Here is a 115,343-nt window from a genome sequence, read left to right as displayed (position 1 = left end):
CTTCTGATAAATCAGAAAGCTTTAATTTTGCTATTTCTAGCTTCCTCACCTTTGGATCAAGGCTCGGGACAAAAAGGTTTAGAAAACCTTTTTATTTTGCGATTGGGTAAACAGAAACTTGTTTTTTATCGCGACCTTTACGTTCGAAGCGTACTACGCCTTCAACTTTTGCGAACAAAGTATCGTCTCCACCACGTCCAACGTTCACACCTGGGTAGATGTGTGTACCGCGTTGACGGTAAAGGATAGATCCACCTGTTACAGTTTGTCCATCAGCTGCTTTAGCTCCAAGACGTTTTGCTTGTGAATCACGTCCGTTTGATGTAGAACCTCCACCTTTTTTGTGGGCGAAAAGTTGCAAGTTAGCAAGATTCAATTTCAACATAATTGTTTTCCTCCATGTTAGTTTTCTGTGATAACTCTTGTTTGGACGAACTCTGATGAGTTCTCAGATAAGTTTGCCATCCCTAAGAAAAATGATTCAAAGAATAGTTGGGTCATTTCTCTTTGATGTGGTGGAATATCCGTCGGGATCGTCACCCGCAGGAAGCCACCTTCTTCTTCGTTTAATTCTAGATCCGGTTCGTAGCCTGCAAATTTCTCAACAGAGTTGACAAAGTTAATGGCTAGAGTCGAAACCGATGCACACACGACATCAAAGCCGTATTCACCGCTTCCAGCGTGCCCAGTGATTTCTGCACTCCTCAGCTCGCCATCTTCGGCTCGTTCAAAGACTGCTTGTATCATGTGTTCTCCTAAAATTAAGCGTTGATAGCGTTGATGACAACTTTGGTGTAAGGTTGACGGTGACCTTGTTTACGGTGGCTACCTTTTTTAGGTTTGTACTTGTAAGTAACAACTTTCTTTTGTTTTCCTTGTTTTTCAACAGTTCCAACAACAGTAGCTCCTGAAACAAGTGGAGTTCCGACAACAGTGTTTTCACCACCAACAAGAACAACTTCGTTAAATGTAACTTCTTGACCAGCTTCAACGTTCAATTTTTCAACGTAGACTGCTTGACCAACTTCAACTTTAACTTGTTTTCCGCCAGTTTTAATGATTGCGTATGTGCTCATTATGCACCTCCTATGTATTTTTGGGTTTCCCCGTATTTTTGTGAAGACTCGCCTAGCATCGTGGGACGAACCACTTACTCTCATGAAAATGAGCGACGATGTTCGAGCGGTTGCACAGGCATGTGCATAGTCAACTCTCTTAGTATATCACTTCTATCAGACAATGACAAGTATTTTTGCGCTTTGAAAACGAATTTCTTTTATAAAATGGATGATTTTATATCTTTTATTTTAAGATTGCTTGTAAGACCGACTTCTTCTTCTACTTATCTTTAAATTTAAAGTCATTGAAGCTCATTTTTGCTTTTGAAGAATCGTTCATGCTCTTCATTTTTTCTTCTTGTTCCTTGGTGATTTTGATAGGAATGGCTGCAGCCGTATTGGGTTTCAATACACCAGATTCGCTCACTTCATAGTCAACTGTGACATCTTTGAATAGTGGCTCCCCATCATATTCTAAATTCAGAACAAAGGATCCATCACGATCGATGGTTGTGGTGGTACGATTCACGATAAAGAACAAGGCGAAGCGATTTTCCTCATTTCCAAAGGTATAGCCTGGGAAAAAGACAAATAATTTTCCAGGTTCTCCAAGCGTTGGATGTTCCTTGATAAATTTCTCAGATGCTTCCAAGACTTCGTTGTCTTGGTCTTTATACTGGTCGGCTCTGACAAATGTGAGGGGTTCTTTTTTACTGCTGGTTGACTGGCTGGTCTTTTCTTCTTTTTTCGGGCCAGTAAATGATACTTTGACACAGCCTGTCAACAGAAGCAAACTTGTCATTAAAACGATAATTTTTTTCATCTTGTCTCCTTTAAGTTGGTTAGAAAAAGAGGCTGGATACTCCCAGTCTCTCCTATAGCAAATCCTCGATCAGGTCATCGACCTCATCTTTTTCTGCTTTTGGTGTGATCTCTGTTACGATGATACCTGCTACCGCACGCTCAACCAAAGCTTCCACATCCATACGTTGCTCATACTGCTCTGCATTTTTGAGTTTCGGATTGGTCTTTGGACGATCTGGTGCAAAGATGGTACAACAATCTTCGAATGGCTGGATAGAAATTTCAAAGGTATCAATGGCTTGAGCAATATCGATGATTTCCAATTTGTCCATGGTCACCACCGGACGGATAACCGGCGTATTGGTCACTGCATTGATGGCATGCATACTCTCTAAGGTTTGGCTAGCCACTTGTCCCAAGCTTTCACCATTGATAATCACCAAACCACCGCGAACCTCGCGAATACGGTCTGTAATGCGCATCATAAAGCGACGGGTCAAAGTCATGAGGTAAGCTTCTGGTGCTTTTGCCTTGATTTCCTCTTGGATCTCTGTGAAGGGCACCTCGATAAATTGGATATTGCCCCCAAACTTAGTCAACTTCCGTGTTAAGTCATGGGCTTTTTTCAAGGCACCTGGGCTGGTATAAGGCGGGCTTGCAAAGTGGACTGCCTCGATATCCACTCCACGCTTCAAGGCTAGGTAACCAGCTACTGGAGAGTCAATTCCACCAGAAAGCATGAGCATGCCCTTGCCAGACGTACCAACAGGAAGGCCACCTGCTCCCTTAATGGTTTCATAAGAAATATAGGCTGCTTCTTCTCGAATTTCAACTTGCAAGTTGATATCTGGTTTTTTCATCTGAGCTTGGATGGTTGGAATGGCTTCAAAGACAGCACCTCCCAAGGTTTGGTTGAGCTCGCGACTATCGAGTTCAAAGGTATGGTCACTGCGCTTACTTGAGATTTTAAAGGTCAAGCCATCCTTGTAAATATCCTTCATGATCTCTTGCACTGCCGATTTTAAGGCCGGAACAGATTTTTCAATCTTGTAAACAGGTGAAAAATTTTGGATTCCAAAAACCTGCTTAAGGGATTCTGCTACTGGCTCATAATCCGTCCCATGCAGATAAGCATGCGCCCGATCGCGGTCGGCTGTCACTTTGACAGCTGGATAGATAGATAAAACATCTTGGATATTATTGCGAAGTTTATTGATAAAACGCATACGGTTCTTTCCTTTAGTAGAAAGCTCTCCATAGCGAATCATAATTTCTGAATAGGTTAAGGTCATGTTGATTTCCTTCTAAAATTAACGTACTTTTCGTGTTTGCTCGTAAATCAGTTTGAACTTGGTCAAGAATTGCTCGACTTGGCTCATGTCATTTTCAAGGTCTAGACTCAAGCGAACAGCTGTCTGGGCAATACTCTTGTCCACTCCCATAGCAATCAAGGTACCAGCTGGTTTTCCAGCCTTGGACGAGCAGGCACTAGTGGTCGAGATGTAAATATCAAACTCTTCAAAGGCATGGACCACTACTTCACCACGAACTCCCTTGATCCCGAAAGTCAAGATGTGAGGGGCAAAGTGATCCTCACCAGAAAAGATAGTGACATCTGGATAGTTGGCCAATTCTTTGCGGATCACTTCTTTCATCTGCTGGGTCTTACTAGCAAAAGCTTCTTGGTTTTCCATAGCTAAGCGTAGGGCTTTTGCGGTTGCTGCGATACCTGCCACGTTCTCAGTTGTCGAGCGCATTTCTTTTTCTTGACCTCCACCCGTTAAGAGGGGTGTGATCTTTTTGCCTTCTTTGATGTAGACAAAGCCAACTCCACGAAGACCATGGAATTTGTGACTAGAGAAGGTCGCAAAGTCCACGCGCTCTGGTAGATAAACTTCTGTTGCTACCTTGGCTAAAGCTTGAACCGCATCGACATGGAAACTAATCGTTGGGCGATCCTCAAGGAGAGCCGCGATTTCATGGATGGGCTGGATGGAGCCAATCTCATTGTTGACGGCCATGATAGAGACCAAGGTCGTATCTGGACGGAGAAGACTAGCCAAGGCATCCACTTTAACAAAGCCACGCGCATCCACTGGAGCATAATCCACTTCGAATCCCTGCGTCTTTAACCAAGCAGCGGACTCCTTGATAGCGGGATGCTCGATGTCAGAGACAATGATATGCTTGCCATAAGGAGCTTTCTCAAAAGCGACACCCTTGAGGATCCAGTTGTCCCCTTCGGTCCCACCAGACGTGAAGTAAATTTCCTCAGCTTTCTTGCCAATTAGCTCCGCAATCTGTTTTCTAGAAGCTTCTAAAATACGAGTCGCTTGACTACCTAGATTGTGCAAACTAGAAGGGTTGCCCCAGATCCGTGTCACTACTTCTGTATAGGTCGCAAGGGCCTCTGGATAAGGTTTGGTCGTTGCTGAATTGTCAAAATAAATCATGTCCTACGCATCCATCACTTTCTTTTTACGTAACTTCTATTTTATCATTTCTAACCGCTTGGGACAAGGATTTGATAAAGAGAGATGAGGTAAAATCACTTCATAAAATTCAGTTCTTTTTAGACATTTTTCAGAAAATGACTTATAATAGGAAAGTGTTAAAAAACAATTTTTGATAGAAAGAGAATGAACATGTCACAATATTCAAGAAGCAACAAAAACCAAAAACCAGAGGAAAAGGCAGATACAAGACCCTCACGTGGTGAAAAAGTCAAACAAGGCCTGTCACTATTTCAAACAGTTGTCGCCACGATTGCCAGTCTTTTAGGGATTATCGTCACTTCTTTTACGATTATAAGCCTGCTTAATAAAGACAATCAAAAAACAGAAGATAAGCCATCTAGTAGCACCAGCGTCGTCGTGGTTCACGATAAAAGTTCTGACTCCACCGCGACAGATACCAACACAAATACCAACACGCAAACCGATTCAAGCAATACAGAGACAAGTTCTCAGAAAGAAACCAATAACTCATCTGCTACAGAAACTAGTTCATCTGCAGCGCAAGATCAAGGTTCCACCGCAACAGACAGTGGCGCAGATACAGCATCATCTGGATCCAACTAAAAAATCAGTAAGGACAACCTTACTGATTTTTTTTGGCTTTTGATTCCATTTTTTTCTGATGTTTATAGAAAGCATCGATCTCGTTGTCATACTCCCATTTGAGCTTTGAGCGCTCTTCCTGGATTTGATCCAATTGTTCATATGGAAACTTGTTGGAGTCTATCTCTATATGTTGATTCAGCTTCTGAACCATCTAGATTATCAAAACTGCTCAAATTCCAATTACTCAAATAATCTACCCCCTACTCTAATGTCGGATCCTATATACATCTCATCTATATTTAATGTATTGTCCTCATTAATTGGGATATCTACTCCCCAACCCGATTCTTCAATATTATTTATACGTCCATAAACATTCATATAATATTCGGGAGTTGTAAGCCCACCATCACTCCATTGTGTCTGATCCCAATCAATTTGAACGGATTCAACTTTTGAATTTTGTGCTTTGACTAAATCAATAACCTTCTGTTCGTGTTCTTTTAGGTAGTCCAGTTGTTTTTTCTTTATAGTTTCTTCATCTTCCTTTAGGTCTTTTGTAGATGAAGAAACATTCGTTTTTTCTTGCTTCGTATCTTCTTTCTGTTTCACAGTACATCCACCTACAATAAGTAGTGCTGCAATTGAAGCAATTGTTAGCATGATTTTTCGACTTTTCATGAGCCCTCCTATCATTCTGTACAGATTATTCTCTAAAATTGGAAACTGGATAAATGTTATTCCGATTATGATAGCATTTATAGTTTGAAAAACAAGCTATCACACTACATAGAGCTTTTTAAAACATGAGTATATGAATTCTTTACTTTTGATGATCAAAGTTTTAAATTAAAGAGTTATGACGTTGGTTACGATCTAGACTATTGGTCTATTACTTACACATAGCACGTTTTTTTCCTATCATTTTAAGTTCCAATTACTCAAGTAATCTTCCCCCTATATCAACGTCGGATCCTATATACATCTCATCTAAATTTAATGTATTGTCCTCATTAATTGGGATATCTACTCCCCAACCTGATTCTTCAATATGATTTATACGTCCATAAACACTCATATAATATTCAGGAGTTGTCAGTCCACCATCACTCCATTGTGTATGATCCCAATCAATCTGAACGGATTCGACTTTTGAATTTTGTGCTTTGACTAAATCAATAACCTTTTGTTCGTGTTCTTTTAGGTAGTCCAGTTGCTTTTTCTTTATAGTTTCTTCATCTTCCTTTAGTGCTTTCGTAGATGAAGAAACATTCGTTTTATCTTGCTTGGTATCTTCTTTCTGTTTCATGGTACATCCACCTACAATAAGCAGTGCTGCAATTGAAGCAATTGTTAGCATGACTTTTCGACTTTTCATAAGTCCTCCTATCATTCTGTACAGATTATTCTCTATAATTGGAAACTGGATAAATGTTATTCCGATATTCTAGCATTTATAGTTTGAAATCCAAACTATCACACTAGATCGAGCTTTTTAAAACATGAGTTAATGATTTCTTTACCTTTAATCATCAAAATTTTAAATTAAAGAGCTATGAGGTAAGTGACAATTTGCACTATTGCTCTATTACTCACACATAGCACGTTTTTTATTCCTCTCATTCAACATTGCAATTACTCAAATAATCTACCCCCTACTCTAATGTCGGATCCTATATACATCTCATATAGATTCAATGTATTGTCCTCATTAATTGGGATATCTACTCCCCAACCCGATTCTTCAATATTATTTATACGTCCATAAACACTCATATAATATTCAGGAGTTGTTAGTCCACCATCACCCCACTGCGTCTGATCCCAATCAATCTGAACGGATTCAACTTTTGAATTTTGTGCTTTGACTAAATCAATAACCTTCTGTTCGTGTTCTTTTAGGTAGTCCAGTTGTTCTTTTTTTATGTCTCCTTCTGGTTTTTGTACGACTTTCTTTGAAGATGAGGCCGTTATCTTCTGTTCGGGTCTTTTGGTCAGGGTCATGATTTTTCCTCCAAGAAAAACCAGTCCTAGGATCGGTAACAAAATAATCAAAAATAGTTCCATTTGTCTCTTCATTCAATTCTCTCCAATCTACACACTTTTAATTGATCTATCAACTTATTTATTCGAAAATTCTTCCACCTATCATTTCTGGATCTATTATGGACTCATAGCTCAAATATTTTTTGAATCCTTTCCTCTTAATAGGTAGAATGATCTGTTGATTTAATTAAGGAAAATTCGAACCAGAAATTGAATCAATTGAACTTGGATTCTCAACATTTGGTTTTGGGACAATAAAAAATGAATAGCCATTTAGTTCCTTATCATTTTCTCCATAGACCTTTAAACGGATGTCAAACCCAGATTCCGTAAAAGCACCACTATCTCCTACTTTCACACTATCCCAGTCATACTTGACTTGAACAACTTCTGGATCATTTGACTTTATGTAATCCGTAATTTCTGACTCATGTTTCTTTAAAAAGTTTACTTGCCTTTGAGTAACAGTTGCGGTATCTTCTTTGATGGAGGAAGAGGTGACAGTTTGCGCTTGTTTCGTATGAGCTTTTTGCTTTACACTACAACCTCCAATGCTTGTAAAAATAAGCATTAAAGCTATTAACTTAAGTGTACATTTCATTTTACTTTTCATGTTTCCTCCTAACACTATTACTTCTATTTACTTAGGAAAAATTTTCCAGCCACCATTTTCCTCGATATAAATATCATTTAGCATCCCCATTTTTTTGATAGTTGGTATGCTATTTTGATCTTCTAGGTAAAAATCAACGGAGAATTTTGTTTTTTTTAATTGATTAATTTGACCAGAAATAGATAAATTGTATCCACCACCCTGAGGCGTTCCGTTTCCAGACTCTTCAATTTGCATACTGTTCCAATCAATCTGAACGAATTCAACTTTTGAATTTTGTGCTTTCACAAAATCGACGATCTCTTGCTCGTGTTCTTTTAGATAGGCGAGCTGTTTTTGTTTAATGGTTTCTTTGTCCTCTTTTGTAGTTGAAGAGGTGACAGTTTGCGCTTGTCTGCTTTTTTCACGTTCTTGCTTCACACATCCTACTAGACATCCAATTGTTAAAATGAAAGCAAGTGCGATCATCAGATTGTTTATTTGTTTTCTCATAATTTTATTTCGTTTAAAAGTGATTCCTCTATTGCATCTCTCATTGTCTAACGGACGGATCATTTCTTTTCTACCCGATACAAACTATCAGAACCAATTGAATCTATCTTAGGAATCTTATTTTTATCTAATGTAAAATTCAATCTAAAATTTGTTAGTTTACTTTCATTGGCATAACCATAAACTAATAGTATTTCGTCACCTCCCTGAGGTGTTCCATTACCTCCTACAACTGTTTTAATACTGTCCCAGTCATAAGACACCTGCGTAATGTTAGCATTATGTTCTGTCACATAGGTCGTCATTTCTTGCTCGTGTTCTTTCAAATAAGCGAGCTGTTTTTGTTTAATGACTTCTTTGTCTTCTTTGGTTGATGAAGAGGTGACAGTTTGCACTTGTTTCGTTTGCTCTTTTGATTTTATGGTACATCCTCCTATACATGCAAGGAGAGCTAAGGTAGTGATTAATTTAAACACCGTTTGTTTTATCATGTGCTATCTTTCTCTAAAACAGTTCTTTTTCAAAATGCATTGTACTTACCTAGGAAATAGGCTTTCCGCCAATCGTAGGTTCATGAAGCATAAACATTTCTCGCAGGTTAATTGACTGATCATCATTAATTGGAAAATCTACTCCCCATCCTGAGTTCTCAATATGATTAATGCGACCAAAAATATTCATATAATATTCGGGAGTTGTAAGCCCACCATCACTCATCTGAGTTTCATCCCAATCAATCTGAACTGACTCAATTTTAGGATTTTGAGACTTCACAAAATCGACGATTTCCTGCTCATGCTCTTTGAGATAAGCGATTTGTTTTTGTTTTATGGCTTCTTTGTCTTCTTTGGTTGATGAAGAAACGACAGTTTGCGCTTGTTTCGTTTGCTCTTTTGGTTTTACGCAACCACCCATACTTACAAAAACAGCTATCGTAGTGATTAATTTAAATATCGTTCGTTTTTCCATGTGGTAACTTTCTCTAAAACCGTTCATTTTCAATACGCTTTATATTTCCATTAGTCAATAGGCTCACCATCAATACTGATGTAATCACCCATTGTCATATTTTTAAGATTTACAGTCCCATCTTCATTCATGGGAATATCCACTCCCCATCCTGAGTTCTCAATATGATTAATACGTCCAAAAACATTCATATAATATTCAGGAGTTGTAAGTCCACCATCACTCCATTGTGTCTGATCCCAATCAATCTGAACGGATTCTACTTTTGAATTTTGTGCTTTGACTAAATCAATGACCTTCTGTTCGTGTTCTTTTAGATAGTCCAGTTGCTCTTTTTTTATTTCTTCTTTTGATTTTTGTGCAACTTTTTCTGAAGAAGTGGTCGTTATCTTCTGCTCTGGCCTTTTTGTCAGATTCATGATTTTTCCTCCAAGAAAAACAACTCCTAGGATTGGAAACACTATTAGAAAAATGAGTTCCACACGTCTCTTCATTCAATTCTCTCCAATCTACACACTTCGAATCAATCTATCAACTTATTCACTCGAAAATTTCTTGACCTAAGCTTAAGTTTTGCCCCAGTGACATCGTCTTTAAATTAATCTTTCCATCTTCCACAACCAAATCAACTCGCCAACCAGATTCAGGATTTTGATTAAACCCACCAAAAATGAGAATCATCTCGTCACCACCTTGTGGCGTCCCATTTCCGGCTACTCCCCACTGAGTTTGATCCCAATCAATCTGAACGGATTCGACTTTCGGATTTTGGGCTTTCACAAAATCGACGATTTCTTGCTCATGCTCTTTGAGATAAGCGATTTGCTCTTTTTTTATCTCTTCTTCTGATTTTTGTACGACTTTCTTTGAAGATGAGGCCGTTATCTTCTGTTCGGGTCTTTTGGTCAGGGTCATGATTTTTCCTCCTAGAAAAACAATTCCTAGGATCGGTAACAGAATAATCAAAAATAGTTCCAGTCGTCTCTTCATCTCTTCTTCTCCAATCCTTCCTTTCATGACTGAATGGGCCAGTCACTTTCCTTACTATTATAGCATCTTTCATTTGAATCTCAATCTAACTCACTAGTTAGAGACTTTATGCAGCAATCATAAAAGAACCTGCGGTGTTCTGCTAGAATATAGATAATCCTTTTTTACAAATAACACCTAAGTGATGCTAAAAATTCAAATGTTGCATTTTTGTAGAGCATCTAAATATATAATGAAACTTTCCGCTGTGAGAAAAGTGCTAGAAACACCATTGTTTCTAGCACTCGGGAGTTTTGGAACCTTAGATCCAAAACTAAGTCATGGAACTTCTTCGAAGTTCGCTGACGTCCGTACTCACTTAAGGAAAGTTTCTAAGAGGAGTTTATCTGCAATCAAAAAGGAACCTGGAGGTTCCTTTTTGTTATTTTCGATACATCTTGACCTGAAGGTAAAGATCGTTATAGACTCCAAGCAACTTCTTGCCTAATTGTTGATAGACTTCCAAATGGTCCAGTGTTTCATCGCTTGGATAGAAGGATTGGTCATCTTGGATTTCTTTTGGCAACATGGCTTTGGCTTTTTTATTTGGCGTAGAGTAGCCGACATAAAGAGCATTTTTCAAAGCATTTTTAGGACGAAGCATGAAGTTAATAAAGGCATATGCTGCTTCTTTATTTTTCACTGTTTTTGGAATGACAATGTTATCAAACCAAAGGTTGCTGGCTTCAGTTGGGACGACATAGCGAAGATCCTTATTGGCTTCGAGCATTTGGCTAGCCTCTCCTGAGAAAGTAACCCCAATAGCCGCATTGTTTTGGATCATATAGCCTTTCATCTCATCGGCCACCAAAGCTTTGATGTTTGGTGTCAAGGTGTAGAGTTTATCCACGGCCTCTTGCAATTTCTTTGGATCCTTTTCATTGAGGCTATAGCCCAAGGTATTGAGACCAATTCCCATGACCTCACGCGCACCATCGTACATCATGATGTCATTTCTGTATTCTTCACGCCAGAGATCTGACCAATGTTCCGGAGCATTTTTGACCATCTTGGTATTGTAGACGATCCCCAAGGTCCCCCAGAAATAAGGGACTGAATATTGGTTGCCCGGATCAAACGATTGGTTCAAGAGTTTTGGATCGATATTTTCCATCCCTTTGATCTTGGATTGGTCCAACTTTTCAACCAGATGTTCATCCATCATCTTGGCAATCATGTATTCACTAGGAATCGCAATATCGTAGGTGGTTCCCCCTTGCTTGATCTTGGTGTACATGGCTTCGTTGGAATCAAAGGTATCATATTGCACCTGAATCCCTGTCTCTTTTGTGAATTCCGTTAGCAATTCTGGATCGATATAATCTCCCCAGTTGTAGATGACCAGCTTGTCACTATTCTTGGTATTCATGCTCGCTTCGATCTGGTGGCTAATTCCCCAGAGGATCAGAATGACAAGGACAATCCCAGTTAGGAATGAATAAAGTTTTTTCATGCTGCTTCCTCCTTTTCACGGGTAATAAAGTAATAACCGATGACCAAGAGCACACTAAAGAGAAAGACAAGGGCGGACAAGGCATTGATACTGAGGGAAATTCCTTGACGCGCACGTGAGTAGATCTCTACAGACAAGGTTGTAAAGCCATTTCCGGTTACAAAGAAGGTCACGGCAAAGTCGTCAAGCGAATAGGTAAAGGCCATAAAGTAGCCGGCAATAATGGCTGGTGTCAGATACGGCAACATGATCTCTTTGAGCATTTGCACTTGGGTAGCTCCCAAGTCATAGGCCGCATTGACCATATCCCGGTTCATTTCCTTGAGTCGTGGCAAGACCATCAAGACCACAATGGGAATCGAGAAGGCCACGTGACTAGCCAGAACAGATAGGAAACCTAGCTGGTACTTCACCGTCGTAAAGAGAATCAAGAAGCTGGCCCCGATCATAACGTCTGGTGCTACCATGAGAATGTTGTTGATGGAGAGCAATGGTCCTTCTAACTTTTTCTTGGATTGGTAAATATAAATGGCTCCAAAGGTTCCAATCACTGTCGCAATCAAGGCTGACAAGAAGGCCAAGAGGAAGGTCTCTGATAAGATCAGCATCAGGCGACTATCTGCGAACAATTCATTGAAATGCTCAAGCGTGAAGCCCGTGAAGGCATTCATATCTCCCCCTTTATTGAAGGCATAAAAGATCAAATAGAAGATGGGAAGATAGAGGATCAGAAAGACGAAGCCTAGATAGAAATGGGATACTTTTTTCATCGTTCTCTCCTTTCTCTTGTTGCCCACATGGTAAGGAGCATAGCAAGGATCAGAACAACTCCGATGGTGGAACCCATTCCCCAGTTTTGTGTAGTCAGGAAGTGCTGTTCAATCGCAGTCCCCAAAGTAATGACCCGGTTTCCACCGATCATCCGTGTCAACATGAAGAGGCTCAGACTAGGAATAAAGACAGACTGCACACCTGAGCGGACTCCATTCATGGACAAGGGGAAGACCACATGACGGAAGGTATCCCAACGATTGGCTCCCAAATCATAGCTGGCATTGATCAAGTTTGGATCTAAGTCATCTAAGACATTAAAGATCGGCAAAATCATAAAAGGCAACTCGATGTAGCTGGCTACAAAGATAAAGGAGAAATCGGTAAAGAGGATCTGCTGGGGAGCGACTCCGAGAAAGCTTAAAAAGCTATTAATGGAGCCGTTTTGCCCAAAGATTCCGATAAAGGCATAGGCCTTGAGCAAGAGATTGACCCAGGTTGGCAAGACGATCAACATCAACCACAACTGCCGGTGTTTAAGCAGCGTCAAAAAGTAAGCAGTCGGGTAGGAGATCAAGAGCGTCACCAGGGTGACGATTCCGGCATAAAGGACCGAATTAAAGCTCATCTTTAAATAGGTCAAATTTTGCGAAGTGAAGAACTCTTTGTAGTTTTCAAGTGAAAACTGCCCTTCAACGTTAAAAAACGATTGAAAGATGATCATGACTACAGGTGCCAAGACAAAGAGAAAAATCCACAAGAAATAGGGGAGGATAAATAGATTAGAGGTTGTTTTCTTCATCTCTTTCCTCCTCAATGGCATTAATCAAACCAGCTTCTTGCTCTTCCACTTCAACGTACTCTTCGATCCGCGCATCGAATTCTTCTTCGGTTTCATTGAGACGCATAACGTGGATATCTTCTGGTTCAAAGTCTAGCCCGATGACTTCTCCTACGATGGCCTTACGAGTGGAATGGATCATCCACTCATTTCCCAAATCATCATAGGCGATGATCTCATAATGCACACCACGGAAGAGCTGGGTGTCCACCTTCACTTGGAGCTTGCCTTCTTCAGGAAGGGTGATTTGCAAGTCTTCAGGACGAATGACGACTTCAACTGGTTCGTTTGGACGCATTCCCCCATCGACGGCTTCAAAGCGTTTGCCATTGAACTCAACCAAGTAGTCCTCGATCATGCGACCATCTAGAATGTTAGATTCACCAATAAAAGTCGCTACAAAGTGGTTGATCGGTTCATCATAGATATCCACGGGAGTACCAGATTGGACGATTTCTCCTTCATTCATGACAAAGATCCAGTCACTCATGGCGAGGGCTTCTTCTTGGTCGTGGGTAACAAAGACAAAGGTAATCCCCAAGCGTTGTTGCAATTCCCGCAACTCATACTGCATGTCTGTCCGCAGCTTCAAGTCAAGTGCAGACAAGGGCTCATCTAAAAGGACCACTCGTGGTTCATTGATAATAGCCCGGGCAATAGCTACCCGCTGGCGTTGACCACCGGATAATTTTTGGATCGAACGTTTTTCAAATCCAGCTAACTGGACCATTTTCAAGACTTCTGAAACCCGACGTTCGATCTCAGCCTTGTCCACCTTTTTCAAACGAAGGGGAAAAGCCACATTTTCAAAGACCGTCATATGTGGAAACAGGGCATAGGACTGAAAGACGGTGTGGACATCCCGTTTGTTAGTAGGGACATCATTGATCCGTTCTCCATCAAGATAGACATCTCCAGTTGTCGCATCCAAAAGACCGGCAATGATATTCAGGATGGTCGATTTTCCTGATCCAGATGCACCGAGCAGGGTATAGAACTTCCCTTCTTCCAATTCAAAATTGATATCCTTTAGGACAACGGTTCCGCTATCTTCAAAGACCTTTGAAACGTTTTTAAACTCAATAATTGGTTTTTTCAATTCACATAAATTCCTTCTTTACTGCGATTACCAAACTGCTTTTCATACGAAAATGCAGCGGCTGACAGGAAGACCTGTCAGACCACCAATACCTCTCGGGGACTTACTAGACTGCCCCACCTATTTACGGTATCGATAGGCACTCACCCCCTCTCCGACTGATGCTATCGATGGTTCACTATCAATTGTTCTTCAATACTTAAGCTCTTAGGCTTGGCCGATAATACGAACTTCTGGTTCTAAACGGACGCCTGAATGAGCTTCTACTGCCTCAATGACATGGGCGATCAAATCTTCGTAGTCCTTAGCTGTTCCATTATCGACATTGACCATAAAGCTGGCATGCTTTTCAGAAACTTCCACACCACCGATTCGATAGCCTTTTAGACCTGCTTCGCTGATCAATTGACCTGCAAAATGGCCAACAGGACGCTTAAAGACAGATCCACAAGAAGGGTATTCAAGGGGTTGTTTCAACTGACGAAGATGGGTCAACCGATCCATCTCCTGCTTGATCGCTTCGTGATTGCCTGGTGACAAAGCAAATTTGGCAGAGATGACAACAGCGCCTGTCTCTTGAATCTTAGAATGACGGTAGCCAAAAGCTAGTTCACTCGCTGACAGAGTTTCGATCTCTCCGTCTTTGGTCAAGACCTTACAGGATACAAGGACATGCGCGATCTCTCCCCCATAGGCTCCCGCATTCATAAAGACAGCACCACCGACACTGCCTGGAATGCCACTAGCAAACTCGAAGCCTTTCAAACTATGGTGCAAGGCCACATGAGTGGTGTCGATGAGTCTAGCACCTGCCTCTGCTTCGATCACATAACCGTCCACACTGATGTCACGCAAGCGATCAAACATAATGACAAATCCTGGAATGCCCCCATCGCGGACAATGATATTGGACGCATTGCCCAGGACCATCCATGGGATTTGTTCTTGGTTGGCAAATTGAACGATGCGTTTTAATTCGTATTGGTTGCGAGGAAAGGCTAAAAATTCAGCATTCCCACCTACCTTTGTGAAGGTATAATGTTTTAAAGGTTCTTGAAAACGGATATCAATCCCTTCAAGAATTTGATTCATTTTTTCATTCATCTTTCTGTCTGTTCTCTCTCTATAAAAATACAAACTATTATACCAAATTTTTGACTATTTTTCGACCCTAAAAAACAAAAGAAGACCTATAATATTCAGGCCTTCCTTTTATCATTCATTATGCAATTTTACGAGCAATGGCACGATTCTTTTGTCCATCTAGAGCTGATTTGACCGAAATCCAAGCACCACCAAGAGTAAAGACAGCTAGCAAGCCTAGATTCAAGTAAAATTTATCTGGGACGTCCCCTGAAAATGTCGCTTCATTGAGAAGCGTCCAGGACATATCAAATGGCAAATCCAGTTCACTCATAAGCGCCAAAGTATAATCTAATTGGTTGACCAAAAAGACGGTCAAGACCATCAAAATAGCTGAAACTACCACACCTTTTTTAGTCAATTTCTTACCAAGAATCTCATAACCTTTGATAGTACAATAACCGAGGGCAGCCCCTGCTAAAACAGATACATAGCCAAGACGCGCTACCAAGAGGGCAACTGCTCCACCGATGATTACACCGATCACAGCCCCTACAATCCCTAAAAGGAAGTTTTCTTCCCGCGCTTCATAAGCCTCAACTGTATCTTGCACTTCGGCTTGGTAGGCTCTAAAGGTTTCATCGTCGATTAAAAAGATCGCATCTCCAATTTGATACAGACCGATTGGCCCTTCCTCACCCGTTTGCGCATTCACTTGCACAAATTGGTGGTTGAGCAAGAAATCAACAATATCTTGGATGGCTGTCCATAAGGTTTCGACAGCCTTGCCTTTGGTCATTCCGCCTTTGACAACGATCGAGGTCAAGTAACCATCAAAAGAGATAGCATTAATGGCTTTTGATTGTTCTTTTAATTCATTCCAAAGAATTTCACTATCTTCGATCAAGTCTCCTTCGGAACCTTGTTTCACACTGAGTGAAATGGTAAATACATTCTTGGTTTGAGCGCCTTCAATGACTAACAAGAAGCCTTCACGCTCCCCGTACATCACACGAGCTTCGCCATCAAATTGCAGACCAAGATCGGTAGCAATACTATATAAATATTCTGGTTTCATGTTTCCCCCTAGATTTTCAGGAAAGCTTGAGCTTTTCCCCATACTGTTCCCATTCTACCATAGGAGAAGCAAAAAGGACATATACATTCGTATACATCCTTCTTTCATTTGTGTTACATTCGGGTTTAATTCTCAACACGAACGCCAAATGTGTCAATTTTAAGTTGGAAAATCTGACCATCTAGCCCGAGTTTTTCGAGAGCTGCGACAAAGGCTGCTGTATGCTCTGGCGCTAAGAGGTTCATGATCGTTGGGCCTGCTCCCGACAGATAGGTGGCGTAAGCCCCATGCGCATGGGCGACTTCTTTGACCTGAGGAAACTCTTTGACAAGAGATTGACGGTAGCGTTCGTGGAAATGATCAGACTCGATGGAGCGACCAGCCGTCAGCAAATCTCCCTTGAGGAGAGCTGCGATGGCCACATTGGCTACACTACTAGCTGCAACAGCTTCCTTATAAGACCATTCTTTCGGTAGGACATTGCGGCTATCGCTGGTCTTCAATTGGTAGCTCGGTACAAAGGCCACAAGGTCACAGCTTGGGAAGTCAGCCGTGACATATTGGACATCTTCACCGATGTAGCTCGCAATGACCATATTCCCAAAGATAGCTGGAGCTACATTATCCGGATGACCTTCGATCTCGGTCGCGATGCGCAATTTCTCAGCATCTGATAGCTGGAGGTTGGCTAATTGGTTAGCCAATTCAATCCCTGCGACAATGACCGAGCTAGAAGAACCCAGACCACGCGCCAAAGGCACTTCACTAGTCATCTTGATCCGATGGGGTTGCATATCAGTTGAGATAGAAAGAGCTGTTGAGAGCAAAAGGTTTTTCTCATCTGTCGGAATCCCTGCTCCAAGATCATGCTCAATAAACCAAGCATCAGCTGGTTCAAGGACTTCAATAGTCAAATAGCGAGTCACGGCAATCCCAACAGAATCAAAACCTGGCCCTACATTGGCACTGGTTGCTGGAACAATAATTTTCATGCTTATTCTCCCAAGACTTTAAAGGTATTCAAGAGTTCGAAATTCGCCTCTGAATCCAATTTTTCAACCAAGTTCTTGAATTGTGTTTGGTTGACTTGGTGGGTAATGATGACGACACTTGCAAATTGACCATCTGAGTCTTCTTGGAGGATTTGCTTGAAGGAAGCTCCTTCTGCATTAAAGATCTCCGCAAGACGCAAGATTTGACCAGTCGCATCTGGTGCCTTGATTGAGAAGTAATAATTGTTCTTCACGTCTTCTGGTTTAGCCAATTGAAGAGGGCGGCTGTATTCATTGAAGGCTTTACCGATTGTTCCTTCTTTTAGTCGACGGACAATGCGAACGATGTCGGCTACGACACTGGTCGCAGTTGGTTTTTGACCAGCACCTGGTCCGTAGTACATAGACTCCCCAATACCGATGGATTCCACATAGACCGCATTCATAACGTCGTTCACTCCTGCGAGTGGATGTTGTTTTGGAAGGAAGGTTGGTGTCACTTCTGCTGCGATCCCTGACTCTGTTTCAACGATAGAGCCGACAAGCTTGATCACATAGCCAAGGCTTTGAGCAACTGAGACATCTTGAGGAGTGATTTGGCTGATTCCTTTGTGACCTACTTGGTCAAATTGGATATTCATTCCAAAAGCGAACTGGCTCAAGATCACCATCTTGTAAGCAGCATCAATTCCTTCAACGTCGTTGGTTGGATCACTTTCAGCGTAACCAAGACGTTGCGCTTCTGCTAAAGCATCCTCATAAGTCCAGCCTTCTTCGACCATTTTGGTCATCATGAAGTTAGAGGTTCCATTGACCACACCGAGCACTTTGGTCACCTTGTCTGAGGCCAAAGAATTCACCAAGGTCCGAAGGATTGGGATCCCACCAGCTACGGCAGCTTCATAATAAAGGGCCACTTTGTGTTTTTGAGCAATCTCTAGCAACTCGCTTCCATGAACGGCAAGAAGGTCTTTGTTAGCAGAAACTACGTGCTTGCCTGCTTCCAGCGCACGGGTGATAAAGGTTTTCGCTGGCTCGATACGACCCATCAATTCGACCACGATGGCAATGTCCTTGTCTTCAATGATCTCATCAACATTGGTCACAAAGTTGTAGTCATGACCAGCAGCTTGCAATTTTTCCTTTTCCGCATCATCTCGAACCAAGACCTTGGCGATCTCGATTTCATCTTGAGCTGCCTGGGTGATTTTTTCATGGTTTTCTTTTAATAAAAATGGTACGCCACTAGCAACAGTACCAAATCCTAATAAGGCAATCTTAACAGACATCCTATGGGTCTCCTTGAATTTTCTATAGTAGCTCCATTATAACAAAAACTTGGGCTTTTGACAGCCAATTGCCTTAAAAATTCTGAATTTTCATGACAGGATCAGCCTGTAGCAAGTTCTGGAAAAAAACATAGAATTTGTGGTACAATAAAGAAAATGATGAAAACGGTGACACTATGAGTAAACGAAGAGTACCTAAAAAAATCAAAGTCCTACTTGGAATCAATGCACTCCTCTTGGTCTGTATCTTTATTTGTAGCTTTCTTCTGATCAAAAGGATCACTCAGCTGAGTGACGGAAATACCAGTGGTACTGCCGTGACGCGCTCGCTAGATGAACACAGTTCCTCTATCGAGTGGGCCCGAGTGAAAAAGCCGGTCAAACTGCCCATCCTCATGTACCACTCAGTGCACAATATGGCCGAGTCAGAAGCTGCCAATGCCAATCTGATTGTCGATCCAGAGACCTTTGAAAGCCAACTAAAGGCCCTGAAAAAAGCCGGTTATTACACACTGACACCTGAGGAAGCCTATCGCATCCTCGCTAAAAATGAAGTCCCCAAAGGAAAGAAATATGTCTGGCTGACCTTTGATGATGGTGTCGAGGATTTCTATACCATCGTCTATCCGCTTCTTAAGAAATACAAGATGACCGCCACTAACAATATCATCACGGACTTTACCCAAAAGGAAAAAGAAAATGTCCTGACCTTTGACCAAATCAAAGAGATGAAAAAAGCTGGCTTGACCTTTGAAAGCCATACGGTCAATCATCCAGACCTAGCCAATTCCAGTCTTGAGACCCAAAAGAATGATCTGGTCGCTTCTAAACGCCTGCTGGATAAGGTGCTGGATCAAAATACTAGCGTTATCGTCTACCCATCTGGTCGCTACAGCCAGGTCACGATCGATCAAGCCAAGAAAGCCGACTACAAACTAGGCCTCACCACTAAAAATGGACTCGCCAGCTCCGCTGATGGCCTCTATGCCCTCAAACGAGTTCGGATCCTTCCAACCACTACAGGAGAGGATCTCCTAGCCATGATCCAAGAATAAAGAAAGAGAGTGGGGCAGAAATCGGTAATTCGTTAGAATTCGATTTCGTCGTCCCACCTCCGCACAGTTGAGTAGGGCTGTAAAAGCTGATGAAATCAGCGTAGTAGAGCCCACTCAACCACTGCGTCTTGCTCGACAAGCCAAAAATAATTGAGAGGCTAGGACTTTTGTCCCAGCCTCTTTTGTTAGAGTTCCTTATAAAAAATTTTTTATCGTTGATTCATAAACTGTAATAGGATTCAAAAATTTTTAAAAGAGCTTCAACATTGATTTGCTATAGTCTTTGACTTTCTTTTATAAATGCTCAAAACAATTGCAAATGACAACAACTGCCAAAGAATAATTCTTACTATCTGCAAGCTATCTGATTCAGAATTTGAGACAACATGGACCAGATTTGAAGCAAGATTGTTGAAAAGATGATCTCCTAGTCCTAGCCACAAGGAACCTGTCATTTTGTAAAGTAAGGACCATTTGATGCTCATCATTCCCGCTAGGATAACATAGCCAATCCCCATGGTAATAAGATTTAAGAGTGACGATTCTCCTTGAAGATAATCTCTGAACGGCATTGCCAAGTGCCATATTCCAAATAGGAAGGCTATAAAGAATAGACTCTTACGGTAAGAAATCCCTTCAAGAATTTTGGTGAAAAGGCCACGAAAAACTCCTTCTTCCATCCACACGTTTATCAGGTTAAATAAGATACTTAACATGATAAACAAGATACCTGCTTGTGATCCTTTTTCGTTTGTTAAGGAAAAACCACTGGCATAAAACGATAAGTGAACATTGCCATGAAGAAACAAGAGAACAATACACTCAACTGTATATGCAAAGATGGAGCACACTAAACCAAAGAGCAGGCCATTTCCTATACCTCTTATAATTCCATTAGGTGTAAAACCAATATCTATCCATCTTAATTTGCTAATTGAAAGAATTCCCCACAATAAAAGTATTCCAAAAAGTTTGTGTAGAAAATTCTCCGATAAAAAAGTATCATCTGTCCTCATATACAAGTATTCGAATAGCCTTGCTACTGAGCAGATAACAAATATAATTGAACAACTTAAAATAGGTTTCTTTATTAGTTGATTTAGCATATCTTTCTTTCAAATAAGTCTTTTATAAAAGTTAATTTCAATATTTCACTCAGTCCAATTCCTTCTCTAGTTCTTTTAGAAAGGTGATTAAAAATTGATGGCGACTTTCTGCCATTTGTTTGGCAGTCTCCGTGTTCATTTCATCTTTTAAGAGGAGCAACTTGTCGTGGAAATGTTGGACGGTATCAGTAAGGGGTCTCCCTTTGTGGCCACCATAGGAAAAAGTTCGCGCAATTCCTACAGCTCCTATCGCATCGAGCCGGTCTGCATCCTGGACAATCTTGCCTTCTAAGGTTTCTGGATGCTTACCGCGATTTTTGCTGAAAGAAACAGCATTGATTACCCGACAAATCTGCTCGATTTGGTTTTTAGGAGTACCGATCTCTTCTAGAAACTTACGAGCATTCGCATGATTCTCTGTTTGAAACAATTTATCATCATCAGCATCGTGAAGAAGAGCTGACAAGCCCACTATCTCCAGATCACATGGACCTTCTGCTTGTGCGATTCTCATAGCATTGGTATAGACGCGGAGGGTATGCTCTACATCATGGCCATCCGCTCGATCAGCAAATAAGGTTTTAACATACTGCTTAGCAACTTGGATTCGTTCTTCGATCATCGTTCTTGTCCTTTGTTTAATCTCTGCTCAGTTTTATCTATTCATTTGAACTAGTTATGGAGATGTGCAGTTTACTTTAAAACCACCTCTCGGTGGTGTTTACTTTTTCTTTTGTGGAAAGAGGGGCAGGCCTAGGGTCGCAATTTTCTCAGCGGGGATCTTCATGCCATCCTTGATCCATTTGGAGATGACAGAGACAATGGCTGAGCTCCAGAAGGAATTGAGGTAGCTGCCAGCGCCATTCGAGGAGCTACCATTTCGTTTTTCTAAAAAATCATAGACTGCCTTGGTCAAGAGCCGCTCGAAATTATAATCAATGGCTAGGCTAATGATCTTGGCTTCTTTCTTAACTTCCTTAAAGAGGTAGACCCAGACTTGATAGAGATCTGTCTTGAGGTTGTAACCATCTAAAGACTTGGTAATCTTTGCGATACTAGATTGAAAGATGGACTCTAGAATCTCTTCTTTGGAGTCATAATTACGGTAAAAGGCTGCGCGAGAGACACCCGCACGCTGTACCAGCTCAGAGATAGTGATCTTTTTCAGATCTTTTTTCTCCAACAATTGCAGGAGAGAGATTTCAATGGATTCTCGTGTAATCGCATTGTTTTCTCGGTTAAATCGTTTGAGATTTTCCAAGGATTTCTCGGATATTTTTCTTTCTGCCATAACATTTACTTTCTATCTGTCTCACCTGATGATATCTGCTTGGATAGCACTGTACTTCATGATATAATTGTAAAAGAAGACATACTACTTGTCAATGTACATTTTTATACAATTATGAGGTATGAACTGATGAAATGGAAAATTATTGCGGATTCAGGCTGTGACTACCGCTCTTTGGACAATCTGGCACCGGATACGGAGTTTGTCAGTGTCCCATTGACCATCCAAGTGGGTGATACCATCTATACAGATGATGCCCAGCTCAATATCGATCAGATGATGGAGGAGATGTATGCGACCACGACTGCTTCTAAGTCTGCCTGTCCGAGTCCTGATGACTACATGAAGTCCTTTGAAGGGGCTGAAAATATTGTCGTTGTGACCATCACTGGAACCCTTTCAGGTAGCTACAATAGTGCCGAGGTAGCCAAGAAGATTTATCTAGAAGAGCATCCAAATGCCAATATCCACGTCATTAACAGCTTATCAGCTGGGGGTGAGGTGGACCTAATCGTTCGCAAGCTCAATCAGTTGGTCGCTGAAGGCCTTGATTTTGATCAAGTTGTCGATGTGATCACCACCTATCAGTCTAAGACGAAGTTGCTCTTTGTTTTGGCCAAGGTTGATAATCTGGTCAAAAATGGGCGTCTCAGCAAATTGATCGGGACTGTTGTCGGGCTCCTCAATATCCGTATGGTCGGAGAAGCTAGTAAGACCGGTACTCTTGAGTTGCTCCAGAAAGCTCGTGGCCAAAAGAAAGCGATCAAGGCTGCTTTTGATGAATTGATCAAGGCGGGGTATACTGGCGGTCATATCACCATCGCTCACCGCAACAATGAAAAATTTATCGAGCAATTCTCTGCATTGGTTCGTGAAAAATTTGCCCATGCAATGATCGAAGTCCTTCCTACTTCTGGACTTTGTAGTTTCTACGCCGAAGAAGGCGGCCTCCTCATGGGCTATGAAATTTAATCACCACTAAAAAGAGGCTGGGACAAAAGTCCTAGCCTCTCAAGTATTTTTGGATTGTCGAGCAAGACGCAGTGGTTGAGTGGGCTCTACTACACTGATTTCATCAGCTTTTACAGCCCTACTCAACTGTGCGGAGGTGGGACGACGAAATTGAATTCTAACGAATGACCGATTTCTGTCCCACTCTCTTTTTTTATTCTCCGATCTCTTGGTAGAGGGTACGGATTTTTTTGCGGTAAATGGTATAGCTGATCCCAGCTCCGATTAGCAGGATGACACTATAAAGGATCACAGCCAGCAGGGTGCTGACGGAATGATAGGTCCAAATGAAGCTGACAATGATCAGGAGAAACATCACAAAGAGAAAGACAATCAAGAGGATAGACTGAAGAACTGCATTCCCACGATGACGGGTCATCAACTCTGTGATATTGGTCCAATTGGTGCTAAAGTTCTGAAAATCTTTGACATAGTCTCGGATGCAGATCGGAATGGTCGTTACAACCCAGATCAGTAACATGGCAAGGATAGCCAAGGGATGGACGCCAAAATAGAGACAAACGCCAACTAGAAGAATGACAGGAAGGATGGATTGCACCAGATAGAGCAACCAAAACTTCATAAAGAGATAGCGTTTGAAATCAACAGGGAGGGATCTCAAGTATTCAAAGTTTTCGCGCTCTAGCGAAATACCGATACTGGTCAAGCCTCCAAAACTATTGAAAACACCGATCAAGATGGCAACAAGGGTCAGTGGTACCAGATACTGGGGTGTCAAGTAAGGACTGAGGCCTCCTATATTTTTTGATGCTCCTGCTGCTCCACTGAGGAGGAAAATATATGGCAGAATACTCATCATCAATAGGACTTGCACCATAAGGGTTCCATCGCTCAAGAGTCTGCGATGATACTGAATGACAAACTGTCTAAAGGAGTCTTTCTGGCCCACATGGATGGCTTTCACGCGCTCTTTGACGGTTTGGTTGGTCGCAACCGCAAGGGCTGCATCATAGAATTGTGGGATCACGATTTTGCGAACCAGGCCGATCAAGACCAAAAGCACCGCTATCCAGCCCAGAAGGCCAAGGATCGCTCCACCATCAAAAGGATGGAGGATAAACTGATGAAAGGCTGTAAAAGGTGGAAATAGAATGGGAATACCCGCTCCACCCGACACCTCTACCCGATGGGTTTGGACTAGATTCAGATAGAGATAAGCTCCTAGGCTCAGAAGAGAACCAATTCCGACCATGATGTTGGAGACCAGGGTCGTGTGTTTTTTGAAAAAAAGGGTCTTAGTGATCAAATGAGCTAGTAAAATCGTCGCTAAAAAGAGAACGCCTAAGAGAATCACGGCACAAAAGAGGCCTAGCAGGATCCCTAACGGATTGAAGCCGCCTGCTTGGACAGGCAGGATCAAAAAATAGCTGATCAATGGAAGGATAGCCATGAGAAGGGTCAGGATGACCGAGATACTTTTTCCAGCAATGACTTCCGCATCTGAGAAAGCATAGGGCCGGTAAAACTGGAGGTCCTTGCTTTCATAAAAGACATTGTAAAAACTCATAAAGCCTTGGGAAATGGTCATCAAGGAAAAGAGGGCCACCATATTGACAAAGAAGGCTGGCTGATGGACAAAATCATAGATACTAAAGAGCAAGCCAAATATGAGGAAATAGACCAATCCTAAAAAGAGGTAGTTGAGCACCGATCTGCGGGCAACATTGAGTTTGACGTCCGGTTTTTTAGCCTGTTTGGCGCGTAATTTTGCGATCTGGGCCGGCTGACTAGCATAGATGATATTGACATTGACCAGCTGTTGGATGATCTTAAGACGCATGATCGCCACCTTCTTCCTTCCGCCCCGCTAGGCTGAGATAGATACTTTCCAGACTTTGTTCGGGATGTTGGCCCTTCAATTCCTCGATCGTCCCATAGAAGATGAGATTACCTTTTTTGAGAATGGCGATCTTATCACAGAGTTGTTCGGCCACTTCTAATACGTGGGTAGAGAAAATAACCGTCTTGCCGCGATCCGCATGTTGGCGCATCATTTGTTTTAAATCGTAAGAAGCCTGTGGATCCAAACCGGTCATGGGTTCGTCCAAGACCCAGATATCTGGATCCGACAAGAGGGCTGCAATGACAAAGACCTTCTGGCGCATCCCATGTGAAAAGGATTCAATCACTTCATAGCGGTGGCTCTGAAAATCAAAGATCGTAAGAAGCTCTTCCAAGCGTTGATCACAGTCTTTCTGACTCATATCATAAGAGGTCGCAACCAACTCCCAGAATTCATTGGCTGTGAGGCGCAAGAAAAGATCTGGTGAATCCGCTACATAACCGATCTTCTTTTTGATCGCCAGCCGATGGCTATAGAGGTCCTGACCATCCACTTCAATTGATCCAGTAGTTGGGGTGATGACACTGACCAGGCTCTTAATCGTCGTTGACTTTCCAGCTCCGTTGTGGCCAATCAAGCCGACAATTTGTCCGTCTTCGATGGTCAGATCCAAGTGGTTGAGGGCAATATGCCCATCGTAATCTTTGGTAACTCCGTGAAATGTAATCATGTTAACTCCCTAATTGATCCTCATTGGGACCGTTTTTTCTTATTCTGTTGATAAGCGATCATCGAAATGGTAGAGCAATTCTAGTAAATAGTTTGGAATGGTCTCCAAAAAGTCTTCTTTGTAGACCCGCTCTCCTCGCTTATGCAATTCTTTGCCCCAAGGGCCTAGATTGACCGCTGGAACCTGAATTTGAGCAATTTTTTCCAGATCCAGATCATAGACCTGGGCTGGTGTGGCTAGGCTATCTAGGACGACTTGATAAGAAGCCACATCCTTTTCCAAGGCACAATAGCTGGTGTCGTTAATCCCCATAAAGTATTCTTCGACTTTTAAGCTATAGCCTCTTTGGTCCAGATACTGGCGGTAATCCTCGATCAAGGACTCGATTTTGAGTTCTGTATTGTCCAAAAAGCGACAATTCATAGAAGGATAATAGGGGGGCGCAAAACCAATGACCACCATGGGATCCTTATCTCCGAGAAACTCTAGGAGTCGCTGGATTTGCAGGATTGCAAGGCTCTGGTAGCTGGTCCCATTACGAAAATCGTGTTCCGCTTTTTGGTTAGAAGCTTCCCTAAAGGCTTGGTAACCTTCTATGGCTTGGCAACGTTCCTCTAGCTCTTGGTAGGTGATGACTCTTGGCCTTGCAATAATATGGTCTTGGCCAGCCTGATCCTGCAAGTGTTCATACTTCTTGTAAAAGGCATCCAAGGCCTCCTGACTAAGCTCATAAATCCGCTGTAGGAGCTCTTGGGGTGTTTTCTTCAAATGCAGCACACTGAAATAACCAGCCGCATAGAGCACGGTCGATACATCGTACTGCTCCTTCAAATCTCTGAGATAGGACCAAGAAGGAAGGGGAGACGTTTCTCCCAACGCCTGATCTGCCAGATCGGGATGAAGATCTAGCTGGCTTGCGATGGCTACTAAGAGGGACAAGGCATTGATCCCTTTAAGAGGCTCCTTCATATGGGATAAGACGCCTTGCGCCATAACGACTGGCATGAGTTTACCCACTGTGCCAATGTGAAGGACTTTTTCTTTTTCTAGATCCGATTCAAAGGGCTCCGAATCTACTGCTAATACATAATTCAGATCAAATTTTTCCTGCAAATCTGTCAGGAGCCCCAAAGCCCCCCGCATCCCACGTGAATAGGATTCCTCGTCTCCAACAGAGAGATAGAGCAGATTGACCTGACCTTCTGTAGGATCTGCTGCATAGGCTTCCAGAACCCCCAATTGAAGGGCTAGGGCTGCTTTCATATCGCAAGACCCTCTTCCATATTTCCACTCCCCAGAAGCTAAATCTTCCTGCATATCGGGTCGCCTATCCAATGTTTTCAAAGCTTCTGCTACTTGATCAGAATCGAGTGCGATCTCTGACAAATTTCCATAGTCTTCTAGATCGACTGTATCATGGTGGTGGAAAAGGATAACTGTTTTCTTCTTGCCCTTATCGACCAAGGCCCAATTGACCGACCGATGCAAGTGATCCTGTGGCACCTGATAGCGCCCAAAATGGTCCGGATGTTCCTTGAAATAGGGGATTTGTCCAATCCGTTGATCCAGGTAGGTTTCGATTCCTTGTTCGGTCTCAGTATTGGTGAAGCTTGGAATCGCCAAGGCTTCGGTAAAAATTGTTTCGATGCTCTCTCTATTGGTGGTTTTCACTTTCAAACCAATCCTCCTTTGATATGATCAAACTATAAAATGAATAGAAATATATGTATCAGACTGATATTTCTACGTAAATAAAATACTACTTTTTATATTCTCACTTCATTTCTTTCATGTATGCGGTTTCTTTTCTAGAAAGGGCTTGCTTCCAGCGCAATCGTTTGTCGCATCCAACTATTTTTGGTAAAATAGGGACATTCACATGAAAGAAGAAATAAAAATGGAAAATCAAACCTTAATGCAATATTTTGAGTGGTATTTGCCCGCTGATGGGAACCACTGGACGCGTCTTGCTGAAGAGGCGCAACACTTAGCAGACTTGGGTATTCGTAAAGTCTGGATGCCGCCTGCTTTTAAAGCTACTTCTAACAATGACGTTGGGTACGGAGTCTATGACCTCTTTGATTTGGGCGAGTTTGACCAAAAAGGAACGGTTCGCACCAAATATGGCTTCAAAGATGATTATCTTCAAGCCATTCAAGCCCTCAAAGATGCAGGGATTCAACCAATGGCCGATGTCGTTCTCAACCATAAAGCTGCTGCCGATGGCTTAGAGGAATTCGAGGTTGTTGAGGTCGATCCCATGGATCGAAACAAGGTTCTCACTGAGCCCTTCACCATTCAAGGATGGACCAAATTCACCTTTGATGGCCGAAATGGCGCCTATAATGACTTCCACTGGCATTGGTACCATTTCACCGGTACGGACTACGATGCTTCTCGTAATAAGAATGGAATCTACCAAATCCAAGGGGACAACAAAGGTTGGGCTCATGGAGATCTGGTAGACAAAGAAAACGGAAACTACGATTACCTCATGTACGCCGATATCGATTTCAAACATCCCGAGGTTGTAGAAAATCTCGATCAATGGGCTGAATGGTTTATCGAAACGACAGGGGTTGAGGGCTTCCGTCTGGATGCAGTCAAACACATTGACTCCTTCTTTATGAAGAATTTCATCCACAATATTACCAAAAAATATGGTGAAGATTTCTACGTCTTTGGTGAATTTTGGAATGGGGACACAGAAACCAACGATGAGTACTTGGAAAGCATTGATTACCTGTATGACCTGGTCGACGTAGCCCTCCACCAAAATCTCTTCAGAGCTAGTCAAGAAGGTGAAAATTTCGACCTGCGAACTATTTTTGACGGAACACTAGCGCTCAATCATCCTGAAGAAGCCGTAACCTTTGTGGACAACCATGATACCCAACGAGGACAAGCCTTGGAATCTACCATTGAAGAATGGTTTAAGCCTGCAGCCTATGCCTTGATCTTACTTCGTGAAGCTGGTTTGCCTTGTGTCTTCTATGGAGACTACTACGGTATCGAGGGCAAGTTTGCGCAAGAAAGTTTCCAAGAGGTCCTCGATCGCCTCTTACGGGTTCGTAAAGATCTGGCCTACGGGGAACAAACAGACTACTTCGATGATCCTAATTGCATCGGTTGGACACGTTTAGGTACAGAAGAATCAGCACCAATCGCCTGCTTGGTTTCGAATAACCAAGCTACTACAAAAGTCATGGAGATCGGCTCATCCTACGCAGGCCTCACCTACTATGATGTCCTTGAAAATTGTAGCGAAACTGTCCAAATTCAAGAAGACGGTACTGCTGAATTCCCAGTGGCAGAACGCTCCGTCAGCGTCTGGGTAGCCCAAGATACAGAGGGCCAATAACCTTTATATGTAATTTTCTCCTAGGATCGACATCTTCCTAGGAGAATTTTTTTCCTGTAAAAATTTTATAGGAAATACAGCTTCATTTTAGCACTATAAGAAAGCGCTGTCAATGGGTGTCGCGTCTATTTAAAAGAAATAAAGAGCATCAAAAAAAGCTGGAAAAAATTATCCAGCCTTCGATGTTTGATAGAAATAACTGTATGACGCAGTGGTTGATTGGTATCTTCGTTCGCTTATTAAGCTCCGAAGATAACCTAATGAGGGAAACAAAGTTTCCTTTATCCACAACCTTCAACAGTCTCCCAGACTGTTGAAGCTATACGGGGGTGGGAAAATTGAAAAGGTTTGGGGAACCTTTTCAACTTTTTTTATTTTACGGAGTTCTTTCCCACTCCCTTCTTTTTAGCTCAATTCTGCAATGATTTCTTTCAATTGGGCTTTCGTATGAACTCCAGCCACTTGTTTGACAACTTGTCCATCCTTTTTAAAGAGAAGAGTTGGGATCGACATGATACCGAATTGACGTGCTGTATTTGGATTTTCATCGACATCCATCTTACAGATTTTCAAATCATCTTCATGTACTTCTTCTGCCAACTGATCCAAGATTGGAGCTTGCATGCGGCATGGACCACACCAAGTTGCCCAAAAGTCAATCAAGACAAGGCCTTGGCTGGTTTCTTGTTCAAAAGTTGCATCTGTGATTACGTGTGCCATATTTCCTCCTTTTTCAGTAGGCATCTACTGATTCTGCATTTCTACTTTTATTTTACACTAAATGATGCCATTTTAGAAATATTTGCTACGGGGACTCCTTAGACATCTTCTTTCTTCTTGCGCCAAAAGACGAGGCTAGAAGCTGTCAGGGTAAACAGACCTAAGAGACCTAGAGCATGATCTTTGCTCCCTGTTTGAGGAAGCATACGGTCTGCTTGCTCTCCTCCTACTGCAGGAGTCACTTCTTGAGGATACTCTGCCAATCCTGGTGAAACAAATTGAGGTCCATAAGATACAGCTAGTGTATGATGAGGGTGCTCTTGTCTTGCTGATTCTGTTTGCATCTGATCTTCTTTTTCAGGAAGAGTTTGGCTTGGTTGGACAAAGTATTCTGGAGTTGGAAGCGTATACTCTTCCTTGTAGTGCACTTCTGGAGCAACTAGAGCAGCACCTTCAACTTCTGGTAAATTCGCATAGTCAGTATCTGTTGCACTTGGTACATAGGCTGCCTTTTGGGCGCGGGTCTTTTCGACAATTGGAATCGCTGCCTGGATAGAATCTGTCTTAAAGGTTACTTCATAGGGATGCTCCACCGTTAAATCAGACGGGTCATAGGTGTTAAAGACTAGGGCTAACTTGTGACCTTTCTTAACCGTATAGAGATTTGGTTGGAGATAAACCGTGTAATCGTGGTATTCTCCCACCTTTGGCTCAATGCTAGCGCGTGAGCTTGCTGAATCGTAGCCAGACTTAGGATTCGCAAGGTTGATCCAGCCTTTTGCGATCACCTTGTACTTGGTCTTGATGGTTTCGTATTCGGCAACAGATAGGTTGCTTAAATTGCTTCCCATCCAGAAAGCGTCTGCTGTTTTATCTTGCTTGACGCTACCATTTCCCACCACGTCAAAGTCCTCATCTGCCACATCTACCAAAAGGGCGTTGATTTGGAAATTCTTTCCTTGACCTTTGGCAAGAGCTGCCTTGAAATGAACGGGGATGTGGCCCTTGATCGTAGTGTCCTCAGTAACATCAGAAACGAAGGTCAGATTGGCCTTAGAGGAGGCTTTGCTGACTGTTTCATTACGGTTAGCGATCTCAACACCTGCAGCCGCATAGTCACTAGAAATGGTTTCTTCTAGACGTTTCGAGCTTGCATTCAAGAAGAGACGTTGACTGCTCTTCCAGTTATCATAGCTGGTCCACTTGCTTGGATCATAGTTGTTTTGAGCTAGAACCGCTGGCAAGCTTTCGACGTGATTGTCCACTCCATAGAGGTAATGGGTCAGCCAGGTATTGAGCAGGTCATAAAAGTCCTGACCATTGGCGGTGATGCCGTATCCACGGGACATAGCAGCTGGATAGACGTGGTCTCCTTGGTGGAGATAGAGCTTGACATCTTGGCCCGCTTTCTTGAGCGCATCGTACATGAGTTCAAAATGTTTGGTCTTGACATTGTCATCGTTCAAGCCATGGACAATCAGGGCGCTGGTCTTGAGATTTTCTGGATGAAGGGTATAATCCCGCTCCTTCCAGACATCACTGTAGTTGCGATCATGAGCGTACTGGTCCTTGTTCAATTGGTTGATGTAGTTGGAATAGTTTTGCCAAATCCCTGCCCAGTCTTCTTGATCCAGCATCCGCGTGCTAACGTAGAGGGAGAGCCATGAAAGGTCACTATAAGGTGAATTGCCAAATTGGGTCCCTTGGCTATTGAAATAATCATACCAAGAAGCAATCCCTGCTGCTGGAACGATGGTCTTTAGGCCTTCTACGCCAGTCGCTGCCACACCAAAGGTTGTGGTGCCAGCCCAGGAGAGACCGGTCATTGCGACATTGCCACTTGCCCAGTCTGCCTTGATTTCGATATTGCTAGTCTTATCGGTGTAGGCTTTGCGTTTGCCATTGACCCATTCGATGATATTCTTGAAGGCATTGATTTCGAGGTCAGATCCGGTTGTATTGAAGCCTTCTGATCCCTTGGTCCCAAGTCCAGCACTCGAGATAAAGGCATAGCCTCTGACCAAGAAATAGTCGTACCAGTTGAGATCTTCGTAGTCATAGATATACTCGTAGGGACTGTAGTAGTACCAATCCGATGCTTTGGCTTTTTTCGCTGCTTCTACTGTCGTCTCACTGCCAACTGGCTGTCTCTTTGCAGGTTGGCTGTGCAGTTTCTTCATGTCGTAGCTGCCATCTGTCGGAAGCCCCAGACTTTCAAGGGTCACGTAGTTTTCATCGAGTGTTCCTGCTACGTAAGGACGCGCTTCGAGAATAGTTGCTGCCTTAAAATCTCCTTGCGCGACTGCTTTTGGCAATTGAACAATGGCTTTGACCAAGTCTGGCTTGCCATCTGCATCGGTGTCGTAGTCCGTTTCGACATAGACTGGGAAGCGCACAATTTGGCTGTCCTCATATTTGTAGTCTTCGTCTGCTTTTTCTCCCGTCGTATAAGGGAAAATAGGCTGGGCACGACCATTTAAAAAGAGAGGGCTTTTCTTTTCAGCCCGGTAGGCATCATAGAGTTTCTTAGCTGTTTCGTACATCTTGGCCAATTCTGGCTGACTGACCTTACGAGTCAGATCTTCTGATGTTTCAATCAAACCTAAACTCTTGGCAAAGCGTTCCCGATCTGCTTGGCTTTGGCCTAATTGGCTTGGATCCGTTGCTGCCCATTGAAGCAAGCCATTAACAGCATCTTGCACTGTCAACTCTTTAGTAGCCTGATCACTTGCAAGGGTCGAACCTGTGACTTTTGCCAAATCCTGACTTGTTGCCAGTGCTTCTGAAGTAGGAGTGGATTGAGGTGCAGCTTCCCTGTTTGTTACTACTGGAGTTGCTACTGGAACAGTTGGATCACTTGAGACTGTGTGGGCTTCTCTTGTAGGAGCTACTTGATTGGCACCTGTCGCCCGATCCAGCGATGCCTCATTCGAGCTTGCAGCTTCTTCACTAGTGACAGTACTTGCGTCACTTGTTGTCGGTCTTGCTTCAGTAGATGGAGCATGGACCACTTCTGTCGATGGAGCTAGCTCTTCTGTCTGCTCATCTGCTGCTGCTACTTGATGCAAGACCATCGGCGCGATCAATAAACTTGATGCGAGAATGGAAACCATTGTTTTCTTTTTCATGTCAATCTCCTCACTTTTTGTAAACAACACTCCTATTATACTATGTAAGCGTTTTTATATCAAGTTGATATTCAAATGATCCCACAAAAAACCGAGGCATCAGCCTCGGTTATCGATTCTTATTTGACGTGTTTCTTAAGATCTTCTTGTGCTTTTTTGTTTGACTCTGCTTGTTCTTTTTGCCATTTTTCAAGGGCTTTGTTGTAGTCAGCAGTTGTCACAGCTTTATCTTGGAGTTTCATTCCTTTGTAGATCACGTGGTCTTTTCCTTTACCACCAGTCCATGCAAATGGAGCTGAGAATGGTTCGATACGTGTCAAGAATGGACGTCCTGTTGATGAAGAAGTTGGCATCACAAGGGCACTATCAGTCAACCAAGCTTGTGCAGCCGCATATTTTTCATAGCGTTTGTTGACGTCTTGTGTTTCTGCACCAGCATCTTTGATCATCTTTTCAAAGTCGTACAAACCAACTTTTTTAGCTGCTTCATTGTTTTCGCTTGGGTCAAATCCAAGGAAAGTCTTAGTATTTTCACCAGATGAAGCTTTCAAGATATCCATGTAAGTTGATGGGTCTTGGTAGTCAGGGCTCCATCCAACATTATCAGAGAGATCCCAATCTTCGCCAGCCGCATTTGGTGCAAAGAGGGTCACATTTTGAAGGTCTTCCTTCGAAAGCATTTGGATATCGATGACGATATTTTCTTTACCAAGTGCTTCTTCAACTGATTGTTTGAAGGATTGTACCCGTTGAACTCTTGATGGTGTGGTTTGGTCTACAGGCATATCGATGTGAATTGGGAATTTCACACCTTCTGCTTCCAAGGCAGTCTTCGCTTTTGCAAACTCTTCCTTCGCTTTCTTAGCATCGAAGAGACCATTTTGACCATCGTCTAGTTTAGTAGACTTCCACTCATCTCCGTAGGTATCCAATTGAGTTTTCACCATTTCACCAAAGGTCTTGCCATTAGCTTGGACAAATGTTGGTGGAATGTAGAGGTTACGGATGATCTTGCTTGCTCCGTCTTTTCCGTTCAATTGAGCAGCATACGCTTCACGGTTGAAGGCAAAGCTGATCGCTTGACGGAAGTCCTTGTTCAAGAGAGCTTTCTTAGTAGATTGTTTTTCTTCATCGGTCTTCTTAGCTGTGTGTTTGTAAGATTGACGGTCGATGTTGGTACCAATAACATAAGAAGCAGCATCTTGAGGAGTGTAGGTGATTTCGTCTTTGAATTCTTTGGCTTGCTCTGAGTAACCAGATCCAGTTGGGAAGAGTTTGGCCAAGCTAAGAGCATTTTCACCGAATGATTTAGCCAATTTACTTTGGTCTTGTCCATCGTAGAATTCCAATTTCACATCTGAGATGTAGACCTTGTCTTTATCCCAGTAGTTTTCATTCTTGGTCATTTCGATAGAAGATTTTGAAGTAAAGCTCTTCAAGATGTAAGGACCATTGTAAAGAAGGGAGCTAGTATCACTTGCTTGAGCGAATTTATCCCCTTTTGATTTCACGAATTTTTCGTTGACAGGGAAAGTGATCCCAAGAGTCAATTTAGAGTTCCAGTAAGATTCTGGTTGGTTCAAAGTGATTTGAAGGGTATGATCATCAACTGCTTTTACTCCTACAGCTGAGAAATCTTTATTTTTACCACTGACGTAGTCATTCAAGCCTTTGATAGAATCTTGGATGATGTAGAGCATTTCTGATTTGTTATCAGCCGCATATTTAATCCCTGTGACGAAATCTTTAGCTGTTACATCCGCATACTCTTCGCCTTCTGAATCATACCATTTAGCATCGTCACGAAGTTTATAAGTATAAGTCAAGCCATCTTGCGAAACTGTCCAATCTTTTGCAAGAGATGGAATCAAGTTCCCGTATTTATCATTTTCAAACAAACCATCAATCAAGTTTCCAGTGATATCGTGGGTTGCTGCTTTACCAGATGTGATATAGTTTAGGTTTTCTGGCTCAGTCTCATAAACATATGAGAATTTTTGACCGTTGCTTGAGCTAGATGATTTAGAACCACCCGAACAAGCTGCTAGGATACCTGCTGAAAGGAGGGCAACTCCCGCAAGTGCAATAACATTTCTTTTTTTCATGTAAAACTCCTTAAGAAATTTTAAGTTTATTTTAAGATTATACCACAAAGATTTTCAGAAGAAAAGGAATTTTCAGAAAATTTTAGTTTATAAAAAACTACTCCGGAGAGTAGTTCCAATTTTTAATCTACTAAGTCGCTCTTGAGGTAGGCATCGACCATGCGCTCTGTTGCGACTACAGAATCCAAGTGGGTCCGCTCATATGAGTGGCTAGATTCGATTCCTGCCCCGAGAAGAGCGTGTTTGACTTCTGCTCCTGCGCTCATAGCTGCAGAGGCATCTGATCCATAGAAAGGATAGATATCCAACTTACAAGGGATTTCTTGGGCTTTTGCCAAGGCTACCAAATGCTGACGGAATTCGTAGTGATACGGTCCAGAAGCGTCTTTGACACAGATGGATACCGTGTATTCATCCGTCGCTTGGTCATCTCCCATAGCTCCCATGTCCACTGCCAAGTATTCGACTACTTCAGCTGGAATACTAGAATTAGCCCCATGCCCCACTTCTTCAAAGACTGAAAAGGCAAAGGTGGTCGTTACTGGCAATTGGATCTGCTCTTCCTTGTACACGCGCAGAAGATTCAAGAGAATCGCCGCACTCACCTTGTCATCTAAGTGACGAGATTTAATAAAGCCAGTATCTGTCACAATAGTCCGGGGGTCAAAGCTGACAAAGTCCCCCACTTCAATACCAAGGGCACGGGTTTCTTTCTCATTGGTCACTTTTTCATCCAAACGGACTTCCATATTGTCCTGGGTCCGCTCGACAGTTCCCGCATCCTTGTAGACATGGCAAGAAGTCTGGTGGACCAAAATTGTCCCCGAATGGGTCTTTCCTGTATTGGCTACATGGACTGTACAATTTTCCCCTTCAATCATATTCCAAGGGAAACCACCGATACGGTCCAACTTGAGGCGGCCATCTGCTTTCACAGCGCGGACAATAGCTCCCAAGGTATCCACATGGGCTGTGACATAGCGTTGCTTGTCTGTGATCACACCAGGAACGGTCACATTCACGCCACCCTTAGCAGTTCGAGTTACTTCGTACCCAAAGTCTTCAATGGTTTTGACCAAATAGTCTGCGATCTCACGTGTAAAACCGGTCGGTGAAGGAATGGCTGTCAATTCCTGCAAATAAGTCACTGTCTGATTCATAATACCTCCAAATGTGTTTTTCTTTATTCTAGCATGAAATAGGTGGAATAGCTAGAGGATAGGTTACAGGGTGGACTATTCAACATTAATCCTCTATGGTCACTGGAAAAATATCTTCCCCCCTGTACATTTTATCTTCCATTTCTTTCCACTCAATCACTAATTTATATAGCTCATCAGTTGAAATAAAATATGGTTCACCTAATATTTCTTCCTCAAATTGAAAGTAAACTTCTGTTATTTCTTTTCCAATTTCGATCCCCAACAAATTACCATCAAAATAAGACGCTTCTTTTTGCCCAGTAACAACTGCCTCTAATTCTTTATAAATATGAGGATAAAAATTATGAACCTCAGAATTTAAAAAGTTTGACAGAGATTGACAACTAGAGCTATCGAATTCTACTAGCAAAAATTTCTGACTATTGTTATTTACTTTTACAATATAGTTTCGTTTCATTTATAAGCACCTTTATCTAAATTAGTAATCGTTAGCTATAGATTCAAATTTTTACTTTTCAAAACTCCCCATTACTCATTTCCTTCAACAATCTTATTTATTGTTTATTACGTAGATATTTGGAAATAAATTCGCATTCGTACTATTTGACTAAAATTCCTTTTTAATTATCAAGAATTGAAAAATTATATTTATTTTTATAACGCTGATTGAAACGAATAACTACATTCATAGGTTCTTTTTTTGTTAATCCATTATCAAAAGTAATTTTTTCCGTTAACTCTTCCCGAAATTTTTGTATTCCAGATGCTATTTCAGCTACTAATTTTGAAGTATCAATTTTAAAGGTAGCAATACTTTTATCTTCCATAAATAGTATTGAGTCGAAAAATAATATTGAAATGTACAAATCTGTAGCAGAACTCTTTGTCAATTTAATTAAAGCATTCTCTAATGATGATCGGATATTTTTAATATCACTTTGTTTATATAAATATTCAAACAGTACCTGATTAATATCTGTAGGGAAAACATCTGGAACAAAAGTTGGAGGTTCAATTCGATACTTTTGCTTTCCACGTAAAATATCTTCAACTTCCCCCACTTTAATAGCTTCTAAAATTTTTGTTCTAAAATTCATTATTTGTTTCAACTCCAACATAGATATAAAGAGTTATTTTAATCTTTGCTCGCTAGAATTTCAGCCCCTTCGGGTAATATTTCTTCCAGTTCAGACTTTGTGAATAAGCCTTGTGCTTTAGGATTTCCTCTTAAAGCTTCTGGAAATTGCCTAAAGAAATTTTTATTAGCTTCTTCTTGTGTCACGTTCGGTGGCCAACAGTCTTTTTTTAGCTTGAAATGAATTTCTTTAAGTGTTTTTTCCCCAGACTTTAATAATTGAAATAGTTCTAATGGGAATTGCTTCTGGCATATTTCCTGGGAAGGTCTGTCCTCCTGGTTTCCAAAAACCATCAAAAGCAGAATCTTCATTTCCGCTTGGAATTCTTGTATGAGATTGATGAAATGCTTCTAATTTTAAAATTTGATGCATTTACTATGATTCCAAGTTTTCTATTTGATTTAAAAGCTCCCATAATCTATTATTGTAGGCTTCAATTTCTTCATTAATTTTTAGTCGTTCCAAATAATCATTCTTCCAAACAGAAAAGTCTGATAGACCTCCTCTTGGAGGATAAAGGATATCTTTAATTTCTCTTATTGTAGGGAGTGAGTCACCATTTTCCAATGCACATTCTAATCCTTGTAAAAATGAAATTTGTACATGAATTGTCCCATCATTGTATTGATTTAATAGTGGTAATATTAATTTGATATTATCTAATAATTCTTTTCGTTTCATTTCTTTCCTCACTAATTTAATGGTTTTGAGCTAATAACCTCTACACCTTCTATTTTCCACGGAGTTTCAATAAAAATTTGTTCATATTCCAAACCACCTTGATAGATGCCTCCTTGACTCGCAACAGGTCCTCTGTATATTGTTGTGCCAGCTGGTATTTTTATTTCGTAAACTGTATTTAAAGGAGAGCTACCAGTGTAGTTTCCTGAACGATCTGTCCAAATTGGTTTTACTGCCGTATTTATTCTAACTTCTATCTCAGAATGTGGGGCTGATTCTGTAAACCATTGCCCTAGCGGATTGCTTTGGTCGCCAGCTCGATATAATATTTTAGGAGACTTCAAAACTTCAACATCATACCGTCCCCCATAAAAATTAACATTAGGCTGACCTCTTAAATCATTTAGTGGACCAGGATTTGTATATGAATTATATTCATAAGTTTGCAAATCGGGATATTTAGATTGAATATTATTTACTACTGGTCCCTCAACATCTAAATTCTTAGGTGCAGGCTGAGGCTTGGCTACCGGCTGAAGCCTCGTGGTTGAAAAGTCTTTAAACCCTGAACTCTCCCTCGCAAGCCTGCTTTCTTCTATATTTCGTAAAATATGTTCGCGATCATAAGGTTTTGTGGTTTCTGTTATAGTTTTACCATTGATATCTACCTTAAGGTTCACCTCAGGAATTACTGGTTTCCTATTGAAGACAGGAATTTTCCCTTTTACCTTACTATATACATCCAAGAACGTTGTATAGGGTTTATTGTAGTACTGATTATATCCAACATAAGTGGTTACCTTAAGGTAGCTCCTTAAAACTTTGTCCTATTTTTAATTTTCTACTATGTAAACTTGAAAACTCTTGACCTTACTGCCAACAACATGCTTTTCAACATCGCATTCCCACCAAGGAAGAATATCTTCTTCCAAAATTTCTAAAAATAAGTCTTTAGATGATAAGTCATCTTTTAAGAAGCTATCATAATTTTCAAGAATAAAGTTGTATTCTTCAGCTTTTATCCATGATAAGTCTGTCAGCCAATCTGTAATAGATGACCAATTATTGGCATCAGGAAGTCCGACATTTTTTTCAAGAAAACGAAATAGTTCTTCTTTGTTTTGGATCTGCTTCCCATCAAAATTTGCTACAAAGCCACTGAAAGGCAATCGATCTTGCATTTCAAGTTTCGTAATGTAATGAATTCTATTTTTCAGGATTTCAAACCTCTATTCTATTTTTTTAAAATGTTTTATAATGGTCTTCTGTTTTGAGTAAAATCTATTTTTGAATATCGATTTGAAAAAATAGGTTGATTCAAACTAAACTTGCTGGTTGCTGAGGAGGCCACATAACCTCCTACGATGTTCCCGATAAAGTTTGCAGTTTGAGCATCTTCTTCACTTCCACCTAGGAGTTTGGTCCCATGATAGACAACCTGACCACTTGTATAGAGATTTATTTCTCTCAGAATACAATATAATTATACAAAGTCTAATTGAATAGTTTGATTGCTCTCCATTTTTTTAGCTGTATTAATAATATTTTCTATTTCTCTTTGAGTTATCGGAAGATTCTCATGAGGAGGCTCCCATTGTGTCATACTATCTTTATAAACAACAAATTTTTTATTGATCAGCAATTCTCCTTGTGCTTTTATGAGGAAACCATTCTCTAAATCAAAAGTAATTGTTGATCTTGTTCCTGTAATTTTCATTTCTACCTCTCGAATATAATTTTTTCTACCCCTGTTTTAGGATCTATTGTTGTAACCTTAGTAACATTTGGATTGGCCTTCAATTTTGGTAGTTCGATGTTTTCCCAAATATTTCCTGGTCGTAGTTCGCTACCAACTACAGCTCTTATTTCACCAGATACTTGCTCTGCGTAAACATTCGAAGCTTCCTCCCAAGCTGTTACACTTGAAGGAGTATTAAAATCCCATTCAGGCATTACAATGTTCGTATCATCAATCGTAGATTCTAATGTAACTCCTCCTTTATTTTTTGCTATTTTTTTCGCAACATCCATTCCTCCAATGCCATCTGTTCGTCCTGACCAGAAAAAAGCCGTATCTGGATCAGTTTCCAATCTACCTCGTATTAACTCAACATCAAAGTCAGTTTGAGTAAAATCTATTTTTGAATATCGATTTGAAAAAACAGGAATTACTGGTTTCCTATTAAAGACAGGAATCTTCCCTTTTACCTTACTATATACATCCGAGAAAGTTGTATAGGGTTTATTGTAGTACTGATTATATCCAACATAAGCGGTATATAAGGTACTTGCTAGTTGGAGGGTATCAGTAAAACCTCTCACCTTCTTAATATTTTTTGCACGATTGATTTCTTCCTGTGTAGCTGGTTTGCCTGTAAAAGGATTAATTCCTTCTTCAATTATATAATAATCATATTTAGTTTGAAAGGTGGGATCTCGCCAACTAAGCATTTTTTGACTATCTAAAAGGAAATAGCGATCTAGTAGGTAATCATAATTAGCGCGTTCTGTTTCAGATTTAAATAGTTGTGCATAGGGATTCACATGAGCCATGGAGATCAATGTTTTAAGTTCTGGGTAGGCCTCTTCTAACGCTTCTTGATCCATTGCATCGATACGTTTCTTAAATTTCGGGTCCACCTTGGCTAATTCTGAAGGTAATAATCCTAAGTGATCATCCTTCACTTCATTATACCGTTTCCATAACAATTTGAGATCGTTCATATCCCATTTGGCAAGGATCGCATCACCTTGCCCCATATTCGTAAATCTTATATAGGCTTGAATCACATCTCCATACTCTTCCTCCAGTTCTGCACGTGACATTTTTGAAAGTTTGTCTTCCAATGTTTCAACCTTAGGATTCTTCACTTTGTTTAGGATTGCTTGACGTTTTTTCCACCCTAAAGAGACTGTTTGCTTCCACGATAGATCCACTCCACTACTTGGAGGTAAGTAGGTTCCACTAGCAGCATCCCATGATTGTGCAGCTTGGGCAAAACCATTTTGAACGGCCAATAAATACCGCTCTGAATTTAAAAAGATAGTTGGAGATACTGCATTAAAAGTAAGCAGGCTAATTAATATTTTCTGTAATTTTTGTTTTGCTCCTTCTAATACGGCTATGGATACCGAAAGATTTAGAAAAGCTGAAATCTTATTATCCGATTTTGTTTCCATTAACTGTCGTAGACTGGAAATCTTTTGATCTGCTTCTCTAATTTTTTCTTCTAGATCCACTTGACGCCAACTTTTACTATCTACGTCAGAGGTATACTGACTGACAAATTTTTGACACTCCTCCGCCAGAGATTCTTGGTATAAGACGATTCCTTGAATTAAAGGAATAACAATACTTGTAATATGCGCCTTTGCTGAGTCGTAAGCATGCCCTTTTAACTTTTCTTCAGCGACAAAATTTTCAAGAACTTTAATCAATTCCATATTCTGTTGCACGCACTGGGTGGATATACTAGATAAACTAGTTGCCTGACTTCTGGCGGATTCTAGATACATATCTATACTCATGTGATTTCCTCCGTCACTAATCGTCTTTTTTCTTGGTGAATTGAATCTAACTTCATTTCAATAGATTTATGTTCTTTCCGAAGTTTTTCTAATTCTTCATCCAGGCTGTATTCCATTATTCTCACTTGATGCTGGAATTCTAACTGGTCATCCATCATTTGACTTTGATATCTGCTACCTTCGAAAAGAAAATCTAGATCATTTAACCAATGAGAATCATTCAACAGCTGATCCATTACTTCCATTTTTTTCGAATCTAATTTTTCTATCCGCTGATATAGGTCCCACTCCTTATCTGAAAGTTGTCGTTCTTTCTCATGGAGTTTATTCCATGTCTCTTCTGCACTCATATCTAATCTTCTAACACATCTAAGTATTTTGATTTCGCCTCATTTGAGAATGATGGCTTAGACTGAATGGTATTCAAAATATTTAAATTTTGACGAATCATGGCATCCTTATCTTCAAATTGGTCGGCTAAGCTATGGATATTTTGAATCATATTCACAATATGATTCGATAGTTGAGTCTGAAGATTCTCAAATTGACTAATACCATTTTTGGCACTATTATTACCAGCAACTGTCGTTTGTTCATCTCTTTGAACTGTAATAGCTGAATGATTATTGGCAGATCCTATTGCAGTAGCATGCTTAGCAGCCACCGAAAGATTACTTTTTACGGTGTATTTATCTCCCATTCATTTCTCCTTTAAATTTTTTCATATTATAAAATCTTTCACAGCTATAAAAAAGCCTAGTTAGTGGTATTCCCCACACATTCGCCCACACAAAAAAACTCAAGCCAACTGACTTGAGTTCCTTATTCTCTATCATTGTAACCATCTGGATAACATTCATACCAAACTTAGGGTGTTAAATGGAATGGCTTGAGGAGGGGTTATAGGGTGAGGGTTTTCAACATTAATCCTCTAAAGTCACTGGAAAAATTTCTTCCCCTCTTTTCATTCTTTCTTCCATTTCTTTCCACTCAATAACTAATTTATATAGTTCATCAGTTGAGATAAAGCAAGGTTCTCCAAGACTTTCATCATCCATTTGATAGTATACTTCGGTTTCTTCTTTACCTATATCAATATTGAGCATATTACCGCCAAAGTCTGAAACTTCTTTTTGACCTGTAACAACTGCCTCTAATTCTTTATAAATGTGAGGGTAAAAAGTATGAACCTCAATGATAAAAAAATCACCTAAAGGATCGTTCAGTTAGGGATTTATGGAAATCAAGTTTAACTGACAACCTTTAAGCGGTCAAAAGAAAAAAAGACCATGCAAGAGTAGAAATGCTCCTGTGTGGTCGTTTTCTTTTTGCTTTGTTACCTCAAGTACCGAATCGGTATGCAAGATTATCAGCAATGTATCGTTCTATAATTATCAATGAGCGAATTCAAATCTTCAATACATCTTTTTATATCATTCGATGTAGTTGATTTATCAATTAATCCTGCTGATGAATGAGACATTGGATTTGCGTTTCTTAACTCATGCGCACGCTTGATTATTTCTTCGGCACCAACAATCTCTTTATAAAAAGTCTTAAATGTCTGCTCTTTGTAAAAACCTTTATAGTTTGGTTTCTTACAAGTAGATTCATAATTATAGTAGAATGCTAAATCAGCTGTAAAACGGTCAAAGTAGTTTTTATAAAATGCATACTCCGCCAGTGTATTATGTCTTTTTTTCTCCACCCAATACATGAAATATAGGAAGTATGCTTTCCAGTCCTTATCAATAATGTGTAGATAATCATTAATCCTCTTATTACGAAGTGTGGATAAAAAGCTATTTTTACAACAGTAATAGTAATAATTCTTAAGATTTGTGCTATTCTCATTTAGAGCATCGAGCAAATCAATATGTCGGAATTCACTTTGAATTAAATATGATATAGCAATTGTAGTGTCATATGAATTCCAGAGTCCTTTTCGATTACGTTGGAACAACTGATTAAGCAATGCTTTTATAGCAGACGAATTTTGAGTCTTCATTATCATTATAGATAAACGTTTTGGATCTATACTAATGAAAGAAACATCTGTGTTAATTAATTTACATATTGTGGATATTACTTTGCTGTCTTGAATTACTTCCTCGCATTCGTAAATATAATGGTTATAAACTTCTGTTGGTGTAAATTCAATATCATCACTGCTAAAGTACTGTTCAATCATCAAATTGTAGCGTTCAACATCAATGTAATCAGTTTTAAGTGCTAATAAAAGAGAATCTAGGAACTCTTGGAACTTACCCTCAAACAACTCCTCAATATCATGCTGGATACCATTGAAATATTCATCATATAATGATTTTTTAAGTTCATCATTGATTTCTATTGCAGCTTTCAGACAACACTTCTTTGCGTTAAGAGACAATCCGTACTCTTTTAAAATTGAAGAATACTCGTTTCTAATCTGATTGTATGCATCATATAACATAACAATATCATGGGAAGAACTTACCAAAATATACATATCATCAACATATCGAATGATTTTGAAATCACTGATACAATCTATTTTCTCTTTAATAAACTGGTATATTCGATTATCTATTTCGTCCATATACACAATTGTTGCTAAATATGAAGACGCAGTGCTGTTTTCTATTGTTGGGAATTTCCCATCTCCGCAACATAACAACAATTCTTTTATCATTTTCAATTGAGTAGGAGTGAAGCAAACATCTGCTAAATTACTTCTTTTGTCAATTTGATCAATAAGAATATCGAGGTTTATATTCGGGAAGAAGTTAGTAATATCAGTTTTAATAAAATACTGGCAGTCTGAAATGTGGGCATTTATCAGCTTGTAAAACTCGTCATAATCCTGCTTATACTTCGCACGCATATAGTCATAGTTTCCTGCATAAAAAGTATCAATATTCATATTTCTTACAGTCTGATAATGATTAGATATTTCTTTGCCTATAGCTTGTAATACTAAATACAAAACTGGAGATAAGAGACTTGAATCTCTAGAGCTCCCATCTCCCTTTTGAAGAAAGTTTTCGGATTGATGCATTGCTTCCGGAAACAATACAAATGCAGCTTTTCTTATGTATTTTTCAAAGAACTCTTCACTAGCAATATATTCTTCCTCATCTGCAGTGATTTTCGAAAAAGGAAACCACTGCAAATAGGACTTTTTACTACCTTCACTTAACTTAAAATACATTTGGCATGTCTGCTTCCACGTATCATATGTAATTCCAAACATACCTTGTATCTCTCCTTTATCCCGTAATTACATCTTCGATAATTTGCTTGACTTTCTTATTGCTTAACTGTGTATGGAATGAAACAGTATATCCATCAATAGTGAGCTGTTTAAAGAAAGCCTCAGCACATTTTATTTTAGCATCTTCAATTCCACGAAGTGTGGATTTGTTTTCTACCAGTTTCGTTTCTACTACAATATTTAATTCCTTAGTTCCGTCTTTATGCTTTACAACATACATAAAGTCTGGGCTATAGTTTTCGCCAACTATTGTAGGAATTGCAACACTTGATTTTGGTATTTTTCCGTAAACCACAACCTCATCAATGTCTGTCATTATATTTGCCTTCTCAAGAGGTGAATCAAATACAATTTTATCATAAAGATATTTGTCAGAAGGTGTGCCTTCAGCAAATTTCGTACCCACATTTCCTTGTTTAATAACATCTCTAGGTGTTCCGTCTTTGTAGGTCAATGCTGTTTCAGTAACAGGCTGGGCAGAACGTTTATACTTAAAACGAGTTTGCATTTTCTCAATACGCCAATCTGTAAAAGCAGATACAATATTTGCTACAGAATACTCGTTTATGTATTCTTCAGGAATGTACTTCTCCTTAGAAAGTTCACACATAGCTTTGTGAATTTCAGTAATAGGAATGCTAGTCTGTTGGCTGATTCTTTTCAAAAACTCATTATAAGGAATAGGGCGTTTTATCAAATACGATACACCTGTATCCTCCCTAACAACCATCGCATTTCCTTCTGTAGCCACTTGATCCCTATGGCTATACAATGTTACGTTCCCGAAGGTACCAACTTTTCTTAAAATGTCATGTAATGCCTGTGGAATTTCATCTGTTAAATCTACATCATAGAATAAATAGTATTTCTGGTTAATGCGTTCCCATAACTCTTTTAATTCAGAGTATACAGCTTTTCTTACATGAATTAGTTCTTTCTTATTCTTGTTGACATCAGTAACCTTGTTGCTACCTACACCCATAGCGAATTCTGGATAATCAGCATAAAAAGCATCTCTGTTTTCGATACGAATCTCATAGTTACGATTAATGTATTTTTTACTCATCAATTCTATGAACAAATCATCTGGGTCAACGTCACGTTCTTTAGCAACCTTATCCAATGCATCTTGAGATAGAGTAAGCGTTTCTGGTAATTCACCATTAATTTCATCAACAAGTCTTTCAGCAAAATCAGCTTCAGTAAAGTCAACAATATAATTAAGCTTAAACTCCTCGTTAGAGATACGGTTACCATTTTCATCGACAGGAAGACGAAGTCCACGACCGACTTCTTGCAGTTTGCTATTATCACTTCCGCTAGAACGTAATTTTGCAATTGTGAATACATTAGGATTGTCCCATCCTTCTTTCAAAGTCCATTTAGAGAACAGGAATCTTCTTGTGTTGAATGAGCCATCTTCTTTACGGAGAGAAATAAGACCTTTCTTATTATGAAGGATATCAGCAACTTCATTTGCAATAGCTTCATCTGAGTCACTATTATCCTGTGCAAAATACCCAGCATGACAAGCAGAAATATCGACTTTGCTTGCTTTAAGGTATTGTTTGTATTCCCGTTCGCTATCTGGAAGTGTTTGTAACAATTCTTCAATTTTCTCAAGCAATAATCTTTCAAACATCACTTTCAAATAAGCTTCTTTGCCGTCTTCTGAATCACGGTAAGAAGTTATATCATCAATGAAGAACAAAGCAAGAGTTTTAATTTTGAACTTTCTACCGGAGAAATTCTGACGCTCTGTTTCAAAATGTCTCTGAATTGCCAACTTCAGCATTTGCTCTTGGTAAGATGAAGAATAAATGTCAGTGTTGAATTCTTCACCCTGGTATTTCACTTGTCCGTTTACCAATTCAATAAAGTTTTTTCCAATAGCACTGATCGTAAGTCCCTCGAAAGATGAATCTATTACAGAAAGCGAATCTCCCGGTGTCAGTGTATAAGTCTTTGTTTCCTCTCCACGTTTTTTAAATTGGAACGTAGCAGAAGTTTTTGATTCTACGGACAACAATTTAACCTTTTCTTCCTTTTTTGATAAGGGTTCAAAATGTTCCTTCGCAATGCCTTTAATCAAATTTAGATTGAAGGAATCACAAGCATTAAGTTCATATACAAGGTTATTAAAGTCCTTAAAAGTTACCTTATTTCTTCCTTTGCCAACAGTTGTATCCGGGAAGGTTGCTCCATAACGAATAATAATCTGTGGACATAATTCTTCAACAATTGCTTTATATGCTTTCTGGTCACGAGAAAATCTATGTGGTTCATCAATAATTACAACAGGCTTTGTTGCTTTCAATGCATCAAAAGGTCTATAAAATCCCTCAACTAAATAATCGTAGTCTGATCGAGTAAGCATGTTACCATTTGTCAGCAACTGCATATTAACAAGTAATACATATATCTTGTTTGAGTTCTGGCATGAGCCTGTTACAAAATCACGTACAGCAGGAGGCATAGCTAAAAAGCCTTTTTTCTTTTTCTTTGGACTTTCCAATACGCTTAATTCGATGTCACAGTTATAGCCACACGCATCAGAAAAGTGATGTTTTACATAGGTATCATCAATAAACTGCGATGTACCTGCCTTAATTGGAAGAGAAGGTACGGCAATAATAAACTTATTAAAACCAAACTTTTTATGCATCTCATAAATTGTTTGTGTATATACATAGGTTTTTCCTGTACCTGTTTCCATCTTAATATCAAGGTTCAGGTAATCTCCATCATCTTTGCATCCTCGATAGTCAGCACGAATATTTTTTTGAACTTCCATCAAATTGTGAACCAGACGAAGTTCTTTTCTATCAAATGTTGGGTTTTCGTAGGCAAGGTGCGGTTTTATCATTGTGATTCCATCAAGGGCAGAAATTATGGCATCAACAGCTTTTTGCTGATGGTCTAATTCTCTTTCTAGTATTAGTTCCAAAAATCTGCACCTCCTTAATATCTGATATCCAGGTTGATTTTCAAATTCTTTTCAGAATCACGGAGAATCTTTACATTTGTCTTTAAGTTTTCCATTTCAACATAGTTGAAGCTGTAACCGAAGAGAACTATATTTTGAGGGTTAAATGCTCCTTCTGTATTGTACTTCTCTACAAGGGCTTTTATTGCTTCTTCCGTTAGTCCCGGATTGATAAGGTATAAGTGGTTCTCGCACCAATATGCTGTGTATCCTGCAAGGTCAACCATCTCACACTTATTTACAAATCCATAATTATCATGCACTAACCAAGTTGTAAGCACAGTTGCAGTGCCGAACTCATCATATACAGTTGTATCAGTGATAAATCCGCTGTTATCGAATTTTTCGATTTTATCTAATGTTGTTTGGCTTACTTCATGTAAGGTATAATGCTTAAACCCAAGGTCAGCGGTAGTATCAGGGCATTCTTCACGCATCTTATTTGCTGCTCGTATGATTCGTTCTAAACCAAGATAGTCAATAGTATGAGTTCTGTGGGCAGAATCTAAAAAAGCAGTATTTTTTTTTATATTTCTCAATGTTTCTCCAGAAGCAGTCTTCAATTTATCATCAAGATTTTCTGGTAATTGTATCAAAATGCAAGAAATATTACTGTTCCTGTCTTGGTTCAATTCATAAACAGCTTGCATTGTTGTAGCCGAACCACTGAAAAAATCACACACAATTCCTGTCGTTTGTCCAGAAATACCCATGTGCAATACTCTTTTTATAAGTTCTACCGATTTAGGATAATCAAATTCAACATCTGGTAAAATTGCTTTTAGAGTTCTTCTTGCTACATCTGTTGATAATTCGCCACCCTGCCAAAATGACTTGGCTTTTGAAGTTCTTTCTTCACCTTCATCAAATTCATCAAATTCATCATCAAGTACAACAGGGTTTAATGCCGGATTCAAATACACTCTGTGCTTTATTCCCCATCTTCCTTTATTGTTTTTATCTGGATGCAGAATATTAAGCGAATTAGCAACATGGTCTTTTCCCCATCTCCAACGTCCATCGCTACCGTCTCCGCGTAACGGAATAATTTTTTCATAACCATTTAAGGCATTCATAGATATATCCCCAGTTTCCGGATTGAAATATATAGGGAAGTACATATTAGGTCTGTCTTCACGTCTATCAGGACGTCCACGCTTGCGTAAATCTCTCAATGCATACAAATTACCATTTTCATCAGTATATTTGTATTGTTTTTTTTGTTCATCTGTTAACGGCAAACCACCAGACACAAAATTTTCACTAACATACATCAATAAATATTCGTGTGTAGTTGCAATATTTGCTCTATCATTGCGTCCTTTTAAATTGTTGACAACGGCAATTTGCCCTGCAAAGTTCTGTTCGCCAAATATATCATCACAAACCAGTTTTAAATTACCTTGTTCATTATCATCTATTGATATGAAAATAACACCATCTTTTGATAATAGTCCTTTTGCCAACTGCAAACGAGGATACATAAACATCAACCACGCTGAATGTGACGCACTGCCCCTGTTTGTCAAATCGAGAATACGCTGTGCTTGTTCTTCGTCAATACTAAGTTTTTCAATTAAATCTTCAGCAGTAAAGTTGAACTTGTCGTTGTATACAAATCCATCGGAACCCGTGTTATAAGGCGGGTCGATATAAATGCACTTTACTTGTCCAGCATATGATTTAAGTAGATGTTTTAGTCCATCAAGGTTATCACCACTGATATATACATTTTCACTGTTGATATTTTCAGGAAGACTGTTGTGAGCCTCATCTGGAACAATTACAGTTTCTGTATCAAGCGATGCCAGCATTTTTGCATAGTTCTTACCGAGGAATTTAAGCTCATATCCCTCGTGAGAAATGTCAATTTTATCTTTCAAAAATTCTGAAAATCTTGTTATATCAAATGAGCCATCTGCACGAAAGCAAGCTGGGAAATTCTCACGCAACACGCTCATTTCTTTGCCATTAAGGGTAACCCTCTCATTAGCACTAATAATGTCTTTTATCATTTTGATTTACTCCTTACTTCAAAATCAAGCCATGCCTCTTCTACATCTGAATAATCAACATCATGTTCTAGGCAGAACTCTTTTATATTTTTCATAGCATTAAGGTTAGGCTTTGCTTTGCCACCTTCCCATCTATTCACAGTAGAAAATGCCACTTTAATTTCTTTAGCAAAGTCTTGCTGTGTCATAAAGCATCGTTGTCTAATTCTTTTAATTTCATCTGGAAATCTCATTATGCATCTCCTTGCGTAAATATTTCAACAATATAGCGTTATTATAACATATAATCATAGTTTTTACTATCTCCTAAGGCCACCTCATGTAGTTTTGGGAGATTTTTATATGTTTAGGGGTTCGATTATACTCATTTCTTCGCTTATGGATGGAAGGAAAAATATTTTTTCTAAAATTGTCAGATTTGTCCATCTCCCAAGGCTACATAGCAGAAGGACAAATTCTACAAAAGTTTTTAGGGAAATTTCAAAAGAAACCGGAAAAACAACTTCCAACCTCCCTTAGAGAGAGGGGCCCAGCAACCGAAGGGCGCTAGCCTTCAAATTTTCCTCCCAAAATGTGTCCAAGATATTGACAGAATTCCAGTTGTATAGGGTTTATTGTAGTACTGATTATATCCAAAATAAGAGGTTACCTTAAGGTAACTCCTTAAAACTTTGTCCTATTTTTAATTTTCTACTATGTAAACTTGAAAACTCTTGACCTTACCGCCAACAGCATGCTTTTCAACATCACTTTCCCACCAAGGAAGAATATCTTCTTCCAAAATTTCTAAAAATAAGTCTTTAGAAGATAAGTCATCTTTTAAGAAACTATCATAATTTTCAAGAATAAAGTTGTATTCTTCAGCTTTTATCCATGATAAGTCTGTCAGCCAATCTGTAATAGACGACCAATTATTCACATCGGGAAGGCCGACAATTTTTTCAAGAAAATGAAATAGCTCTTCTTTGTTTTGGATCTGCTTCCCATCAAAAATTGCTACAAAGCCACTGAAAGGCAATCGATCTTTCAATTCAAGTTTTGTAATGTAATGAATTCTATTTTTCACGATTTCATACCTCTCACTATCTCTTTCTCGGAATGGTAGTTTTTTATTGACATCGAATTCTTTGATAATTACCAGAAAACTATCTGTCCCACTACTTTCTCTACTCAATCGCTAATTTATACAGTTCTTCAGTTGAAATAAAACAAGAGTTTTCTATTACTTTTCTATCAAATTGGAAGTAAACTGCATTCTCTTATTCCGTTACATGACATAGAAAAAAGTAACTATCACAATCAATAATATATAGAGAGTACCAAAAATAATGATATGTAATCGTAAGATTCTGTCATGACCTGAATACCTTTCAACGAAGCCTTGTTTAGGTTTTTGGGGATTGCACCATACCGTCATTTTAGAACCAATTGGAAAAATATTTTTTAAATCTAATACATGATAGGGACTTCTGATAAATTTTGTATCAAATACGTCAGCTTTCGCTTTTTTCGAAGTTGTTGTTTCAAAAGTTGAATAAGAGAAACGTTTTTGATATATTTTTCCTTCTACCACATATTCAACAACTGGTAAGGCAGCTAAATCCGAACCATTTAAATAACTATGTTTAACCACTTCTCCAATAACTTGCATAGTTGAATATTTCTGGATATTCTTCTCCCTTTTATAGAATAAAAAATATATTAAAAGGAGGAAGCCAAAAAAAGCTGTGAAGGTGAATATTATTTGAATATATAGCGCTTTAGTCATTTACAACCACCTTACTATTTAAAATAAATGATTAGAAAGTAGTTTAAAGATTTTCTTCATACAATTGCTAATCATTCTTTAATCTTACTTTTCCTTAATTTCTATTCTACCAAAATATGGCCATAAATTCTTACTAAAAAAAAGAGAGCAGCAAACTGAGCTGCTCTCCATTTTGTTTATTTTTCTACCATTCCGCCCTTGATAAGACTGTCTTTCGTTACTGAATAACTAACTGTTTTGTCATCTAGGGGATTAAAGCCTGGGACGATTTCTTTTAATTTATTAAAATCGATTTTTGTGTAATCAATAGTATTGCGAATATAAAAGATTCCGTCTTTGTATTCTGATGTCAGTTCAAATCCATGGCCCATCAGATCTTTGAATTTTTCTTGGCTCTTAGCAACGGCTTCTTTCATGGTTTCAAGAGGGTTCTCACCAGGTACTTTTGAGACATCGTAATCATCAACTTTTTCTTGTACTAACAAGGTATCTCCCTTGTAATACAAGGTTACAGTGGTCTTACCTGCTTCATCACTCGTTTCAAGAACGGTTTTTTGTGCACCTGCTAGAGCATCTTCTTTTTTGCTTTCATCAGTTGATGACTCTTTTTTCTTTTCTTTAGCAGATGATTTGCTTGTTGCTTTACTGGTCGCTTTAGTGGACGATGGACTAGTAGATTTCGTACTCTCTTTTTGTCCGCAACCAGCTAAAAGAAGACCCGCTGTCAAGAAGACGGCTAACAATTTTGTGGTTTTATTCATTTTGAATCCCTCACTATTTTATGATGGTTAAGGAAATGACTGATTTCTGAAATGAGTCATTTAGCAAGATCAACTGTCGTTTTAGATGTTATTAGAAAAGCCTCAAAAATGATGTTCGCAGTCCCTCCTTATCGATCATTGTAGCCATCTGGGTGGCTGGAATGCCAAGCCCAGGCTGTTTGGATGATGGTTTCGATATTGTCAAATTTTGGTTGCCAGCCGAGAATTGCACGCGCCTTCTCAGAGGATGCGATCAGGGTATCTGGATCTCCTGGTCTGCGATCGGCCAGCTCAAGTGGGATCGGATGTCCTGTCACCTTGCGAGCTGCTTCAACAATCTGAAGATTGGAGAATCCGGTCGATGAGCCCAGATTAAAGGCAGTCGATGGGTTGCCATTTCGGAGGTACTCCACGGCTAAAAGATGGGCATCTGCCAAGTCAAATGGATGGACATAGTCCCGAACATTGGTGCCATCTGGTGTATTGTAGTCATCTCCAAAAATTGCGATCTTCTCGCGTTTGCCTTGGGCTACTTGCAAGACGATTGGCAAGAGATGGGTCTCTGGTCCGTGGTCTTCGCCAATCGAGCCGTCAGGTTTAGCACCCGCTACATTAAAGTAACGAAGGGGCACATACTTGATGCCGTATGCTTGATCGGCCCAGCGCATAATGGTTTCCATCATGAGCTTGCTTTCCCCATAGGGATTAATCGGTTTTTGTGGAGTGGTTTCAAGTATTGGAATTTCTTCTGGAATCCCGTAAGTGGCAGCAGTTGAAGAAAAGACGATGTAGTGCACCCCACATTCATGCATGACTTCCAAGAGTTTGACCATGCCAGCTGTATTGTTGTCAAAGTATTTCAATGGATCTGCCATGGACTCAGCGACCAGTGAGTAGGCCGCAAAGTGGATGACCGCATCGATATCTGCATGTTCCTTAAAAACAGTGCGCATAAAGTCTTGATCCGCCAGGTCTCCTTGGTAAAAGACGGCATCTGGATGCACCGCTGCACGGTGGCCTGTGACCAGACTATCGACCACGACGACTTTTTCCTGTCCTTCATTGACCAAACGGTCCACCATGTGGGAACCGATGTAACCAGCTCCTCCGAGTACGAGTATTGCCATTTGTTTTCCTTTCGCTTCTTGTCTTCTCTCTTATTGTACCAAATTTCTGCCACTTCTCCACACTTAAAGCGTCGCAACAAAGCGTCTAAAGGCAGCTTGTCCTTCTGCTGTTCTCTTGTAGACACCAGCATCTTCGAGCACACGCGCAAAGATCTGGCCAACTGATTCACGGACAAGGGCTTCTGCCTCTGCTTCGTCTGTGATGGCTGGGTGAGTGGCTTTCAAATCATCTGCCCAAGGCTGGTGGTAGGTCGCCACAGTATTCTCACGTCCAATCAAATAGTCTTGAACCTGCTTGAGCTCTTCCTTGAGGCGAGGTGGCAAAATGGCCAAGCCCATGACTTCGATCAGGCCGATATTTTCTTTTTTGATGTGTTGCACATCCGCATGTGGGTGATAAATGCCATCTGGATGCTCTGGTGAGGTTTGGTTGTCACGGAGCACCAAGTCCAATTCATAATGCCCATCACGAATCCGTGCAATGGGGGTAATGGTATGGTGGGGCTGACCGTCGGATGCTGCTAAGACTTGAACGGCTGGATCCGAGTAGCCTCGCCAGGCTGTGAGGATATGGTCTGCCAGGTCAATCAATTGCGCCTTGTTGTCCGATTGCAAGCGGAGAACCGACATGGGCCAATTGACAATTCCTACCGATACAGCCTCAAATCCCTCAACGCTAAAGCTTTCCTCAACAGGAGCTAGCTCCATAGGGAAGGTATGGCGTCCGCCTTGGTAATGGTCATGAGTCAGGATGGATCCCCCTACAATGGGCAGGTCTGCATTGGACCCTGCAAAATAGCCTGGGAAAGTCTCGACAATGGTCAAGAGTCGCTCAAAGGTCTTGCGGCTAATGGCCATAGGAACATGCTGGCTATCGAGGAAAATGCAGTGTTCATTGAAGTAGGCATAAGGGGAATACTGAAAGCCCCAGTCATGACCGTCCATGTCAAAACGGATAATCCGATGATTGGCCCGGGCTGGATGGTCTAGGCGACCTTGATAGCCTTCATTTTCAAAGCACAATTGGCAGGCTGGATAATGACTGGCTTTGGCAAGCTTGGTCGCTGCAATGTCTTTAGGATCTTTTTCAGGTTTTGACAGATTGATGGTGATTTCAAGAGAACCGTAGGGAGTTTGTGTCTCAAAGGCAATATTTTGCGCAATGGCTTTGACCTTGATGTAATCATTGCGCTTAGAGAGGGCATAGAAATTCGCAATCGCGTCTTCCTTGGACTGACGGTAGGTCTCCCAAAAGTGATGGTTGACTTGACTAGGACTAGGGGTGATCCAATCCATCAACTCCGCACCCAAACTGTCTTTTGCGGCCATACTATCCTGGATCTTGCTATTTGCAACAGCGATCTCTACCAGCTGATCTTTGAGTGCGATCAACTCTTCTTTTTGAGCTGGGGCGTCTAGCCCTTCTTCTCCAACGCGACTCATGATGCGATTTTTTAGATAAATCCGATCCATCTCTTCGTAGTCACTCGCCGCAATGACGGCTGTGACAAATGCATCTAATACCAGTTCTGTCATCCTATCTCCTTTTTAATCAAGTACCCGTGTCCCCGCCGCAACCTCTGCAATGTAGAAGCTTGGCGCATAGCCAACGACTTCCTCATAGCGTTTGCCGACAACTTCTTTAAATGCTTCAACCTTATCTTTGTTGACAAGGGCGATGGCGCAACCACCAAAGCCTGCTCCCGTCATACGAGCACCAAGCACTCCTTCTTGTTCCCAGGCTGTATGCACCAAGGTGTCCAATTCTAGACCTGTCACTTCGTAGTCATGTTCCAAGGATACGTGGGAAGCATTCATGAGACGGCCAAAGCCTTCCAAATCCCCTGCTTCAAGGGCCTTACGAGCTTGGAGGGTCCGTTGGTTTTCAAGTACAGCATGACGAGCCCGTTTGATGCGATTTTCATCCTTGATCAAGTAGCTGTAGGCATCAAAAGACCAGAGATCCAATTCTCCTAAGGTTTGGATATCCAATTTTTCTTGGAGTTCAGAAACGGCGGTTTCGCATTCTGAACGACGTTCATTGTATTTTGAATCCGCTAATTCCCGGCGTTTGTTGGTATTCATGATGACTACGACATTGTCTTTGAGGTCCAGCGGTACCAAATCATACTCTAGGGTGTTGGTATCGAGATAAATAGCTCGTTGGTCAGCTCCCATACCGATGGCAAATTGGTCCATGATCCCAGAGTTGACTCCGATGAAGTGATTTTCAGTTTGTTTCCCGATCTTGACCAGATCTAGACGATCTAAGTGAAGATCATATAGTTTCTCAGCGATGACGCCAATTAAGAGCTCAAGCGATGCTGAAGAAGAAAGACCGGATCCATTTGGAATATTGCCGTAGACATAGACATCCATACCGCTATCAATGACATGACCAGCTTCTTGCAAGAAGTGGAGCACGCCTTTTGGATAGTTGGTCCAGTTGTGCTCTTTTTCAAAGTGGAGATTTTCAAGCGGAACTTCAATGATCCCCTTGTCTTCAAAGTTTCCTGAGAAGAAACGCAAGACCTTATCCTCACGCTTTCTTGCAGCCCCGTAGGTACCAAGTGTAATGGCTGCTGGGAAGACATGCCCACCATTATAGTCCGTGTGTTCACCGATCAGATTAATCCGTCCTGGTGAAAAGAAAGTGTGGTCAGCCTTTCCCCCAAAGACAGCCTGGAATTTTGCTTGTAAATCTTGAGATGTGATTGTTGTCGTCATGAGAAACTCCTTTAGTTTTGTAAACGTTTTTATACTTGTATTATATCTGATCGCAAGTAAAACTTCAAGTGTTTTTAGTAAAATTTTATTAATTTTTTATTTTATGCCCAGAAAGGCGATAACAAAGGGTTTTCCTCCGATTACAACTTCTATTCCATCATTGCCATCTCGAGTTAATTTTAGTAAACTTTTACCAAAAAATCTCAATTGGGAAATCACCCAATTGAGATTCTGAATCCTTTAGTGTTTCTTTCTTGGATAGACAAAAGATCCAAGGAAGGTTAAGAGGCTGACACCCATGAGGGCTAGGAGGTTTTCTGTTTGACCAGTCTTTGGCAATACCGATGAGGCAGGACTGGCTGACTCGCTGACAGGAGCCTGATCAGTGTCATGTGACACAGAGATCAGACGAACTTGTGGACGATCAAGAGGACGAACTGTTTCTTGAGTGCTAACAAGGACCTGAGTTCCTGTGTTACCAACCTCTACTGGTTGTGTCTGATGGGTTGGTTCTTGGACTGGTGAAGTTGGATCTTGGCCTGGTGAAGTTGGATCTTGGACTTCTGGTGTTGGCAATGGAGCAGGTGCTGGATAGAAAAGACCATGACCAATGCGGTAGGCATACTCTGTTTCCGACATTTTTCCGTCTACAATTTTTGGAATATCAACCGGTAAGGTACCTAGATGTTCCTTGCCATTGAAGATGACTTCCACTCCTGCAGGAATATTAGGACCAAATGCATTGTCTGGTTTGAGGGATTCCGTTGGATCCATTCCCTTATTTCCATAGACTGCTAAAATGGCTTTGGCTGCGGGATAGTTGGCTACATCATAAGGTTTAGAGATAGAAAGGACAGCTGCCTTCTTATGGTTGGTATTGGCATAATTGACGATTTCTGTTGGAATCTTGGTCCGCCAGAAATCTTTATCCAGTTGCCCTTCATAACCGATCTCTGAAATCACTACGATATGGGTGGCTTTTTCAAGGTCTTCTTTTAGACTATCAAGGGTGGATTCCTTAGTGAAGTTCTTGGCCACAAAGGAGGTATCTTTTGGAAGCACTCCATCCGCGATTAAGCGACGCATGCCCAAATTTAGTCCTGGGACTTCATTTTCAAAAGCTCCGAGTAGTAAGACATGGTCTCCTGTTTGCACCTTAAATGGCAAGGTATTGTCTTCATTTTTTACAACCGTCACCGCTGCTGCTGCAATCTTGCGTTCCAAGTCACGGTTGAGGCTAGATCCGACTGCTTCCTCTGCTTTTTCAGCTGTCCGAGCACTTGGATCAAAATTCAGGACCCCACGTTTTTCTTTGAGGGTCAGGATCCGACGAACCGACTCATTTAAGCGTTCTTCTGAGATGTCACCGGTTTGGACCGCATCTACCACTGCATTGACGATGGTATCAATCTTGGTCAAATCGGCTTTGCTGCGAAGGGTCGTTGGCATCAAAACCAGGTCAACTCCGGCTTTGATAGCCATCTTCACGGCTTCCACCTCACCGAAGTTCTTAGCGATAGCATCCATTCCCATGGCATCAGAGACAATCACGCCCTTATAGCCGTATTTCTTCCGTACCAAGCCCGTTAAAATATCATCAGAGAGAGTCGCTGGAACATAGATTTTCTCACCCGTTTCTTTTGACACGACCTGATCTTTTTCAATCTGCGGGTACTGGATATGAGCTGTCATCAAGAGGTCGACCCCTTCATCCATAGCTTTTTTGAATGGAAGGAGTTCTAATTTTTCAAGCTCAGCAAGAGATTTATCCACCAATGGGAGACCCGTATGGGAATCGACCGCTGTATCTCCGTGACCTGGGAAATGCTTGGCTGCTACAGCCACATTGTAGTCTTGAATCCCTTTCATCATCGGAATACCCAAGTAGGCAACCCGGTTTGGGTCAGATGAGAAGGAACGAAGCCCAATTACAGGGTTTTGAGGATTATTATTGGTATCTAGAACCGGAGCAAAGTCCACATTCAGGCCTAGTGCAGAAAGTTCACGTCCTATGATTTGACCGGCTTCTTTCGCTAGTTTGGGATCATTGGTAGCCCCAATGGCCATATTCCCAGGAAGGGCTGTACCCGTACCCAAGCGGTAGACGATCCCCCCTTCTTGGTCGATGGCTAACAATAGCGGAATTTTCCCGTTATTGGCCTTGTTTTCAATCGCTGCCTTTTGCATATCTTGCGTCAGAGCCAGGGTTTGCTTGGTCTCTTTGACGTTTTCAGCAAAAAGAATGACGCCTCCAAAATCATATTTATCAATCGCATCTGCTACTTCAGCATTGACCTTGGTGAGATCCTGTGGCGACTCCTGATTAGCCTCCTGCCACTTACGGAAGTCCGGCATGATCATTTGAGTCACCTTTTGTTTGAGTGGCATGTTTTCAATCAGTTTTTCCACTTCAGGAGATGCTGTCTCTGTCGATGTTACCGTTGGAGAGGCAGCAGGGACAGCTGCACGGTCTGTTGTCGTCGGCGTTTCGGCCACTTCTCCCTGATTTTCTGTGGCGGTTTCTGGAGTTGGAGAAGCCACCACCTCTTCTACTGTTGCTGCCGGTTCATTGGCTTGATCCGGTGCTTGAGCTGTGTCTGCTTTTGCTGTTTGAACGGATAATAGAGCAAAAGCCGTTAATAGGGCCGCAGATGGATAAATGATTTTTTTCATAAAGCGACCTCCTTTCTTTCAATAGATATTGTACCATTGTTTTATAGCTTTGTAAACGGTTGCAATGTATAAAACAGAAAAAGGATAAGCATTTTTTACTTATCCTTTAGTTCGTTCATATTTTTTTAAAACACAATGTCTTGACCGTTTTCTGTCACTTGGTAAGTCCCATCAGCAAGATTGATTCGGGCTACTGCTGTGGCGGTCTGGTCTTTGTTTTGGCGCGTGATGACAATGGTATGTTCATCTGGTGTTTCCACCTCAATGCTTCCTTCTAGGTCAAAAGCTTGCGAGTTGTTCCGGAAACTAAAGAGCTTGAGAAGGGATTGTACGACTGGACGCCCTACTTCTTGAGCAATTTCCTCATTGCTGTAGTAATGACGGTTGATATTGCGGCCTTCCTTGGTGTTTTCTAAGAGTTCCAAATCATTCTTCCCAGCTAGGAATCCAACATAATAAACTTGTGGAATGCCTGGCGCAAAGGCTTGAATCAAGCGGGCTAAGAAATACTTGCCATCGTCATCTCCAAGCGCTGAATAGTAGGTCGAATTGATTTGGTAGATGTCCAAGTTGTTGTATTCTGCTGTGGAATATTTGCGTTTCACATTCGCTCCTACCTTATAGAGCTCATTTGATGCATAGTCAATTTCTTCATCTGTCAAGATATCCTTGACATCGACTACCCCAATCCCATCATGGGTGTCGAGTGTCGTGAACTGCTTCATAGGACTCATCTTCAACCACTTGGCAAGGCGCTCCACTTTTGAACTATAGAGGCTATAGAGGGTTACCATGGGTAGCGCGAAATCATAGACATAATAGTCGTGATCGGCAATCTTAAATTGGATGGAATAGTGTTCATGAATCTCTGGCAAGAGCTCAGCACCATAGCTGGCCGCCATATCGCGCACCTTATCCAACAAATCCCAAATATCTGGCTCCACGAAGAAATCATTAGTATCCAATTTCTTGACTGCATAGGCAAAGGCGTCCAAACGAATGAGGTCACAGCCATTGCTCGCCAGGTGTTCGATGGTCTTGCGAATAAAGTCCATGGTCACGTCCTTGGTCACGTCTAGGTCAATCTGCTCTTCCCCGAAAGTATTCCAGAGATGCTCAGTTGTTCCATCCGCAAAGGTAATTTCTTGCTTGGGAGCTCGATCTTTGCGCTTATAAATCAAGTCCACATCCGCTTGAGTTGGACGATTCTCCGGCCAGAACTTGTCCCAGTTTAGGAAAAGATCCTTGTAAGCACTTTGGTCATGCTTCTCTTGATAGTCTTTGTAGTATTTAGACTGACGAGAAATGTGATTGATCATAAAGTCAAACATAAGATAGTACTTGTCGCCCAAGCGTTTGACATCTTCCCAATCTCCAAAAGCTGGATCCACTTGGTCATAGTCGACAGGCGCAAAGCCACGGTCACCAGTTGATGGGAAAAATGGCAAGAGGTGAACCCCACCTACTGCATCTCCAAAGTGCTTCTCCAGATTTTCATAGAGATCCTTCAGGTTATTTCCTAAGCTATCTGAGTAAGTAATTAACATGGTTTTGTTTTGAATTGGCATAATGGTTCCCTTTCTTTTTTGAAAGCCAAGTCTTTGAGGACCTGGCTTTCATAAGTTTTTCTATTTTAGAATTACTTCCTAGGATACGATTGAAATCAGCAAGCTGAATCGTCCCTTTGTATCTTGTTATTTCACTGCGCCGTTGCTCATTCCTGCTATGATATGGCGTTGGAAGAAGAGATAGACAATGGTGATACTGATAATGCCGACCACGTAAGAGGCAAAGCTTGGTCCGTAGTCATTGAAATATTGGCCTGCGTAGTTGTATTGGAACAAAGGCAGGGTCCACATTTTAGAATCTCGGTTCAAGACAAGGAGTGGCAACATGAAGTCATTCCAGAACCAAAGGGCATTGATGATCATGGTTGTCGCATGCATCGGTTTCATCATTGGGAAGATGATGCGGAAATAGGTTGTAAATTTACCAGCACCATCGATTTCTGCTGCTTCATCCAAACTTTCTGGAATAGAGATTTTGATATACCCTACATAGAGAAAGAGGGTCTGTGGAATCGCATAGGTCAAGTAGAGCAAGATCAAACCAAAGGTGTTAGCTAAACCGAGTTTACTCATCATAACCGTAATCGGAATCATGATGACTTGGAAAGGTACGAAAATCCCAAGAATCAAGAGGGTGTACATGATGGTAAAGGCTTTTCTCTTACTCATATTACGTGCGATGGAGTAGGCTGCCATGGGGATAAAGATCATTACTGCAAGTAAAGACAAGACAGTGATGACGACAGAGTTCCAATAATAGCCTCCGATCCCATCAGCCAAGAGACGGCTGAAGTTGTCCCATGTGAAGTTGGTTGGAAATCCAAAGAAATTGTCTACGATATCCTTGGTTGGTTTGAAGGAACTAAAGAGGGTGGCAAGGAGTGGCACTAAAATCAGAACCGATCCTAGAATCAATAGAATGTATTTGCCAATCAAGGCTTTTCTTTCATCTTGTTTCATCGTGCTTCTCCTCTTAAATTTCAAATTTCTTAGATACTCTCAATTGGATGATCGAAATCACTACAATCAAGAAGAACAAGATTACGGCAATGGCATTGGCATAACCGAATTGGTTATTTTTAAAGGCATAGTTATAAACCAAGAGTCCAAGTGAGGTTGTGGCATTGTTTGGACCCCCACCAGTCATGGCAAAGACTTGGTCAAAGGCGGTAAGCCCACCTTTTAGGGCTAGGATAAAGACCATAGAGACACTTGGTAGTAAGTAAGGCAATTCAACATTCCAGAAGACTTGCTTGCTCGTCGCACCATCGATTCTTGCTGCTTCTGTAATTTCAGATGGGATAGATTGCAGACCAGCTAGGAAGATAATGATGGGCATAGCTACTCCTTGCCAAAGAAGGACAAAGACAGCCGCGAAGATCGCTCCCCACTTAGTCCCTAAAAGACTGGTTTGAAGAAACTCGATATGAAGGGCATTCCCAATTGCTGGAAGACCGTAGTTGAAGACTTGTTTGAAAATCAGAGCCACTGTCAAACCAGACAAAACTGCTGGGAAGAAGAACCAAGCACGAAAGAAGGTTTGGCCTTTGATCTTAGAGTTCAAGACACGCGCAATGAAGATCCCAAGGGCAATCTCACCAACTACCATAGCAATCGTGATGATTGCAGTAAAGCCAATAGCATTCATGAATTTTGGATCCATAAAGAGGAGCTTAAAGTTGTTCAAGCCGACAAACTTGTAGTTATAGGTCAAACCTGTCCAGTTGGTAAAACTGTAAAAGGCTCCTTGGAACATTGGCACATAGAAGAAAATTGCTTGTAATAAGAGGGGAATGACCACAAAAGCCCATGCCCAATATTTTTGTAATACTTTTTTCATTGTCTCTCTACTCCTAATCCACATCCGCTTTCATCGGGTTAAAGAAGGCATTCAAATCATTGACCATTCCTTGTTTATCACCTGTCAAGACATAGTTCATCGTCAAGGTATGGAAGTCTGCTTCACTGGTCCAGTATTGTTGCAACCACACCAAGTGACGATCCGTAAAGGCATATTTGGTCATCCCAGCAAGCGGTGAATCCTCTCCTGCTTGTTTGACCCCTTCGATCGCTGTTGGAGATCCGTCCACATCATAGTACTTTTGCATGACTTCTGGACGGGTCATGTATTCCACAAAGGCATTGGCTTCTTTTGGATGTTTGGTAGTAGCAGAGATAGACCATGCTAAGTCTCCCGCACCAACGGTTAAGCTTTGTCCTTTTTCTTTCCCTGGAATCATGAAGGTCCCAATCTTAAAATTCGGTTTTTGTTCATTGATCGCGGTGATAGCCCAAGATCCATTTGGTGTCATGAGGACATCCCCACGCGCGAAGGCTCCGATAACGTCTGTATAACCTGCACCTTCCCAGTTCTTTTGCTTCGAACCTTTAATGCGAAGGATATCCATGACCTTGATGTCATCTTTCATAATCGGATCAGACAATTTAATGGAATTTGGCTTAGAATAACGAAGGTATTGGTTGGCTTCTTTTCCTCCACCTGCTGCTGTCGCAAAGGCCAATTGATTGTAACCATTGAGGGTCCAAGCTTCTGCTCCTGCAATCCCAAATGGGGTTTGTCCTTTGGCAACGATGTCTTTTACCAACTGTTCAAATTCGTCCCAAGTTTCAGGAACCTTCAAGCCCAATTCTTCGAATTTATCTTTGTTGTAGTAGATTCCGTAAGCATTGGCTGTAAAAGGAACGTTGTAGACTTTTCCGTTCACGGCATATTTTTCAGGGTAGCCATTTTTTACGCGTTTGAGATAATCTTTATTGCTCAAATCTTCGAAGACACCCGCTTTCGCCCATTCTTGCAGTTCAATGGACTGTGGGTAAATATTGACCACATCTGGCACATCTCCTGCGAGGACACGTGTTTTCAATACTTCACCACCATTTGGTACATTGACAACTTTGACCTTGACCTTTGGATTTTCCTTTTCAAAATCACGCGCGATTTCTTCCAAGGTTTTGGTCATTTCTTTTTTCTGGTTGAAATACTCGATGGTCACTGTGCCATCCGCAGATTTTCCATCGTTGGAGCAAGCACCGAGCCCAAACAAGGCTAGGCCTGTAGTCGCAAGAAGTCCGATTTTTTTATACCATTTCATTTGGCTGTCTCCTTTTATTTTTTGACAAAAACATATTGTTTAGTGAGGAAATCTCCCTGAGGAAGAACGACGGTTAAGCCGGCGTACATGAGCTCAGCTCCTGAATAGACTTGGTCCGTCCCTTTTAAGCTATAGAGCGCATCTTCTTCCAATCCTTTGAGTTTCAGGGTCGGCTCGATCTCCTCAACCGTTGATAAGACCCGTACATAAGTTACAACCGTGCGATCTTGATAAGTGAACTGGACGGCTGCTTGATTGCTACCTTGGCTTGGATTAATCAAGCGGTAGTGTTTTCCGAACTGAACAAGTGGTCGAATCGTTTTGTAATGAGCGACTTGAGCTGCGATCCGATCCAACTCTTCTTGCAGAAGACTGGTTAGATCCAATTCATAGCCCAGATTTCCCATCATGGCTACATGACCACGCGTTTCAAGTGGTGTCATCCGTCCCATCTGGTGATTTGGCACCGCTGATACGTGAGCCCCCATAGAAATGGTAGGATAGAGGTAGCTAGAACCGTACTGGATTGGAAGTCTGGCAATGGCATCCGTATTGTCGCTTGCCCATACCTGAGGGAAGTAACGCATCATACCGAGGTCATTGCGGCCACCACCACCAGAGCAAGATTCAAAGAGGATGTTCTCGTACTTCTCTGTTAAGTAAGAAACCACTTCATAGAGACCCAAGATATACGCATGGGATTGCATCTTGGTTTCAAGGTAGGTTTTCCCATTTCCAAGTTTGGTGATATTGCGGTTCATATCCCATTTGATATAGTCGATCTCATGGTTTCCAAGTAAGTCATCCAAGACCTGCTTGATATAAGCCACTACTTCTTTATTAGCGAAATCGAGCACCAGTTGATTCCGTGAATAGGTGTGTTCATAGCCTGGGACTTGAATAGCCCAGTCCGGATGAGCCCGATAGAGGTCGCTATCAACAGAAATCATTTCTGGCTCCACCCAAAGGCCAAATTGAAGTCCTTTGCCGTGGATGCCCTGGATCAGTTCTGCAAGGCTTCCTCCTAATTTTTCTTCATTGACAGTCCAGTCACCGAGGGCCCGATTATCATCATAGCGATTGCCAAACCAGCCATCATCAAGAACAAAGAGCTCGATTCCCACTTTTTGAGCCTCATCTGCCAGCTCCAATAATTTTTCTTTCTTGAAATCAAAGTAGGTCGCTTCCCAGTTGTTGATAAGAATTGGACGTTCTTTATGGGCAAAGGGGCTAGGAATGATATGGTCTTGGACAAATGCTTGACTCTCTTGACTGATACCGGTCAATCCCTCATGTGAGTAGCTGATCATTGCTACCGGCGTATCAAAGCTCTGATTCGGTGCCAACTCCCAGGAGAAGTTTTCTGGATTGATTCCCAATCCAACCCGAATTTCATTGATTTGATTCTTTTGAACAAATCCTTCAAAATTTCCACTGTAGAGCAGTTGGAAGGCAAGGGCAGAACCGGCATCTTCTGTCACTTCATGATCGGCAAGGATGAGGGCCGGGGTCTGGGCGTGTCCTGAAGCACCACGATTGGAGCTGATGGAGAAGATTCCTTGCTCCACTTGCTGACGGCGAACTGTTTTTTCTCTCGCATAGGCTCCTTGCAGAGTGATGATATCGTAATCACTGGCTGGCAGATCGGCCAACACACTAAGAGCCTTGTGGATCACGACGGTTTCATCACTACAGTTTTCAATTTTTGAAAAGCTGGTGATGGTTGCCCGATCCTCGTAGGCTGTGTAATAGAGGGTCAAACGCAGGGCCGCTTGATCATCTTCAAAGACCAAGGCCAAGGTTTCAGTACTATCTACTGTATGTGGATTGGGAAGACCAGTTGCCTCGACACTGCCAGAGTAGATATTGGCTCCGACATAGAGGAAATCCGTCACCTCTGTGGCGCCGTGCTGGATTTGAATAGACGGCTTTCGGAAATCTCCAAGCCCGTGCTGTCCTAGGATCTGACGCTGGGTATCCAAGCTGAAGGTTCGATTGTCAGGTGTTGGATTTCCAGAGAAAGCATGATCCTTCTCATGCACCGTATTGAAAAAATGATAAGACGGGATCGGACGTCCCAGATGCTTAAGCATCAGGTAGCCATCTCGATTTTCAAGGATCAGGCTCAGTCCCTTACTTTCTACATAGAACAAATTCTGTTCAATACGAATTGCCATATCTTCCTCCATTGGACCCGAAAAATATCACTATGTATTTTTAAATTCAGTTCCAATAACTTTCTTTTTTAACATGTCTTTATTTTACATAATGTAAACGTTTACTAAAATAGAATTTTGTTGGACATATATGGTAAAATGTTAGGTAGGAGGTTTACCTATGTTAGTCTTTTCTGAATACCAAACTGATACCATTGACCTAGCCCTTGATTTTTATGGCTACGAAGATTGCCCGAAGAACTATGAATTTGGCCCCAGCGTTCGGGACAATTTTGTTCTGCATTATATCACCAAGGGAAAAGGTGTCTTCCGCTTCAATAATAAAGAAATCAACCTAGAAGCCGGGGATCTCTTCCTTCTCCCCAAAAATAAAGTGACCTACTACAAGGCAGATGAAGAAGAACCTTGGTCCTACTACTGGATTGGCATCAGTGGCACCAAGGTGAGTGATTTCATGCGTTTTTCAACCCTGCATGCAAAAGGTTTTCTAAAGAAAACAGAGGTGGAAACAGAAAAGATCGGCCAGTTTATGGAGCGACTCGTCCACAAGGCAGAGGCTTCGAAAATGACTTCTCACTACCAACTCCACCTACTCTCGCAGATTTATGAACTGCTCTTTCTCATCAGTGAAGTGGCTCCCGATATCCATCGGAGCCATCCATCTCCAACCTATCAACTCTATCTGACCTGTAAGCATGTGATTGAGACGCATTACGCTAAAGAGCATCTCAGTATTCAAGAGATCGCTGATGACCTCAATGTCCATCGCTCCTACCTAACAACTGTTTTTAAGGAGTTTCACCAGATCTCTCCCAAAGAATTCCTGCACTCGGTCCGCATGCAACGTGCCCAGCAGTTACTGACCAATACAGACGAAAGCATCAAGATCGTGGCTTACTCGGTTGGCTTTTCAGATCCCCTTTATTTTTCAAAGGCCTTTAAGGCCTATAGCCACCTGACTCCTAGCCAATATCGCAGCAAACATAAAATTTAGTAAAAATTTATTTCTTTTTACTAGCATTTAGAGTATACTGGAACTAGTAAGCAATAAAGGATGAACTATGGCAACGATTAAAGAAATTGCGGAAAAAGCAGGCGTTTCACAAGCAACGGTCTCTCGCGTCCTCAACCAGGATGCGACCTTATCGGTCGGAGAAGACACGCGCAGTCGGATTCTTCGCATCGCTGAGGACCTGCATTACCAAAAGAAAAGCCGCAAAACAGCGCCTCAACCAGTTGAAGATTTTCATAAAATCGTCATCTTTGAATGGTACACACGCGAAGAAGAATTAGATGACCTCTACTACTATGCCATTCGGATGGGGTTAGAAAAACAAGCCCAGGAATTAGGCTATGAGATCTTTCGTATCTTCAATAATGACGATTGGTCCTTGATTCAAGAGGCAGACGGCATCATCGCTCTTGGAAAATTCAGTCCCAAGACCATTCGAGATCTAGAAAGCTACGGCAAACCCCTTATTTTTGTCGATAGCAACACCCTCTATCTAGGGCATTCCTGTGTGACGACCGATCTAGAAGATTCTGTCATCACGGCTCTCGAATATTTCCTTGATCATGGCCACAAGGAGATCGGGCTCTTGGTCGGGCAGGAAGAGACGGCAGATGCGACACCGCTACAGATGGATCCCCGTCAACGGACCTTTCAACAGTTTCTCACGGAAAAAGGACTTTATGAGGAGCGCTTTGTCTCTGTTGGTCAATTCTCAACTGAGTCAGGTTATCAGATGATGGAGCAGCTGATTCAAGACTTGGGCGACGTCTTGCCAACTGCCTTTTTCATGGCTAGTGATGCCTTAGCTGTTGGAGCCCTGCGGTCTCTTCAGGAGCACCAAATCGCAGTTCCTGATCGCGTCAGTCTCATTTCCTTCAATGATACATCGATTGCTAAGTATGTTTTTCCCGCTCTCTCTACAGTAACCGTCTACACAGAAGAAATGGGCAAGCAAGCTATTCAGATGTTGCGGCAGACCTTTCAAGGGGCTCAACCAAGTGTTCCCTATATGGTCAAATTAGCCACCAAACTCACGATTCGAGACAGCAGTCGTTAGGAGGTCTTATGAAAACACACGAAATCCTCTTTCAGACCCTTTCTCAGGCAGATGATTATGTCAACGGGGAGCAGCTGGCGCAAGAACTAGGTGTTTCCCGCACCTCTATCTGGAAGGCCATCCAACGGCTAGAAAAAGATGGGGTCGTCATCGAATCCCTCAAAAAGAAGGGCTACAAATTGGTCTCAGGCGATATTCTGCTTCCTGAAGTGATCGCAAAAAATACCCAATTGACTGTTTCCTTAAACGAACAATGTAGCTCCACCCAATTGGACGCCAAATTAGGCATAGAAGCCCATCAAGAAGGCAAGGCGCTCTACCTAGCTAATTCGCAGGCTGCAGGAAAAGGCCGCTTTGGTCGTGACTACTACTGCCCTGATCAAGGGGGCATCTACATGTCCCTTCATCTCAAGCCTCAACTGCCCCCTGCGGAGCTCCCCCCTTATACCCTCATGGTCGCTGGAGCCATCTTCAAGGCTATTAAAAACCTGACCCTGATCGATATCGATATCAAGTGGGTCAACGATATTTACTACCGCCATAAAAAAATTGGGGGAATCCTCACCGAAGCTATCACGTCCATCGAGACTGGTCTCGTCACGGATGTCATTATCGGAGTCGGTCTCAATTTAGCCATTCCTACTTTCCCAGAAGAGCTAGAAAGTAAGGCAGGTTCCTTATTTGAAGGGCCTTGTCCCATCACCCGCAATGACCTCATCAGTGAGATCTGGAAGGAATTCTTCCAAACAGATGTCGATGAACTGGTCTACCTCTACAAAGAGCGCTCCCTGGTCCTAGGACGAACTGTCACTTTTGAGCAGAACCAACAGACCTATCAAGGCCTCGCCAAAGACATCTCTGATACCGGCCAACTCTTGGTCCAATTAGACAATCAAGAAGAAATCTGGCTCAATAGCGGAGAAATCTCCCTTAAGCAGTGGAATCTATAAAACAGAGATCACAACTCACAAAAGAGTCTGGGACAAAACGCTGTCTCAGACTCTTTTGTATGAAGAAATATCAAAAATTTTTAAACCAATTCTTGATAAATTCTAAGCATATATCTAGTAGGAATTTGATAAATAATAATACAATTCCAATCTTCACAAACATGTAATATTTAAATGTGGTGTCATCAAATTCACTCACAAAAATCGGAAAGGTGAGAATATTAGACGGATTGATAAGAAAATAAAGTGAGATACAAATAGATAAAACCAACGCCACTATAAAAAATTTTTTATGTATTTGCATTTTTTACCCTACCCTTTCTTGTTTTACAACATTAAATACCAATCACCAATTTTATATAGCCTGATTCATTCTTTTCCTCCTCTTTCTAACAGGCTATTTTCTAGTCCTTACACCTTCATCATATACAAATTTCAAAATAATACAAGTCTGTTTTTCTAATTATTTTTATGGTATAATAATAAAGTTGGAGTGATAAATAAAAGCTCAGCAACTATCTTAGTAAACTCTATAAAATTAACTTTTTAGATAACAGCGTGATATATTTAAGCTACTAAACAGTTCAATTCAGTATGTTTTTGCCTTACTTTTAAATCATGATATTGAAAATACCAAAAGCGCCTTCCGAAATTCAATTAAATTTCAACATTTTTAATTACTCTCAATATGAAAGTCCTTTCCAAATCCATGCAGGGGGCATCTAAATCAACAGGAAAAGCCTTGAAATCAAGGCTTTTTTTTCTTGTCTATAGCAGATTTATTTTTGTATTCATTAACAATTAATAATTGAGAATCAAATTGAACACAGTAAACAAATCCGATTCTTTCATACTCTACCAAACACCATCCCCCTATTATCCCCCCACTTGTGGTATGATGGTAGAGTATGTTTAGGTGCTAGCAACACTGCTCGAGCACCTCCGTGCTATAAGGAGAACGAATATGAAAATCGCATGGAATGAAATTAAATACCAGCCCAAGAAGTTTATCCTGATTGAACTCCTCATTACCATCCTCATGTTTATGGTGGTGTTCTTGTCCGGTCTGACAAATGGACTGGGCCGGTCGGTATCGGCCCAAATCGATAACTATGGGGCCCTGCACTACATCCTTTCGACGGATTCAGAAGGGATTATCCCCTTTTCAACCATTACGGCGAAAGATGTAGATGAGGTCCAAAAGATAGAGGGGATGGACTATTCTGGCTTGTCCATCCAGCGGGCAACCGTCTCAAAATCAGAGGATTCCAACACTCTGGACATCACCTACTTCGCGACCGATCACAATGAAAAAGAGATCCTCAATCCAATCATGGAGGATACAGACATCAAGATCTCCGACTTAAAGAAAAACGAGGTCATTCTGGACCATTCTTTCAAAGAGGATGAGGGAATCCAAGTCGGCGATCACGTGATCGATAAAACTTCTAATCAAAAACTCAAGGTCGTGGCCTTTGCGACAAATGCTAAATACGGCTATAGTGAGATTGGCTTTATCAGCTCGGAGACCTACACAGGCATGCGGCAAAAAACAGATCCAAGCTATCAATGGCAAGCCCAAACCCTTGTGACCAAGAAGAGCATCACTTCTAGTGATCTATCCAGTAACTTAATGGTGGCAGATAAGAAGCAAGTGATCGATAAAATCCCTGGCTACAAGGCTCAAAACCTGACGCTACGGATGATCACGTGGGTGCTGCTACTTGCTTCCTCTGCTATCCTTGGAGTCTTCTTCTATATCCTCACCCTGCAGAAGTTGAAACAGTTCGGTGTCTTGAAGGCCATTGGCATGTCCATGAGCCAGATTACCTATGTCCAATTATCCCAGTTCACCATCATCTCCCTCATCGGAGTACTGCTGGGTCTTGGCTTGGCAACCATGATGGCGCCATTTTTACCCAATAGCGTCCCTTCCTTTATGACCCTGAAAGACAACCTCACCATCTCGGTTAGCTTTATCTTGACCTCTATTTTGTGTGGTGCCTTGTCCCTTGTTAAAATCAAAAAAGTAGATCCAATCGAAGTCATTGGTGGAAATGGAGAATAAGATGGCCATTATTGCATTAGAAAATATCAGAAAATCCTACGCCGATGGCAACCAGATGCACCATGTCCTCAACCAGCTGAATTTAAGCGTCGAACCCAACGAATTTGTCGCCATCTTGGGCCCATCAGGATCTGGTAAATCCACTCTCTTAGCTATCGCTGGTTTACTCTTATCAGCGGACGAGGGGCGGATTTCTATCGCTGGCCAAGACTTGACTGGCCTCAACCAAGGCCAGTGGACGCAAAAACGGCTGGAATTACTCGGCTTTATCTTTCAAGATCACCAGCTCCTCTCCTATATGAAAATCGGTGACCAGTTAGAACTAGTGGCCAAATTGAAGGGAGAAAAGGACAAGAAAAAACGCCAAGAGGAAGTCAAAGCCTTGTTGGCAGATCTTGGTATTGAAGCTTGTTACCACCAATACCCGAATCAGATGTCTGGTGGGCAAAAACAACGGGCAGCCATCGCTCGGGCCTTTATCGGAAATCCACAGGTCATCTTAGCTGATGAGCCAACCGCTAGCCTAGACCCAGATCGAGGGCAAGAAATCGCCCAATTGATCCGAAAAGAAGTCAAATCCAAAAACAAGAGCGCCATCATGGTGACCCATGACCGCTCCATCCTGACCTATGTAGATACCATTTATGAATTAAAACATGGTCAATTGCTAAAGGTCGAAAAAGTTGATTAAATGCAAATTAGCGAACAAGAGTCTCTCTTGTTCGCTAGTTTTTTATTCTTACGGATCTTTAGGCAGTTCCATACGGAAGCGTAAGCCCATAGCCGTTTTATCAAATTGATAGGCCAGTTCTTCATGGTCCAGCAAGTGTTGGACCACAAAGAGCCCCAAGCCACCTTCCTTCTTCTGGCGGCTAGCAGTCATTGGCATCTCAGCGGTCTCTACCATTTCTTGACTGGTATTTTCAACAGCCAAGTGCGTCCCTTCTTCTTCGAGACGGAGCTGGATCTTTCCACCGGCATCCGAATGCTTAACGGCATTACTGATGACATTTGAGAGGACCAATTTCAGAATGGCTGGGTCCATATAAACTGCTTTGTCAGGGATTTGATTGTCAATCGTGAGCGCGCGGGATTGAGCCAAGACCTTGTACTGGTCGAGGATCTGCTCTAAGACCTGATCCAGCTGGATCCACTCCTTGTCTCCGGCCAATTCTTGGACAGAAGACAGGGAAAGGATTTCCAGGACGATCTGGTTCATCTCATCGACGATATCGAGGGAGACCGCCAGGTAGCGGTCCCGGTCCTTGTAGCGGCCGATCTTATCCCGCATATTTTCTAGGATAATCTTCAAGCTGGCCAGAGGCGTCTTGAGCTCATGCGAAGCCCCACGTAGGAATTCCACCTTCATCTGCTCCAACTTCAGATTTTCCTGTTTCTGCTGCTCTAGATTGTCGATCACCTCTAAAAGATGGTGATAGAGGTCGTTGATCTGTTGCTTGAGAACGCCGATCTCATCCTGCGAATGGATGGGGAGACTGGCTGTCCGATCCAGCCGTTTCATCCGCTTGGTCATCTGCTTGATTTCAAGGATCGGAGCAGAAATCATGCGTGCATAGAGATAGGAGGCAATCAGTGACAGAACAAAGGAAGCCAGGAGACTATAGGGAAGAAAGCCCAGACTGATGTCCCGCGCTTCCTTTTGCGAATCGACGGTCGCTAAGAATTGCAGGGTTAAGTCCTTCCCTTCCTTGGTCTGAATAATTCGCTCTTCAATGACCAGCGAATTATTCTGGCTATCAGGGTTCAGGAGCAAGTCATCCTTAACCTCTAGGGCATTTTGTTTTTCCTTGCCCTTAATCGAGACCTTGATATCATTGGTCTTGGAATAAAGGTCGATGACCGACTCAATGGTCCCTTCTTCCTGACCCTGGAAACTTTTAGCCAGGGCTTGCGATTTCTTCAAAATTGTCTGGCGCTGGGACTCGATATAGGTCGATGGAAAAATAAAGTAAACCGAAGCATGGAGAAGGATGACTAAGCTACTAAAAAGGGCAAAGGTGATCAGAAAGATTTTTGCAAAGATACTCCGTTTGGTCATGGTCTCTCCAATTTATAGCCGACATTGCGTACCGTAACGATACAGTCCAGCTCTAGTTTTTTTCGTAGTTCCTTGATATAGACATCGATCACCCGGTCAAAAGGAATCTCCTCCGTCTCCTTCCAGACGGCATCGAGGATCTGAGAGCGGGTCCGGGCCTTACCCTCATGCTGGAGCAAGTATTCCAATATTTCCAACTCCTTGGCATTCATGGAAATGGCTTGGCCTGCTAGGCTGGCTGTGTAGCTCTCAAAATCCACCCGTGCCTCTCCATAGGTGAAGACCCGGGAAGGTTGAAGTTTTTTAAAAATAGCTTCGATACGGACCTTCAAGAGGGACAAGGAGAAGGGTTTTTCCAGATAGCCATCTGCCAACTCTCCAAAGGCCGTCAACTTATAGTCCTCATCATGGAAGGCCGTTAGCATCAGGACAGGGACTGAGCTGGTCTTCCGGATCGTCTTGAGCACTTCCAAGCCATTGAGGATGGGAAGCTGGATATCCAGCAAGACTATATCCGGCGCTTCTCTGTGAAAGAGGTCCAGGGCCTCCTGCCCATCGCCTGCTTCAAAGACTTCATAGCCACATTCCATGAGATAGTCGCTCATCCCTTCGCGAATCAGGACTTCATCTTCTACGATTAGTATCTTCATACACTTTCCTTTTTATCTAAGAAACTTCTACCTCCTATTATACCCTATTTCTATTTTAGGAAACAATCTCTTATTCGACATCCACCAAAAGTTCCTTTGGTTTCTTATGCAAGAGCCATTGTGAAGAAAGGATGGATACGAGAATCAAGAGAAGGCCACCGACCAAAACAATCACCAGCAATTGGCTCGGTTGGATGTCCATATGGATATCTGTCAGGGTCTTACTGAAGCTTTCTGCTTCAGCTCCTCCACCAAGGTTAGCGGCAGAGGATTCTTGAGCCATTTGTTTGGCAATGCCACTGGTTACGTTTTTGAGCACTGTATCTCCTACTGCTTTGGCAAGAAGACCTGCTACTCCATAGGAGAGGAGGAAGGCTGGAATGGAAATCATGACCAATTCTGCCACAAATTGCCCTGCAATCTGTACCTTAGAAAGCCCTAGAGCCAGTAAGATACCCACTTCTCTGCGACGGGCATTGAGCCACAAGACGAGGAGAAGGGTGAGAAGCAAGCTAGCAAAGATGAGGCTACCGATAAACAAGTAGTCCGCCACTTGGAACATGCTGCTGATGGATTTTTGCAAGGCTGGGTAGTTGGAAGAGCTCTTAACCAGGTCATAGAGGTTCCAGTCAATATCGAGTGCTTTGATTTTTTCGATCAAGGCATCCAGGTCCTGATCCCCTTTGGCAAAGAAGGTTGCATCCTCATAGGTAGCTGTTTGGACGGTATTGCCATAGAGTTTAGCAGCTGTATCCAGGTCAGAAATGAGGGTATCTTCATACAATTCTTGTGCGTAAGTTAGAGGAGCTTGGTTCTTCCCTGAGAACAAGCCCTTGATGGTCACTTCGACAGTTTCATTGGCCCCTTTTTCATTGTCAGCATCGTAGAGATTGGACTTGAGACGCACCTTATCGCCCACCTTAAGCCCATTCTTTTTCGCCAAATCTTCGTGCATGAGGATTTGGTTTTTGTCCTTATCCGTCAGATGCTCCCCTTGGACCAGTTTGTAAGCCCCAGAGACAAATTTATCTTCTTTTGAAGAGTCATTGACCCCCGTCACCATCAGGGTGTTTTTAAAGTATTTGGCCCGCTCTGGAGATTGATTTTGCAGGGTTTCTTCAGTCTCAATGATCTCGTGGTCTAGGATATCCGCGATGGCATTGATCCGCTTGATGGAGGAGGTGATTCCCTCTACCTGGCTGATTTTTTCGATATCTTCTCCTCTGAGATTCCCAGCTCCCCGAGGGGTTCCTGGATTGGTCCTGCGGTTGATCTGCATGGAGAAGCTATTGGTAATGGATCCCAGGCTTTCCGATGAAGCTTTTTGGGTCGCTCCCTTCATGGAGAGTCCGATCAAGCTCAAGGTCCCCATGAGGAGAATAATGGCAAAGAGCAAGAGAGACTTGGGCCATTTACGTGTGATATAAGCAAAAGCATTTCGCAACATAGCATTCCCTCCTTACTTGCTCTTCTCAACGAGGCTACGGCGACTCAATTCCAAGACCACATCGGAGGCCTCTGCCACTTCCTTACTGTGGGTGACGACGATGACACATTTTTGGCGCTCCTTGGCCAATTTCTTCAAAATGGCAATGATATCACCCGCTGTCTGTTCATCTAAGTTTCCTGTCGGCTCATCTGCCAAGATGACTGGTGCTTCTGAAACGAGCGCACGCGCAATAGCCACCCGCTGTTGCTGCCCGCCGGATAGTTGAAGGACATTGCGTTTGATTTGCGTTTCGTCCAATCCCAATTCCAAGAGAATGTCTTTCCCAGCTTGTTTGTTAACCAGGCGGACATTTTCAAGTGGCGTCAAATAATCAATCAGATTGTAATTCTGAAAGACCAGGGAAACATGGTGCTTGCGGTGGTAGCTAGACCCTTTGGTCTGAATATCCTCCCCATCAAAGAGAACCTGCCCCTTCTTGGGATTGTCCAAACCAGCCAAGAGGGAGAGGAGGGTCGATTTCCCTGCTCCAGACTGACCGATAATGCTGTAAAAGGTCCCATTTTCGAACTGATAGTTCACGTCTGAGAAGATCTCTTCTTGGTAGCTTTGGTAGCTATAGGCTACATGTTTGAGTTCTAACATAGGTGTCATTTCTCCTTAACTCATTTTTGTTAATATTTCTTTTGGGCTCTTGCGCCAGATCATGCTGGTCGTTACACCGAGCGACAGAAGGATCAAGCACAATAGGCTAGCATAGGCGATTCCTAAGGAAAGGCCTTGAGGGATTTGGTTGAGCAAGTCTAGGGTCTGCTGTTGACCGGTCTGTCCGACAAACTGCTCTAAGAAACGATGGCTGACCATCCGTCCGATGAGAAAGGCTGGAATCACCGCTAGTAAGGAGACCAGTACCACTTCCAAGAGGAACTGTCTAAAGATCCGGCCCTTGCTCTTCCCAATGGATAAGAGCACCCCGATTTCATGGATCCGCTCCCGTGTCCAGAGACTGAGTAAGAGCGATAGGGCACCGGCTCCAGTCACCAGGAGGACGATCATCATGATCCGTACCAGGCCTTCTAGGGTCTGAGAGGATTCCTTCATCTGGTCAAAGGCCTTGCGATCTTCGACCACGCGTAGCGATTGCCAATCCAGATCCAAGCTTTTAACTTGCTTCAAGAGCGCATCGATTTTCTCAGGATCTTTGACGCCAAAGGTGACCTGGGTCACTTCTTGCTGACTGAGACCAAGAAGCTTGGTCGCATCCTCATAAGAAAGGTAAACTTGGTTTTCACTCAAATCAGAGGTCATTCCTGTGAATTTCTCCTGTTTCTTACCTGAAAAGATCCCAACGATTTTAAAGGTTTGCTCTTTGGCAGGAGTCTCTCCCATCTGAAAGCTGGATAAGGTCAAGGAATCTCCGACCTTTAGCTTATTCTTCTTAGCCAACTCTTGGTGGATCAAGATCTGGCCACGAGCCTTATCAGATAAGTGCTTGCCTTGCACCAGTTGGAAACTGCCACTGCGGAAATCCAGGTGCTGGCCTGTCTTCTGGGTAAAGACAGCACCTAGCGCTTGCTTGGCTTCCTGACCCAGATCATCCCGCTCTACCGACTGCTGGCCGGTTATGGCTTCTTTGCCTATGATACGAACAGGACTTTCATATTGGGGGATCATGAATCCTACCCCAGCCAGCTGTTGCACCTTTTCAGCTTCCTTAAGAGCAAAGGGAGCATTCCCCTGCTTACTGGTCAGGGCAAAGCTAGTCCCAGCCGACTGTTTGATATGGTCCTCCAGCCTTCCTCCCACTTGCATCAGTGAAAAACAGAAATACAAGCAAGAGAGGATTAAGAGGAGAATCAAAAAGAGAACTAGATTCCTCGTTCTTTTTCGAGAAATATAGGCGATTGCCTGTTGTAAGAGCATGATCTCACCCTCCATTTCAAGGTCCACGACAATACAATGTGGACGCTTTCATCATTTGTTATAGTTATTATAGAAAAGAAATGTGAAATGTTTATGAAATAGAAAAAGTTTCCTAGATTTTCTAGGAAACTTTATTCGATTTACATAAAATTTCGTAAAACATACGTCCCACTTGCTTGACCTTATTTTTCAAAGACTCCTCCTTCTTGGATCTTTGAAAAGATCTGATCGGTCAGTCGAACATTCAAGAAGCTCCAAAGAGCAAAACCTCCAAAGGTAAAGAGATAAATAGCTGTCAGTAACCGTTCAGGACTACTGAGACTTATATAAATCACTGCCAGATTGAAAAAGACAAGAAAGATGGTTTGAATAGGATTTAAGAGAGCAATGAGGAAACTATTCAGACAGACCTTTCTTGTAGGGTCTTCAAAGAGGCCGATATAAGGGAAGATCAGGGTCATCCCTCCAAATAGAAGGACGATAAAAGGAAGCAAGATCCAAATCCCATACTCACTTAAGAAGGCCGTATTTGAAAAAAGACAGTAATCCAGATAAAGTAGCACTGATAAGCCTAGACAAGTCAACCAAATCACCGTCGCTTGCTTGAAATTAGCACGAAAGAGACGGAAAAAATGAAAGACGAGATCCGTATCTTCCCCTTTCAACAAGCGGTGCCACATGGTTGCTAAAGCCGTAACCGATGCACCGATCGTGAGAACTGGAAGGCAACAAACGATAAACAAGGTATTCAAGATAATGATGTCTGTAAACCGGGTCAAACCCTTGACCAAGCGTCCATCCAATGAAAATAATTTTTGCATTTCCTTCTCCTTGTTCTTCATCCCTATTTCTGCTACTTCCTCCAAGGAAGCACTCAGGGGCTTTAAGCCCCTGAGATACTTACTTTTATGAGCTTAGTCACTGTTACTTCACTTCTTTTTGGTAACGATCATAGGCATCTTGTTGAATCTTCATAAAGTCATCAATGCCCATCTTCTTCAAGGTTGCTTTGTAATCGTCCCATTCCTTTTCGATGCCACCTTCTACTACCCATTTAGAAGCTTGTTGGGTAACATAGGAGTTGATATCGACATAAATATTGGACAATTTGTTCAATTCTTCTTGAGAGTAGATGACATTTGGATAAGCTGGCAAAGCGTATTGTTTCAATTCTTTATCCATCTTCAATTTGAGCCCATCACCTTGCGTTTGGTCGATGTCGACATGACTATTGATATCATCTGACACATATTTTGGTCCAAAGTCACGAAGCGAATTGATCCAAGCCCATTCATCGGCTGATTTACCATCTTTTGGAGCCAAAACCTTGTATTTGTCGCCATCTTTTTCAGTCGCAATGCCAAAGGATCCATAGAAGTTTTGGATGCTGGCATCATCGGTGTAGAATTTATCCAACCATTTAAGCAATTTTGCAGGGTCCTTGCACTTATTCGTGATCAAGATTTCATTGCGGCCATAGTTCAAATGATCTGGGTCAGAAACGACATATTGTTTGCCATCCGGTCCTTTTAGTGCTGGAAGAGGAGCATATTCGTTAGCATGTTGGCCGAAGGTTGCATCAGCTGTCCAACCACTTGACACACCGACACGCGCCACTCCCTTGTCCATCCGTTTGGCAACAGACATAGAGGTATCTTCTGTAAAGAGTTCAGGATCGATCAAGCCTTTCTTGTAGGCTTCATGCATAGCCGCTATCCCTTGTTTATAACTATCTTCTGTCCGTAGGTAGACCGGTTTGCCATCTTTGACGGACATTTCATAGGTATTATCTCCACCTAGACGGTTGTTGAATGGCAAGATATAAGAGAAGGTCGGATCAAAGTTACCAGAACCAAATGGAATTTCATCATTGACATCGCCATTGCCATTGGCATCCTTATCCTTGAAAGCTTGTAAGACATTCACCAAGTCGTCATAGGTTTCTGGCATCTTCAAGCCAAGATTATCCAACCATTTCTTATTAATAAAGAGCTGGTTGCCGACGATTGGCCGCATTGGCAATTTCTTAGGCAGGCTGTAAATATGACCATCAGGGTTGGTCACCATGGCTTTTAATTTCGGTTCTTTTTCAAAGGCCTTGTTCAAATTTGGCATATTATCCTTGATCAAGTCTTCCAATGGAATGAACATATTTTGGTTCTGAGCGATTTCAGAATCCGTGAATGCATTGGATCCCAAGAAAGCGTCTGGTAAATCTCCACTGGCTACAAGGACAGATTTCTTATCAGACCAGTCTGCAGCCACCATGGTATCCCATTTGATCTTGATACCTGATTCCTTGGCTGAATCATCTAGAAAACCTTTGTGATAGTCTTCCCCCCAATCCGACCAACGAACGGTCGTGATCTTGAAGGTATTTCCATCATTCTTGTCATTGCTTGATTTATTTGTGGAAGCTCCACAAGCCGTCAAGCCAGCTAAAGCAGCTGCTCCAAGGAGCAGATAGGCAAATTTCCTGTTTTTCATGATCTTCTCCTATTCTTTCAAGGCCCCTATCATGACACCTTGATTAAAGTATTTTTGGACGAATGGATACAGCATCATAATCGGTGCTGTTGAGATAACGATGGCTGCATATTTCATCATATCAGCCTTGATACGGAGGTCAGAAGCTACCTCCCCTGTTGCTTGCGATTGCAACATTTGATTACTAATTAAGAGACGGCGCAGGATCAGTTGCAGGGGTTGAAGATTTTCATTTGTCAAATAAATCAGGGCATTGAACCAAGAATTCCAGATCCCTACTGCTGTCCAAAGTCCAATAACGGCAATAATAGCCTTGGACAAGGGGAGCACGATCTTTCTGAAGTAATAAATGGTTCCGCAACCATCGATCTGGGCGGCTTCCCACATCCCTTCTGGAATACTATTGTTAAAGAAAGTTCGAGCTACAACGATATTGTAAGGAGATACTGCAAACGGTACGACCATTACCCAGAAGGTGTCGACCAAGCCCAATTGTTTCACTGTCAAATAAATGGGAATCAAGCCCCCAGAGACAAACATGGGAACAATAAAGAAGACACTGACCCATTTCTTAGCAAAGAGGTCCTTTCGCGACAAGGCGTAACCAGCCGGGATATTAATGACCAGGGCAACGATGGTCCCTACAACCGTGTAGAGGATGGTATTGAGATAGCTCTTTAGAAACAAAGGCTGCTCAATCAAGCGTTGATAGCCATCTAGTCGCCATTCCCTCGGGATAAACCAAACCTTACCAGTTGCCACATCAGACGGATTACTGAAGGAGGCAATAATGACAAACCACAAAGGGTAGACAATCAACAGAATCAAGCAAATCGCTAGACCATAGATAAAAATATCAAAGAGGATTTCTGACTTGGTTTTTCTCGCATGTTGAAACAATTTCACAATTTCTCCTCCTTTCTAGAACAATCCTGTCTTGGTATAGCGTTTCGCAAACCAGTTGACCGACAGTAAGATGATCAAGTTGACCAAGGTATTAAAGAGACCGATCGCTGTTGAATAACTATATTGGAAATTAATCATCCCCACTTTGTAGACATAGGTCGAAATGATTTCACTTCCTGCCAGATTGAGTGGATTTTGCAAGAGCAAGACCTTTTCAAAACCAACACTGAGTAGGCTTCCTGCTCTGAGAATCAAGAGAATCATCGCCGTTGGTAACAGTAAGGGTAAGTCAATATGACGGATTTTTTGCAATCGACTCGCCCCGTCCATGGTCGCTGCCTCATAAAAGGTCGGATCAATGGCCGATAGAGCGGCTAGATAGATGATACTATCCCAACCGATATGTTGCCAGACATCGCTCCAGACATAGACACCTGCAAAGCTACCCGGTTTGGATAAGAGAGCAGGCATCTTTAAGCCGACCAATTTGAGGACATTGGCTAACAGTCCACTACTTGGAGAGAGAAAAAGAATAATCATCCCACACATGACCATGGTCGAGATAAAATGAGGCAAATAAGTCGTTACTTGAAAGATTTTTTTGAACTTGCCCACACGAATCTGGTTGCAAATAATGGCTAGAACAATCGGCAAGGGAAAACCAACCAGAATACTGTAAATAGAAATTTTCAAGGTATTCTTCATGGTTGTCGCAAATTGGAAGGATGAGAAGAACTGGTTAAAATACTTGAGACCAGCCCAAGGACTTCCAAATATCCCAGTAGCGGGAGAGTAATCTTTAAAAGCGATGACTAGACCCGCCATAGGGATATAGGCAAATAAAATCAATAAAATAATCGATGGCAGGAGCAGCACATATAAAGGAATATTTTTCTTAAATTTGCTCTGCTTCGCATTTACTTCGCTTTTCATAAGGCCCTCCTTTTCTTTCTCCTCTATTTTATAGGAATCCTTTCCATCTTTATAGAACTTTTTCGTGCATCTTCATCCACTTTTCCGTTTTCTCCACACAAAAACATGCACTTTCCCGATTTTTTTACTTTAATATCGGTTTTGTTCATGAATCCGTTTTCAAATAGTGCTATAATATATGTGAGGTGCTCATTATGAAAGCTATTCACAGAAGTACACGAGATCACTCGATTCAATTTTTTTCGCGCCTACTCTTTCTCCTCTTAGTCGTCAATACCTTGATCAACCTTTTGATAGGTGGGATTAGCCGAAATTTTATTAAACACCAAAACATGCTCCATTTAGAGGACTCGATTCATATCTATGCGGATTCCTTAAATACAGAGCTTCACTCTGTCGAGCGTTTTATGTACAGTACCATTAGTCACAACGACTATTTGACAGAGCTCAATACCCCGCTTGATTTCACAGATTTTCATGAAAATCTAAAAAAATTGCGGATCGATTTCACTGAGTTTCAGTACCAGATGGATAGCCCCATTACCTTTTTCATAGAGACAAGAGATATCCCCCATTTTTTTAATGCTTCCAGTCTTCAAGTGCCCTACCTGGACTATGTACAATTGAAAGATCATCTTAAAACCTATGACAAAGAAACAGACAAGACCAATCAAAAATGGCAACGAATCAGCTTGAACCAGCATGATTATCTCTTAAAATCCCTCCATTACAAGGGCAAGGCTATCTATGCCATCATTTCTACCCAGGATATTTTAAGACCCTTGCAAAAGCTCAATATCGGGAAAAAAGGGCGCTTATCCATCGATCGCCCCAACCAGATCCATGCTACAGATTCTGTCATTCAAGCCGATAGCAATCAAACCCACCTGCCTTTTGATCTTTATGTGACAGTCGATTACGGAGACGTTTTCCGTACAAATATCGTACTTGAAACCCTTCTCTCTTTGGTCCCTTTGATCATCGCCGTTCTCTCTACCATTCTGATCCTTTATATTCGTCAACGGATGATCCAACCGATGAAACGACTCACCCAGCGTCTTTCTCAGCTAGATGCTGCTTCTACCAAGCTAGATGTGATCGAAGACCAAGGAATCTTAGAGATCGACCAGGCCAATCACAAACTCAATCAGGTCCTGATCCATATGAAAGACCTTCAAATTCGAGCCTACCACGCGCAACTCAATCTCAAAAAAGTCGAACTCAATTACCTCAAAAATCAAGTCCGACCCCATTTTTACCTCAACATGCTCTCCATGATTCACAGCATGCTCCAAACTAAGGACTATAAGGAAATCGAGGAGTTGACCAAGGTGACTTCCAACTACTTGCGCCACCTCTTTCAAGCCAATCAAGATTTCAATCGCTTAGCAGATGAAATCCAACATATCCGAAATTACCTAGAAATCCAGAAAATCCGCTATGGGGACAGCATCCACTTTGACCTGGACTGGGATCCTGGTCTGAAAGATGCGGCTATTCCCCCTCTGCTGTTACAAACCTTTGTGGAAAATGCCATCAAACACGGCTTTTCTTTCCAAGATTCCTTCCACATTCAGCTTTCCATTCATGAAGAAGCAAACCAACAGCTTGCCATTTCCCTTCAGGATAATGGACCCGGTTTTAGCTACGCTATCTTACAAGATCTAGCAGAGAAAAAATCCTTAGTCACTGAAAATGGCCACCACATTGGTTTGACCAATGCACGGGAGCGACTAGATCTCCTCTATCCAGATCACTACACGCTCCAATTTTCAAATGGATCCCAAGGAGGTGCCCGCATCCAACTGAGACTTCCTTATGAACCCTACAAAGGAGACACACATGAATATCCTACTCGTTGACGATGATCGTTTTATCATTAAAGCCCTACAGGAAACCATCCATTGGGAAGCCTTGGGCATTGAGCAGGTATATACCGCCTCCAGTCTGAGCCAAGCCCAAGCCATCATTCAAAGCCACCCGATTGCCCTCATGATCAGTGATATCGAGATGCCACAAGGCAGTGGGCTAGATCTCCTAGCCTGGGTCCGGTCAGAAAAATATGACATTCAAACGATCTTCCTTACCAATTATGCTGATTTCAATTATGCCCAAAAAGCCATTGAACTCCAAAGTTTTGAATACTACCTCAAACCGATTGACCCCGACCGCTTAGAATTTATCATTCAAAAAGCCCTCAATAAGATCAAGCGCCACAAGAGTGCGACCCAATTAGCACAGCAAGGACAAAAAGAAGCTGAATTTTGGCATGACTACTTGCGAAAACCGCGTCCATCTCAAGCAGAACAGCTCCTTCAAGAAGTAACAAAACGGGGTTATAGCCCCAAACCACATGAAGACTACCTCTTGCTCCTCATCACTCTCCACTTAGTTGAAGAAGACTTTCACCCCAGCGTCCCTTCTTGGCGCTTGCAGCTCCGCCATTGTATCAAGGATCTCTCCCTAGATTTCCCTGTCCACTACTGTGCCCTCAGTAAAATCGAAAGCCAGACCGATCGCTACCTCTGTCTCTTCAAAAAGAATCAGACTACAGAGTGTGCAGACTTCCTAAAGGCTATCCAGCAGAAGATCCAGCAAGACTTAGACCGATCCTCTATCCTTCTCTATTCAGATGCCATTTCCCTTAAGACGCTATTGATGCAGGCTCTGCAACTCTGCCAATACAGTGAAGAACAAGTCTTCCATTGGGACAGTATCCACTCCTATGCTTCTTTGGCTCCACAACCTCAAAAGCCTGCTCATCGGACATCGCTCACTTTTACAAATCAGCTAGAGACAGAACAGCTCCTCCAAATCATCCATAGCTTAGAGAATCAAGATCGCATCCCGCTCTCAGCTCTGAGTGAACTCCAGCTAGACTGGACCCAGCAAATTGGGATTTATCTGGACAAGAACGGCATTCTCGCCCACAAGTTATTTCAAAACAAACACCATCAATTTCTCTTCGAACGGCGGTTTCATGCTATCGAAGCTTTTGAAGCCTATATTGGGGATTACTGGAGCTCTGCTCGCCATTATGTGATTGATCTAGAACACCAATCTAATCTCATCCAGCGGATCACCGACTACATCGACCACCATTACAAGGAGGATATCAGTCGCACCAAGCTGGCAGAGATGGTATTTCTTAGTCCAGATCATCTAGCACGGGTGTTTAAGCGCGATACCGGCGAAACCCTGGTGAAATACATCACTGATAAACGGATGGCCGCCGCAAAAGAGATGCTATCGCAAAGCGATACCCCTATTTACCAAGTTGCCCTCCAGGTGGGCTATGACAACTACTCCTACTTTACAAAGGCTTTTAAACAGAAGGTCGGCCTCTCCCCAGGAGATTACCGCAAGCAATGCCAAGAAGCCTTTTAAACAAGAAAAAAACCTTTGAAAAAGGATTTCTTTTCAAAGGTTTTATTTTCTTTTCTTTCTGATTTCTTTTTCAATGGCACTAGCAATTTTCTCCACCATATAGGCCGTCTGGAGATTGCGTAAGATCAAGAGGGCCCAAAAACATGCAAAGAGCATTTGACCCGCCATGGTCGCTTCATTGAAAAAATAAGTCTCCATAGCAGTAAAGACTGCTATCACTGCAAATTGTTTTCTATTCATAAAATTATTTTACCATGATTCAGTAAAAAATTCATGTATTAATCGTCTTGCAGAGTGATTTTATCGGATAAAAAGTGAAATTCCTCAGGAATGACACTTTCCTCTTCTTCTACCACTTCCGCTTTTTGCCCACGCGCCTTAGCCGAAAACTCTGCCCGGATTTGGGTCCATTCTTCCATCGAAACCGCTAAAATCTCTGGCGAGAAGCCAGCAGCATTGCTGAGGATATTTCCAAACATGGTATTGAGGTTGTCCCGCTTCATGGTCTGTTCAGCATTAAAGGCAGACTCAAAGGCTAAAATAGCGTGATTTTCATTGGCAGCAACCGGCTGGGATCCGATTAAGAGGGCCTTATCCGCACCTGCCAAGCTCTCGATGATTTCCCCCCAAGCGTTCTGAAGACGGATCAAGTTGGTCCGTGCCAACTCTGGGTTTTCAACCGCCTCTTGTAAAATCGTGTTGACCTTGTTTCGATCTGCACGGTAGCCCTTGCTCGACTTGGTTGGACGAGTTACTGCCGGTTTTGAAGCAGGAAGACTACTACCTGATTGCGCTAACTGTTGCTTGAGTTGAGCGACCTCCTTCTTCAAGTCTTCCAGCTGAGCTAGCACATTGGAAGGAACTTCCACAGCAGCTGAGTTAGAAACTTGGCCTGTGCTTTCAGCCAATTTAATGGTCATCATTTCAGTATAGATACGCGGTTGCAGACTATTTTTGATATCCGCTAGACTAGTCGTCGCCTGGTCAATCAGGGCAAAAAGACGGGCTTGATCGGCTTCAAGATTCGCCGCAAACAAGTCACTAGCGTGAGTATTTTCTCCGCCTGTCTGGACAATCAAGAGATCTCTCAGATATTGAAGTAAGTCCGTGACAAAGCGGGCCATATTCTTCCCATTATCAAAGATAATCGCCAGCTGATCCAGCGCCGCTGTCGCATCATGAGCCAGGATGGCAGCTACGTACTGATCGAGCGCAGCTAGGCTGATTGAGCCCGTAATCTCTTCAGCGATTGCTGTCGTCAACTCACTACCCGCAGTCAGACTCAGGGCTTGATCCAAAATGGACAAGGCATCCCGCATCCCACCTTCAGCGCACCGAGCGATAATCTGCACAGCATCTGCTTCATAGGCAATGCCTTCTGTAGCTAAGATGCTTTCCAAATGATGAACGATATCCGGCAGTTTGATGGATTTGAATTCAAAGCGTTGCACCCGTGACAGAATGGTCGCAGGAATCTTGTGTAACTCCGTTGTTGCAAGGATAAAGACCACATTCTCTGTCGGCTCTTCCAGCGTCTTCAACAAGGCATTAAAGGCCCCTGTTGAAAGCATATGGACCTCATCGATAATGTAGACCTTGTGCTTGGCTAGACTCGGAGCATAGGTCGATTTGTCGCGAATATCGCGAATTTCATCGACCCCATTGTTGGACGCCGCGTCGATCTCAATGACATCTTCTAGGCTCCCATTGGTAATGGATTCACAGATATAGCAGTCGTTACAAGGCTCCCCATTGACTTGATTAGGACAGTTCATAGCCTTAGCAAAGATCTTGGCCACACTGGTTTTCCCAGTACCACGAGGACCAGAAAAGAGATAGGCATGGCTGATCTTCTCCTGCTCGACAGCCTGTCTCAATGTCCGTGCCACTACTTGCTGGCCGACCAATTGGCCAAAGGTCTGGCTCCGGTATTTCCGATATAAAGCTTGATACATTAGTTCTTAACCCCAAACATCTTAAAGTCCCAGTTTGTCTTATCGATCAAGAGAGCGACAAACTTTTCTAAATACTCCTGATCCAGCTGATCGTAGTCAGAGACACACTCCGAATCCAGGTCTAAAACTCCAAGGAGCTGACCGTCCTTGACCATAGGCACCACAATCTCACTCATAGCCCGACTATCACAGGAAATATAGTTGGGATGCTGGCGCACATCATCGACAATGATGGTTTCCTGCTTTTGAGCTGCTTCTCCACAGACACCCTTTCCAAGAGCGATATGGACACAAGAAACACCTCCCTGAAAAGGTCCCAAGATCAATTCCGATTGGTCATACAAATAAAAACCTGCAAAGACCGAACGAGGCAGGGCTTGATTTAAAAGCGCACTGGCATTGGAAAGATTAGCCAAGGCATTGGTTTCTCCCATTAAGAGAGCATCTAATTGAGCCAGCAAGAGCTGGTATTGTGATTCTTTTTCCGAATGTTTCATACCTTTCATTATACCAAATCTTTGCTCAAAAATTAAGCTTCAAACAACGAAAGAAAAGAGAGTGGGACAGAAATCGGTCATTCGTTAGAATTCGATTTCGTCGTCCCACCTCCGCACAGTTGAGCAGGACTGTAAAAGCTGATGAAATCAGCGTAGTAGAGCCCACTCAACCACTGCGTCTTGCTCGACAATCCAAAGATAATGGAGAGGCTAGGACTTTTGTCCCAGCCTCTGGAATATAGATAAACTAATTTTTAGTAAAATAACTTAAGCGATTCTGAAAAGAGATAAAATCGAGGTCTCATTAATTTAAATTGATAAAGAATATACTAAACTTTCCGCTGTGAGAAAAGTGCCTGAAGCTTAACTGCTTCAGGCACACGGAATTATTGAGACCTTAGGCTCAATAATTAGTCATGGAACTTCTTAAAAGAAGTTCGCTGACGTCCGCACTCACCTAAGGAAAGTTTTTTATGATACCTTTATCTATTCATGCAGCCGATTGAAGTGAAAGACTTCAAAATATTGAATGGCCCGGTAGATTAAAAAGATGGTCAAGATGATGGCCACCAGCCAAATCGTCTTTAGTCCATAAAACTGGATCAAGTAGGTCGAAAAAATGGCCCCAAAGACAAAGCTCCCGATCAAACAGGTCATAAAGATGGCTTCCCAAAGGAATTTCTTCTGCTTTTCTCTGACAAAATTCCCATAAGCCACCATGGTTTTCTTGAGATTTCCCGTCATGAAGGAATGATTATAGGCGTAGCCATCCACTTCTCCAAAAGAGGTCGCTACGATTCCTAAACTCAAGCCAAAAAAAGGCACGATGAAGACATTTTTTACTGATGCTGGCAAAAATCCCGTCACCAAGGTCGTGAGGATAAAGGGTACCAAGGTACTGAGGCGCCAGACTGAATTGTCAATCAAGCGACGCAATACCGTCATCAAAAAGATTCCCAGCATAAAGGCCAGCATGGTCGCTAACTTTACTTCTACATCTGAGATCTGATGACCAATCAAGCCGACCGATAGAAAGACCACATTCCCTGTCTGGCCTGCCGCCAAGGTCCCCCCCCGACAGATAAAGGTATAAGCGTCTGAAAAACCAGCACACATGGTCAATAAACAAGCGAACGCCTTGGTCCGCGAATGAAACTCCCTTTTCATTTCCATTCTCCCTAGGAAAAAGAGGGAGTGGTACAGAACGTTACATAACGTTTCCCGTACCACCCCCGCAAAGTTGATTGAGAACTCTTTCGAGTCTTTTAGCGAATGAAGAGTCTCACCAACTACTGCGACATTCAATTATTCCAAATAATGATAAACGATGGAGATCGATTGTCCTCTTTCTCCCTATTTTATTTTCCCTCACGCGCCTCGTTGAGGATTTTCTCAATCTTGGTTGTGATCAAGTCAATCGCAACCGTATTGGTCACGCCCTCAGGAATGATCACGTCCGCATAACGCTTGGTTGGCTCGATGAACTGGTGGTACATCGGTTTTACCACCCCAAGGTATTGCTCAATGACACTATCCAGACTCCGGCCACGCTCCTCCATATCGCGCTTGATCCGGCGTATGATCCGCACATCATCATCCGTATCAACAAAAATCTTGATGTCCATCAGGTCCCGAAGACGCTTGTCTTCAAGAACTAAGATTCCTTCCACGATGAAGACATCCTGAGGTTCCTGACGATAGGTCTTGCTGCTGCGCGTATGCTCTGCATAGTCATAAGTTGGAATATCCACCGGACGACCTGCCAAGAGTTCATTGATCTGCGCAATCATCAAGTCCGTATCAAAGGCAAAAGGATGGTCATAGTTGGTCTTGATCCGCTCCTCAAAGGTCAAATGACTCTGGTCCTTGTAATATGAATCATGCTCAATCATGGCAATCTTTTCATTCGGGAAATTGGCCAAAATGGCACGAGACACACTGGTCTTTCCACCACCAGAACCACCAGTAACACCAATAATAATAGGTCTATTTTGCATTTTCTACTCCATTACCTGTAGTCGTCTGAGAAGAAATAGACATCTCAGACACATCTTATCCATTTTACCATATTTTTGCCTAGACATGAATAGTTTTTCAGTCAGAAATTTGGAAACAAAAAAGACCTTGCGGTCCTTTGATTATCTAGATAAACTAGTTCTTTAGAAAAAAAGCCACGTGATCTTGCAAAGAAATAAAAATGAGTTCTAATTTTTTAAATGAATCAAGAATATACTGAAACTTTCCGCCGTGAGAAAAGTGCTAGAAACAGTGATGTTTCTAGCACTCGGGAGTTTTGGAACCTTAGGTCCAAAACTAATTGAACACGGGCTACGGATCGTGTCAAAAAGATAAGTTTTAGTAGAATCTAAAGATTCTGCGTCAAACTTCCTATTTTGACTTTATCCGCGAACGCCCTTTGTATCTTAATTAGTCATGGAACTTCTTCGAAGTTCGCTGACGTCCGTCCTCACCTAAGGAAAATTTCTAAGATGACTTTGTCTTTAATCTAAAAGGACCTTGCGGTCCTTTGATTATTTCACTTTTTCTAATTTTGCGGCAAATTCATTACCACCACGTAAGACGAGTATATTTTTTCCACCGTTGACAGGTACGAAACAATAATTTGAATTAGCTTGTATATAGACTTCCTTAGCGCTCTTCACTTGATAGCCTTGTGATTTCACCGCTTCCTGAATTACTTCAAATGTGTGTTCGATCTCTTCTTTAGAAGTCGTGTCTCCATCATACTTTTCTGAATCAGCTAGAGAATAGAATGCGTAAGCCTTGCTATCGTAATACTTATCACTAATAATTCCGTGATCTGAAATCTGAACAGTTGTATTATCTCCTTCTGTCACATTCTTCCATTTTCCAACCATGGCCTTTGGTGTTTCAACCTTGCGATAGACCAAATTTTCTTCAAAGTTTCCTTCGTATGATTTATAAGTTTTCAAGTCGAATAAATCATTTCTTAAAATAATATTGCTTCCGTCTTTTTGGAGCAAGTTATAGCGTGTGTTCCCATCAGACTTAATAACAACTATTTCTGTCGTCTTCAGGTTAAATTTCTTATCGACATCCGCAAGTGAATGCAAGTCCGTCGAATTTAACAAAGAAAGTGCTGTATTAAATTCTTTTTTCGCTTCATTGCCTTTGAGAACCTTTTTGATGGTCTCGCCACCATTGACTTTTTGTTTCTTTCCACTTAGTTCATAAGTGACCGGACTTGAATCCGTATTTCTCAACCAAACCCCATCTAGACTTGGTCCACCTGAAAAGAAAAAGAACCAAGCAAAGGAAATCACTGCGACAAGTCCCGCAATTGCGGCCCCAATTTGGGTTTGTTTATTGAAAGAAAATGTCAATTTTTTCGGTCTTGGAACAGGTTGTAAGGTTTTCGCCGATGGCTGCGGTTGGACAAAAGTTGGCTGCTCTTGTGAGAGAGGCGCACTAGGTGCAACAGATGCTTCTTGAGCTGGAGCCTGCGCTTCAGTTGCTGGAGCTGGTGCCTCAGTTGTTGGAGCTGGCGCTTCTTTTCGCTCTACGACAAACTCCCCTTTTTCACGCGCTTCTTGAAATTCTTGCATACTTGGCTTGCGACCATTGACCGCTTCAAAGTATTCAACCCAATCTTTTTGATTCATCATATCCCCCTTATTGATTTATCATAAAAACTAACCATATTATACCACAAATCAATGGTTAATTTTTTGATTTTCAGAAAAATATCTGAAAAAGTCCAAGCGATTTCCCACTTGGACCTTCTTCATTATTTCAAAACTTTTTGTGTTTTCGCGTAGTTGGCTTCTACAGCTTCTTTTTCAGCTTTCCACCAATCTTGGTGGTCTGTGTACCACTTGATGGTGTCTTCCAAACCTGCTTCGAAGTTTGTGAATTGTGGTTCCCAACCCAATTCTTCACGCAATTTTGTTGAATCGATGGCATAGCGCAGATCGTGACCAGCACGGTCTGTTACACGGTCGTAAGCGTCTTTTGGTTGACCCATTTTTTCAAGGATCAATTCAAGCACTTCTTTGTTATTCTTTTCACCATCGGCACCGATCAAGTAAGTTTCACCGATACGGCCTTTAGTGAGGATAGCCCAAACACCAGTTGAGTGGTCGTTGGTATGGATCCAGTCACGGACGTTCTTCCCTTCACCATAAAGTTTTGGCTTGATGCCAGACAAGATATTGGTGATTTGACGTGGGATGAATTTTTCGATGTGTTGGTATGGCCCGTAGTTGTTTGAACAGTTCGAAATCGTTGCCTTAACACCAAATGAACGTACCCAAGCTTTCACAATCAAGTCAGAAGCAGCCTTGGTTGATGAATAAGGGGATGATGGGTTGTATTTGGTTTCAGCTGTGAATTTTTCACCAGGACCTTCCCCATGTCCAGGAAGATCTTCGCGCAATGGAAGGTCTCCATAGACTTCGTCTGTTGACACGTGGTGGAAACGAATGTCGTATTTACGAGCTGCTTCCAAGAGTGTGTAAGTTCCAACAAAGTTTGTATAGATAAATGGAGATGGATCTTTGAGGGAGTTGTCATTGTGGCTTTCAGCCGCATAGTGAACAATAGCATCAGCCTTGGCAGCCAATTTGTCAACTAATTCAGCATCAGCGATGTCTCCCACCACCAACTCAACACGATCTCCAAGGATTTCTTCGATGTTGGCACGGTTACCAGCATAAGTAAGTTTGTCCAAGACTGTCACATGGACATCTGGATGGTTGTTGTAGACATAGTGTACGAAGTTTGAACCGATGAAACCAGCTCCACCAGTTACGATGATATGTTTATATTCTGACATTTTTTCTCCAAATAATTTTTAGTTTTGATTGTTCCTTTAGCTAATGAGGCACGCCAGCAACCTTTCGGTTTCATGGCTAAATCCGAAGCCGAAGTCTCCGGATTTCCCTACAAGATTCCTTGAGGGAATCTTGTTTTCACTAGGGCAGAAACTCTCTTATAACGCTCCTTGCAGTCGCGATATTGCTGCGCAAAATTCATTCTTACAAATCTTCTGCTTTTAGGGGTTTGACGTCTTTGAGCAATGGGTGGTTCTTGTCTGCTTCTGAGACTTCAGCTTCTTCCAAGTTTTCCCATTGGATGTCTAGACTTGGGTCTGCATAGTTGACAAAAGCATATTTTGGTTTGAGTTCCAGTGCCCAGTAATCATTGACTAAGTATGTATAGGCAACTTTGTCTGTCAAAACTTGGAACCCATTGGCAACACCACGAGGGACGAAGATGCCTTTTGAAGCATCGATCACGGTTTGGTAGGTGTTCCCAAAGCTATCGCCTTCACGAAGGTCTACCCAAGTTCCAAGAACCTTGCCTTCATCTGCTACAGAGATGTACTTGTCCCAAGGCTCTGCATGCAAGCCACGCAAAACATTCTTACGAGAGAATGAAATATTGTTTTGCAACTTGCCTTCCGCAAAGAAGCTTTCAGGGAATCCAAGAGGAAGCATTTTCTCTTTTTGGAAGTTTTCTTTAAACCAACCACGGTTATCTCCGCGCACAGGAATATCAAACTCCATCAAGCCTGGGATGGCTTCAATTTTGCGGGCTGCTAATTCTTTATCAAAAAATAGTTCCGTCATTATGCTTCTCCAATCAAACGGAGCAAATATTGTCCGTATTCGTTTTTCTTCAATGATTGCGCTAATTCATGGACTTGTTCTTTAGTGATATAACCCATGCGATAGGCAATTTCCTCAAGGTTAGCCACTTGGACATTTTGCAAGCGTTGAACAGTTTCGATATATTGAGATGCTTGCAAGAGACTTTCGTGAGTTCCAGTATCCAACCATGCAAAGCCACGGCCCATGAGCTCAACAGAGAGATCTCCACGCTCCAAATAGGCCTTGTTAACATCAGTGATTTCAAGCTCGCCACGAGGGCTTGGTTTGATGTTTTTGGCAATTTCTACCACATCATTGTCATAGAAGTAAAGTCCTGTCACTGCAAAGTTCGATTTTGGATGTTCTGGTTTTTCTTCGATAGAGATAGCATTCATATCCGCGTCAAACTCTACCACACCAAAGCGTTCTGGATCTTTGACTTGGTAACCAAAGACAGTCGCCCCTTTTTCTTTCGCTTCTGCCCGTTGCAACATCTTGGTTAAGCCATTTCCGTGGAAAATATTGTCCCCAAGGATGAGGGCAACATGATCGTCACCGATAAAGTCTTCTCCAATGATAAAGGCTTGCGCCAAGCCATCTGGACTTGGTTGCTCTGCATAAGAGAGAGAAATTCCTAGTTCAGAACCATCTCCAAGAAGCTCTTCAAAACGAGGAAGGTCTTGAGGAGTCGAGATGATCAGGATATCTTTGATCCCAGCCAACATAAGGGTTGACAGCGGGTAGTAGATCATTGGTTTGTCATAAATGGGCATCAACTGTTTAGAAGCCGCACGTGTCAATGGATACAAGCGAGTTCCTGAGCCCCCTGCTAAAATAATACCTTTCATAATGTTAGGCCTTTCTACGTAGTCATTACCCTTATTTTATCATGTTTATATAAAAAAGTCACCTTGCATTTGTGTTACAAGGTGATGACAGGAGATGAGAGTTGTAGAATTGTTAGCATTGGTCTTACTCATGATTCAAATAGATTACTGCTCCTTGACTGAGCCGTCCTGAAAATCTTACCTTTACTCCCGATTTGGTCGTGCCTCTCCTAGAATCCATAAAGCTCTGAAATTCTTCATCTTCATTATGATAGACCCCTATCTTAATTTTTTTCGCATCTTTATCATAAGCTAGTACATGTTCCTTGGAACTCCCATCAGAAAATGTAAATTTTACATCTGCTCCCCATGCGTCCGAAGGAGTAGAGCTATAAGATGGGTTTTTAATCTCAATTTCTTCAATTCCCTCGTAAGAATGCTTCAAGGTCCTTACAAGGCTGACTTCATACTCTCTATTGCGTCTCTTCTCCTCTAATTTTTTGTTCATATAAAACATAGAAATCCCAACTACCAAAAGGAGAGCCAAGGCGATGACGCTCATTATCCTTTTGCTTTTCTTGTTAAACTTGATTTTTACCATAAGATAATTTTCCTCGCTGACTAAGGTCTACCTCTGAATTGAATCTGATGAATTGTTCTTCATCTTTTCATTCTCAAATACCATGATACCAATCATAAAGAGAGCTTGTCCTGATGCTCTCCTTTTCAGTTCCTTATCCCAAAGCGACGTCTAGAATCATCATAATGACAAAGCCAACCATGAGGCCTAAGGTCGCCACATCTGTGTTGCCATTGGTCTGGGAATCTGGGATCAACTCTTCAACCACTACGAAGATCATCGCACCTGCTACAAAAGAGAGGGCGTAAGGCAAGATGGCTGTCATGGATAAGACGGCAACTGCCCCTAGCAGGGCTCCGATGGGCTCGACGATGGCTGACATAGATCCCCAATAAAAGGCATTGAGACGGGATTTTCCATCCGTCCGGATTGGGATTGAAAGAGCAGCCCCTTCTGGGATATTTTGCAAGCCAATCCCAATGGCCAGGCCAACCGCCCCGATAAAGGCTTCTGGACTTGGATTGCTAGCCAGAGCTCCAAAGGCTACTCCGACTGCTAAGCCTTCTGGAAAATTATGAATGGTAATGGCGAGAAAAAGGAGGATTGTTTTAGACAACTTCTTCTCCCGCGGCGTATGGATACTCTCAGCCTCATCAATCTCCTTCGTCATATGAAGGAGAGGGACGATGGCGTCGATCAAACGGAGGAAAAAACCTCCAGCTAAAAAACCGATGGCCGCTGGCAACCAAGACAAGCTCCCATAGGAGAGTTTTCCACATACTAAATCGACGGTTGCAAGAGGGACCAAAATGACGCCGCAATCATGACCCCTACCGCAAAGCCCATCATGATGTCCAGTAACTTACGACTGATATGCTTAAAGAAAAAAACGATGGCTGACCCGACAATGGTACAGCCCCATGTAAACAATCCTGCGAGAAAGGCCTGTAAGACCACGGATTGCGATTGAAACCAATTCATAACAACTCCCATTTTCTCGATGATTCACTTCTTCTATTCTACTATTTTTAGCCAAATTACGGAAGGTCTTTCGAAAAAAAGAGAGTGGGACAGAAATCGGTAATTCGTTAGAATTCGATTTCGTCGTCCCACCTCCGCAAAGTTGAGTAGGGCTGTAAAAGCTGATGAAATCAGCGTAGTAGAGCCCACTCAACCACTGCGTCTTGCTCGACAATCCAAAGACAATTGAGAGGCTAGGACTTTTGTCCCAGCCTACTTCTTCACATATTGTTCAACTGGATAATCTGCTGGATCTAAGCGCAGGTTTCCTCCTACCACGAGTTGGGATAGGTGCCACCCAATGAGGGGACCAGTTGTGAGGCCAGACGAACCAAGTCCACTGGCGACATAGAGGCCTACTTGATCAGGAACAGCTCCCCAAAATGGTGAAAAGTCACTGGTGTAGGCACGGGTTCCCACGCGCTCCCCGATAACTTCGGCTTGAGCGAGTTCTGGATAGTAGGCCAAGGCTTCTGTTTCCATCTGATTCAGCAAAGCCTGATCCACCGTCAGGTCAAAGCCCATCTCATTCTCATGAGTGGCTCCCATACTGATCTTGCCCTTCTGAAAGGGAATGATATCCAGCTCTCCTTCAGGCATGACCACAGGATAATCAGCAGTATCTAAGTCTAGCTGATAATCCCGTAGTTGCCCCTTTTGCGGACGGACATCAACTTGGTAGCCAAGTGGCTCAAGGATTTTCCCCAACCAGGCCCCTGTTGCTAGGATGACTTGGTCATAGCTTTCTCCTGCAATCTGATAGCCATCATCTGAGACTGAGAGAGTAACCTCTTCCTGGATCACTCTTGCCCCACTTGCCTGAAGAAGAGTTTCTGTCAGAAGTGTGCCCTCTACATGGGCTCCACCTGATGCATAGAGCAACTTCTCAAAACCTTGCAGCCCTGGGAATTGCTGGGCCACTTCTTCTTTGTTTAAAATCGCTAAGTCTCCGATCAAGGGAGATTCTTCCCGACGACTCAGTGCCAACTGATAAAGTTCGTCTAATTTGTCCTCCTTTTTCTTGAGGAGATAGACACCGGTCTGCTGGTAAAAATCTGTTTTGATTCCGTCCTTGGCCAGGTCCTCTACCAATTCTTGGTAAAAATCAGCTCCCAGACGAGCGAGGCGATACCAGGCCTTATTCCGCCTCTTGGAAAACCAAGGACTGATAATGCCAGCAGCCGCCTTAGTCGCTTGGCCGACTCCATGGTCATAGACGGTCACATCCACTTGTGCTTCTTTGGATAAATAATAGGCTGCAGTGGACCCCACGATCCCTGCACCGATAATGGCAACTTTCATCATGACCTCTTAGATATGGTAAAAAGGATTGGTGCTGGCTTGACTGCCAATCACTTCAATCTCCCACGCTTCTTCAGCCTTCCACTGGTTAAGCTTTTCTACTAGTTTCGACACAAAGAGAACCTCGATATGGTGCCCTGGATCCAAGGCCAAGAGCCCATCGCTCAGCATGTCCTGAGCCGTGTGGTAGTATATATCTCCTGTGATATAGACCTCAGCCCCTTTAGCGAGAGCATCCTTGTAAAAGGACTGGCCACTTCCTCCACAGATAGCGACACGCTCAATAACCCGATCCAAATCCGCCTGATCATAACTGACTAGGCGCAAAGCATCTAAGCCAAAGGTTTCTTTAACCTTGCTAGCCAACTGTCCAAAGGTTTGAGTAGCTACCCGACCGATGCGACCAATTCCGAGCCCTTCTCCCGTCATACTGAGGGGTTCTGTATCTTCAATGTCCAAGAGCTGGCAGAACCAATCGTTGAGCCCATCTGGGACAATGTCAATATTGGTATGGCTGACGTAGACTGCGATATCGTGCTTGATCAAATCGATATAGATCTGATTTTGTGCCCGATCAGCTACCAGATCCTTGATGGGACGGAAAATGGGCGCGTGCTTGACGATGATCAAGTCCACCCCATGAGCGATTGCTTCAGCCACCGTCTGCTCCCGAATATCTAGGGCTACCATGACCTTCTTGATGTCTTTTTGCAGCGTTCCGACCTGTAGCCCACGGACATCTCCCTCCATGGAAAGCTCCTGAGGACAGTAGGCTTCATAGCGTTTGATGACTTCACTTGCTAACATGTAGAACCTCCTTGATTTGTGAGATGCGCTCTTCTAACGATGCTCTGGCAGATTGATTCTCAACTGGGACCTGCTCCAAGGCAAAGGCTAATTTCTCCACTTCCTTGGACCACTTTTGGACAAAGGCTGGAGCTTGTTCCCGCATCAAATGGGGACCAAAGCGTAGTTCCTTGGCTGTCAACTCTTGAGAACCGTGTTCCACCACAAGGATCTCATAAAACTTCTCATTTTCTTCCAAGATAGATTCATCAACAATGTGGAAATCATGGTCGACTAACCAAGCCCGCAGTTCATCCTCTCGATTATTGGGCTGCAGAACCAAGCGAGAGACATTGGCTAATTTCTCAAGACCTGCCGCTAAGATATCTGCAATCAAGCGTCCGCCCATGCCAGCAATGGTGATACAGGAAATGCCGTCTGCTGGTTCAAAGGCAGCCAAGCCATTGGCCAGACGGACTTCAATCTTGTCCTCTAAACCATTATCGACGACATTTTGGAGGGCAGACTGATAAGGCCCCTCTACCACTTCCCCAGCAATGGCAGCCTCAATCTTGCCTTCTTGTAAGAGGGCGATTGGGAGATAAGCATGATCACTCCCCACATCCAAAAGACGCGCTCCAGCTGGGACGAAACTGGCCACCAGATTCAAGCGATTTGATAATTTTGTAAATTCCATGTGCTTCTTTCTATACTTTTATTCCATCCTATAGTATACCATGTTTGCACCATTAAAAAAAGGCGCAACGGCGCCTTGTCTATTATGGAAAGGTATTACTTTAGACTTTCCTTAGGTGAGTCCGGACGTCAGCGAACTTCTTCAAAGTTCCATGACTAAGTTTTGAGTCTAATGTCTCAAAACTTCCGGGCACATGAAACTTATACGTTTCATGTGCTATACTCACGGCGGAAACTCTCGCTATCATCCTCAACAAGCCGATATTAGACTTTAGTCAATTTCCTTATATTCTACTTCCAAGCCACGTTGCACGGCTGGGCGATTGGCAATTTTCTCTGTCCAAGCTTGCAAATGCTTGTATTCCTTTACATTTAGGAAAATTCCTGCTCGGTCCCAGACCTTGTCTTGGGCGAGACGGCCATACCAAGACCAGATGGCAATATCTGCAATGGTATAGTCATCCCCTGCGATATAAGGTTTAGTGGCCAATTCTTTGTCCAGTAGGTCCAATTGGCGTTTGGCTTCCATGGCAAAGCGATTGATGGCATACTCGATTTTTTCAGGAGCATAGTGGAAGAAATGCCCAAAGCCTCCACCTAAAAATGGCGCAGCCCCTGTCTGCCAGAAGAGCCAGTTGAGCACCTCTGTCCGTTTAGCAGGATCTGTCGGGATCAATTTTCCAAATTTCTCTGCTAGATACAGGAGGATATTAGCCGATTCAAAGACACGAATGGCTTGATCCCTTGATTGATCCAACATGGCTGGAATTTTCGAGTTTGGATTGATGGCTACAAAGTCACTACCAAACTGATCTCCTTCGCCAATCTTGATCCGATAAGCGTCATAGCCTGCATCCACACCCAGCTCTTTCAATTCCTCCAGCATAATGGTGGCCTTGATCCCATTGGGTGTTGGAAGGGTATAGAGTTGGAAAGGCTGGTCACCTTTTGGAAGAGTTTGTTCAAAGCGGGCACCAGCTGTTGGTTGGTTCAAGCCACCCCAAGCTCCTCCCATTTGGCTCGGTGCTTCCCATACTTCTGGTAATTGATAGTCTGACATCTTTCTTCTCCTTTATTTCGCTACTCTTAGCATATCAAATATCGGCCTCCCTTTCAAAGATCTGCTACGCGAAGGCTACTTGACTTTTTTTGCCAAAATGATAGTATAGAAAAAATACAATTTTAAGGAGAAAACCATGTCCATGATCGATTTTCATAGTTTGGCAAAGACGGAACTCCACTGTCACTTAGACGGTTCCTTGTCTCTTCCGACTATTCGCCAATTGGCAGCTATGGCCAATATTGACCTCCCTGCTAGCGATGAAGAGCTCAGACACCATGTCACTGCCCCTGCCCACTGTGAGAATCTTTTGGACTATTTAGAGGCCTTTGACTACATCCGGCCCCTCCTTCAAACCAAGGAAGCCTTGACGCTTGCTGCTTACGATGTGGCCAAGCAAGCTGCTCTCGAAAATGTCGTCTACATCGAAGTTCGTTTTGCACCAGAATTGTCCATGGACCAAGGGCTCACCGTCCCAGAAACCATCGATGCTGTCTGTGAAGGACTGCGTCAAGCCCAGGAGGAATTTGGCATTGTTGCAAAAGCCTTAGTCTGTGGCATGCGCCAGTCCGATCAAGATCTCACATCTCGCATTCTTGCAGAAGCCAACCAAGTTAGTGATCAGGATTTTGTTGGTTTTGACTTTGCCGGGGATGAGCACAACTACTCTCCAGAAGATATTCGAACTCTAATCGAGCAAGTCAAGAGTTACCATCGTCATATGACGCTTCATGCAGGTGAGTGTCATTGCCCACACTTTGTTGCCCAATCGATTGCATTTGGCATCAAACGCAATGGGCACGTGACGGCTCTATCTCATGAACCAGCCTTACTCCAATCCTTTATTGAGAATGGGGTCACTGGTGAACTCTGCTTGACCAGCAACTTACAGACAAAAGCAGCGCCGACTATAGAGGATTTCCCTTATTTGAAAATGAAGGCAGCCGGAGCTCGGATCAGTATTAATACCGATAACCGGACTGTATCTGATACCGATCTTACCAAGGAATATGCCCTCTACCATCAGCACTTCCAAACCAAGGAAACTGACTTTTACCAACACAATGTCCATGCCATCCAGGCTTCCTTTGCTAGTGACGAGGAGAAACAAGAACTCTTTACCAAACTAGAAAAAGCCTATGAGGACTATTTATAAACAAAAAAACTAGCACTTTATGAGTGCTAGCTTTTTGAATGGTTAAAAATTAATTTTTTAATTAAGGACCTATTTGTTTCAGTAAAAATAATGTCTTATTTTTAAAACTATTCAAGTATAAACTAAAAACTTTCCGCCGTGAGAAAAGTGCCTGAAACACTATTGTTTCAGGCACTCGGGAGTTTTGAAACCTTAGGTTCAAAACTAAGTCATGGAACTTCGTAGAAGTTCGCTGACGTCCGTACTCACATAAGGAAAGTTTCTAGGAAGACTTTACCTTCCATCTGCAACTAGCACACAAATAAGTGCTAGTTTTTTTAATCCTTCCACAAATCCATGGCCTGTAAGAAATCGTCTGAAACCGTCACATTGCGTGGGTTGGCTTGCTCGCGTTCTTGTAGTTTCGCCTCTACTTGGACCAGGCTGTTGATGCCTTCACTGCGCCAGTTTCGCAAAATGGCCTGGATATATTTCCAGTGAGGCTTGCCATTAAAGACAGCTTCTCGTAGCGCTGCCTTGATCACATCTGGGTCTGTCTGATCCTCGCGCACGGTCTTGGTCAGGTCTTCAATCTCAAAAGGCGTCAAGAGTCGTCCCAGTTCTTGTTGGAAGGTTTCCACCAAGTCCTTGATGACATTTCCCTTAGCAGGCGCGCTTTGTGCCTTCCCTTGTAATTGGGATTCTAAAATCTCATCCAAGCGCTCCAGGGCAATGGTCGCATCAAAGATGGCTTCAATCTCGCCATTGAGCTCAATGGTCCGGTACTGAAGAAGTCCCTTGGTGGTCAAATTGGACATAATCCGATTGACTTCTGTCACCGTTTTTCCTAGATGACTAGCAATCTGATTGGGAGTTAAGGCCTCTTGGCCGGTCGTATTTTGAAGGAAGAAAAACTGCCAAACCAAGTAGTCATCTGCTTGGTCAAACAATTCATGATAATGAAAAAGCAAGGCACTTGGAAGAACCAAGTTGCCATATTTAAATGCTTGTGAATATGTCATAATTCCCCCTTTATAGGTAACCATAAAATGAAATATCTTTTTCCAATTCTTCCAAGCGGTAAGGTGTTTCTTGATAAACCGCATAGTTGATCCAATTACTAAAGAAGGTTGTCGCAGCTAGATTCCAACGAATGCGAGGCTCTGTATTAGCGTCATCCCCATCAAAATAATTCTTAGGGACGTCTGGATCCAAGCCTGCCTTGACATCTCGGTGGTATTCTTTTGCCAGCGTGTCGCGATCATACTCCAGATGGCCAAAGCTATAGACCTCACGCATATCTGGACTGGCAATGATGGAAAGCCCAACTTCATTTCCTTGAGCGATCACTTGAAGATTGCTCTTTTCAAGGACTTCTTTCAAAGGAATATCTGTATAGCGAGAATGAGGGGCAAGGAAGCGATCGTCAAAGCCTCTCATAAGCAGACTATCGGGACGTACCACTGCTTGATCATAGATACCGGATAGCTTGTCACAGAGCTCTACTTTTTGAATCCCGTAACGGTGGTACAATCCAGCCTGCGCTCCCCAACAAAGGTGCAAGGTCGAAAAGACATGACGCTTAGACCATTCAAAGACCTGGGTCAATTCTTCCCAGTAGTCTACTTCCTCAAAGTCCATCTTTTCGACAGGCGCTCCTGTCACAATCAAGCCGTCATAGTAATTCTCCTTGATATCCTCAAAGGTCTTGTAGAAGCTCTCCAAATGCTCAGCCGCTGTATTCTTGGATTCATGGCTCGCCATGTAGAGGAAATCAACATTGATCTGCAAGGGCGTGTTAGCCAAGAGGCGTAAGAGCTGGGTTTCTGTCGCAATCTTGGTCGGCATGAGATTCAAAATCAGAACATTTATAGGACGAATATCCTGGTGAGTCGCCCGAACATCATCCATGACAAAAATATTTTCTGAACGAAGGATATCAACTGCTGGTAATTTTTTATCTAGAGTAATTGGCATAAAAAGCTCCCATCTTACAAGTTCTTAACTAACATTATATGATAGGAGCCTATAGTTTTCAATTATGGTTTTTCTGTAGCCAGTTATAGCATTAGACTATATTAGTAATGCATCAAAACTTTGTAGTCGTAATCGCCGATCGCTTCGCGACCTTTCAAGTCGTCCAACTCGATCAAGAAGGCACACCCTGCAACGACCCCACCGAGTTTTTCGATCATTTCGATGGTTGCTTTCACCGTACCACCAGTCGCCAAGAGGTCATCAACGATGAGAACACGTTGACCTGGTTTGATAGCATCTGCGTGCATGCAGAGGGTATCGACACCGTATTCTTTTTCGTAGTCAGCAGAGATGACTTCACGTGGCAACTTACCAGGCTTACGAACAGGTGCAAATCCAATTCCCAATTCAAAAGCGACTGGACATCCAACGATGAACCCACGCGCTTCAGGACCAACGATCATGTCAATTTTCTTATCCGTTGCGTATTGAACGATTTCACGAATCGCATAACTATAAGCATTGCCATCTGCCATCAAAGGGCTGATATCACGGAAGGTAATACCTTCTTGTGGATAGTTTTCAATGCTTGCAATGTAATCTTTTAAATTCATGGTTAACTTTCTTTCATAAAAAATTTTTTACATTCCATTATATCATGAATTCCACTAACTTGCATCATTTTTTGCCAAATCATTTTCCCAAGCTCCCGCGTCAAAAGCAAAAATCCCACATCCGAAAAATGATGTGGGATTGGAAACATGCTTACTATTCATCTAATACTTTATTGTACTTGATTTTCATATCCCCTAAGTTTTTCCAAGAGTAACGGGAGCTTCCATTCTTGAACCAAGTACCAAGAATATATTGTTCAGCTACCTTCTTACTTTGCTTTTTCAACCAAGCACGGTCTTTGCCATAGGCGGCAAGTTTCTTTAGAAAATCACTACCCTCTACTTCTTGATCATCCGCATAAAGATAGACTTCTTCTTGAATCAATGCTCTTTTTTTAGAATTGTATTTGAACATCATACGAACCGATACATTTTCTTTTAACTGATATTTATACCTATAAACCCATTCCGAACTGTTTCGAAACATCATGACGGACAGGTCTTCTTGTCCCCCAACGATTTTATCTGAATAGGGATACATTTGAAATCCTTCATCTTCCTTCCAGATGCGATCACTTCCGATCGTTTCTGTAAATGGCTTAAACATCACATAGCGCATCAATCCACCATTTTCAGAGTAGTTAATCTCCTCCATAGGGTTTTTGAGGCTCAGGTAGATTCCTACCCAATAAAGTCCAAAAAGCAGGAAGGGACTGAGCCAGAGGAATTTTTTTAGGTGTTTTTTCATGAGTCCTGTCCTGTCAGGTAGTCGTAGATTTCGCGAACCGTTCCAAGGGCCATCAATTCCTGTTCTTTAACGGTTTGTTTGAGATTTTGGTAGATGCTACTTTCTGCGATTTCGCGTTTTTCTGCTTCTTTATTGACCTTCATGATGCCATTTTCAATGGTCACGAAGCCCAACTCTTGAAAGATCTGAATCATTTTGACCAAGAGGATCTGCTGGATCTTGAGATAGGCCGCTAGGTCTTTGAGTTTGTAGCGGACATCGAACTCTGGGTACTGGTAGATGGTCTTATAGAGCTTGGCATATTGGTCCCTGCTACCATATCCTGTCAGATAGTAGGCTTTGGCGATCTCATTTTTGAAATAGACAGCCTGGAAATCATGCTCTTGGAAGATTTGCCGTAGTTGTTCTAAATCCTCAGGGATATTTCCAACTACAACCGCGGATGTCCCTGTCAAATCTGGCAGTTCTTTAGTAAAATCAAGAATGGGAACACCTGCGGGGAGGCTGGCATTTTTAGAGCGGATATTAAAGAGCTGCACACCATCCACACGCGCATCAACCAGCATGAGCTGGAGGGTCGTTTGACCATTCCATTGGTTGACCGACAACTGCACAGCTAGCTCTAGGTCTTGCGCTTGCGCAAACTCTGACTCTAAGCTTCCCAAGCCAAAGGCAACCACCTCAAAGGTCGCATCTTCTTGAGAAATTTTGAGTTTCAAGTGGGTATTGCCAGCTCCCATCGAGCGTGCCCCTTCTACCTTGAAATTACGGACTAGAAAGACGGGCTTTTTATTGTCCATGCCAAATGGACTCAAGCGATCAAAGCTTTTCAAGGTCTCAAGCGTTAGTTCTGTTAGATGCAGTTCCTCGTCGATGGCTAGGGTGGACTTGCTGCTGAGATCAATCTCTTGCTCTGCAATGTAATCCGTAAGAGCCTGAGACAGGGCAGGAAGTTGGTCCACCTCCAGCGTCATTCCTGCTGCACCGGCATGTCCTCCAAAGGCGACAAAGAGCGACCGGTGAGGATCGAGGGCCTCAAAGATATTGACCGACTCAGGACTCCGAGCGCTTCCTTTAGCCCGCCTATCTTCAATACTTAAAACAACAACTGGCTGATGAAGCTCTTCTAATAGACGGCCGGCGACAATACCAAGGACCCCTGGATTCCAGCCTTCCTTGGCTAAGACCTGGGCGGATAAGCTTGGATCGACCATGGTTTTGGCTTCGTCATAGATAGCTTGGACGATCTCTTTTCGTTCTTCATTCTTTTGATGAATCATGAGGGCAATCTCGTGTGCCTCTTCATCGTCAAAACCAGTCAGTAGTTCGATAGCTGGATTAGGGTCATCGAGGCGTCCAAGGGCATTGAGACGAGGAGCAATCTGAAAACCAACTGTTTCTTCATTGACATCCTCCGGACGAATCCCTGCGATCTCCAAGAGCTCCTGCAAGCCCATGCGCTGGGTATGTTGGAGAACACCCAGACCGTATTTGACCAGAATCCGATTCTCATCTGTCAGGCTCACCATGTCAGCAATGGTCCCAATTGCTACCAGGTCTAAGAGATCGACTGGTACTTCCTCTAGGAGGGCACAGGCCAACTTAAAGGCCACACCACATCCTGCTAGATAATGGAAGGGATAATCCGCATCAGGATGCTCCGGATGGATGATCGCATAAGCATCCGGTAAAACCTCTGGCATAGAGTGGTGGTCGGTCACGATAACATCAACTCCCATCGCTTGGGCCATGGCAATTGCTTGATTGCCCGCGACCCCATTGTCCACCGTGACAATCAGGGAAATACCTTGCTGCTCGATAAAGTATTTGTAGACACTCTCATTGGGACCGTAGCCGTCTGTGAAGCGGTTGGGTAGGTAGACTTGCACCTCTGCACCCGTCTGCTCCAAGGTTTCCTTCATAATGGAGGCCGAGGTCATCCCATCCGCATCATAGTCTCCGTAGATGAGGATCTGCTCATAATCTTCGATGGCCCGTCGGATGCGCCCCACTGCCTTGTCCATATCATGGAGCAAATAAGGGTCGTGTAGCTTCTCCAGCTTGGGTTCTAAAAAGTCTTCTAAATCCTCTTTGGTCTGAATGCCACGCTCATACAGCAAGGTTGCTACGGACGCTTCCAGGCCTGCTTTTTTGGCAAGGGCTAAAAAGGCCTCATCTGCACTTGGTGAAGCTAACTGCCAATCGTATTTTGAAGTGATCATCTAGCTTTTGGTCTCCTCTTTTTCTTATCTGAATATTATAACATGAAAGGCTAAAATGGCGGGAAATAAAAGGTCGACTTATACAAAAACCAAAATCAACATTTTGCCTTATTTTTGTTGCATTTAACTTGACTTATCACACTAAAAGAATATAATAATGTTGATAATAATCTTTTAAATATGCAATGGGATGATTATTCTGTTAAGTTTGCACTGCTTATTATCATTTTATATTATGAAGCGTAAATTTCTTCCGTTTTTCTATCGAATCATTGTTTTTAGAAAGTTTGTTTCAGGTCCAACCAATCCTCTAGTATGGACAGACTAAAGATAGGATATTGAGGTATGCCCCCATATTTTCTCAATAGAGGTAAGGTCCTTCTTCTCTAAATACATGTTCAAATAAAGCAACTGATTGTATGGAGCAAAGATCAGGAGTTTTTCAGTTTTAGGAGATATCACTATATAGAAAAACTTTACGAAATTTATGCAAAAGAAAGGAAATGAGGCCAATTGAAATTTCTATATAAAAAGATAGTTGCATTTGTAGCTATCATCGGTGTGGTAGCCTTAGGCTTGTCTGTGATCAAACCTGTTAGTGCCGCCACTGTTTCACCAACTGTCACCAACTTAAAGGCTCAAGCAAGTGGACAAAAGGTTATCTTTTCATTTGACTGGGATTTAACTGGTAAATCAGTTAAAGAAGGCGATACCTTTACCATTGATGCTCCAGAAGGTGTCAATATTACGAAAGTTGCAACTCAATCCCTCCAAGCAAATGGAGCTGAAGTCGCGACCATTTCGATGACAAACAAAAAGATTACTTTTACTTTCAAAAAAGCAATCGAATCCATGAACCAAAATGTAAAAGGTGGCTTCTCATACAATGCTGAATGGGACAATACTCCAGGAAATCCTGGAAACAAAACCGCCACTTCTAAAGTCGGTTCTGAGTCAGTGGTAATCACTCGTCCTGATGGACCTGGTGTATTTGAATCTGTATTGAATAAATACAACCTTACAGGTGACTATGTATCTAAGGAATTCAAATTAGATGCATCTGAAAACTATGCATGGATGAAAGTTGGAGATGACTACTACCTAACAAAATGGTTCATCCGTATCAACGGAGATGGTAAGAAACAAGCCATCACAAACCCTGTTGTATCAGATAAAATCCAAGCTCCAGCCGTCGATTACTCAAAAATCACTTTTGCTCCTGCTGCAAACCACGCTGCAAATGAATTCTTTGTAGGAACTTACTTGAAACCATCCTTCACTTTAAGAAAAGGTGGACAAGTGGTTGCTTCAGGTTGGGATTTCTGGAAACATGTGAAATTCGATGCAGATGGCAATGGGTTCACTGTAAACTTATCTGATGTTAGTGATGTATTCAAAACAGCATCTAGCGATGAATTGATCGTTGAATACCAAACATTGATTCCTAAGACAACTATCCGTGTTGACAACAATGCTACATTGACAGCTGATGAAATCACAACACCTCAAACTGACCCAGCATTCTGGAACAACCCTGAATTGAAATTCTGGGTTAGCGGTGATAAAACTGTCACTGTTCAAAAAGAATGGGTTGGTGACGAAGAAGCTGACCGTAAAGATATTACTGTTCAATTGTATGCGGACGGCAAAGCTTTGGATGGGATGACACAAACCCTTACAAAAGCTTCTGGCTGGAAAGCAGCATTTACGAAATTACCAGGTATCAAAGATGGTAAGGCCATTGAATATTCAGTAGTAGAAACAAACACTCCTGAAGGTTACACTTCTAAAGTTGAGAAAATTGATGATGACAACGTGATTAAAGTGGTCAACACATCAAACAAACCAAAGGTGACTGAAACTACTGCAGACCTTGTCGTTAAAAAAGCTTTCGAAGTAGCCGGCGATCAGAAACATACACAACTTCCGATCACAGAAGGTCAATTCGAATTTGCCTTGAAAGACGAAAACAACAAAGTAGTCGAAACTGCCAAGAACAAAGCAGATGGCTCTGTTAACTTTAAGTCTCTGACTTTCAATAAAGAAGGTACTCATACTTATACCATCACTGAAAATAAGGGTACAGATGCTAGTGTCAACTATAGCACACAAAGCATCAAGGCTACTGTCGATGTGAAGAAAGATAACGACAAACTCGTCGCTACTGTCACTTACTCAGGTGGAGATGGTGAACAAAAAAATACGATCACCAATACTCAAAATAAACCAAAAGTTTCAAATGCTAAGGTAACCTTAAACCTTAAAAAAGAATTTGAAGGTGGTGAACTGAAGGGCGATGACTTTGAGTTTGTTGCAAAAGATTCAAACGATAAAGTTGTTGCTACAGCTAAGAACAAAGAAGATGGTTCGATTACTTTCGATAACATCACTGTAGACCACGCAGGAACATTCAACTATAAAATCACTGAAACAAAAGGTAGTGACAAAACCATTACCTACAGTGATAAAACCATCACGGCTACGGTTGTAGTGGTTGAAAAAGACAACGCCTTGGCTGTAGAACAAATCAACTACTCTGATGGTCAAACTGCTACAGATACGTTCACCAACAAAAAAGAAGCTCCTAAAACAGAAAGTACAAAAGCTACTCTTCAAGTGAAAAAGCTCTTTAAAGAAGGTGAAACAAACTTACCGTTGACAGACAATCAATTTGAATTTGTCCTGAAAGAAGGAAACAATACCCTTGAAACTGCCAAGAACAAGGCAAATGGTACTGTAACCTTTAAGGACCTTTCTTATAGTGAAGAAGGAACACATACTTATACCATTACCGAAAATAAAGGTACGGATGCTTCTATCAACTATAGCACACAAAGCATCACGGCTACTGTCGATGTGAAGAAAGCAAACGACAAACTCGTCGCTACTGTGACTTACTCAGGTGGGGATGCTGAAAAAGGAGATACGTTTACAAATACGAAAACACCTCCAACTCCTGTTCCTCCAACAGTGAAACCAACGACAGCTCAATTCAAGGCTAAAAAAGTATTGGCGATCAACGGTTCGAGCGATCGTACATTGAAAGCAAATGAGTTTACTTTCCTTCTCAAGGATCAAAATGGTACGCTCGTTGATACCAAGACAAATGGTGAGAATGGGGATATTCTCTTCAATCCAGTAAGCTTTAATGAAGCTGGTACTTTCACCTATACAATTGTTGAACAAAAACCAGCTACACCAGAATCAGCGATCACTTATGATGAGTCTGTTCATACTGTAACAGTGACTGTCACAAAAGATGCAACTGGACAATTGAATGCGGATGTGCAATACGACGGTAAGAAAGATACTCCTACTTTTACCAACACGTATACACCTCCGACACCTCCAACTCCAAGTGAAAAACAAATTACCACAAGTAAGATTTTAGAAGGTCGTGACCTTCAAGGTGGTGAATTTAGCTTTAACCTCTTGGACGAAAATGGAACTGTTCTTCAAACAAAACAAAATGCTGCGGATGGTACAGTGACATTTGATGCGATTGCCTACACGGAAGCGATGATTGGTACTCATAAATATACCATTAAAGAAGTCGTGCCAGCTGATCAGGCAAATATCCAATATGACGAAGGTCAAGTGGATGTCACAGTGACCGTCACAAAAGATGAAGCATCAAACGCTATCCAAGCAGTTGTTTCATACGGTGCGAAGAAAACCTTTATCAATAAGGTCATCCCACCAACTCCACCAACAGTGAATAATCCTGAATTGAAACTTTACACCCTTAGAGTTCGTAAGGTAGATGAAAAGGGTGATTACCTTGCCGGTGCGGTATTTGGACTCTTTGAAGCGGATGGTGTGACACCTGTTGCAAATCCTTATGGTCAAGGCCAAGCACAAGCGATTTCTGGTCAAGACGGACTTGCAAGCTTCGTTGGATTTGAAGCTAAAGAGTATGTCATCAAAGAGCTCTCAGCTCCAAGTGGTTACCAACTTTCAGATACAACCATCAAGGTCTCTGCAAGCGACTTTGCTTCTGCAACAAACCTTGTCGTTGATAAAGGAAACGTGGTGAATAAACTTCTTCCACCTCCACCATCAACAGATATTCCAAATATACCAACACCAAGTAATAGCAAACCTAAAACTCCATCACCAAATGGAGATAAGCCTAAGCCTAGTGACAAACCTAAATCTAGTGAAACTCCTAAATCTAGTGACAAGCCTAAAGAAGGTAAACGATCTCTTCCTTCAACAGGAACTGCAGATCATTTAGGACTTCTTGTAACTGGTTTGACATTCGTCGCTACAGCTATTGCTTCTATGACACTTAAGAAGAAGGAAGACTTCTAAGCAACATGAAAGATCTAGTCAAACACGACTAGATCTTTTTTTGTATCTGCTTCTCTTATTCTGGTTTGTTTTGATCTTCATAAAAAATAACTTTCCCATCTTTAACTTTGAATGAGTAACTGATGGAATCAGCATAACTACCTTTGGAATAGTAGAAATCATAGGCACCATCCGGTAGTTTGCTAGCGTCTAATTTTTTAGCTGCTGCTTTTAAGTCTTGTTCCTTAACGGATACACCATCCTCTATATAAATAGTCATACGGATTAACTCTTGATCGATTAAGGTCTGAAAAGGGATTTGATAGTAACCAGCAAAGTCCTTTTTCCCTTCTTTGAGATTTTGACTTGCGATACTATCTAGAATTTGCTCCTTCTCATCACGGTTGGAGTTAGATAAAAAACCAAAGAAACTAATAGGAAGACCTAGAGATTGCTTCTTTATTTCAGTCTCTAGTTTTTCCTCGATATTTTTAATAGATTTCTGTTTTAAAAACGCTTCCTTGTATGATGGAAGAAAACTACTATATGACCTCGACCAGTCATCTTTAAAAGTTACGTCCTCATCTTCCAATTGTACCGTTTGATCATCGTAGGTCTTCTCAGAGTATGCGTAGCTCACATGATACTGTGGGTATTCTAGGGCAGTCCAGGATAACTTAGTGATGGTAACTTTGCCATGAAGATCATTTTCTTTAAAAACTTCTGTAACAACTTCCTTCGCCTTTTTATAATCACTCGGTTTCATGATCTTGCAACTGGAAAGAAACAGGCAACAAAGAATAAGTGGAATTCCTGCGAATAGTTTGAAATAGTTGGGCTTCATAGCCTGACCTCCTTGCTAAATCCGACCTAATCGATTAATTTTTTACATCATATGGGAACCTTTTTTTAATATCTTCTTTCATCTTTTTATTAGGAATTTTCTCTAAATCCATATATTTGAAGAATTCCTCATCATTTTGAACGACATGAACCTTCCCATCTTTAGTATACTCAGCTGGTATGGTCAGATTACCGAAGGACTGACCAAAATCTCTAGAGACCACGTAGTTCTGTACTTCATATAAGCGTCTCAGCAATGAGAACTCTGTAGCATCGTTACTTTGATTTAATTCCTTTTTAAAATATTGGAAAAACTCCTTTTTGTTATTCACATGATGTTCTTGCCCATCTTTTGAAAGCTCTGCTGGTATCTTATGATACTGTAGGACATCATACCATCCACCTGAACGACCCTCTGGAACTTTATAAAGCAGTTCCAAAAATGAAATATCAAAGTTGAGATCTTCTGGTCCAAGAAAGTATAGATAGGCATTCTCCCCTTTTGTATATTCTTCACCCCATTTTACAGTAGTTGGATCATTCCCTTTGCGAAAAATCGAATATACTTTCGGATAGAGTATTTTCAATGGGATGTCCTTAGTCTCATCACTACGATCTGTAAATAACAAACGTGAATGTTGGAGCTGCAATTGTCCTCTTTCAAAATTGTATTCAAATGGATGTAAGTCTTTGTCGCTTTCTCGATTTTCTTTTTGAACTTGTTCATAACCTTTGCCTGATGAGGTTTTCCAAGCGAACTTTCCATCCTTAACATTCATTAACCCTATACGAGATTGATACTCTGTTTGTACATAGATATTTCCAGGTTCTACAATATATTTGTCTTTCTTATCGACAAGAATATCAATCGGAATGTATGTTTCTCCATCATCTGTATCCAACAACATAGAAGAAACTTTAACAGATAAGGGGATATAATTCTTATCCATATCTCGTACTATCTTAAAAACATCATATGTTTTCTTCACTAAGCGCTTGTCCTTGGTATCATAGACATCAATGAGCCAGTACTCTCCCTTTTGTGCTTTATTTGTAGTTAGGTAAGGAACTTGATTACCACGAATATAATATTGAAAATAGAGACGTGGGTCAGATTTTAATTTGTAACTTTCTTGTGCAATGTACCGTTCACTATTTCCACCATTTATAAACCATTCTACTTTAACTTTTGGATTGTACGAATTTGCTTCCAGCGCCTCATCCACTTCTTTTTTATTATCCCATTGAATAGCTACTGCTTTCCCACCTGCAATAAATTGGGAATCAACTATGTGTGGACGAGGTTTCCAAGTTACAAATTGTGATATATCACGCTTATGAATTTCATACCGGATAAACCAGCCTCCTGCCAAGGTAACAAGTAATACAAATATCCAAAACTTGATTGATTTAAAAATCTTCTTCATTCTCTCTTTTCTACTTTCTGTACGCTTCTTTTACCTTATTTGTTCGTCATTTTTCTTTAAAAGTATTCCGACTTTTCCAACCACATATGAATAAATTTCTTTAATAATTTATTGACAACTGAAGCTTCTTATAATTTCTTAAACTCACTAGCTTTTACAATAAGCTGATTAAAGATTTGGATTTTTCTCTATTTTTGAACGACCCATTTGGCATCACCATAAACGATCGTAAACGGCCCATCCCCATCTGTTAAATAGTTAATTTTATATATACCAGATTCTCCTGCTTCAAGGACTGTTGGCTGTTTGTAATTTAAAGTATTATTCAACATATAAGCAGATTTGCCATGGCCATCATAGAGATCTACATTTGTATAATCTGGAGTATTTTCAATACTGAGAGGTGTTGTATTCGATAGGGTGAATTCGACGATCAATCGATGTTGTTTTTTCCTTGTATCGATACGGTCTTGATCATCCTGAACATCCAAATTTGGATCGTCTGTTACACTATTCAGTGTAACTTCTAAGCCATTAGCAAATACAACTGGCTCTCCAATTGCATAACTTTTAACAGGATTTTTGGGATTAAAATTCTTTAATTTTTCTTTTATCTTTTGTCCGTCATTATTATTTCCAGATGGGATGGTCCAAAAGATATTATTCTCATCTTGCTTACCATACTGATTATCCCCCTTCATTTGTTGAGGGATTTGTAAGAGAATAGCCAAGTTTTTTAAATCAATTCGAACATCACCTTGATTTGTCACTTCCATTTCAACCGTGAATTCCGTAGGCGAAGTTTTACTATAAGCATAACCGGATAATGAGGTTGCCTCGAAATTTTTGTTAACTAACTGTTGTAAAACTGTTGAAAGCATGATATAGGAAATATGATCATCTCGATTTATTTCTTTTTCAGCATACCTTTGATGGAATTCATCGAGCCAATCATAGAAGGCTTGATTGAAATCTGACTCATTAGGATTTTTATAATATTTATTCCCTCTCGGTAAAAGCTCTGGGAAGTAAGTTGGTACCTGAATGCGAATAAATACTTTGTTTCCCTTAACTGCATAGCCCTTTAATTCATATTTTTTTCCAAAGCTCAATGCATTCGTCATGAGCTTCAAATACATGGGACCATATATTTTGAGGGGGTACTTCTCACCAAGATATTCCACATAAGTATTTGGATCAAAAGTACTACTGTTTTTTTCAATTTTAGGGATAATATAATCGTTCCAGAGTCGAGTATACATATCCTCTTGATTTTTTGCCCCATTGGCCTTGATTACTGTGTCTATTCCCCTTGGATCTACATAGATTCCTTCAACGACCTGCAAAGCTTTTTGAACTCTTCCTTCCTCAGATAGAGAGACTTCATTCGGTTGCTGTCCATATATTGAAATACCATCGCTATCATCTGACCTCATATATTGTGGAAGTTTTTCAAACGTTATGTATCTGATACTGTTCTTTGCATCCCAATCAAATGTTGCTGCAGGTCCTGTCTTGTCAAAATGAATGTTTTTTCGATCGATTTTCTTCTGTACTTCTTTATTCGAAGAACCTTGTTTTTCTACAGTTCCTTGTTTGCAGGCACTCAAACATACTGGTATAAGTACCGAACATAAGACAAGGCCCCATTTTATTTTCTTCTTCATTTCATCTCCTCCTAATCTCTTCCTCATTTTACCACCAATCCCCCCTTTTGTCAGTCAAATAGATAGAGGCTGGGACAAAAGTCCTAGCCTCTCAATTATTTTTGGATTGTCGAGCAAGACGCAGTGGTTGAGTGGGCTCTACTACGCTGATTTCATCAGCTTTTACAGCCCTACTCAACTGTGCGGAGGTGGGACGACGAAATCGAATTCTAACGAATTACCGATTTCTATCCCACTCTCTTATTTCATATAAATCATCCCTGTACAGGCTTGCTCTGAAAGTTCGACAAAGCCCAGAGACTGGTAAAAGGCTAGATTCTTCTCGCTCCGTTCTGTGACGAGAAGCCGTTGATAGACATTTGGGAAGTTCGCTAAAGCCTCTTCTAAGAGTTTCCTTCCGATGCCTTGGCGCTGGTGATCTGGTCGCACCAGGAGGTCCTGCACCAACAGTACAGAGTGGCCATCTCCTACCAAACGAATGTAGGCGACGAGCTCTTTCTCATCATAGACGGCCAACTGCCAGAGACTGGCTTTGACAGCTTCTTCTAGCATGGTTGGGTTGTTGGTATAATTGGTCCAACCGACCGAACTGTAGAGTGCGACTAGGTCTGTCATCGCTGGAATTTCTTGTTTGTAATGGAACATCTTAACTCCTTTTTAATCTATAGTGCTGGAAAAAGGCGATATCCCGGTAAGGGGACTCTTGGCAAACAGCTAGCTCCATCTTGAGCATAGACTCTCGCCAGCCTTCTTGGCCCTTGAAGCGATTGTCCTGTAAGGCGTAAAAGACTCGAATTCCTTGGTAGTCCAGAACTTCGAGGGCTTGATCTTCTACTTCTCTATCTAGATAATAGGCCTGTGCCAAACCCATGGAGTGGGTTTCCAGGTCTTGACCTGCTAGGAGATCAAGGGCCTTTTGAGTATCATTTTCAAAGACGACGGTCTGCAGGACGCGGCCAACCTCATTGTGCTTAACGATAGAGAGCAGGCCTCCTGGTTTTAAGAGACGGGTGAATTCCTTGAGAACATCCTTGCGATCCTCCACATACTCCAAGACATTGTGGCAGAGAATGACATCAAAGCTAGCATCTTCAAGACTTGCTAACTGGTCCAGACTCCCGACGAGTTGCTGGTAGGGACGGTCCTGGGCCCGAAAAGCCACCATTTCTTCATTGGGTTCCACAGCAAGGACTTCATTGTCTTGCGCCAGGTGGTTGGCTACCAGGCCGAAGCCACTGCCGAAATCGAGCACCCGCTTTCCCTTGATGTCCTTCAATTGTTCAAAAAGGATATCATAATAGATCTGTCCCCAGGGTTGCTGGAGGTTCTCTAAATAGGCTTGAATATTTGCGGCCATCGATCTCCTCCTATTTGAAGTTAAACATCTTGCAGGCTAGCTTGTCCGAGATGCGTGGGAAAAGAGTATAGAGCTTGTGGGTCAGGTTCAAAAGCCAAGGCAGATTGAGCTCACGTTTTGGTTTTCCAAAGCTTTTCACGATCTTCTTAGCCACAA

General features: G+C 42.0%; 108 protein-coding genes, 1 pseudogene and 1 other annotated feature (1 of these 110 cut by a window edge). Of the genes and pseudogenes, 13 read left to right on the top strand and 96 right to left on the bottom strand.

What is annotated here, in order from left to right; all coding sequences use genetic code 11:
* Positions 1-91: 91 nt before the first annotated feature.
* The 6 genes from rpmA to SM122_RS01030 form a co-directional block, all read right to left on the bottom strand.
* On the bottom strand, positions 92-385 hold the full coding sequence (rpmA, locus tag SM122_RS01055) for a 50S ribosomal protein L27 (protein WP_003002805.1): 294 nt from the start codon (positions 383-385) through the stop codon (positions 92-94).
* A gap of 17 nt (positions 386-402) precedes the next feature.
* Complete coding sequence (locus SM122_RS01050) at positions 403-747, bottom strand: ribosomal-processing cysteine protease Prp (protein ID WP_003002581.1); 345 nt, start codon at positions 745-747, stop codon at positions 403-405.
* Between the two features lie 14 nt (positions 748-761).
* On the bottom strand, positions 762-1,076 hold the full coding sequence (gene rplU / locus SM122_RS01045) for a 50S ribosomal protein L21 (protein ID WP_003007734.1): 315 nt from the start codon (positions 1,074-1,076) through the stop codon (positions 762-764).
* Positions 1,077-1,110: 34 nt separating this feature from the next.
* Positions 1,111-1,198 (bottom strand) — a sequence feature (ribosomal protein L21 leader region).
* Positions 1,199-1,338: 140 nt separating this feature from the next.
* Positions 1,339-1,881 carry a membrane lipoprotein lipid attachment site-containing protein gene (locus SM122_RS01040; RefSeq protein WP_070594946.1) on the bottom strand — a complete coding sequence of 181 codons (543 nt, stop codon included), beginning with the start codon at positions 1,879-1,881 and terminating at the stop codon, positions 1,339-1,341.
* 52 nt (positions 1,882-1,933) lie between these two features.
* Positions 1,934-3,154: a tRNA uracil 4-sulfurtransferase ThiI gene (gene thiI, locus SM122_RS01035; protein WP_324737718.1), complete on the bottom strand. Its 1,221-nt coding sequence runs from the start codon at positions 3,152-3,154 to the stop codon at positions 1,934-1,936.
* Between the two features lie 18 nt (positions 3,155-3,172).
* On the bottom strand, positions 3,173-4,315 hold the full coding sequence (locus SM122_RS01030) for a cysteine desulfurase family protein (RefSeq protein ID WP_324737717.1): 1,143 nt from the start codon (positions 4,313-4,315) through the stop codon (positions 3,173-3,175).
* A gap of 192 nt (positions 4,316-4,507) precedes the next feature.
* On the opposite strand from SM122_RS01030, the gene SM122_RS01025 reads away from it, so the two are divergent.
* Positions 4,508-4,942 carry a DUF6556 family protein gene (locus tag SM122_RS01025; protein ID WP_049523609.1) on the top strand — a complete coding sequence of 145 codons (435 nt, stop codon included), beginning with the start codon at positions 4,508-4,510 and terminating at the stop codon, positions 4,940-4,942.
* A 222-nt stretch (positions 4,943-5,164) separates the two neighbouring features.
* On the opposite strand, the gene SM122_RS01020 is transcribed toward SM122_RS01025, so the two are convergent.
* The 17 genes from SM122_RS01020 to SM122_RS00940 all read right to left on the bottom strand — a co-directional run bounded on the left by SM122_RS01020 (position 5,165) and on the right by SM122_RS00940 (position 18,679).
* Positions 5,165-5,605 carry a hypothetical protein gene (locus SM122_RS01020; RefSeq protein ID WP_173018892.1) on the bottom strand — a complete coding sequence of 147 codons (441 nt, stop codon included), beginning with the start codon at positions 5,603-5,605 and terminating at the stop codon, positions 5,165-5,167.
* 256 nt (positions 5,606-5,861) lie between these two features.
* The gene (locus SM122_RS01015; RefSeq protein WP_173018891.1) at positions 5,862-6,302 is read right to left on the bottom strand and encodes a hypothetical protein; all 441 of its coding nucleotides are present in this window, start codon (positions 6,300-6,302) and stop codon (positions 5,862-5,864) included.
* Positions 6,303-6,559: 257 nt separating this feature from the next.
* Complete coding sequence (locus tag SM122_RS01010; protein WP_173018890.1) at positions 6,560-7,003, bottom strand: hypothetical protein; 444 nt, start codon at positions 7,001-7,003, stop codon at positions 6,560-6,562.
* Between the two features lie 154 nt (positions 7,004-7,157).
* Complete coding sequence (locus SM122_RS01005) at positions 7,158-7,583, bottom strand: hypothetical protein (RefSeq protein WP_155169600.1); 426 nt, start codon at positions 7,581-7,583, stop codon at positions 7,158-7,160.
* 27 nt (positions 7,584-7,610) lie between these two features.
* Positions 7,611-8,075, bottom strand: coding sequence for a hypothetical protein (locus tag SM122_RS01000; protein WP_155169792.1), 465 nt, complete (start codon positions 8,073-8,075; stop codon positions 7,611-7,613).
* A gap of 59 nt (positions 8,076-8,134) precedes the next feature.
* Positions 8,135-8,566, bottom strand: coding sequence for a hypothetical protein (locus SM122_RS00995; RefSeq protein WP_155169598.1), 432 nt, complete (start codon positions 8,564-8,566; stop codon positions 8,135-8,137).
* A 49-nt stretch (positions 8,567-8,615) separates the two neighbouring features.
* Positions 8,616-9,044, bottom strand: a complete 429-nt coding sequence (locus tag SM122_RS00990; RefSeq protein WP_155169596.1) for a hypothetical protein — start codon at positions 9,042-9,044, stop codon at positions 8,616-8,618.
* Positions 9,045-9,094: 50 nt separating this feature from the next.
* Positions 9,095-9,538 carry a hypothetical protein gene (locus SM122_RS00985; protein WP_155169594.1) on the bottom strand — a complete coding sequence of 148 codons (444 nt, stop codon included), beginning with the start codon at positions 9,536-9,538 and terminating at the stop codon, positions 9,095-9,097.
* 46 nt (positions 9,539-9,584) lie between these two features.
* On the bottom strand, positions 9,585-10,061 hold the full coding sequence (locus tag SM122_RS00980) for a hypothetical protein (RefSeq protein ID WP_155169584.1): 477 nt from the start codon (positions 10,059-10,061) through the stop codon (positions 9,585-9,587).
* Between the two features lie 394 nt (positions 10,062-10,455).
* Positions 10,456-11,526, bottom strand: coding sequence for an ABC transporter substrate-binding protein (locus tag SM122_RS00975; protein ID WP_195326801.1), 1,071 nt, complete (start codon positions 11,524-11,526; stop codon positions 10,456-10,458).
* Complete coding sequence (locus SM122_RS00970) at positions 11,523-12,296, bottom strand: ABC transporter permease (RefSeq protein WP_003002847.1); 774 nt, start codon at positions 12,294-12,296, stop codon at positions 11,523-11,525. Before SM122_RS00970 ends, SM122_RS00975 begins: the two co-directional genes overlap by 4 nt.
* The gene (locus SM122_RS00965) at positions 12,293-13,099 is read right to left on the bottom strand and encodes an ABC transporter permease (protein WP_049475040.1); all 807 of its coding nucleotides are present in this window, start codon (positions 13,097-13,099) and stop codon (positions 12,293-12,295) included. Before SM122_RS00965 ends, SM122_RS00970 begins: the two co-directional genes overlap by 4 nt.
* Positions 13,080-14,237 (bottom strand): ABC transporter ATP-binding protein, encoded by a 1,158-nt coding sequence (locus tag SM122_RS00960; protein ID WP_003002881.1) that lies wholly within the window; start codon positions 14,235-14,237, stop codon positions 13,080-13,082. The genes SM122_RS00965 and SM122_RS00960 overlap by 20 nt, the downstream gene beginning before the upstream one ends.
* 207 nt (positions 14,238-14,444) lie before the next feature.
* The gene (murB, locus tag SM122_RS00955) at positions 14,445-15,341 is read right to left on the bottom strand and encodes a UDP-N-acetylmuramate dehydrogenase (RefSeq protein WP_324737716.1); all 897 of its coding nucleotides are present in this window, start codon (positions 15,339-15,341) and stop codon (positions 14,445-14,447) included.
* 118 nt (positions 15,342-15,459) lie between these two features.
* Positions 15,460-16,440 carry a hypothetical protein gene (locus tag SM122_RS00950; protein ID WP_324737715.1) on the bottom strand — a complete coding sequence of 327 codons (981 nt, stop codon included), beginning with the start codon at positions 16,438-16,440 and terminating at the stop codon, positions 15,460-15,462.
* An 83-nt stretch (positions 16,441-16,523) separates the two neighbouring features.
* Positions 16,524-17,390: a homoserine kinase gene (gene thrB / locus SM122_RS00945; protein WP_003007772.1), complete on the bottom strand. Its 867-nt coding sequence runs from the start codon at positions 17,388-17,390 to the stop codon at positions 16,524-16,526.
* A 2-nt stretch (positions 17,391-17,392) separates the two neighbouring features.
* Positions 17,393-18,679: a homoserine dehydrogenase gene (locus SM122_RS00940; protein WP_070506236.1), complete on the bottom strand. Its 1,287-nt coding sequence runs from the start codon at positions 18,677-18,679 to the stop codon at positions 17,393-17,395.
* Positions 18,680-18,855: 176 nt separating this feature from the next.
* Here SM122_RS00940 and SM122_RS00935 point away from each other — a divergent pair, with 176 nt between their 5' ends.
* Positions 18,856-19,734: a polysaccharide deacetylase family protein gene (locus tag SM122_RS00935; protein WP_324737714.1), complete on the top strand. Its 879-nt coding sequence runs from the start codon at positions 18,856-18,858 to the stop codon at positions 19,732-19,734.
* A 260-nt stretch (positions 19,735-19,994) separates the two neighbouring features.
* Here SM122_RS00935 and SM122_RS00930 read toward each other — a convergent pair whose 3' ends face one another.
* From SM122_RS00930 to SM122_RS00920, 3 genes are all read right to left on the bottom strand, one after another.
* The gene (locus SM122_RS00930; protein WP_049492035.1) at positions 19,995-20,840 is read right to left on the bottom strand and encodes a CPBP family intramembrane glutamic endopeptidase; all 846 of its coding nucleotides are present in this window, start codon (positions 20,838-20,840) and stop codon (positions 19,995-19,997) included.
* Between the two features lie 49 nt (positions 20,841-20,889).
* The gene (locus SM122_RS00925; protein WP_155169577.1) at positions 20,890-21,462 is read right to left on the bottom strand and encodes an HD domain-containing protein; all 573 of its coding nucleotides are present in this window, start codon (positions 21,460-21,462) and stop codon (positions 20,890-20,892) included.
* A gap of 99 nt (positions 21,463-21,561) precedes the next feature.
* Complete coding sequence (locus SM122_RS00920; protein WP_003010925.1) at positions 21,562-22,131, bottom strand: TetR/AcrR family transcriptional regulator; 570 nt, start codon at positions 22,129-22,131, stop codon at positions 21,562-21,564.
* Positions 22,132-22,260: 129 nt separating this feature from the next.
* Between SM122_RS00920 and SM122_RS00915 the strand changes: the two genes are divergently transcribed.
* The gene (locus tag SM122_RS00915) at positions 22,261-23,103 is read left to right on the top strand and encodes a DegV family protein (RefSeq protein WP_031573532.1); all 843 of its coding nucleotides are present in this window, start codon (positions 22,261-22,263) and stop codon (positions 23,101-23,103) included.
* A gap of 193 nt (positions 23,104-23,296) precedes the next feature.
* Here SM122_RS00915 and SM122_RS00910 read toward each other — a convergent pair whose 3' ends face one another.
* From SM122_RS00910 to SM122_RS00900, 3 genes are read right to left on the bottom strand one after another with little or no spacing between them, the layout of a single operon-like run.
* Entirely contained in the window at positions 23,297-24,943 is a 1,647-nt protein-coding gene (locus SM122_RS00910; RefSeq protein WP_155169575.1) for a hypothetical protein, read from the bottom strand.
* Positions 24,933-25,676: an ABC transporter ATP-binding protein gene (locus SM122_RS00905; RefSeq protein WP_014713507.1), complete on the bottom strand. Its 744-nt coding sequence runs from the start codon at positions 25,674-25,676 to the stop codon at positions 24,933-24,935. The genes SM122_RS00910 and SM122_RS00905 overlap by 11 nt, the downstream gene beginning before the upstream one ends.
* A 39-nt stretch (positions 25,677-25,715) precedes the next feature.
* Complete coding sequence (locus SM122_RS00900) at positions 25,716-27,347, bottom strand: M20/M25/M40 family metallo-hydrolase (protein ID WP_195326843.1); 1,632 nt, start codon at positions 27,345-27,347, stop codon at positions 25,716-25,718.
* Between the two features lie 208 nt (positions 27,348-27,555).
* Between SM122_RS00900 and SM122_RS00895 the strand changes: the two genes are divergently transcribed.
* Positions 27,556-29,037 (top strand): alpha-amylase, encoded by a 1,482-nt coding sequence (locus SM122_RS00895; RefSeq protein WP_195326797.1) that lies wholly within the window; start codon positions 27,556-27,558, stop codon positions 29,035-29,037.
* A gap of 405 nt (positions 29,038-29,442) precedes the next feature.
* On the opposite strand, the gene trxA is transcribed toward SM122_RS00895, so the two are convergent.
* The 32 genes from trxA to SM122_RS00735 form a co-directional block, all read right to left on the bottom strand.
* A complete protein-coding gene (trxA, locus tag SM122_RS00890) occupies positions 29,443-29,757 on the bottom strand; it encodes a thioredoxin (RefSeq protein WP_003002728.1) in 315 nt (104 codons plus the stop codon).
* Positions 29,758-29,855: 98 nt separating this feature from the next.
* Positions 29,856-32,885 carry a CocE/NonD family hydrolase gene (locus tag SM122_RS00885; RefSeq protein WP_324737713.1) on the bottom strand — a complete coding sequence of 1,010 codons (3,030 nt, stop codon included), beginning with the start codon at positions 32,883-32,885 and terminating at the stop codon, positions 29,856-29,858.
* A 119-nt stretch (positions 32,886-33,004) separates the two neighbouring features.
* Positions 33,005-34,990, bottom strand: a complete 1,986-nt coding sequence (locus tag SM122_RS00880) for a peptide ABC transporter substrate-binding protein (protein ID WP_023918412.1) — start codon at positions 34,988-34,990, stop codon at positions 33,005-33,007.
* A gap of 122 nt (positions 34,991-35,112) precedes the next feature.
* A complete protein-coding gene (locus SM122_RS00875) occupies positions 35,113-36,150 on the bottom strand; it encodes a M42 family metallopeptidase (RefSeq protein WP_324737712.1) in 1,038 nt (345 codons plus the stop codon).
* Between the two features lie 85 nt (positions 36,151-36,235).
* Positions 36,236-36,610 (bottom strand): hypothetical protein, encoded by a 375-nt coding sequence (locus SM122_RS00870; RefSeq protein WP_155169565.1) that lies wholly within the window; start codon positions 36,608-36,610, stop codon positions 36,236-36,238.
* 163 nt (positions 36,611-36,773) lie between these two features.
* Positions 36,774-37,250: a hypothetical protein gene (locus SM122_RS00865; RefSeq protein WP_155169563.1), complete on the bottom strand. Its 477-nt coding sequence runs from the start codon at positions 37,248-37,250 to the stop codon at positions 36,774-36,776.
* A gap of 38 nt (positions 37,251-37,288) precedes the next feature.
* The gene (locus SM122_RS00860) at positions 37,289-37,435 is read right to left on the bottom strand and encodes a hypothetical protein (RefSeq protein ID WP_241679651.1); all 147 of its coding nucleotides are present in this window, start codon (positions 37,433-37,435) and stop codon (positions 37,289-37,291) included.
* 43 nt (positions 37,436-37,478) lie between these two features.
* Positions 37,479-37,661: a hypothetical protein gene (locus SM122_RS00855; protein ID WP_324737711.1), complete on the bottom strand. Its 183-nt coding sequence runs from the start codon at positions 37,659-37,661 to the stop codon at positions 37,479-37,481.
* Between the two features lie 3 nt (positions 37,662-37,664).
* Entirely contained in the window at positions 37,665-37,970 is a 306-nt protein-coding gene (locus SM122_RS00850) for a PTS family porter (RefSeq protein ID WP_024055942.1), read from the bottom strand.
* Between the two features lie 11 nt (positions 37,971-37,981).
* Positions 37,982-38,716 carry a hypothetical protein gene (locus SM122_RS00845; RefSeq protein WP_129299161.1) on the bottom strand — a complete coding sequence of 245 codons (735 nt, stop codon included), beginning with the start codon at positions 38,714-38,716 and terminating at the stop codon, positions 37,982-37,984.
* Positions 38,717-38,803: 87 nt separating this feature from the next.
* Complete coding sequence (locus SM122_RS00840; RefSeq protein WP_003007812.1) at positions 38,804-39,151, bottom strand: barstar family protein; 348 nt, start codon at positions 39,149-39,151, stop codon at positions 38,804-38,806.
* Between the two features lie 302 nt (positions 39,152-39,453).
* Complete coding sequence (locus tag SM122_RS00835; protein ID WP_024056346.1) at positions 39,454-39,687, bottom strand: Imm74 family immunity protein; 234 nt, start codon at positions 39,685-39,687, stop codon at positions 39,454-39,456.
* 2 nt (positions 39,688-39,689) lie between these two features.
* Entirely contained in the window at positions 39,690-41,498 is a 1,809-nt protein-coding gene (locus SM122_RS00830) for a hypothetical protein (protein WP_324737710.1), read from the bottom strand.
* Positions 41,495-41,848, bottom strand: a complete 354-nt coding sequence (locus SM122_RS00825; protein WP_324737709.1) for a hypothetical protein — start codon at positions 41,846-41,848, stop codon at positions 41,495-41,497. Before SM122_RS00825 ends, SM122_RS00830 begins: the two co-directional genes overlap by 4 nt.
* A 2-nt stretch (positions 41,849-41,850) precedes the next feature.
* Positions 41,851-42,198: a TIGR04197 family type VII secretion effector gene (locus SM122_RS00820; protein ID WP_324737708.1), complete on the bottom strand. Its 348-nt coding sequence runs from the start codon at positions 42,196-42,198 to the stop codon at positions 41,851-41,853.
* Between the two features lie 223 nt (positions 42,199-42,421).
* Positions 42,422-42,724, bottom strand: coding sequence for a hypothetical protein (locus tag SM122_RS00815; RefSeq protein WP_154358872.1), 303 nt, complete (start codon positions 42,722-42,724; stop codon positions 42,422-42,424).
* A gap of 143 nt (positions 42,725-42,867) precedes the next feature.
* Positions 42,868-44,733 (bottom strand): AbiA family abortive infection protein, encoded by a 1,866-nt coding sequence (locus SM122_RS00810; protein WP_324737707.1) that lies wholly within the window; start codon positions 44,731-44,733, stop codon positions 42,868-42,870.
* 16 nt (positions 44,734-44,749) lie between these two features.
* On the bottom strand, positions 44,750-47,701 hold the full coding sequence (locus SM122_RS00805; protein WP_155169552.1) for a type III restriction-modification system endonuclease: 2,952 nt from the start codon (positions 47,699-47,701) through the stop codon (positions 44,750-44,752).
* A 14-nt stretch (positions 47,702-47,715) separates the two neighbouring features.
* The gene (locus tag SM122_RS00800) at positions 47,716-49,755 is read right to left on the bottom strand and encodes a site-specific DNA-methyltransferase (protein ID WP_155169550.1); all 2,040 of its coding nucleotides are present in this window, start codon (positions 49,753-49,755) and stop codon (positions 47,716-47,718) included.
* Positions 49,752-49,988: a helix-turn-helix domain-containing protein gene (locus SM122_RS00795; RefSeq protein ID WP_155169548.1), complete on the bottom strand. Its 237-nt coding sequence runs from the start codon at positions 49,986-49,988 to the stop codon at positions 49,752-49,754. Before SM122_RS00795 ends, SM122_RS00800 begins: the two co-directional genes overlap by 4 nt.
* Positions 49,989-50,437: 449 nt before the next feature.
* On the bottom strand, positions 50,438-50,929 hold the full coding sequence (locus tag SM122_RS00790) for a barstar family protein (RefSeq protein WP_324737706.1): 492 nt from the start codon (positions 50,927-50,929) through the stop codon (positions 50,438-50,440).
* 93 nt (positions 50,930-51,022) lie between these two features.
* Complete coding sequence (locus SM122_RS00785; protein WP_272108660.1) at positions 51,023-51,523, bottom strand: DUF3592 domain-containing protein; 501 nt, start codon at positions 51,521-51,523, stop codon at positions 51,023-51,025.
* A 176-nt stretch (positions 51,524-51,699) separates the two neighbouring features.
* Positions 51,700-52,284, bottom strand: a complete 585-nt coding sequence (locus tag SM122_RS00780; RefSeq protein ID WP_272111391.1) for a DUF1307 domain-containing protein — start codon at positions 52,282-52,284, stop codon at positions 51,700-51,702.
* Between the two features lie 128 nt (positions 52,285-52,412).
* Entirely contained in the window at positions 52,413-53,411 is a 999-nt protein-coding gene (gene galE / locus SM122_RS00775) for a UDP-glucose 4-epimerase GalE (RefSeq protein ID WP_272111392.1), read from the bottom strand.
* A gap of 63 nt (positions 53,412-53,474) precedes the next feature.
* Positions 53,475-54,947, bottom strand: a complete 1,473-nt coding sequence (gene galT, locus SM122_RS00770) for a UDP-glucose--hexose-1-phosphate uridylyltransferase (RefSeq protein ID WP_324737705.1) — start codon at positions 54,945-54,947, stop codon at positions 53,475-53,477.
* A gap of 12 nt (positions 54,948-54,959) precedes the next feature.
* On the bottom strand, positions 54,960-56,138 hold the full coding sequence (locus SM122_RS00765; RefSeq protein WP_371106569.1) for a galactokinase: 1,179 nt from the start codon (positions 56,136-56,138) through the stop codon (positions 54,960-54,962).
* 240 nt (positions 56,139-56,378) lie between these two features.
* On the bottom strand, positions 56,379-58,811 hold the full coding sequence (locus SM122_RS00760; protein ID WP_070665260.1) for a glycoside hydrolase family 3 N-terminal domain-containing protein: 2,433 nt from the start codon (positions 58,809-58,811) through the stop codon (positions 56,379-56,381).
* 125 nt (positions 58,812-58,936) lie between these two features.
* Positions 58,937-60,379: a sucrose phosphorylase gene (gene gtfA, locus SM122_RS00755; protein WP_324737704.1), complete on the bottom strand. Its 1,443-nt coding sequence runs from the start codon at positions 60,377-60,379 to the stop codon at positions 58,937-58,939.
* A 126-nt stretch (positions 60,380-60,505) separates the two neighbouring features.
* Positions 60,506-61,339, bottom strand: a complete 834-nt coding sequence (locus SM122_RS00750) for a carbohydrate ABC transporter permease (RefSeq protein WP_195915616.1) — start codon at positions 61,337-61,339, stop codon at positions 60,506-60,508.
* Between the two features lie 13 nt (positions 61,340-61,352).
* The gene (locus SM122_RS00745; RefSeq protein WP_021153464.1) at positions 61,353-62,219 is read right to left on the bottom strand and encodes a carbohydrate ABC transporter permease; all 867 of its coding nucleotides are present in this window, start codon (positions 62,217-62,219) and stop codon (positions 61,353-61,355) included.
* A 13-nt stretch (positions 62,220-62,232) separates the two neighbouring features.
* On the bottom strand, positions 62,233-63,492 hold the full coding sequence (locus tag SM122_RS00740) for an extracellular solute-binding protein (RefSeq protein WP_324737703.1): 1,260 nt from the start codon (positions 63,490-63,492) through the stop codon (positions 62,233-62,235).
* A 14-nt stretch (positions 63,493-63,506) separates the two neighbouring features.
* The gene (locus tag SM122_RS00735; RefSeq protein ID WP_324737702.1) at positions 63,507-65,669 is read right to left on the bottom strand and encodes an alpha-galactosidase; all 2,163 of its coding nucleotides are present in this window, start codon (positions 65,667-65,669) and stop codon (positions 63,507-63,509) included.
* Between the two features lie 160 nt (positions 65,670-65,829).
* On the opposite strand from SM122_RS00735, the gene SM122_RS00730 reads away from it, so the two are divergent.
* The 5 genes from SM122_RS00730 to SM122_RS00710 all read left to right on the top strand — a co-directional run bounded on the left by SM122_RS00730 (position 65,830) and on the right by SM122_RS00710 (position 71,447).
* On the top strand, positions 65,830-66,663 hold the full coding sequence (locus tag SM122_RS00730; RefSeq protein ID WP_324737701.1) for an AraC family transcriptional regulator: 834 nt from the start codon (positions 65,830-65,832) through the stop codon (positions 66,661-66,663).
* A gap of 67 nt (positions 66,664-66,730) precedes the next feature.
* Positions 66,731-67,738 carry a LacI family DNA-binding transcriptional regulator gene (locus SM122_RS00725; protein WP_324737700.1) on the top strand — a complete coding sequence of 336 codons (1,008 nt, stop codon included), beginning with the start codon at positions 66,731-66,733 and terminating at the stop codon, positions 67,736-67,738.
* An 8-nt stretch (positions 67,739-67,746) separates the two neighbouring features.
* The gene (gene birA, locus SM122_RS00720; RefSeq protein WP_324737699.1) at positions 67,747-68,688 is read left to right on the top strand and encodes a bifunctional biotin--[acetyl-CoA-carboxylase] ligase/biotin operon repressor BirA; all 942 of its coding nucleotides are present in this window, start codon (positions 67,747-67,749) and stop codon (positions 68,686-68,688) included.
* 964 nt (positions 68,689-69,652) lie between these two features.
* Positions 69,653-70,756, top strand: coding sequence for an ABC transporter permease (locus tag SM122_RS00715; protein WP_324737698.1), 1,104 nt, complete (start codon positions 69,653-69,655; stop codon positions 70,754-70,756).
* A 1-nt stretch (position 70,757) separates the two neighbouring features.
* Positions 70,758-71,447 (top strand): ABC transporter ATP-binding protein, encoded by a 690-nt coding sequence (locus SM122_RS00710; protein WP_247919618.1) that lies wholly within the window; start codon positions 70,758-70,760, stop codon positions 71,445-71,447.
* 48 nt (positions 71,448-71,495) lie between these two features.
* Here SM122_RS00710 and SM122_RS00705 read toward each other — a convergent pair whose 3' ends face one another.
* The 9 genes from SM122_RS00705 to SM122_RS00665 all read right to left on the bottom strand — a co-directional run bounded on the left by SM122_RS00705 (position 71,496) and on the right by SM122_RS00665 (position 81,161).
* Positions 71,496-72,815, bottom strand: a complete 1,320-nt coding sequence (locus SM122_RS00705; protein WP_125826433.1) for a sensor histidine kinase — start codon at positions 72,813-72,815, stop codon at positions 71,496-71,498.
* Complete coding sequence (locus SM122_RS00700) at positions 72,812-73,465, bottom strand: response regulator transcription factor (protein WP_049498650.1); 654 nt, start codon at positions 73,463-73,465, stop codon at positions 72,812-72,814. The genes SM122_RS00705 and SM122_RS00700 overlap by 4 nt, the downstream gene beginning before the upstream one ends.
* 70 nt (positions 73,466-73,535) lie before the next feature.
* Positions 73,536-74,912 (bottom strand): ABC transporter permease, encoded by a 1,377-nt coding sequence (locus tag SM122_RS00695; protein WP_324737697.1) that lies wholly within the window; start codon positions 74,910-74,912, stop codon positions 73,536-73,538.
* A 12-nt stretch (positions 74,913-74,924) separates the two neighbouring features.
* Complete coding sequence (locus SM122_RS00690) at positions 74,925-75,566, bottom strand: ABC transporter ATP-binding protein (RefSeq protein WP_155172136.1); 642 nt, start codon at positions 75,564-75,566, stop codon at positions 74,925-74,927.
* A 6-nt stretch (positions 75,567-75,572) separates the two neighbouring features.
* Positions 75,573-76,835: an ABC transporter permease gene (locus SM122_RS00685; protein ID WP_324737696.1), complete on the bottom strand. Its 1,263-nt coding sequence runs from the start codon at positions 76,833-76,835 to the stop codon at positions 75,573-75,575.
* A 182-nt stretch (positions 76,836-77,017) separates the two neighbouring features.
* Positions 77,018-77,656 (bottom strand): YesL family protein, encoded by a 639-nt coding sequence (locus tag SM122_RS00680; protein ID WP_324737695.1) that lies wholly within the window; start codon positions 77,654-77,656, stop codon positions 77,018-77,020.
* Between the two features lie 103 nt (positions 77,657-77,759).
* Positions 77,760-79,322: a type 2 periplasmic-binding domain-containing protein gene (locus SM122_RS00675; protein ID WP_254726889.1), complete on the bottom strand. Its 1,563-nt coding sequence runs from the start codon at positions 79,320-79,322 to the stop codon at positions 77,760-77,762.
* Positions 79,323-79,331: 9 nt separating this feature from the next.
* Entirely contained in the window at positions 79,332-80,228 is an 897-nt protein-coding gene (locus SM122_RS00670; protein WP_023918477.1) for a carbohydrate ABC transporter permease, read from the bottom strand.
* A 15-nt stretch (positions 80,229-80,243) separates the two neighbouring features.
* Positions 80,244-81,161 carry an ABC transporter permease gene (locus SM122_RS00665; RefSeq protein ID WP_021153492.1) on the bottom strand — a complete coding sequence of 306 codons (918 nt, stop codon included), beginning with the start codon at positions 81,159-81,161 and terminating at the stop codon, positions 80,244-80,246.
* A gap of 194 nt (positions 81,162-81,355) precedes the next feature.
* Between SM122_RS00665 and SM122_RS00660 the strand changes: the two genes are divergently transcribed.
* The gene (locus SM122_RS00660; protein ID WP_324737694.1) at positions 81,356-83,023 is read left to right on the top strand and encodes a sensor histidine kinase; all 1,668 of its coding nucleotides are present in this window, start codon (positions 81,356-81,358) and stop codon (positions 83,021-83,023) included.
* The gene (locus tag SM122_RS00655; protein ID WP_324737693.1) at positions 83,004-84,548 is read left to right on the top strand and encodes a helix-turn-helix domain-containing protein; all 1,545 of its coding nucleotides are present in this window, start codon (positions 83,004-83,006) and stop codon (positions 84,546-84,548) included. The genes SM122_RS00660 and SM122_RS00655 overlap by 20 nt, the downstream gene beginning before the upstream one ends.
* A gap of 42 nt (positions 84,549-84,590) precedes the next feature.
* On the opposite strand, the gene SM122_RS00650 is transcribed toward SM122_RS00655, so the two are convergent.
* The 15 genes and pseudogenes from SM122_RS00650 to yghU all read right to left on the bottom strand — a co-directional run bounded on the left by SM122_RS00650 (position 84,591) and on the right by yghU (position 98,904).
* Positions 84,591-84,788 (bottom strand): DUF3272 family protein, encoded by a 198-nt coding sequence (locus SM122_RS00650; RefSeq protein WP_003002577.1) that lies wholly within the window; start codon positions 84,786-84,788, stop codon positions 84,591-84,593.
* Between the two features lie 38 nt (positions 84,789-84,826).
* Entirely contained in the window at positions 84,827-86,503 is a 1,677-nt protein-coding gene (dnaX, locus tag SM122_RS00645; protein ID WP_324737692.1) for a DNA polymerase III subunit gamma/tau, read from the bottom strand.
* The gene (locus SM122_RS00640) at positions 86,503-87,000 is read right to left on the bottom strand and encodes a GAF domain-containing protein (RefSeq protein ID WP_070466698.1); all 498 of its coding nucleotides are present in this window, start codon (positions 86,998-87,000) and stop codon (positions 86,503-86,505) included. Before SM122_RS00640 ends, dnaX begins: the two co-directional genes overlap by 1 nt.
* Before the next feature lie 486 nt (positions 87,001-87,486).
* On the bottom strand, positions 87,487-88,167 hold the full coding sequence (locus SM122_RS00635; protein WP_324737691.1) for a YoaK family protein: 681 nt from the start codon (positions 88,165-88,167) through the stop codon (positions 87,487-87,489).
* A 191-nt stretch (positions 88,168-88,358) separates the two neighbouring features.
* Positions 88,359-88,997 carry a uridine kinase gene (udk, locus tag SM122_RS00630; protein WP_003007856.1) on the bottom strand — a complete coding sequence of 213 codons (639 nt, stop codon included), beginning with the start codon at positions 88,995-88,997 and terminating at the stop codon, positions 88,359-88,361.
* A 534-nt stretch (positions 88,998-89,531) separates the two neighbouring features.
* Complete coding sequence (locus tag SM122_RS00625) at positions 89,532-90,644, bottom strand: hypothetical protein (protein ID WP_324737690.1); 1,113 nt, start codon at positions 90,642-90,644, stop codon at positions 89,532-89,534.
* Between the two features lie 125 nt (positions 90,645-90,769).
* Positions 90,770-91,816, bottom strand: coding sequence for a dTDP-glucose 4,6-dehydratase (rfbB, locus tag SM122_RS00620; RefSeq protein ID WP_003002700.1), 1,047 nt, complete (start codon positions 91,814-91,816; stop codon positions 90,770-90,772).
* A gap of 202 nt (positions 91,817-92,018) precedes the next feature.
* A complete protein-coding gene (locus SM122_RS00615) occupies positions 92,019-92,612 on the bottom strand; it encodes a dTDP-4-dehydrorhamnose 3,5-epimerase family protein (protein WP_254733455.1) in 594 nt (197 codons plus the stop codon).
* The gene (rfbA, locus tag SM122_RS00610; protein ID WP_003002772.1) at positions 92,612-93,481 is read right to left on the bottom strand and encodes a glucose-1-phosphate thymidylyltransferase RfbA; all 870 of its coding nucleotides are present in this window, start codon (positions 93,479-93,481) and stop codon (positions 92,612-92,614) included. Before rfbA ends, SM122_RS00615 begins: the two co-directional genes overlap by 1 nt.
* 124 nt (positions 93,482-93,605) lie before the next feature.
* Positions 93,606-94,022: a hypothetical protein gene (locus SM122_RS00605; protein WP_324737689.1), complete on the bottom strand. Its 417-nt coding sequence runs from the start codon at positions 94,020-94,022 to the stop codon at positions 93,606-93,608.
* Positions 94,023-94,194: 172 nt separating this feature from the next.
* Positions 94,195-95,021 (bottom strand): annotated as a pseudogene (locus tag SM122_RS00600) (ZIP family metal transporter).
* Between the two features lie 252 nt (positions 95,022-95,273).
* Positions 95,274-96,365: an NAD(P)/FAD-dependent oxidoreductase gene (locus tag SM122_RS00595; RefSeq protein ID WP_324737688.1), complete on the bottom strand. Its 1,092-nt coding sequence runs from the start codon at positions 96,363-96,365 to the stop codon at positions 95,274-95,276.
* Positions 96,366-96,371: 6 nt separating this feature from the next.
* Positions 96,372-97,169 (bottom strand): Nif3-like dinuclear metal center hexameric protein, encoded by a 798-nt coding sequence (locus tag SM122_RS00590; protein WP_324737687.1) that lies wholly within the window; start codon positions 97,167-97,169, stop codon positions 96,372-96,374.
* Positions 97,156-97,845, bottom strand: a complete 690-nt coding sequence (locus tag SM122_RS00585) for a tRNA (adenine(22)-N(1))-methyltransferase (RefSeq protein ID WP_324737686.1) — start codon at positions 97,843-97,845, stop codon at positions 97,156-97,158. The genes SM122_RS00590 and SM122_RS00585 overlap by 14 nt, the downstream gene beginning before the upstream one ends.
* 270 nt (positions 97,846-98,115) lie before the next feature.
* Entirely contained in the window at positions 98,116-98,904 is a 789-nt protein-coding gene (yghU, locus tag SM122_RS00580) for a glutathione-dependent disulfide-bond oxidoreductase (protein WP_324737685.1), read from the bottom strand.
* Positions 98,905-99,040: 136 nt separating this feature from the next.
* Between yghU and add the strand changes: the two genes are divergently transcribed.
* Positions 99,041-100,060 (top strand): adenosine deaminase, encoded by a 1,020-nt coding sequence (gene add / locus SM122_RS00575; protein WP_324737684.1) that lies wholly within the window; start codon positions 99,041-99,043, stop codon positions 100,058-100,060.
* A 317-nt stretch (positions 100,061-100,377) separates the two neighbouring features.
* Here the strand turns inward: add and SM122_RS00570 are convergent, their stop codons facing one another.
* The 5 genes from SM122_RS00570 to recJ form a co-directional block, all read right to left on the bottom strand.
* On the bottom strand, positions 100,378-101,061 hold the full coding sequence (locus SM122_RS00570) for a DnaD domain-containing protein (RefSeq protein WP_324737683.1): 684 nt from the start codon (positions 101,059-101,061) through the stop codon (positions 100,378-100,380).
* A gap of 10 nt (positions 101,062-101,071) precedes the next feature.
* A complete protein-coding gene (gene metA / locus SM122_RS00565) occupies positions 101,072-102,016 on the bottom strand; it encodes a homoserine O-acetyltransferase MetA (protein WP_324737682.1) in 945 nt (314 codons plus the stop codon).
* A gap of 101 nt (positions 102,017-102,117) precedes the next feature.
* Positions 102,118-102,630 carry an adenine phosphoribosyltransferase gene (locus SM122_RS00560; RefSeq protein ID WP_021153512.1) on the bottom strand — a complete coding sequence of 171 codons (513 nt, stop codon included), beginning with the start codon at positions 102,628-102,630 and terminating at the stop codon, positions 102,118-102,120.
* A gap of 154 nt (positions 102,631-102,784) precedes the next feature.
* Positions 102,785-103,378: a TipC family immunity protein gene (locus SM122_RS00555; protein WP_201037507.1), complete on the bottom strand. Its 594-nt coding sequence runs from the start codon at positions 103,376-103,378 to the stop codon at positions 102,785-102,787.
* Positions 103,375-105,600, bottom strand: a complete 2,226-nt coding sequence (gene recJ / locus SM122_RS00550) for a single-stranded-DNA-specific exonuclease RecJ (protein WP_324737681.1) — start codon at positions 105,598-105,600, stop codon at positions 103,375-103,377. Before recJ ends, SM122_RS00555 begins: the two co-directional genes overlap by 4 nt.
* 513 nt (positions 105,601-106,113) lie before the next feature.
* Here recJ and SM122_RS00545 point away from each other — a divergent pair.
* Positions 106,114-109,914: a Spy0128 family protein gene (locus SM122_RS00545; protein ID WP_324737680.1), complete on the top strand. Its 3,801-nt coding sequence runs from the start codon at positions 106,114-106,116 to the stop codon at positions 109,912-109,914.
* A 55-nt stretch (positions 109,915-109,969) separates the two neighbouring features.
* On the opposite strand, the gene SM122_RS00540 is transcribed toward SM122_RS00545, so the two are convergent.
* The 6 genes from SM122_RS00540 to SM122_RS00515 form a co-directional block, all read right to left on the bottom strand.
* A complete protein-coding gene (locus SM122_RS00540) occupies positions 109,970-110,737 on the bottom strand; it encodes a hypothetical protein (RefSeq protein WP_324737679.1) in 768 nt (255 codons plus the stop codon).
* Positions 110,738-110,771: 34 nt separating this feature from the next.
* The gene (locus SM122_RS00535; protein WP_324737678.1) at positions 110,772-112,163 is read right to left on the bottom strand and encodes a hypothetical protein; all 1,392 of its coding nucleotides are present in this window, start codon (positions 112,161-112,163) and stop codon (positions 110,772-110,774) included.
* A gap of 188 nt (positions 112,164-112,351) precedes the next feature.
* Positions 112,352-113,830, bottom strand: coding sequence for a hypothetical protein (locus SM122_RS00530; RefSeq protein ID WP_223345974.1), 1,479 nt, complete (start codon positions 113,828-113,830; stop codon positions 112,352-112,354).
* A 240-nt stretch (positions 113,831-114,070) separates the two neighbouring features.
* A complete protein-coding gene (locus SM122_RS00525; protein WP_049522952.1) occupies positions 114,071-114,475 on the bottom strand; it encodes a GNAT family N-acetyltransferase in 405 nt (134 codons plus the stop codon).
* Between the two features lies 1 nt (position 114,476).
* Entirely contained in the window at positions 114,477-115,187 is a 711-nt protein-coding gene (locus SM122_RS00520) for a methyltransferase domain-containing protein (RefSeq protein WP_324737677.1), read from the bottom strand.
* A 10-nt stretch (positions 115,188-115,197) separates the two neighbouring features.
* Positions 115,198-115,343, bottom strand: partial view of an SDR family NAD(P)-dependent oxidoreductase gene (locus SM122_RS00515; protein ID WP_324737676.1) — the 3' end only. The gene runs 610 nt beyond the window's last position; 146 of the gene's 756 nt are visible here — the last part of the coding sequence; the start codon falls outside the window, past its right edge; the stop codon is at positions 115,198-115,200.

This window comes from Streptococcus gingivalis, from assembly GCF_035544715.1.
In the GTDB taxonomy this organism is placed as follows: domain Bacteria; phylum Bacillota; class Bacilli; order Lactobacillales; family Streptococcaceae; genus Streptococcus; species Streptococcus gingivalis.
This window is presented reverse-complemented; position numbering and strand designations above follow the sequence as displayed.

Excerpts from the sequence above, each read along its gene's own strand:
- SM122_RS00855 (WP_324737711.1), bottom strand. The coding sequence starts at position 37,661 with ATGCATCAAATTTTAAAATTAGAAGCATTTCATCAATCTCATACAAGA.
- SM122_RS00640 (WP_070466698.1), bottom strand. The coding sequence starts at position 87,000 with ATGAAACATTCGGAAAAAGAATCACAATACCAGCTCTTGCTGGCTCAA.
- udk (WP_003007856.1), bottom strand. The coding sequence starts at position 88,997 with ATGCAAAATAGACCTATTATTATTGGTGTTACTGGTGGTTCTGGTGGT.
- SM122_RS00895 (WP_195326797.1), top strand. The coding sequence starts at position 27,556 with ATGAAAGAAGAAATAAAAATGGAAAATCAAACCTTAATGCAATATTTT.
- SM122_RS00920 (WP_003010925.1), bottom strand. The coding sequence starts at position 22,131 with ATGGCAGAAAGAAAAATATCCGAGAAATCCTTGGAAAATCTCAAACGA.
- SM122_RS00865 (WP_155169563.1), bottom strand. The coding sequence starts at position 37,250 with ATGAATTTTAGAACAAAAATTTTAGAAGCTATTAAAGTGGGGGAAGTT.
- galT (WP_324737705.1), bottom strand. The coding sequence starts at position 54,947 with ATGACAGAACTGGTATTAGATGCATTTGTCACAGCCGTCATTGCGGCG.
- SM122_RS00675 (WP_254726889.1), bottom strand. The coding sequence starts at position 79,322 with ATGAAAAACAGGAAATTTGCCTATCTGCTCCTTGGAGCAGCTGCTTTA.
- SM122_RS00970 (WP_003002847.1), bottom strand. The coding sequence starts at position 12,296 with ATGAAAAAAGTATCCCATTTCTATCTAGGCTTCGTCTTTCTGATCCTC.
- SM122_RS00540 (WP_324737679.1), bottom strand. The coding sequence starts at position 110,737 with ATGAAGCCCAACTATTTCAAACTATTCGCAGGAATTCCACTTATTCTT.
- SM122_RS00535 (WP_324737678.1), bottom strand. The coding sequence starts at position 112,163 with ATGAAGAAGATTTTTAAATCAATCAAGTTTTGGATATTTGTATTACTT.
- SM122_RS00730 (WP_324737701.1), top strand. The coding sequence starts at position 65,830 with ATGTTAGTCTTTTCTGAATACCAAACTGATACCATTGACCTAGCCCTT.
- SM122_RS00685 (WP_324737696.1), bottom strand. The coding sequence starts at position 76,835 with ATGCTCTTACAACAGGCAATCGCCTATATTTCTCGAAAAAGAACGAGG.
- gtfA (WP_324737704.1), bottom strand. The coding sequence starts at position 60,379 with ATGCCAATTCAAAACAAAACCATGTTAATTACTTACTCAGATAGCTTA.
- SM122_RS00650 (WP_003002577.1), bottom strand. The coding sequence starts at position 84,788 with ATGAATAGAAAACAATTTGCAGTGATAGCAGTCTTTACTGCTATGGAG.
- SM122_RS00635 (WP_324737691.1), bottom strand. The coding sequence starts at position 88,167 with ATGAAAAGGGAGTTTCATTCGCGGACCAAGGCGTTCGCTTGTTTATTG.
- SM122_RS00700 (WP_049498650.1), bottom strand. The coding sequence starts at position 73,465 with ATGAAGATACTAATCGTAGAAGATGAAGTCCTGATTCGCGAAGGGATG.
- SM122_RS00590 (WP_324737687.1), bottom strand. The coding sequence starts at position 97,169 with ATGTTAGCAAGTGAAGTCATCAAACGCTATGAAGCCTACTGTCCTCAG.
- SM122_RS00830 (WP_324737710.1), bottom strand. The coding sequence starts at position 41,498 with ATGAGTATAGATATGTATCTAGAATCCGCCAGAAGTCAGGCAACTAGT.
- yghU (WP_324737685.1), bottom strand. The coding sequence starts at position 98,904 with ATGTCAGACTATCAATTACCAGAAGTATGGGAAGCACCGAGCCAAATG.
- birA (WP_324737699.1), top strand. The coding sequence starts at position 67,747 with ATGAAAACACACGAAATCCTCTTTCAGACCCTTTCTCAGGCAGATGAT.
- SM122_RS00850 (WP_024055942.1), bottom strand. The coding sequence starts at position 37,970 with ATGAAACGAAAAGAATTATTAGATAATATCAAATTAATATTACCACTA.
- SM122_RS01000 (WP_155169792.1), bottom strand. The coding sequence starts at position 8,075 with ATGAGAAAACAAATAAACAATCTGATGATCGCACTTGCTTTCATTTTA.
- SM122_RS00925 (WP_155169577.1), bottom strand. The coding sequence starts at position 21,462 with ATGATCGAAGAACGAATCCAAGTTGCTAAGCAGTATGTTAAAACCTTA.
- murB (WP_324737716.1), bottom strand. The coding sequence starts at position 15,341 with ATGAATGAAAAAATGAATCAAATTCTTGAAGGGATTGATATCCGTTTT.
- SM122_RS00680 (WP_324737695.1), bottom strand. The coding sequence starts at position 77,656 with ATGCAAAAATTATTTTCATTGGATGGACGCTTGGTCAAGGGTTTGACC.
- SM122_RS00785 (WP_272108660.1), bottom strand. The coding sequence starts at position 51,523 with ATGACTAAAGCGCTATATATTCAAATAATATTCACCTTCACAGCTTTT.
- thiI (WP_324737718.1), bottom strand. The coding sequence starts at position 3,154 with ATGACCTTAACCTATTCAGAAATTATGATTCGCTATGGAGAGCTTTCT.
- SM122_RS00870 (WP_155169565.1), bottom strand. The coding sequence starts at position 36,610 with ATGAAACGAAACTATATTGTAAAAGTAAATAACAATAGTCAGAAATTT.
- SM122_RS00585 (WP_324737686.1), bottom strand. The coding sequence starts at position 97,845 with ATGGAATTTACAAAATTATCAAATCGCTTGAATCTGGTGGCCAGTTTC.
- SM122_RS00690 (WP_155172136.1), bottom strand. The coding sequence starts at position 75,566 with ATGACACCTATGTTAGAACTCAAACATGTAGCCTATAGCTACCAAAGC.
- SM122_RS00975 (WP_195326801.1), bottom strand. The coding sequence starts at position 11,526 with ATGAAAAAACTTTATTCATTCCTAACTGGGATTGTCCTTGTCATTCTG.
- SM122_RS00885 (WP_324737713.1), bottom strand. The coding sequence starts at position 32,885 with ATGAAAAAGAAAACAATGGTTTCCATTCTCGCATCAAGTTTATTGATC.
- SM122_RS00915 (WP_031573532.1), top strand. The coding sequence starts at position 22,261 with ATGAAATGGAAAATTATTGCGGATTCAGGCTGTGACTACCGCTCTTTG.
- SM122_RS00985 (WP_155169594.1), bottom strand. The coding sequence starts at position 9,538 with ATGAAGAGACGTGTGGAACTCATTTTTCTAATAGTGTTTCCAATCCTA.
- SM122_RS00660 (WP_324737694.1), top strand. The coding sequence starts at position 81,356 with ATGAAAGCTATTCACAGAAGTACACGAGATCACTCGATTCAATTTTTT.
- SM122_RS00665 (WP_021153492.1), bottom strand. The coding sequence starts at position 81,161 with ATGAAAAGCGAAGTAAATGCGAAGCAGAGCAAATTTAAGAAAAATATT.
- metA (WP_324737682.1), bottom strand. The coding sequence starts at position 102,016 with ATGCCAATTACTCTAGATAAAAAATTACCAGCAGTTGATATCCTTCGT.
- SM122_RS00750 (WP_195915616.1), bottom strand. The coding sequence starts at position 61,339 with ATGAAACAAGATGAAAGAAAAGCCTTGATTGGCAAATACATTCTATTG.
- SM122_RS00715 (WP_324737698.1), top strand. The coding sequence starts at position 69,653 with ATGAAAATCGCATGGAATGAAATTAAATACCAGCCCAAGAAGTTTATC.
- SM122_RS00910 (WP_155169575.1), bottom strand. The coding sequence starts at position 24,943 with ATGCGTCTTAAGATCATCCAACAGCTGGTCAATGTCAATATCATCTAT.
- rfbA (WP_003002772.1), bottom strand. The coding sequence starts at position 93,481 with ATGAAAGGTATTATTTTAGCAGGGGGCTCAGGAACTCGCTTGTATCCA.
- SM122_RS00765 (WP_371106569.1), bottom strand. The coding sequence starts at position 56,138 with ATGACGACAACAATCACATCTCAAGATTTACAAGCAAAATTCCAGGCT.
- SM122_RS00825 (WP_324737709.1), bottom strand. The coding sequence starts at position 41,848 with ATGAGTGCAGAAGAGACATGGAATAAACTCCATGAGAAAGAACGACAA.
- SM122_RS00880 (WP_023918412.1), bottom strand. The coding sequence starts at position 34,990 with ATGAAAAAAAGAAATGTTATTGCACTTGCGGGAGTTGCCCTCCTTTCA.
- rfbB (WP_003002700.1), bottom strand. The coding sequence starts at position 91,816 with ATGTCAGAATATAAACATATCATCGTAACTGGTGGAGCTGGTTTCATC.
- dnaX (WP_324737692.1), bottom strand. The coding sequence starts at position 86,503 with ATGTATCAAGCTTTATATCGGAAATACCGGAGCCAGACCTTTGGCCAA.
- SM122_RS00655 (WP_324737693.1), top strand. The coding sequence starts at position 83,004 with ATGAATATCCTACTCGTTGACGATGATCGTTTTATCATTAAAGCCCTA.
- SM122_RS00935 (WP_324737714.1), top strand. The coding sequence starts at position 18,856 with ATGAGTAAACGAAGAGTACCTAAAAAAATCAAAGTCCTACTTGGAATC.
- SM122_RS00695 (WP_324737697.1), bottom strand. The coding sequence starts at position 74,912 with ATGTTGCGAAATGCTTTTGCTTATATCACACGTAAATGGCCCAAGTCT.
- SM122_RS00745 (WP_021153464.1), bottom strand. The coding sequence starts at position 62,219 with ATGAAAAAAGTATTACAAAAATATTGGGCATGGGCTTTTGTGGTCATT.
- SM122_RS00840 (WP_003007812.1), bottom strand. The coding sequence starts at position 39,151 with ATGCAAGATCGATTGCCTTTCAGTGGCTTTGTAGCAAATTTTGATGGG.
- SM122_RS01005 (WP_155169600.1), bottom strand. The coding sequence starts at position 7,583 with ATGAAAAGTAAAATGAAATGTACACTTAAGTTAATAGCTTTAATGCTT.
- SM122_RS01015 (WP_173018891.1), bottom strand. The coding sequence starts at position 6,302 with ATGAAAAGTCGAAAAGTCATGCTAACAATTGCTTCAATTGCAGCACTG.
- SM122_RS01020 (WP_173018892.1), bottom strand. The coding sequence starts at position 5,605 with ATGAAAAGTCGAAAAATCATGCTAACAATTGCTTCAATTGCAGCACTA.
- recJ (WP_324737681.1), bottom strand. The coding sequence starts at position 105,600 with ATGATCACTTCAAAATACGATTGGCAGTTAGCTTCACCAAGTGCAGAT.
- SM122_RS01050 (WP_003002581.1), bottom strand. The coding sequence starts at position 747 with ATGATACAAGCAGTCTTTGAACGAGCCGAAGATGGCGAGCTGAGGAGT.
- SM122_RS00560 (WP_021153512.1), bottom strand. The coding sequence starts at position 102,630 with ATGAATTTAAAAGATTACATTGCAAGCATTGAAAACTATCCACAAGAA.
- rpmA (WP_003002805.1), bottom strand. The coding sequence starts at position 385 with ATGTTGAAATTGAATCTTGCTAACTTGCAACTTTTCGCCCACAAAAAA.
- SM122_RS00930 (WP_049492035.1), bottom strand. The coding sequence starts at position 20,840 with ATGCTAAATCAACTAATAAAGAAACCTATTTTAAGTTGTTCAATTATA.
- SM122_RS00835 (WP_024056346.1), bottom strand. The coding sequence starts at position 39,687 with ATGAAAATTACAGGAACAAGATCAACAATTACTTTTGATTTAGAGAAT.
- SM122_RS00530 (WP_223345974.1), bottom strand. The coding sequence starts at position 113,830 with ATGAAGAAGAAAATAAAATGGGGCCTTGTCTTATGTTCGGTACTTATA.
- SM122_RS00735 (WP_324737702.1), bottom strand. The coding sequence starts at position 65,669 with ATGGCAATTCGTATTGAACAGAATTTGTTCTATGTAGAAAGTAAGGGA.
- SM122_RS00875 (WP_324737712.1), bottom strand. The coding sequence starts at position 36,150 with ATGAATCAGACAGTGACTTATTTGCAGGAATTGACAGCCATTCCTTCA.
- SM122_RS00990 (WP_155169596.1), bottom strand. The coding sequence starts at position 9,044 with ATGGAAAAACGAACGATATTTAAATTAATCACTACGATAGCTGTTTTT.
- SM122_RS00980 (WP_155169584.1), bottom strand. The coding sequence starts at position 10,061 with ATGAAAGGAAGGATTGGAGAAGAAGAGATGAAGAGACGACTGGAACTA.
- SM122_RS00595 (WP_324737688.1), bottom strand. The coding sequence starts at position 96,365 with ATGATGAAAGTTGCCATTATCGGTGCAGGGATCGTGGGGTCCACTGCA.
- SM122_RS00625 (WP_324737690.1), bottom strand. The coding sequence starts at position 90,644 with ATGAATCAAAAAGATTGGGTTGAATACTTTGAAGCGGTCAATGGTCGC.
- SM122_RS00555 (WP_201037507.1), bottom strand. The coding sequence starts at position 103,378 with ATGAAAAAACACCTAAAAAAATTCCTCTGGCTCAGTCCCTTCCTGCTT.
- SM122_RS00705 (WP_125826433.1), bottom strand. The coding sequence starts at position 72,815 with ATGACCAAACGGAGTATCTTTGCAAAAATCTTTCTGATCACCTTTGCC.
- SM122_RS00940 (WP_070506236.1), bottom strand. The coding sequence starts at position 18,679 with ATGTCTGTTAAGATTGCCTTATTAGGATTTGGTACTGTTGCTAGTGGC.
- SM122_RS00795 (WP_155169548.1), bottom strand. The coding sequence starts at position 49,988 with ATGAGATTTCCAGATGAAATTAAAAGAATTAGACAACGATGCTTTATG.
- SM122_RS00570 (WP_324737683.1), bottom strand. The coding sequence starts at position 101,061 with ATGACATATTCACAAGCATTTAAATATGGCAACTTGGTTCTTCCAAGT.
- SM122_RS00820 (WP_324737708.1), bottom strand. The coding sequence starts at position 42,198 with ATGGGAGATAAATACACCGTAAAAAGTAATCTTTCGGTGGCTGCTAAG.
- SM122_RS00520 (WP_324737677.1), bottom strand. The coding sequence starts at position 115,187 with ATGGCCGCAAATATTCAAGCCTATTTAGAGAACCTCCAGCAACCCTGG.
- SM122_RS00605 (WP_324737689.1), bottom strand. The coding sequence starts at position 94,022 with ATGAGCGTCATCGCCTTGGCTCTCCTTTTGGTAGTTGGGATTTCTATG.
- SM122_RS00810 (WP_324737707.1), bottom strand. The coding sequence starts at position 44,733 with ATGTTTGGAATTACATATGATACGTGGAAGCAGACATGCCAAATGTAT.
- SM122_RS00800 (WP_155169550.1), bottom strand. The coding sequence starts at position 49,755 with ATGATAAAAGACATTATTAGTGCTAATGAGAGGGTTACCCTTAATGGC.
- SM122_RS00710 (WP_247919618.1), top strand. The coding sequence starts at position 70,758 with ATGGCCATTATTGCATTAGAAAATATCAGAAAATCCTACGCCGATGGC.
- SM122_RS01040 (WP_070594946.1), bottom strand. The coding sequence starts at position 1,881 with ATGAAAAAAATTATCGTTTTAATGACAAGTTTGCTTCTGTTGACAGGC.
- SM122_RS00965 (WP_049475040.1), bottom strand. The coding sequence starts at position 13,099 with ATGAAGAAAACAACCTCTAATCTATTTATCCTCCCCTATTTCTTGTGG.
- SM122_RS01010 (WP_173018890.1), bottom strand. The coding sequence starts at position 7,003 with ATGAAGAGACAAATGGAACTATTTTTGATTATTTTGTTACCGATCCTA.
- SM122_RS00905 (WP_014713507.1), bottom strand. The coding sequence starts at position 25,676 with ATGATTACATTTCACGGAGTTACCAAAGATTACGATGGGCATATTGCC.
- SM122_RS00525 (WP_049522952.1), bottom strand. The coding sequence starts at position 114,475 with ATGTTCCATTACAAACAAGAAATTCCAGCGATGACAGACCTAGTCGCA.
- SM122_RS01025 (WP_049523609.1), top strand. The coding sequence starts at position 4,508 with ATGTCACAATATTCAAGAAGCAACAAAAACCAAAAACCAGAGGAAAAG.
- rplU (WP_003007734.1), bottom strand. The coding sequence starts at position 1,076 with ATGAGCACATACGCAATCATTAAAACTGGCGGAAAACAAGTTAAAGTT.
- add (WP_324737684.1), top strand. The coding sequence starts at position 99,041 with ATGTCCATGATCGATTTTCATAGTTTGGCAAAGACGGAACTCCACTGT.
- trxA (WP_003002728.1), bottom strand. The coding sequence starts at position 29,757 with ATGGCACACGTAATCACAGATGCAACTTTTGAACAAGAAACCAGCCAA.
- SM122_RS00615 (WP_254733455.1), bottom strand. The coding sequence starts at position 92,612 with ATGACGGAACTATTTTTTGATAAAGAATTAGCAGCCCGCAAAATTGAA.
- SM122_RS00725 (WP_324737700.1), top strand. The coding sequence starts at position 66,731 with ATGGCAACGATTAAAGAAATTGCGGAAAAAGCAGGCGTTTCACAAGCA.
- SM122_RS00740 (WP_324737703.1), bottom strand. The coding sequence starts at position 63,492 with ATGAAATGGTATAAAAAAATCGGACTTCTTGCGACTACAGGCCTAGCC.
- SM122_RS00780 (WP_272111391.1), bottom strand. The coding sequence starts at position 52,284 with ATGAATAAAACCACAAAATTGTTAGCCGTCTTCTTGACAGCGGGTCTT.
- SM122_RS00760 (WP_070665260.1), bottom strand. The coding sequence starts at position 58,811 with ATGAAAAAAATCATTTATCCATCTGCGGCCCTATTAACGGCTTTTGCT.
- SM122_RS00995 (WP_155169598.1), bottom strand. The coding sequence starts at position 8,566 with ATGATAAAACAAACGGTGTTTAAATTAATCACTACCTTAGCTCTCCTT.
- SM122_RS01030 (WP_324737717.1), bottom strand. The coding sequence starts at position 4,315 with ATGATTTATTTTGACAATTCAGCAACGACCAAACCTTATCCAGAGGCC.
- SM122_RS00950 (WP_324737715.1), bottom strand. The coding sequence starts at position 16,440 with ATGGGGAAAAGCTCAAGCTTTCCTGAAAATCTAGGGGGAAACATGAAA.
- thrB (WP_003007772.1), bottom strand. The coding sequence starts at position 17,390 with ATGAAAATTATTGTTCCAGCAACCAGTGCCAATGTAGGGCCAGGTTTT.
- galE (WP_272111392.1), bottom strand. The coding sequence starts at position 53,411 with ATGGCAATACTCGTACTCGGAGGAGCTGGTTACATCGGTTCCCACATG.